Source organism: Rhodococcus sp. 3258 (genome assembly GCF_031456475.1).
Classification (GTDB): Bacteria; Actinomycetota; Actinomycetes; order Mycobacteriales; family Mycobacteriaceae; genus Rhodococcoides; species Rhodococcoides fascians.
Genome location: NZ_JAVDUT010000001.1, coordinates 971,679 through 1,086,029, shown reverse-complemented (window position 1 = coordinate 1,086,029; position 114,351 = coordinate 971,679). Strand labels below are relative to the sequence as shown.

Below are 114,351 nucleotides of genomic sequence, written 5' to 3'. Positions count from 1 at the left end.
GACTGCACGGTAGCGGCCGTCGTACGCACGTCCGTATAAGGAAGCGGCATTTGCACGAGCATTGCGGCTCGGGGAATCAAGCCAGCCGGATCGAGGACCGCTGACCAGTAACCCGAGTCGACGTTCAGGTGCAGAGTCAGTGCAGGGCCACCTTCTTCGGCAACTCGCACGAGCTCGTCGTGTCCGACGAGCTCGTGTACGGAGCTGTAGTCGTTCTCCGTTAAGTGTTCGAACAGTCGTCGGAGTTCGTCGATTTCAGTGACCTGGTGTTGGCGGATCGCACTGTATTTGATCAGGGTCCGATGAAACCGCGAAAGTGCCGGTGTCGATACGTTTCTCGCAGCAGCCTCGACCAGTTCGATGACTCCCACGAATCGTTGAGGCGGCGGGGCCGGAAATCCGCGGAAAATTCCGTCGTCGTCGGCGCTGTCCGCGAAGGACTCAAAGTCCATGTTCGCGATCGACAGGTTGTTCTCGACGCTGCACATCTCGGTCGGGATGACCCGAAAGGTTCTGCCACGCGGCCGTTCCGGATAGTCAGGTCCGGTGTAGACGGCGACGATGGGCATCTCCGGGTTGGTCACGGTCTCCACATCGACGAGAAAGGCGTAGTACGGCGGTGGGTCGCCGATCAGCCCGAGGAGCCCGTCGACCGTCAACCCGTCGTAGTCGCGGTTGTCTATGCAGGTGAGGTACGCGGCGAACTCCGTACCGTCACCTTGCGGAACGGGAGCCATTGCGGCGACGGCGATGTTGCGCTACGAGGCGTCGTCGGTGAAATCGATACGGATCAGCAGGGATTCACCGCCGAGGTGGTCTGTCAGTACTTCACCGGTTCCGAGGGTGGCGAGTACTTCCTTCTCTCGGCGGTCGGATTCTTCGGCGGCGAGTTCGGCGGTGATCTCAGCAGGGGCACGCTCGGGCGGTTCGACGGGGACGATCGATTCGACGATGCGTGCGCAGTCGCTGGGATCGATCTCCTGGTAACTACGGATCTCGTAGGTCCACTCTTCGAGTGCCTGTCGATATCGTTCCGGTGTAGCGTCGTTCGGCCATTCGAGGGTGGGCTCGCCGATCGCGGTCACCCAGCGGCGCAGTGTGAACTGGGGCGAGTGCCCACTGATCGACAGGCTCAGTTCCCCGGTACGGGGGTCACCGGACAGCAATTGCGTGTTCGTGGTGATCGGCAGCCATGTCGGCGGTGCCTGCGGGATTTCGGCGAGCGCACGTTGGCGTTCCTCATGCTCGCGATGATGCTGTGCGATCTCGTCCTCAGCGGGCCGTGACGGACCGGTCCAGGTGAACAGGACAGGGTCGAATTCGGCATCGAGAGTTGGGTTGTCGAGTTCCATCCACTCATCGCTACGTTGCCACCGGACTGCGACGCCGAGTCGGGCGTCGAACACGTAGGTGACCGGCTCGTTCGCGTGCTCATCCCGGGCAGTGACTTCCCAACCGGCGCGGCCGCGAACGGTGACAGCTCGGGGGACGCCGGGGTCGACGAATCGCTGATCGTCGAATCCACTCCGCGCGCGGGGCGGAAATGCGTCGTATGCCCGAAGCAGTACCGACGGTTGGCTGGCGCCCATCACCGCGTACATGGTGTTCGGTTATTTCACAGCGTGGACCATGATGTCGTCTGCACCGATTGACCAACGGCCTGTGGGGTTTTCGATGAAAGTCGGCTCGCCCGCTTCGTTCTCGTATCGCCACATCGAGTCGGGGGTGTGCAGTACTCGTCGTCGTGACCCGTCGGACCGGTGAACGATTGCCAGGACGTTCCGTCCGATCGAGCTGTAGTTCGACCCTCGGACCTGTTCCCACGTCGGACCCATGATCAGAACGTACCCGACGGTACGACCGTCGTGAAGGTGGTTGTCGCTTTGCCTTTCAATGCAATTGGTCGCAGGTCGTCCGGCCGGGCGGCTCGCAAACAATGGTCGCAACGAACTGCATCGAGGACGAAGTGCGAACGAAGTCCGCTCCGTTGCAGACCTTGTAGGCGAGCCTCAGTGACCAGCGTCGAACAGTGCGTGCGTGACCGGTACGCGTCAGTGACCGGTGTCTACCCTGCGGGCGCGGTGTGCGGTGTCCACGCGTTTCCGTCCCAGTAGCGGAGGATTCCGTTGCGATCAGGATCCGGGTACCAACCAGCGGATGCATGCGGGGGCGGCGGGACCGTTGAATGTGACGTTGCGGGCGGAGGCGGAGTGGGTGCTACCAGTGCGTCGTCTATCGCTTGACGTAATGCCAGCATGTCGCGGACATGCCTGCGCTCCAGGGTGACGGCGTTCTCGCTTTCACCCGTTCGTCGAGATGCCGATGTGAAGCGTGAATTCACCTCGATGCCACCTGGAATGGTGAATTCGATGTACCCGAGGACGAACGGTGTTGGCTTCTTGAATTGAATTGCTTGTATGGAAGACAGTGCGATTCGCTTCTCTCCGACACCGACCGACAGTCTGGCCATCAATCCGCTTCGCTCGATGGTGACGTATCGACCGTCGAAGCGGACGACGCCGTTGAAGCCAGCTGCAGCGATCATCGGAACGGGCTCCTCTTCATCCGCAGGCGACGGCTTCCAGCTTGTCGCCCTGTCCGTGGCTCAACAGACAATACCGACAGAGCCAGCTGCTCCGGTACGAACCGATGTTTTCGCGACGCGACCGTGCCCGTTCGATCGTAAGGCGGACGTGGGGGCTTGGTTCGCTGAAGAGTGTCGAAGCAGGGGATCGGTGGACTGAATGGTGGCCAGACCTCGTGACCGTGCTGACTTTGTCGGCGCGTTCTATCCGGCACGTCTCTGAGGTTCGGGTCTCGATGTCACATGGTGTCGCAAGTCGGTACCTCCAAGAGTGGATTCGGATGGTCCCGCTTGGACAGTCGGCACAGGTCAGAGCCTCTGTGGTGGTTACGTGCGGACGGATCTGGTGGTCTCGCAACATACTTGTCAGCGAGCGGTCAACGGTTCAATCCCGTTAGGAGGCTCCAAGAAAAAGGGCATCTACAATTTCGGTAAGCCGAGTAGGTGCCCTTCTCGCGTTGTCACTACCCGGCGTCAGTGTCACAAAAAGTCACAAGTGCTTGCAAACTCGCTGCAGCGACTTTCAGTGCATCGTCCTGCGAACGTGTGCACGTGCGCATGGTGAAGGATCTGTCACTGTGGCCGAGCCAGGCGGAGATGACGGCAATCGGGACACCTTGCAGATGCATCAGGGTGCCGCATGGCGCGCATCGTGCAGTCGGATAGGGAAGACCTACACCGTTGTTCAGATCGCTCGCCAGTAGTCCGAGATCGCGTCCGGGTGGTACGCCCGTTCAGCTTCGTCGCAGACGACGTGATCGCCGGGTCCGTATTCCTTTCGCCGAGTGCCAGACATTCCGCCTTTTGTCGCTTGCTCGCTGCCTTTAACGCCGCAGTGAGGTTCGGCGTCAACGGCAAGGTGCGGATCGAGTTCTCAGTCTTGGGCGCGCCGTCGACAGCCTTGCCGTTCGCTGACCCGATTGTGGCCGATGGTGACGGTGCCGCCTTCAAGTCGACGTCAGTCCAGCGGAGGTCGCAGATCTCGCCCACGACGTAGGCCGGACAGTGCCAGGTGCCACGCGTGCCCGTTGCGATCTTTGTCAGCAGAAGCCAGGAGCTTTCTGACCTCATACTCGGTAAAGGTCTGCATCTCCTTCTTCTGGTTCGGGACACGGACACCCAACGCCGCAAAGTCACGAATAAGATGGCCCTGCTTCATCAGGCCGGTGAGTGCGGCCGAGATAACGTTCAGCATCGGGTTGATCGACTGGGAGCTCCGCATCTTCCCCATCTCACCGTCGGCCATGTGAACCTTCCCTGCGATGAGGTCTAAGACCAGGTCGTCAAGGTGTCGCTTGGAGAGCTTCTGAATCGCCTAGGTGCCATGACGATTCCGAAGCGGCTGTAGCGCGTGCGTGTGCACCGAGAGCGTGGTCGGTCGGATTCTTCTGCCCGCCAACCAATCTGAACAAGCCTTCTCGACAGTGAGTGTAGACGCGGTAACGTACACGCCCCCCGTTACCTGATCGAGAATCTCGCCCAGAGCCATCCTGGCTTCCTTCTCTGTTCGGCAGCGCTTGCGGGTCTGAACGCGCTTGGTGATGGTGACGAGGTTGCCGTCGTCGTCCTCGGTGACTACATCGCGGGTGCCGGCGTCGACGGTGACCTGGTACCGCATGACGGGCTTCCCGGTCACGCGATCGGTAACGGTGATCTTGTTGGTTTAATGAGAGAGTTTTTGCCTAGCTATCGGATTCACCATCATCGATGCATCCGCCGAGTTCCTTGGTTCGCTTCTCTAGAGCAGCTACCACCCAGTCTGCTCCATCGAGTTTTTCGTCGGATCTCGGTGAGTTGAACAGCGGAAGCCTATACGGCGCGTAGCGCTACTGATACGAGATCACTGGCGTCGTCGCGTTCCCTCGAAAGCTTCATGAGTTCCATCTTTTCGGCTGGTGAAGAACGTGAGTCGCTTACTCTCGCCGATTCCGTCTAGCGACGTTCGCCACTGAACCAGCGTGCAGCCCCAATGCGGCTTGTCGTGAGGCCAGGTATGACATCAACCTGCACCGTCAGGCGTGTTGGGGTGCAGAGGCATGATCGGGGGGTTTGTATGGTAGGGCGAGTGGATCAGGATCGCCAACCGAGGTAGGTCGGAGAGTCTGGGCGTTCCGTCCCTGTTCATTCGTGGCTTCGCGGTGAAACCGCAGCGAAACCAGCCGCCGTAATCGCAAATGAACGGATGAAGGCCGCACCGCGAGGTGAGAGCGGGGCTGAGTCTCTAACCTTGGAAGTATCTAGATTGTCTTTGAGAGGGATGCAATGCCAGAGTTTGAGCGCCAGGGTTCACACGCAGCGTGGATCGAATCAGGTGTTGTCGATCTACGACCATGGCCACCATTGCGACGCCCGGCAGACCATGCAGCATCGCTCCTGCAGTGGCTTGAACACGCGGATCTGATGGGAAGGCAGCCGTTACCTGAATCGTTAAATAGTGCAGTCGATTGGCTTAGTCTTGCAGCGGGTCTTACGCAAATCGAGATCAACCTGTTGCGGCGCGACAGCTACCTATGCTCTCACGCCGCCGCCTACGGCGAAGCAGAAAGTGAATCAACATCTCAGCATTTGACCGAAGCGACCAGGCTACTCTACGTGTGCTGCGCCCTCGAAAATATCGTGAATCATTTGTATCCTGACCTCGATGAATCAGCAATGCTGCTCACGCGGAGGGCTGTGGAAAGACAATCAAGCACCCTGCCTTATTTGATGCAAGTTCTAAGCCACCTTGAGCTCCACGTTCTCCAAGACCCTGTGCTATCGAACAACGCGAAACTTAAGAGGGCATTCACTGGCGACCTCGACAAACATGTTCAGGCGTCCATAGTGACGCGTGTCGGATTTCAGATGCGGCACAGCTTCGCTCACGGCGTACGGCATCCCAAAGTGCAGCCAGAGGCAACAGTCGACTCCGGACAAGGGCGGTGGGGTCAAGGGGGGAAAGAGCAGGTGTGTCTATCCACTTTGGGGACCACCTGCCTTCTTTTCGCGATTCAATACATCCTTCGCAGTGTGATCCCGACGCTATCGATCAACCCCAGTTCTGCGGTGCAGCTCGCGGATGATTGGTGGGTTCCAAGCAAGAACGGAACGAGGCAGTATCTGGTTGAAGCTTCTCTGGATGACTGCCTTTCGTTACTTCACCTGGACTATGACTAGGTCACAGCTAGCGCGTCAGGGATCTTCCGTAGCTAGATAGTTTCTCAACCACCTGCCTGTGCCTCAATGAAAGTGGGCGGTAGGAGTTCAATTCCTAAGCCTCCGCCGAAGGGAACCCCTGCGAACTGCTGAGAAGCGGTACAGAGGGGTTCCGTTTTCCTCATGCAGCAAGAGAACAGTAAGACTCCGCCCCCGCCTCCGGAACGCCGCCAGTTCCGGTGCCGATGGTGGTGAGGCATCGCAAGAATCTTTCAGTGCGCCAGAAGGAGCGAGTTAACCGGTGATTTAGTTCGGTCCGTCGAGACGCCGAACTCGTAACCGATCCAATCGGAATCGATGATCGGTGGGGTGCCGCGAACGAGGCACCCCACCTGTCTGTCAGTCTTCCTTGATCGCTTCCGTCAGGTATGCCTTGGTGAACTTGCCCCAGTCGGAACGCAGTTCCTCGAAGATGCTCGGGTTGGGGTTGAGGTTCTCTGCTTTTGCGTAGGCGAGGACGAGCAGATCCATCGCTTTATCTGCCTTACGGATCAGAGCGATTAGTTCCTCTTCACTTGTTCCATTCGTCCCTTCCAACGCAACCCTTCTGATCGGGAGGAAGACATCGCGCCACAGAGGATGACGCTGGTTGATCTTCACGATCGCCTTGCCGTTGAGGTGCTCGATGTCGAACATTTCCGATCCCGGCCATGCCGCGTCGACCATGGTGATCGGCTTCGCCTTGACCTGCTCGCGAATCTTGTCGATGGCTTCGGTCTTCTCGTCCTGATTCAGCTGAAGATCCTCGACAAGATCCGTGAACATCTGCTCGGCCTGCTCTTCGGTGACATCGTGCCCCGCTTGCCCACGCGGACTGGTCTTGTCGACCGTGGCGACGGTGTCGGTGGCGGCATCGTGTGCGCCTGCCGCCGCGCGTTCCTGGGTTTCCACATCTCCCCAGTGTTCGCGAATCTTCTTACGCGCCTGGCGGACAGGACGGTCCAGCCATGCCCGGAGTTCACTGCGCAGCTTGTCCACCGGGACCGCGCCGTGCTTGACGTTGCGGACCTGGAAGAACTCGTCGAGTGCGGCGGGGAACCGGATTTCGATTCCGAAATACCGATCGACCTTCTCGATACCGGCCGGAAGAAGGCGCGGAACGATGCCGTAATTGATCTCACGGCCGTTGCGGACCATGCTGATCTTCCCGGCGCGGTCGGGGAGATCGAATTCCTTGATGTCCCGACCCAAATGATCGTTACGTCCACCGTCACCAGACTTGTGCCGGAATTCGGCGGGTGCCAGACTGACCGTGACGTGGATGCTGTGCCCGTCGACGATCTCAATGTCTCCTTCGTCAATCACTTCTCCGCGGACGGTAGCGGGTTTGTAGCGCTTGATGATCCGAGGGTTGTCCATCAGGAACAGCGGATCGAGGAGGGTGACAGGCTGGCCGTTAAGTTCGATAACCATCCCCTTGTCGAGGTAGGAGCGGTATGCCCGGGCGATGAACGTCCGCAGATCGGCGAGCTTCTGGTCCAGAGACGTTCCGAAGTTCCCGCCGCTGGTCAATCGGTCGATCTTGCCGAACACCACCAGCGTTCCCGAAGAGAAGGATTCGCCCACCGGGTCGTTCATCAATGCCGCGAAGTGCGGTGGCCAGGCGTCGACGGGCTGAGCCTCGATGGAGAACTGGGTTCCCCCTTTGACCTCGTCGAGGTCGAGGTAGCTGTGCCAGATCTGGTCATTGCTGCGGCGTTTGGTGTAGATGTCGATCCTTCTACCCAGACTCAAACCGGCCAACTTCATGCCGACTCCGAACCTTCCGAGTCCGCCACGCTGTCCGTAACGTGTGCTGAATCCCAATGACAATGCACGGGCCATGATCTCGGGCTTGATGCCGTCGCCGTCGTCGGCGAACGCGAGCTCCTCGATCGATTTCTTGCCCTCCCCGTAGCGGCTTTCAACCCGGATGAGGTTGGCTCCGGCTTCGATGGAATTGTCGACTGGTTCTCCGGATGCGGCAGTGAGATCGAATCCGGAGTCGCGCATGGATTCGAGAGCTGTGTCGATCTGGATGATGTCGGCGGGACCGCTCTCGCTTGCGGCGGTGTCCTTGGTGGGTGTTGTGGTCATGATGGTGTCCTCTCGTGTCTGGGGCGGGAAGGTCTCCGTCCCGGTGATCAGATGTGCGGCGTTGCCGTGAGGTGAATCCGATTCGCCAATACTGAGGCGATGGTGTGAGGGCAGAACGGGCAGGTGTGTTCGGTGTATCCGGGTGTGGCGGGATGGATCAGGTTCGTCAAGGTCCCTTTCCAGCCGTGGAACAGGCTGCACTCGCTTTCGAACGCATGCTGAACGGTCCGGTGGACGTCGTAGGTGAAATAGTCCGCCCTGTGTGTGAGTGCGTGCTCAACGAGCCGCCGGCGGAGGTCGGTGTCACTGCGGCCGACGTAGATGACGACACCGTTCTTGTAGAGCGAATAGGTGCCGATCTGCGCTTGCGGGATCACAGCCCGAATCAGCCAGGGTCGGAGCTGCCAGGGCCGCATTGTGGCCATCAGTAACGTCCTGCCGCTGCATATGCGAGACGGCCTGCTTTTCGTGCTCGGGAGATGTGCTCGCGCATCCGCACGATTGGGATTCCCCAAGACTCTGCGAGATCCGGTGCTTCGGCGCCTTCGAGCATGGCGCGCAGGATCTTTCGGTGCGGGGCCGAGACAGGTGCAGCTACCAGCCACGTCTCGAGCTCGACTCGGCCAAATCCACCGTCTGTGAAGTCGAGGTCACGAGCGGTTTCGTCGAGTGAGGAGGGGGGAGCGAGGATGCGGCGGCGAGCGATCACTTTGGCGGCGTTGGAGTGCGCGCTGCGGACCTGAAATGCCGCGGGGGTGGACTTGCCGGGATTGCGAACAAGTTCATCGAGAGCGTGATCGATGCGTTCGATCTCGTAGATATCGTGGGCCTTACCGGCCTGCTTCTGGAGTCCGAGGTACGCGGACTCCACCTGTGTGGTGAACATGGGATTCTCCTGGTCTGACTGCGGCCCCCGTTCGGTGGGACGCGGTCGAAAGTGGAAAAGCAATGTGAAGTTGTGTAGTTGAGGGTACAGCAGGTGACCGACTTTGGTTGACGAACTGAATTATTCGTACCTGTGGTGGTCGTGCTGCCCTTCATTGGAAGAGGGGGTGTGACCGGATTGATTGTTGCAGGCGGGTGCGAATATTTCTTCATCGATGTCGCAGGCACTGCCATGCGTGCGGGATTGGAGCCAAAGACGGCACCTCGGCGCTGATAGCTCACTCTGTGCTCGGCGGCCAGGCTTCGAACGGTCGCTAGCCGCCAACGAATCCGCAACAGCAGCCGAAGACGCCCACGTCATCGTTCATGAAGCACACGGTGCGATGGAAACCGCCGTACCCTGAAAGCCTCAACCTCCGCGCATGAAGGATGGCGATGCTGGGTGGGCTTCTCGACGTAACGGTTGAATGGTCCCAGAACGGCAAGGATCGCGACCCGTAGCGGGTGGCAGGCACGCAGACGCCACTAGACCTATACGCGATTCTGTCCTACGGGCCGAGCTGGATGAACAGCAGGACGGTCCTGGTCTGACATGCTGTTATGAGGGTGGTCGGTCGCGCGCGTAGCGGCTCGGTCTTCCCGTCGGCGGCTGTTTTCGGCAATGCACTCTTCGAGGGCCCCAATCCTCTCGATCTATCGCAACCCGTGTATTTGCCCGCGCTCGTCCTTCAGGGGTGATGTGAAGTACCGGCCCCGGGTGTTCCGTGGGCGCGGTGAGGGACGGACGGTTGACGACCAAGGCAGAACGAATCGGACGTCAGAATCGCGTGTCCGGTTCGTGGACCGACAGTGGGCGACAATGGTCAACCGAGAGCTCAGGTGTCGACTCACTTCATCCTTCCTTATAGGTGCGATCATCTGGTGGTGCACCTCGACGCGTCGACGCTTGGTCATCCGTTCGCGGTTTGGGATATCTCCGAGTGGGTGGTGGTCAGTCAGGAAGCGCGGGGTATCGACCCAAAGGACTGGGTGGCGCTGCAGGAGGACGCGCCAAAGGACGGCCAGTCCTCGTGGTGGTTGTTCAAACCGATCAAGGCGGCGAGCTATCGCCGGTGCGACGACTGGTCAGAAAAGATGGCGTCCGAGCTAGGACGACTGATCGGGATGCCCACCGCACGAATCGAGCTTGCAGCAAGGGGCGGAGAGGTCGGGATCATCTCGCGAAACGTCACGCCAGACGGCTGCTCACTCGAATCCGGAGATACTCTGCTCTCAGAGTTCGATGGCTACCTGTCCAGCGCCGGCGACGATCGTCCGAAGAACCGAGTTGGCCACAACCTCGACAACATTCAACGACTACTCGAGGATGTTCGGGCCCCCGGCGAATTGGCCTCCGAGACAAGTGGCTTCGACCTGTTCGCCGGCTACTTGGTGTTCGACGCTTGGATCGCCAACACCGATCGTCACTCGATCAACTGGGGTGTCCTCACACAGAATGTCGACGGCAGTCGATTCCTCGCGCCGTCGTTCGACCATGGCAGTGCGCTGGCTTCTGGGGTGCAGGAAAAATCCATGGCGACTGGGAATGCACCGGTGTATGCCGAACGAGGTATGGCGCATCGTTTCGAGAACGGCAGGCACCTCCCGTTGGTGGAGTTGGCGTTGCAAGCGGTCGCCCGCGCTGGCACGGATGCGCAACAGTGGATCGAGCGAATTGGGGATCTCGACGCTGAGGCTGTTGAGTCCGTGGTGCACGCTGTTCCCGGAATGTCAGAGCTCCGGCGTAGCTTTGTACGTACGCTGTTGGACACGAACCGGAGGAGGTTGACAGCATGACCACCACTGCGGTCGACCACGTTCCTGCGAGCGCTCCCGAGACATTGAGCCGGCTTCTCGTTACCGTCCGCGATCCTGACACGCGCCAGTACGTACCGATCGGGTTTCTGCACCGCACGCTCGATTGCTACGAATTTTCCTACTTGGAGTCGGCCCTCGCACGTGACGACTTCCGTCCATTGCCCGGGCTGACGCACGCCATCAAAGTTCCAATGCGTGCTGCGGACCTGTTTCCAGTGTTCGCCGAGCGGGTCGTGTCCTCGCGTCGGCCGGATCGGTACGCGTCCATGGATGCGCTCGGTCTGCCGATGTCGGCCGCGCCGTTCGAGGTGCTTGCTCGCTCGCATGGGCAGCGGGTCGGTGACACGATCGAGTTGCTTCCCGCCCCGATAGCTGGCCCCGGCGAGTTGGTGTCCTTTCCTTTCTTGACGCACGGGGTTCGCCACCTGGCGCCGGAGGAACAGGAGCGCATTGCGTCGTTGTCGCGCGGCGACGACCTCCGTCTGGTCCGAGACAGCGACAACCCTGTCAATCTGCACGCGTTCCTCGTCACCGACGACGGAGAAGTTCGTTTGGGATGGGTGCCCGATCCGTTGATCGCCGTCTTCGAGTCGTTGACCGATCGGCGTCTGACGGTGGAGCGTGCGAACGGTCCCGAGATCGGGTTTCACTTTCGGCTGCTGGTCAATATTTCTGGGCGCACACATGCTGATCGACGTCTCTTCGACGGTGCGGAATGGGACACCCGTCGGGGCTGAGTGCCGCCCATCGTGCCCGCTGTGGGAGTCGCGATTCGCACTTCCTTGACGACTTTTTTGCGCCGGACGCGAGTACGTTCACCTGAACGCGCGTGTAGATATGAAGCCACCGAACAGCTGAAATCGGGCCTTCGCTAAGGCCAAGACGGTGGATCTCGGTGTCACGAGCGTGTCACATGTCGGTACGAACGGACGTGGATTCGGTTGGTCCCGCTTGGACGATCGACACAGGTCAGAGCCTCTGTGGTGGTTCCATGCGGACGTATCTGGTTGTTTCGCAACATACTTGTAAGCGAGCGGTCAACGGTTCAATCCCGTTAGGAGGCTCTCTTGGCTCCGATCCCGTCCCTGGGATCGGAGTTTGTGCGTTTTCGTCTCGGATCGACTCCTCGGTTTCGGATACCCGACGGCGATCGGAGTCAGGTATCCGAATCGGGGGAGCTGATCGAGTCGACGGCCCGCATCTACGCCCTTCGTCGGGATTTACACCCTTCGTAGGAGGTGTCGATTCCGATTGGGGCGTGGATTCAGGTCATCGCTGCGCAACCGCGGGCCCACCACATCGCCACGGGTCGGAATACGAAGAGCCGAGTCGTCGTTGACTTCATCGACGGTGTTCGATCCCAATGCCCCGGGTACCAACCATCAGCCGCTACGAGCGGCCACCTGCCGAGAGGCGCACTGGCGAACACCGTCACCCAACATCGAAAGTCCTGCATCACCCGCCGATGCGCGTCAGTCGGTCTTGTCTGCCGAACCCATCGAGCCCATTTCGGCGGCGAATTCTGTCGCCATGGCTTTGGAGAGTGCCTGCGCAGCCGACAGCGGACGCACCATCACGGTGAAATTGTCGATCAGGCCGTCGGAGTTCAGGTGGAGGATGTCGCAGCCGTGGACGGTCACGTCGTCGATACGGGTCTCGAAGAACAGGACGTGATCACGGCCGCCGATGTCTTCGACGGTTTTCACGTAGCGAAGGTCCTCGAAGACGCGGGTGACGGCGCGCAGTATCGCCGCGGTCAGCTCCTTGCCGTGGTACGGCTTGAATGCGACGGGGGAGCTGAAGACGACGTCCTCGGCCAGGGTGGCGGCCATGGCATCGTGGTCGTTGGCCTCGACGGCCTGTCGGAACTGCTGCACGCGTCATCTCCTGGGTGGGGCCAGGGCCTGAGACACCCTCGGCTGGTGACCGAACACTACACAACTTTGCGACTATGAACGGGTGTTCGGCGGGATCATCCGCGTCCGGCGCGGGTGTCGAGTACTTCGAGGACGCGGGCACCCCAGCGAAGCGATTCCTCCTCGAACATCCGTCCGCGCATCAGGGTGAGATACGGGCCGATGCGATCGGCGGTGGCCAGGAACTCGGTCTCGGTACGTCCGTCGAGCAGGCGGTGCGCCATCCGGTCGTACCGAGCCAGCTTGTCTCGTGAGAGCTGCATTCGTTCTCGGATCGCATCGGTCATCGGCTCGAGGTCCCCGGCTTCGAGAGCATGGATCGCCACCAGGTGCTCGTCGCGAATCGCAGGAAGTTTCGGTTGCCGATGGCTGACCTGGCGCAGCGCTGCGCGTCCCTTGTCGGTGAGGCTGAACAGGCGTTTGTTGGGTCGACCATCCTGCTCGACCAGTCGCGCCGAGATCACCTCGTCTCGATCCATCCGATCGAGCTCACGGTAGAGCTGTTGGGGAGTGGCGGTCCAGAAGTTGGCGACGGTTGCGTCGAACGCCTTGGACAGGTCGTAACCCGACATCTCCCCGTCGACCAGTGCTGCGAGCACGGCATCACGTAGCGACATGATCCAGCACAGTACCCGTCGCGAGGCGGCGGGCGGGCCAGGTATTAGACAACTTATTGTATATTGACGTCGAGTGAAAGAACGGTGAACGTGGTGGATCAGTCGAACCAATTGCGATATGTAGCCCTGGGCGACAGCCAGACCGAAGGGCTGAACGACGGCAACGACGACACGGGATTTCGTGGTTGGGCCGACCGGCTCGCCCAGCACATGGCTGAGGGCGCAGACGACGTCGTCTATGCCAACCTCGCAGTGCGTGGTCGTAAAGCCGCGCAGGTCAAGGCCGAGCAGTTGCCGGCTGCGTTGGCGTTGAAGCCGACGATCGCGTCCGTTGCTGCGGGTGTCAACGACATTCTGCGACCGCAGTTCGATGCGCGGACCGTGGCAGGTGAAGTGGGCGCAATGTTCGCCGCGCTCCGAGCGGCCGACTGCACCGTGATCACCATGACGTTTCCCCGCCTCGCTCACCCGGTCCCCGGAAGGGCCGTCATCGCCAGGCGTATGATCGAGCTGAACGCCGAGATTCGCAGAGTCGCAGCCGAATCCGATGTCGTGGTGATCGACCTCGAGAAGCACGACGTGGCCTCCGATCCACGGCTGTGGAGCTGGGACCGCCTGCACCTGAACGAGACAGGGCACGCGCGGCTCGCTGCGGCCGCCGCCTACGCCCTCGGTCTACCGGGTGCCACCGACGCATGGAATCTTCCGTTGGCACCGCTTGCCAGACCGCGCCTGCACTCCAAAGTTCGCGCCGACCTCACCTGGGCCGGAATGTTCCTCGCGCCGTGGTTGACTCGTCGGATTCGTAAACGCTCCTCGGGGGACAGTCGTACGGCCAAGCGGCCGGAGCTGACCTCGGTACTCGGGTAGAGCCGGGCGAACCGAAGCGAGCAGACCTGGTGAATCAGAATCCCGGGCCGAGAACTGCAGTGTTATCGACCAGGCTGCGCCGCATCCAGCTGTACACCCTCTCGTCGTTGAGGAGGGTGAAATGGTGCGCACTGTAGATCGCCAGACCGTCGTCCGGTCGAAGTCCTATGTTGCGGACCTTGTTTCGACCTCCGGCACTGTCGGTACGGACCAGACCGTCGCCCACGAAGACTCCGACCGGGTTGCGCGGACTTCCGGTGACGACCGCGGACGCGTGATGATGACGCACCCGTTCCGGGACCGAGATGTCCATGGCTGCACCGACATCGAAGCTGTCGGTGTACCGAGCATGACCGTCCTCGTCGGTGATCGCTCCGTGGATCAGATCACGGATACCGGCACTTCGACGCGCCAGTAGGTTCGCGAACGGCCGGGTCTCGGGTACGAGTGCCATTGCGGCCGCGGCGACGTGGACGCCGTGAGCAAGTGGCGCGCCCAGATGTGGTGTCCCCAGAGTGAATACGTCCGTCAGCAGATCCACCCATCGTCGACCGCCTTCGGCAGCGTGGTGAGCAGCGCTGCGTGAGACCAGCCCGCCCATGGAATGTCCGACCAACGTGATCCGGTGTACCCGGACGGGCCACGCCGGTACGAGCTGCTCCAGCAAGTCCGACAGGTCGGCACCATTGGCTGCAATTCGGCGTCCGGTGTTGTAGCGCAGAAAGATCGAGGTCGTCCCGGCTTCGGCGTCCAGCCGCTCTCCGTATGTGGGCCGCCCACCGAGCCGCCATGCGTATTCCGTTTCGACCAGCCCATGGACGAACACCACGAGGTGCGCTCCCGCAGTAGGAAACCCCGCGGCCAACGCTCGGTACTCCGGCGGTACAGGGCGTCCGTCGACTCGAATCGACATCGGATGGGCCAGTACCCGGGCTGTTCTCTCCATGTCGTCGCCGATGAGACCGTTCAGAACGGCGATGGTTTGCGCGCCACGGCTGGTGTGCGACGGTGACGGCCGCGAGTCGTCCTCGGCCACGTCGTCGCCGTCGGTCAGGGAGCCGTCAGCCAGAGAGCCGTCGGTCAGGGAACCGACGATCTTGGCTGCGCCGGTGCAGGCGGCCGCGACGCTCGCGTACGTGCCGGCGGCGATCGCGTCGTGCATCAGTTGTGTCGGCAGGGCGGCGGGACCGATACCGAGCTTCACGGCAGCGAACGTGCGTCGTGCAATTGCCGAGTGGACCGCGCGAACGCCACCCGCAGCCGACGCCAACTCGCGAAGTGTGAGCTCGCCGAGCTCACCCCACTCCTGTGTGCGCCGAGATTTCTTCCCCGGTCCAGGTTTCGTCCCCACCGGATTCAGTGTACGCACGTCCACTGAAACTGCTGGCCCCGCAGAATCGGCGTCTCAGTCCCGGCGGCCGACCACCGGGTTGAGCTCGGAGTTCGCGAGGCCACCGGGCTCGATGCCGGGGAGGAATTCGCGCCAGGTGCCGCTGATCAGGGTCGGCGACTCGACGACGCGGGTGCCGTCGGCGAAGTAGGTGGTGGCCAGTGCGCGACGCGGCTGTGTCGTCCGGTTCGGGCCTGCGGTGTGGAAGCACAGCGCGGAGTGGAAAGATACGTCTCCCACGGCGAACGGCTCGGACTCCACCGCCACGTTGCGCGTGCGGAAGCTCTGGGTGACGGCCTCGTCGTAGGAGGTGCCGACCTTGTCGAATTTGAGGTCTGCGACTTCGCCGAGAACGTCCCGTCCGCGCGCGAACGACAGTGGACCCATCGGGCCCGGAATGGCCGACATCGGCATCCAGGCGGTGACGGCGTCGGTGGTCTGCAACGGGAAGTGCTCGGCGTCGTGGTGCCACGGTGTGCGTCCGCAGCCGGGCTCCTTGGACAGCGCATTGTCGTGGTACAGCCGAACGCCGGGCACGTCGAGCAGTGCCGCGGCGAGGCCGCCGATCCGCGGTGACAGCGCCACGGCACGCATCAGGTCGTCGTGGAGCCACATCTGCTCGAGCGCGGTGAACCGGCCCGCAACGTCGTCGCCGTGCTCGGCTCGCAGTAACTCCTCGAGGCGCTCGGCGAGTCGACGTACGACGGCAGGCGAGAACACCGCGGGCAGCCGCACGAAGGCGTGTCGCGCAAATGCGTCGACGGCCGCCGGGTCGAGATCGTAGGGCTCGGCGAGTTCGTGCTCGACTTGTTCGTCCGTGGCGGCCTCGACATCCGGCAGTCCAGGGCCGTCGACCAGTTCTGCGGGTGCGGCGTCGTTGGCGGCCAGCGTGACGTACCAGTCCCACCAGTCCTGATCGTTGCCCGCCCAGTCCTGGTCGATACCGCCCTCGCGATTGCGTTCGGGCAGAAGCTCGTTGGTGGCAGGGTTGTTCAGAGCCACAGCAGGGCCGCCTCGTGCGAGAAGGTGTAGGAACCGGACGCGTCGCGGCACGAAGCGAGGTAGTCGCCTAGCACGGGGGCCGCCTCCATCTCGTCGAGTGACACGGAGTCGTCGAAGGCGCACCGCTGCAGAAAGCCTTCGGCGACAGCGCGATCGGACGTTCCGGTGGTGTACGAGACGCGCTGATCGCGCACGTCCGCGCCCGCGCGGATCAGCGCGTCGCGCACCTGCTCGGCCGTCGTGTACGGCGTTGCTTCGCGTACGCCGGCGCGGAAGGCATCGTAGAACGCGATGTAGTGGGAGGCTTCCGTAGCCTGCGCGACCAGACCGAGACCACCGGGAGCCAGTGCGGCCACGAATCTTTCGGCTGCGGCATCCAACTCCGCGGGCGGAAGGGCGTAGAGCGCGTGGGTGGCCCACACGACGTCGTAGCCGGCGTGATCGGCGGGCAGATCCTGCAGTGTCATCACCAGATCGCGCCGGGCGACGAAAGGCGCGGCCAGAGCTCCGCGTGCCTCGGCCACCGAGAATTCGGATGGGTCGAGCAGGTCGTAGGCGACCTCGGGTACTGCGGACAGGTCGGTGTACCGGCGGAGCGCAGTGGGGAATTTACCGCTGCCGCAGGCCACGTCGAGTAGCGACCAGCCCTCGTGAGCCCGGCCGGCGAGCAGCGTCGGCCAATCGGCTGCCAACGCCAGCTGGTGATAGTCCTCGGTGGCCAGAGCGTAGAACGCCTCCATACCCGTGCGGCCCGCCTCGCTCCAGTGCTCGAGACTGCGTTCGGCTGTGTCTCCGCTGCTCACGAGATTCCTCCTAGGAAGCCAACTACGACGCACCGGACGGGGCGTCATGGTTGACTCGGTCCAATGTCCAACATAGCTCCGAATTCGCCGACCGACACTGCCGTCGTGCTCATCGACGGATTGCGGGCGATGCGGCGCGGGGCCGAGGCGCTGGCGGGCCTGCCGCCCGAGTCCTACGCCGAGCACCATGCCGCCTTCGAGATGCTCTCCGATCAGCGCGGTCTGATCGCCCGGCACTTCGCAGATCGGCTGGCCGGGATGGGGAGCGGACGGCTTTCGGTGCTGTCGGTGGGCTGCGGCGACGGCTCACTCGATGCCAGGCTCGCAGCAGGCCTGGTGCTGCGGGCACCCGGCCGTACGGTCCGGTACGTCGGCATCGACCCCTGGATCGGCAGTACCGAGCTCTTCGCCGCCACGATGGCGGCGCTCGAGGCCACCGAACTCGACGCCAGCGCGTACGTCGCATCGTTCGACGACGCACCCGTCGACGAGACTTTCGACGTCGTGATGTTCGTGCACTCGATGTACTACGTCGCAGACTTACGAGCAACGCTGCATGCCGCGCTCGCCCTGCTGCGACCCGGCGGCGAACTGTGGGTGGCGATTGCGCCGACGGCCGCGCTCAACGCACTCGTCGAAGTACTCGCCCCTCCGCTGGAGGGCCATCGGCAATGGTTCAGTGCAGATATCGAGAAAGCGTTCGTCGACGCCGCGATCGTCCTCGACGACACAGTGACTCTCGATGCGCTGGTCGATCTTTCCGCCGCGAGCGACGAGGTGCTGGACTTCGCGGTGCAAGCCCGGTTGACGCCCGAGCTGCACGAGCCGGTGCGGGCCTACCTCGCGGCGGTATCGGTGCGTGGTGCCGACGGCGTCCCTCGGGTGCCCCACCCGGTCGATGTATTCAGAGCGACCCGTCACTGAATGCCTCGACGCCACTGAACGCGCTGACGCCGCTGGATGCGTTGACGCCGTTGTGAATCAGCTCCCCGCTTTCGGATTTCCGACGCCAATCGGCGTCCGACACTCAGTTGCGAGGAGCCGATTCGCTTCCCGCCGGCTCACAGTCGGCAGGGATCACAACCGGCACAGTGTCTTTCCGCTCGTTCGTCCGTTGAGTAGGTCGACCAGTGCGGTGGATGACTGCTCGAGGCCGTCGTAGACGGATTCCTCGTAGATCATGGTTCCGTCGACCAGTCGGCTTCCGACGGTGGATCGCATCGTGTCGTAGAGATGGCCGAATGAGCCGGCTCGAAATCCTCGTACCGACAAGCTCTTGGCTGTGATCTGAAACAGGTTCGACGGCAACGTGTTCGATGTTTCGTAGGTGGAGATTGCCCCGCACATCGCGACGCGTCCCTCGGGTCGAAGTGCGTCGAGTGCAGCGGTGAAGTGAGAACCGCCGACGTTGTCGAAGTATGCGTCGATTCCGTCCGGGGCAGCGAGCGCGAGAAGGTTGTCCAGGTCGCCGTCGTGGTAGTCGAACGAGCGGGAGGCTCCGAGGGCATCGACGAGATGATCGGCCTTGCGCCGGCTGCCTGCGGACGCGATCACCGTGCAGCCGTGGTGGGCGGCGAGTTGGGTGGCGATACTGCCGACTGCTCCTGCCGCGGCCGAGATCCAGACGGTATCGGACGGTCGAATGTCCATCACCTCGAAGAGGCCGACATAGGCCGTGAGCCCGGAACTGCCCAGCGGACCCAGGAACCACTGTTGGGGCCAGTCCTGGGTATCGATTCTGGTGAGGGTGCCCGCGCCGCCCAATCCGCCGGCGGTGGCAGAGACGACTGCGAAGTCGCGATAGCCGTACATGTGCGTCACCAGATCTCCCGGCCGAAAGTTCTCGTGCCGTGACTCGACGACGACGCCGAGTGCCAACCCCACCAACGCATCTCCGATTCGGAGCGGTGGCAGATATCCCGACGGTGCCGAGTCGCCGAGGCGCAGTCGAATCGACGGATCGATCGACAGCCACGTATTTCGCACCAGCACTTCGCCATCGAGCAGTGGGGCGAGCGGGATGTCCGCCAGCTCCAGATGCTCGGTCGTGAGTTTTCCGCTGGGACGGGCGGCGAGGCAGAGTACTCGACTGATCATGGTCTTCGATGACGTTCCTTCGAATCGGGTGATGCGGAAAACGCAACAATCTTTCCACAACTGAATTAGGTTCAAGTATAGGCCGCGTCCGAAAGGTGACACAGGTGAAATCGTCGAATCACATCAGTTTCTTTGCGCCGATGCGTATTCCGAAGTTGCGCCGGATGTTGGGCTTCGAGCTGAGCGCCAGTGTGGGCGTGTGGATCCTGGTTCTCGCTGCCCAGTGGACGCTCACCGAGTCGGGGGAGTCTGCGCTGGTGGTCTCCTCGGTCCAGTTCGCCGCCAGTGTGCCGTTCTTTCTTCTTGCTCTACCGATCGGGGCCATCGCGGAGTTCGCCGGTCATCGGTTGTTGCTCGCGGGCACCGCTATCGTCCTGCTGGTGGCGTCGATCGTCATGACGGCGTTGCAACTCCTCGGCCTGTCCTCCACGCCGGCGTTGATGACAGCGGTGTTTCTCGCCGGGTGCGGGCTCGCGTCGGTGGCAATCGTGTGGCAGGCCCTGCTCCCTCATCTGGTCCCTGCCGACATGATGGCGGTCGTTCCTGCAATCGACGGTGCCATTTTCAACGGGGCGCGCGCAGTCGGACCGGTGATCGGGGGTGCGATACTCGCATGGTGGGGTTCGAGCGGTGCATTTGCGACCGTTGCCGCGCTGTTCGCAGTCTGTGTCGTCGTGGCGCTCACTCAGGTGCCGCCCGAGTCCGGTAAGAAGCCCAAGACCGAATCCGTGCACCGCGCTGTCGGGGTGAGTGTGCGGTTCATTCGCCACTCGCGGTGGACTCGGCGACTGTTGTTGCGCGTCATCACGTTCGGAATTCCGGCCAGTGCCCTGTGGGCGTTGCTGCCAGTGGTGGCATACGAACGGCTACATGCATCGTCGGTTCAGTTCGGTGTTCTCTCGGGTGCCATCGGGATCGGTGCGGTGGCCGGGACCGTCGCACTGATGCCTCTCCGTGCACGGTTGAGCTGGAACACATTCGTAGCGATCGGTTCGATTGCGTATGCGGCGGTCCTCGCGGGCATCGTGCTCGTGCCGTCGGTGAGTGTGGTCTTCGTGCTGCTGGTCATCGTGGGTGCGGCGTGGGTCGCGATCCAGAGCACCTGGATGATCGCCACCCACGCTGTGATGCCGAAGTGGATCAAGTCGCGTGTCATCGCATTCGTGATGCTGACCTTTCAGGGCAGTCAGGCAGTAGGTGCCCTCCTGTGGGGGGTTCTGGCCGACGCAGTCGGTCTCGTTGCCGCAGTCATCGTCTCGGCGGCGATCATGTCCGTCTCCGCAGTAGAGATTCTCCGACGGGGAATTCTGCCGAGCGAATCGATAGCACCGGATCTGTCAGGAGGGGCAGGTCCGCCGGTACTCTCGACCGAATTCGACGGCCGCCGGATAACCGTCGAAACGACGTATGTCGTCGATCCGGAAAAGCTTGCACAGTTCGTCGACGATGTCGGACGCCTGCGATCGTCCAGACTCCGACTCGGGGCCGTACGGTGGTCCTGTGCGCAAATGTCCAGCACCAGAGCGACATTCGTCGAGCTGTGCACCTTCGAGAACTGGTCGGAGTATGCCGCCCAGGAGACGGAGAGGCTGACGGTGCCCGAGCATCGCATCAGGACCGCGATCGCCTCCCATCTGACGGCCGAACCGCAGGTGCGAGTGCTGGTGGATGTGGCACCGCGATAGTGGCGAACCCGGCCACCACATCCACCGACGTTCAGTTGAACTTGCTTTCCCATTCCTGTTGGAACTGCGAGACCTTCTCGGGCGTCAGTGAATCCGAATCGGGCAGCGAAATGTCTTGTGCCGACCCGACCGAGTTCTCGACATCGGGCAGTGCGCTGCCGTACCCCTTCGACAGGGCGCGTTGCCCCTCGGCCGATACCATGAAGTCGGCCAGCACTTGCGCGGCGTTGGGATGCGGAGCCGACGACAGCACGTGGGAGTAGTACGGCGCACCCCACGCCGGATCGGGAAGTGTCCAGTCGACCGGTGCACCTGCGTCCTTCTCCCGCACCAGTGGGGGAACCATCGGCGACGCGGCGATCTCGCCGGAGCTCAATGCCTGCGCCACGGCCAACGTGCCCGGGTACACCCGCGGTTCCTGCGCGGCGAGCTTGTCCAGAAAGCCGCCACCGGTCCAGTTCTCGTCGAAGAAGCGATACTCGTCGACGACGGCGGCGAACCCCGCAGGATTCACGACGCCCAGTCGGCCTTTCAACTTCGGATCCAACAGATCCTGCGGGGACGACAGCCCGGCAGGAACGGCATCGGTGTTCCACCCGAGTGCGAATATCGCTGCGCTCGTGAGGAAGAACGTGTCGTTCAGCATGCTCGTCGACCGAGCGTACGCCGGGTCGTCGAAGGCCGGCCCGACCACCGGCGTCGAGTAGGTTCCCGATTCGGACGCATTCGTGATCCATGCGGCATCGGTCGACATGTGTACGTCGGCAGTTCCACGGCCGGTGCGGGCTTCGGTCTCCACGCGCGGGTTGAGCTCGACGTCACTGCCTCGCGTGAACTCGAGATCGATGTCGGGATACTTCGACTCGAAGGCGGTCTCGAGTAGCGCGAGGTTCTCGGGATGCTGACTGGAGTACAGGTACACGGTTCCTTCCTCGTCGGCCGCAGCCACGACGTCGTCCCATGTGCCCTGCACCGGTGCGGATCCGGCTTCCTGCGAGGATTGCCCGCACGCCGCAGCGACGACGGTCACCGCTGCGATCCCGACGGACATCACCGATCGACGTACTGCATTCACAGCATTCTCTTTTCGTTCAGGACACGAGTGTATGGACGCGTTCTCCGCGTAGTGCTTTGTTCACCAACGACTGCGGCGGCTCGAAGTGAGCCCCGTACTTCGATGCCAACTCGCGTGCTCGGTCGACGAAGCCGGACAGCCCGCCGTCGTACTGGTCGATGTACTGGATCACGCCCCCGGTCCACGGCGGGAAGCCGATGCCCAGCAAGGACCCGATGTTCGCGTCGGCCACGCTCGTCAACACACCTTCGTCGAGGCACTTGACCGCCTCGATCGCCTCGGCGAACAGCATCCGTTCCTGCATGTCCACGAAGGGAATTCGAGTCGAGCCCGAGTCGAACGACGTGCGCACGCCCGGCCAGATCCCGGTTCTCGCACCCGATTCGTCGTAGCTGTAGAAGCCGCCGCCGCCGGCACGCCCGGGGCGGTCGAGTTCATCGACCATCCTGTCCATCACCGCGTCGGAGCCGTGTCGGCGAGGCGGGCTGCCTTCGCTCACCAGCGCGCGTTCGTTCTCCTTGCGGATCTTCTGCGACAGGGACAAGGTCACCTGGTCCATCAATTGCAGCGGTGGGACGGGGTAGCCGGCCTGCGCGCCTGCCTGTTCGACGAAGACCGGGTTGACGCCCTCGCCGACCGCGGCCATCGCTTCGTCGAGGAACGCGCCGATCACTCTCGAGGTGAAGAAGCCCCGACTGTCGTTGACGACGATGGGCGTCTTACCGATCTGGAACACGAAGTCGACGACCTTCGCCACGGTCGCGTCGGAAGTCTGCCGGCCACGGACGATTTCGACGAGGGGCATCTTGTCGGCGGGGGAGAAGAAGTGGATTCCGATGAAATTCTCGGGTCGGCTCACGCCGTCGGCCAGGATAGAAATGGGAAGCTGAGAGGTGTTGGAGCCGAGGACAATATCGGCGGGAACGATCCCGTCGAGTTCCCCGAACACCGCAGTCTTGACCTCCACGGACTCGAATGCGGCTTCGATCACGAGATCGACTGCGGCGCACTCGGTCGCGTCCGCGGTCGGCCGGATCCGGTCGAGCAGTGCCGCCGACCTCTCGGCCGTCGTCGAGCCCCGCTCGAGAGCTTTCGCTTCGAGTTTTTCGGCGTAGAGTTTTCCGCGATCAGCAGCGTTCTGGTCGAGGTCTTTCAATACGACCTCGATACCGGCCTTGGCGCACACGTAGGCGATCGCGGCACCCATCATTCCGGCTCCGATGACTGCCACCGAACGGGCTGTGAACGTATCGTGGCCGGCCGGGCGGGACGTGCCGCGTCGGATGGTCTGCATGTCGAAGAAGAACGCACGAATCATGTTCTGCGCCACTCGATCGGTCATCAGAGAGACGAAGTAGCGGGTTTCGATGCGATCCGCAGTGTCGACGTCGACCGACGCGCACTCCGCCGCAGCGGCGAGGATCGCCCGCGGTGCCGGGGCGGGTGCGCCCTTGAGCTGCTTGCGTAGCAGCGCCGTTGCGGCCAGAAGATTCTGAGCGACGGCAGGATCGGTCGGTCCGCCACCGGGTATCTCGAAACCCTTGACGTCCCATGGCTGCACAGCCGACGGGTTCTCGGCGATCCACGCCTTCGCAGCCGGAATCAACTCGTCCACACCGGCAACGGTTGCGTCGATCAGCTTGAGCTTTTTCGCGTCGGCCACCGAGTGCTGCTGGCCTTTCGCCAACACCTTCGACAGGGCGGCATCGAGTCCCATCAGTCGGACCGTTCTGACGATCCCGCCGCCACCGGGCAACAGTCCGAGTGTGGCCTCGGGGAGGCCGATTCGGGTGCCGGGCACATCCGCTGCGATGCGGTGGTGGGTGTGCAACGCAATCTCGAAGCCGCCGCCGAGGGCCGCGCCGTTGATCGCGGCCACCACTGGGCGGCCGAGGGTTTCGAGCCGTCGGAGAACACTCTTGATGCCGTCGATCCGCTCGGTCAAGGCGCGCGCAACGTCCCGCTCGTCGACAGCGCCCGGGTCTTTCGTCATGTCGTCGAGGTCGCCGCCCGCGAAGAACGACTTCTTGGCCGAGGTGATCACGACACCGGTGATGTCGTCCTTCTCGGCTTCGAGCCGCTCGACCGTGGCGGCCATCGACGCGATGTACGTATCGTTCATCGTGTTCGCGCTCTTGCCTGCGTCGTCCATCGTGAGTACGACGACGCCGTCGGCACCGCGTTCCCATCCGATCATGTTCTCGCTCATGTTTTCTCGTATTTCTCTGTGTCGACGATGGGCGGTTCAGAGGCGTTCGATGACGGTGGCGACGCCCATTCCGCCGCCGATGCACAGGGTGATCAGGCCGTAGCGGCCACCGGTTCGTTCCAGTTCGTCCAGCACGGTGCCCACCAGAATCGCGCCGGTGGCCCCGAGCGGGTGGCCCATCGCGATTGCTCCGCCGTTGACGTTGGTCTTCTCGTGCGGGATGTCGAGGTCCTTCATCCACTTGAGCACGACGGAGGCGAAGGCCTCGTTCAGCTCGAACACGTCGATGTCGTCCACGGTCAGGCCCGCTCGCTTCAACACCGCGACGGTGGCCGGGGTCGGACCGGTGAGCATGATCGTCGGTTCGCTGCCGACCTGAGCCGTGGCCACGATGCGGCCACGGGGAACCAGGCCTGCGCGTGCTCCGGCCGCGGCGCTACCGATGAGAACCAGGGCGGCACCGTCGACGATCCCCGACGAATTACCGCCGGTGTGAACATGATCGATGCGTTCGACGTCGACGTACTTCTGCAGCGCTACGTCGTCGAAACCCGCGGCTTTGCCCAGCGCGGCGAAGGCCGGCTTCAATGTGCCCAGGCTGTCCGTGGTGGTTCCCGGGCGCCGGTGCTCGTCGTGGTCGAGCAGGGTGACGCCGTTGAAGTCCTCGACTGGAACGACGGATTTCTTGAAATAGCCTGCACTCCAGGCTGCCTCGGCGCGTCGTTGGGACTCCGCCGCGTAGGTGTCGACGTCGTGACGGGAGAAGCCCTCGACCGTCGCGATCAGGTCGGCACCGATTCCCTGCGGAACGATGTAGAGGTCGTATGCGGTGGCCGGGTCGGTGAACAAGGCACCGCCGTCGCTGCCCATCGGTACCCGAGACATCGACTCGACGCCGCCGGCGATCACCAGATCGTCCCAGCCGGACGCGATCTTCTGGGCGGCCAGGTTGGTCGCTTCGAGCCCGGACGCGCAGAAACGATTGATCTGGGTGCCGGGGACCGATTCCGGTAGGCCCGCCACCAATGCGGCTGCGCGCGAGATGACCGCGCCCTGTTCTCCGACCGGTGAGACGACGCCGAGGATGACGTCGTCGATGTCGGCCGGATCCATATCGGGGAATCGAGCCCGGAGTTCGGTGATCAACCCCGCGACGAGGTCCACCGGCTTGGTGCCGTGCAGCGATCCGTTGCGCCCCTTGCCTCTCGGGGTACGAATGGCCTCGAAAATCAGTGCTTGCTCAGGCATCTCGCTCTTTTCTTCTCTGTTTCGCGAGCCGATCGGCTCCTAGTCGAACGCCAATTCCGGCGTGCGGGCGATGAGCAACCGTCGGACGTGCCCGTTGGCGTCGAGTTGGGCCGAGGCGTTGAACGACGCCTCGAAGGCTCCGTCCCGGGTGGTCCGTCCCAGCACCATCTCGGTGCCGTCGACCGAGGCACCGCGATCGAGATGATGAATCAGGGTGCTCTTCTCGCGTTGCTGGAGGTAGGCGACGAGCCCGTCGCGGTCGCCCACGAACTCGGCTGCCTCGCCGTGTCCCTTGGAAAACTGCACGGACATACGGAAGTCCGCCGAGATCATGGTCAGGACCCGATCCGGGTCGTCGGAATCCATGTATTCGAACCAGCGGAGCAGAGTGGGGGTCGGGTGCGTGTCGGAGTTCATCGGCCTTCTCCTGCATCGGTGACCAGTAGGTTGAATTCGGTGTCGAACGAGACCTGGTAGCGGTCGATCAGGCCGTCCGAGCGCACGTGCATGGTTCCGACGAAGTAGCCCGTGGTCCGGTCGCCTTCGGTCACTGCACCGTGTGCGAACTGCAGGTCCTGGTCGACGGCGGATCGGAGAACTCGGTGCTTGCGGTCGACGGGGGGTCTGCCGGACAGGTATTCGAGCATCGCGGCTCGTCCGGTCTTTCGACTCGCCCCGCTCGGCAAGACCATCGAATATTCGACATCCTCGGACAGCATCGCCACCGCGTCGTCCAGGTGCCCGGCATCCAAGGTGGCGTAGTACTCCACAATCTTCAATGACATGAAGTGAACTTAGTTCAGGTAAACCCTGTTTGTCGAGGGTTCAAGCGGTTATGGTTCGAGAAAGAACTGAATTCAACTCGAGTGGAGCGACATGTCATCATCTCACCGCGACGCACAAGCCCCCTGGCCTCGTTCGGAGCCGTTGGCGCTGACGCCCGGCAGCGAACAAGCCGAGATACGCGAGGCCATCCGCGGAGTCCTCGCCAAGTACTCCACGATCGAGCAGGTGCGCGCGTCTGCGGACTCTGACCCTGGCTACTCGGTCGAACTGTGGAAACGCCTGGTCGACGACATGTCGGTGACCGCCATGGCTGTGCCGGAGGAGCTGGGTGGGCTCGGCTACGGCATGGTCGAGCTCGGCATCATCGTCGAAGAATGCGGTCGCGCTCTGGCGGTCGAACCCGTCTATCAGCATGCGGCCGTCGGCGTTCGCGCCATGATGGAGGCGGGCAACTCGGACCTGCTCGAGGAAATCCTCGGCGGTACCACGGTTGCGGCAGTGAGCGCATTGTCTGCCGAGTCCGACGACGTCGATGCCGACCGGACCGACGACGGGTGGGTTCTGAGCGGACAGGTGAGGTTCGTCGTCGGAGGTGGAGCAGCCGATCTTGTGGTCGTCAGTGCCCGCTGCCCGGACGGCATCGCACTATTCGGAGTGTCCGCGAACAATTTTTCCGCACTGCATGATCGACGCGTCGTCGACTCCACCAGGCGACAAGCGGACATCTCGTTCGATCGTGCCCCCGCGACGCTGTTGGTGTCGGTGGACGGAGCCGGCGACGCGATCGCGCGGATACAGGACGTGGCAACGCTGGCTCTCGCGTGCGAGAACACCGGTATCGCCGACGCCCTGCTGCAGATGACTCTCGAGCACGTCAAGACGCGTCATCAGTTCGGCCGTCCCATCGGTTCGTTCCAGGCGATCAAACACCGGTTGGCCGACATGCTGGTCGAACTCGAGCGGGCCAGATCGGCCGCCCGGTATGCCGCAGCGGTGCACGACGAGGATCCCGACGAGGCCCGGCTGGCGATTGCCGTCGCGGGTGCGGTGTGCAGCGATGCCGCGGTACACGCGGCCCACGAGGCCGTGCAGTTGCACGGTGGAGTGGGTTTCACGTGGGAGCACTCGGCGCACAGCTACTTCCGTCGAGTTCTCGGAAACGAAGCGCTGCAGGGTGATTCGCGGGCTCATCGGGCGCGGATCGCCGATTTGCTTGCCGTCTAGACCGATTGATGCGGTCGCCGGGGATCGGCTATTGACGCCATCGCCTCGATGATCAATACTGAAGTGAATCCAGTTCAACTTGCACTCTCGAAAGGCTGTCACATGATCGACACCGACCACATTCTGTTGGAGAAGGACGGCGACGTCGCTCGCGTCTGGCTCAACCGCCCGCACAAGAAGAACGCTGTCACGGTAGAGCTGCTGCATCGTCTGGACGAGATCATCGTCGAGGTGGACAACGATCCGAACCTCAAGGTTCTCGTGCTTCGCGGAGTCAACAACACCTTCTGCTCGGGCTTCGACCTCGACGAATTGCTGTCGGACTTCATCGGCACCACCACCGCCATGGACGTCGCCGTCCTGTCGGCGAAGGTGTGCGATCGTCTGTACTCCATGAACACTCCCTCCGTTGCGGTTCTCGAGGGTTACGTCACCGCCGGTGGCTTCGAACTGATGATCTCGTGCGACTTCGCTATCGCGGCCGACGACGCAAGAATTGGCGACTTCCACATCCGCCGTGCATTGTTCGGTGGTGCCGGCCCCATCTACCGCCTGCCCCGCATGATCGGCATCCGGAAGACCAAGGAACTCATGCTCACCGGCAAGCTGCTCTCGGGCACCGAGGCCGTCGACTTCGACCTGATCAATGCGTCCGCGCCGGCCGAGGACCTCGACAAGACCGTCGACGAGTTCATCGGGAACCTCACCGACAAGAGCCCGTTCATGATGAAGCTGACCAAGATGTGCATCGACCGCGGTCTGGATGCAGACATCCAGTCGCTCATGGTCATGGAGCATCTCGCAGTCGGCAATGCGCTCCAGTCCGAGGACGGCAAGGAGGGCGTCACCGCATTCCTCGAGAAGCGTGAGCCCAAGTGGGTCGGGCGCTGATCCGCACCACGTCCGCGTTCTGACCGAACAGCCCGAAAGGCAGCATCAATGGAGCAGGCAACGGCCGTCGCACTCGAGGGCAGCAGGTGCACAGTGTGCAGCACCGTGGCTTTCCCCGCGAGTGCGATGTGCAGCAGGTGCGCCACACCCACTGCGGAGAACATCACGTTGAGTACGCGAGGCACCCTGTGGGCCTATACGATTCAGCGTTTCTCGCCCAAGTCTCCTCCCTACGTGCCACCGGTCGGCGGGTTCGTTCCCTTCGCAGTCGGCTACGTGGAACTGCCCGAGGGCATCAAGATCGAAGCGATCATCGACTGTGAGAGCTTCGACGAACTGGATGGGGCACCGGTGCGTCTGACGTCCACCGCGCCGGTGCCCCGATTCGCTGTCGACGCGCTCGGCACGCAACCGGAATCGACAGGAATCACGCAGTGACACAGAATGTTTCGATCATCGGTGCCGGTCTCTCCAAGTTCGGTCGCCAGCCAGGAGTGTCCGGCCGCCAGATGGCCGTCACCGCGATCGGCAACGCGTTGCGCGATGCCGGTCTGGCCTGGCCGGACGTTCAGGTCGCGTTCGGTGGCAGTGACGGCTCGGGCCTGGCCGATACTCTCGTTGCCGAACTGGGTTTCACCGGAATTCCGTTCACCAACGTCAAGAACGGTTGCGCAACAGGCGGAAGCGCGTTGTTCTCGGCCGTCAACGCCGTGCGCTCGGGCTCCGCGGACGTCGCGCTCGCAGTTGGTTTCGACAAACACCCGCGTGGTGCGTTCGACCCACGACCGGCGGAGTGGGGACTACCCGACGGCTACGGCGAGGCCGGTCTGATGGTGACCACCCAGTTCTTCGGTGCCAAGATCTCTCGCTACATGCGTCAGCACGACATCTCGAGTCGGACGCTGGCCCTGGTCGCCGAAAAGGCCTACCGCAACGGAGTTCTCAACCCCAACGCCTGGCGTCGCGAGGCCATGGATGCCACGACGATCGCCGAAGCCGACATGGTCAACGATCCACTGACTCGATACATGTTCTGCTCACCCGGTGAGGGAGCGGCCGCAATCGTCGTCGCCGGCGAGGACTACGTCGCGCGAGCCACCGGTCGGCCGATCAAGATTGCCGCTATCACCCACCGGACCCGCCGATTCGGGTCCTTCGAGGTCTTCAGCCCCTCCGTTCAGGGCGACGGCGAACCCACCAGTGTCAGCGCCGACGCAGCACGTGCGGCCTTCGAGCAGGCCGGTATCGCTCCGGGTGACGTCGACGTCGCGCAGCTGCAGGACACCGAGAGCGGTGCCGAAATCATGCACATGGCCGAATGCGGCTTCTGTGAGCCCGGAGAGCAAGAAGCCATGATCGCGGCCGGAGAAACCGACATCGGCGGGCGCCTGCCGATCAACACCGACGGCGGTTGCATCGCGAACGGAGAACCCATCGGAGCCTCCGGTCTGCGCCAGGTGCACGAGATCGTGACCCAGCTACGTGGCGAAGCCGGCGAACGCCAAGTGCCGGGCGATCCGCGTGTCGGCTTCACCCACGTGTACGGCGCGCCGGGCATCAGTGCCTGCACCGTGCTGACGGTCTGACCCGAGACGAACCAGAGGTAATGCAGTGACACAACGAACGATTCCGGACATCGCCGAGTTCGGCGAGCAGGCGACGGCGTGGCTGACAACCGTGGCCGCGCCGCGCACCGACTCCGTGTGGGGCGACGGGCCGGATACGGTCGCTGTCTTCGAGAATTGGACCGCGGAGGAAGAGCAGGCGCACACCGACGAGATCGCGGCGTACGAGCAGGCGAAGTTCGATGCGGGGTGGGGCGCGTTGAATTCCCCGGTCGAGTACGGTGGCCGCGACCTACCGCTGTCGTACGTACTCGCCTTCCGGCGAGTCGAGGACACGTTCGACGTCCCCAAGAGGACCGAGATGTTCTCTGTCACTCAACAGTTGGTTGCGCCCACCATTGCGCAGTGGGGAACCGAGGAGCAGCGGACCAGGTTCGTTCGTGCCATGCTTCGGGCCGACGTCATCGCATGTCAGTTGTTCTCCGAGACCGAGGCGGGTTCCGACTTGGCCGCGGTCCGGACGCGCGCAACCCAGGCCGAGGACGGCTCGTGGACGATCGACGGGCACAAGGTGTGGACGTCGGGGGCGCGGGTCGCACACTACGGAGTCGCTTTGTGCCGCAACGACTCCACCGTCGCCAAGCACGCCGGACTGACCATGTTCCTGATCCCGATGGACGCGCCGGGGGTCGACGTACGTCCCATTCGCCAGATGACGGGGGGCAGCTCCTTCAACGAGGTGTACCTCGACGGGGTGCACCTGAGCGACGACCTTCGGCTGGGCCCGGTCGGGAGGGGTTGGCAGGTTGCCCTGACAGTGCTTGCGGCCGAACGCCTCGACGGCGGAAACCTCGGCCTGGCGAACGCGGATCGTGCTGTGGCCCTTGCCCAGAACCTCGGCCGCGAGCTGACCGAGATCGAGCGCGACGCCGTAGCCGATCTGGTGACGCGTAGTTTCGTGCAGCGAATCGGCAACATGAGAGTGGCCGGTGCCGTCATCGCGGGCAACGATCCAGGTCCGGAAGCGTCACTGGGAAAGCTGCTGGCCACCGACACGATGGCCAGGACCTCCGAAGTCGCGCGCTTGCTGCTCGGGCGTGAACTGACGTCCGACTCGGGAGGGTGGGGCACGTTCGCGTGGTCCGAGCATCTACTCGGAGCCCCGGGCTATCGAATTGCCGGTGGTACCGACGAGATTCAGCACAACATCATCGCCGAGCGCGTGCTCGGTCTGCCGAGAGAGCCACGACCATGACCGAATCCTCCCTGCGCACACGCGTGTCCGCCGCGCTGGACGCCGAGCTCAGCGTCACCGTGAGCACATTCGAACCGCTCCTCGGTGGCCATTCCGGATTGACCTATCGGGTGGGAACGTCCGGCGGCGACTTCGTCGTCAAGGCGGTCCCCGAAGGGCAGCGCTCGGTCGGGCGGCACGACATGCTCCGGCAGGCTTCGATTCTGCGCGCGTTGGCGGATACAGCGGTGCCGGTACCGGCAATCGTGGCGGTCGACGAGCAGGAACCGGCCTGGTTCGCCATGGAGCTCGTCGTCGGCGAGTCGCTCGAACCGGTGCTCGACGACCCCGAGGTGGAACCGAGTATCGCGGCCGCTCGGATGCGGCGCGCGGCGGAGGTATTGCCGTCGTTGCACGCAGTCCCGCTCGAGACCATCCCGAACGCAGGCAACATCCTCTCGCCGGCAGACGAATTGGACCGGTGGTCCAAGACGCTCGCAGCTGTTCCGGTGGAACTCGTGGAGGGTGCCGACGAGTTGGTTCGACTGCTTCGCAGGGACATTCCGGCGGCGATCACACCCACACTCGTCCACGGGGACTACCGGTTGGGAAACATCATTTCCGACGGTCTCGAGCCGGCGGCTCTGATCGACTGGGAGATCTGGAGCGCAGGTGATCCACGCGTCGAACTGGGGTGGTTCCTGGTATTCGCCGACGGCACCAACTTTCCCGGGGTGGGCCGCGACGTTCCCGGTCTGCCCAGTACCGACGAACTGATCTCCTGCTACACCGGGAGCGGTCCGGCGCTGCCGGACATGACATGGTTCGACGCCCTGGGACGGCTCAAGATGGCGGCGATCATGGGACACAACCTGCGTCGGCACCGCGAGGGGCGCCACATCGACCCGGATCAGGAAAAGCTGCCCGCGACCATCCGCAGGTTGATCGACACCGGCACCGCACTGCTCGCGCGCTGACGCACCATCACTCGACAGGAGCACACGGAAGTGGACTTTTCCTACTCACGGCGGACGGCCGAATTGTCGGCCACGCTCGAGACATTCATGAACGACCACGTCTACCCGGCCGAGAGTGTCTACGACGCTCAGATCGCCGCGAACGACAATCCGCACGAGCAACCGCAGATCATGCGGGATCTGCAGGCACGCGCTCGTGATCTGGGGCTGTGGAACCTGTTCATGACCCACGACGACCTCGGTGCGGGACTGACCAATCTCGAATATGCGCCGCTCGCCGAGATCGTCGGCCGTTCCATCATCGGGAACGAGGCGATCAACTGCTCGGCACCCGATACCGGCAACATGGAGATTCTGGCCATGTACGGCACGGAGGAGCAGAAGGAACAATGGCTGAAGCCGTTGTTGGACTGCACCATTCGCTCTGCGTTCGCCATGACCGAACCCGATGTCGCCAGCTCGGACGCCACCAACATCACCTCGACCATCACTCGTGACGGGGACGAGTACGTCGTCAACGGCCGAAAGTGGTACACCTCGGGCGTTCTCGATCCCGACTGCAAGCTCATGATCTTCATGGGGAAGTCGGATCCGGACAGTTCCACCTACCGCCGGCAGAGCATGATTCTGGTTCCGGCCGACGCCCCCGGCGTAGAGGTGGTGCGCGACCTGCCCATGTTCGGATTCCAGGATCGTCTGGGCCACGGCGAAGTTCAGTTCACCGACGTGCGCGTGCCCGCCGCCAACATGCTGGGAGAGGAGGGCGACGGATTCGCCATCGCCCAGGGGCGACTCGGCCCAGGCCGCATGCACTACGCCATGCGGGCGATCGGCATGGCCGAGCGTGCTCTGGAAATGATGTGTCGGCGCTCGCTCGTGCGGCAGGCATTCGGCGGACCGTTGTCCGATCAAGGTGTGGTGCGTGAGTGGATTGCCCGCAGCCGCCTGGAGATCGACCAGATCCGGTTGTTGGTGCTCAAGTCGGCCTGGTTGATGGATACCGCCGGAAATGCCTCGGCTCGTTCGGAAGTGGCGGCCATCAAGGTGGCTGCGATGGAGGTGGCCCACAAGGTCGTCGACCGAGCGGTGCAGACCTACGGCGCGGCCGGAGTCAGCAACGACACCATTCTCGCTCGGCTCTATGCCATCACCCGAGCTCTGCAGATTGCCGACGGCCCCAACGAGGTCCATCTGCGGACCATCGCCCGACTCGAGGTCAAGAGGTACGCATGAGTACACCGAAATTGGACGGCAAGGTCGCTCTGGTGACGGGAGCGAGCCGTGGGCTCGGTCTGGCGATCGCACGCGGACTGAAAGACGCGGGAGCGACGGTCATCGTGTCGAGCCGCAAGCTCGACGCCTGCGAGAGCGCGGTCTCGAGCCTGGGTGACGCGGGCCCGGGCAGCGCGCATCCGTACGCACTGCACGTCGGGCACTGGGACAGCATCGAACCGGCCGTCGACGACATCATTTCTCGTTTCGGGAGCCTCGACATCGTCGTCAACAACGCCGGGATCGCGCCGCTGGCGGAGAATCTCGTGTCGGTGACCGAGGGGCTGTGGGACAAAACGATCGAGGTCAATCTCAAGGGTCCGTTCCGGCTGATGGCTGTGGCCGGGAACCGGATGGCGGCCGCGGGAGGTGGGTCCATCATCAATATTTCGAGCATCGGTGCCGAGCGACCCAGCCCACCCGAGGCGATGTATGCAGCAGCCAAGAACGGGCTCAATGCGCTGACCCGCGCGTTCGCCCAGGAGTACGCGCCCACGGTGCGCGTCAACTGTGTGATGCCCGGCGGTTTCGCCACCGACATGTCGGAGAACTGGGACGAGGAGTTCATCGGCAAGATCGTCGACCGGCTCCCGGCCGGGCGGCTGGGGCGGCCCGACGAGCTCGCCGGCTTGATCACCCATCTTGCCTCGGACGACGCCGGGTACACGACGGGCGCGATCATCCCGGTCGACGGCGGCCGTACCGCCGTCTACTGACCTGATCACTCCTATTGTCCGACAATCAGTTTGGAAGTGGACACATGACCCAGGACATGTTCTCGCTGACCGGTCGCGTCGCTGTGGTCACCGGTGCCTCGTCGGGGCTCGGCCTCGGTTTCGCCCGGGCTCTCGCCGCGGCAGGTGCCACGGTGTACGCCGCCGCGCGACGGCTCGACCGGCTCGAAGCGTTGTCGGCCGAGATCCCGGCCATCGTGCCCGTGCGGTGCGACGTCACCGACGACAGCGACCGGCGAGCTCTCGTCGACCGATGCTTCGACGAACACGGTCGGCTCGACGTCGTGATCAACAACGCGGGCAAGCCCGGTCCGCCCAACGCCGAGGACGAGACACTGGACGGTTTCCAGTCCATCCTCGACGTCAACCTGATCGCCGGGTTCCATCTGGCCACCTATGCGGTCGGCAAGATGCCGATCGAGGCAACAGCGTCGATCATCAACATCTCCTCGGTGATCGGACTGGTGTCCACAGCACCGATCGGCGGTGCCAGTTACGCGGCGTCGAAGGCAGGCACGCTCGGCCTCACTCGTGAACTGGCCGGTCAGTGGGGTCGACGAGGCATTCGCGTCAACGCCGTGGTGCCGGGGTGGTTCGATACCGAGATGACCGATGGCCTGTTCACCAACGACAAGTCCGCAGGATGGGTGCGGCGGAACACCATGCTCGGACGCGGCGGCGTCGACGGCGAGATCGACGGTGCCGTGGTGTTTCTGGCCTCGGACGCCAGCTCCTACATGACCGGTCAGACCCTGGTGGTCGACGGTGGATGGACTGCTCGCTGATGTTGGCCGTGCAGGTCCTTCAGTGGGGGAGCGCACCGGAGTTCCAGGAGGTGCCGGACCCGGTGCCGACCGGGCACGAATTTCTGATCCAGGTGGACGCAGCCGGACTGTGCGGATCCGATCTGCACGTGATGAACTCGAGCGCAGAGACTTTCGACTACGACCTGCCGCTGACGCTGGGGCACGAAGTGGCCGGAACGGTCGTCTCGGCGGGACCGTCGGCAAACCCTTCCTGGATCGGTCGCGCCGTGGTCGTACACGGAATCTGGAGCTGCGGAACGTGCCCGAACTGTCTGCGGGGCCGAGAGAACTACTGTCGCAGCCTCGCTCGGCGTCCCGACGGCCGGCTGGCCCCCATCGGAAACGGTCTGGGGTACCCGGGCGGCATCGCAGAGCTGATGCTGGTGCCGTCCGAGCGCGTACTGGTCCCGATCGGTGATCTCGATCCTCTCGGAGCCGCGCCTCTGGCGGACGCGGCACTGACCGCGTATCACGCCATTCGCACCAACTCCGCCGTGATCGACGACCGAAGCAACGTGGTCGTGATCGGAGTCGGCGGTCTCGGCCACCTCGCCCTGCAGATCCTGCGCACCATGGGCGTGCCGCACATCATCGCAATCGACTCCAAGGCCGACGCCGCTGCCCTGGCCGAGTCCTCGGGAGCGCACGAATTCTACGAGTCCGTTTCCGCTGCGACGCAACGGCTCACGGCACTGGACGGGGCAGATCTCGTCCTCGACTTCGTCGGCGCGCCGACCACGACCGCTCCAGCGGCCGCCCTGCTGCGGTCCGGGGGTTCTGTCGTGGTGGTAGGCAGCGCCGGCGGCCGACTGACAGTCGGGAAGGATGTCGGTCTGGCCACAGGATGGACGGTGGATGCACCGTTCTGGGGTACGCATGCCGATCTCGAAGCCGTTGTCGCACTAGCGCAGGACGGCCTGCTGCGCGCCGAAATCACCACCTTCCCCTTCACCGAGGCTATCTCTGCATACGACCGGTTGCGAGACGGATCCGTCACCGGCCGTGCAGTTCTCGACATGAGCGCATCACGTACCAGGAAAGAGTCACACCAGTGAAACGGCTTGCCCGCGAGATGGTCATCCGCGCCGAACAGACCCCCGATGCCATCGCAGTCGTCGACGAGGACGGCAGCCACTCGATCCGGACCGTGGTCGAGGCGGCGACATCCCTCGCCGACGTGTTCGGCGGTATCGACCCCAGCCCGCCCACCGTGGTGATTCAGGCCGACAACACCTGGGGCACCGTGGCGGCTGCCCTCGGTGTCGGTCTCGCAGGCGGTGTGGTCGCGGTGGTCAGCCCGCACGCAACGGAGTCGGAGTTCGCGCTGGCCCTCGAGGACATCAGACCGGACGTCGTCGTGGGAACGCCCGAGGCCCTTCGTCATTGGGGTGTGCCCGACGAGCAATTTCCCGTGGACAAGCCCGCCTTCGGCTCGTACCGCGTACGAGCGACGAGTGGTGCGTTCGCCTCTGTCGCGCGATGGAACGGAGGCGATGCGATTGCGATGACCTCGGGTTCGACCGGCCGGCCCAAGTGCGTGGTGCAATCCGAGGACGCGATCAGATATGCGTCTCGATCCACCATCGATGCCGTCGGTCTCCGTCCGGGTGAGGCGATCGGTGCCTTCGTTCCGCTGTCGTCGGTTGCCGCATTCTGCTTCGGAATGTATCTGCCTGCGCTACTGGGAGGTCCGATGGTCGCCATCGGGAAGTGGTCCCCGGAGGTGGCTCTGCGGGCAGCGAAGGAACACCGGATTGCCTGGACGATGCTGGTACCGACCATGGCGCTGCAGCTCTCGGTCGCACCGAACTCCGAAGGCGCACTGGACACGATGCGCGCCATGACGGTCGGCGGCGGACCGATGAACGAGCGCGCGCTCGCCAAGGCCGAACAGTGGTTGCACACCACATTCCTCCGAGTGTTCGGAATGTCCGAGTGCTTGGGCCACACGACACCTGCTCTCGACGACCCGGTGTCGATCCGCCTCGGACGCGACGGTCGGCCGTTTCCCGGCACCACCGTGCGAGCCGTCGACTCGGACGGCCGTCCGCTCCCCGCGGACGATATCGGTGCCGCCCAGGTCAAGGGCCCGTCGCTGTTCGTCGGGTACGCCCGGGCCGGCACACCGGTCCCGCCCGAGCTGACGCCCGACGGTTTTCTTCCGACCGGTGATCTGGTGGAGGTCGCATCGGACGGCTCGATTCGCGTCATGGGTCGGCAGAAACAGATCATCATTCGCGGTGGACGCAACATCGACATCAACGAGGTCGAGTCGGCGATCGCTTCGCTGCAGTCCGTCGTGCAGGTCTGTGTCGTACCGGTACCGGACGACCTGCTGGGGGAGCGCGCAGCAGCGCTCGTGGTCACCGGTGGTGAGGAGCTCGAACTCGAGGACGTCACCGCGCAGTTGGCCAAGGACGACTTTCCCAAGTCGAAGTGGCCGGAATTCGTCTTCACCGTCGCCGACCTACCGCAGAATCGCGTCGGAAAACTGTCCCGTCCCGACGCGACGGCGCTGGCCAGGCAGCTCGCAGCCGCAACTGACTCGAATTCACATCGAAAAATGTAAACTCAGACCGAGGCTGCATACGTTCTATCAGTAGGGGCAATCATGACCGTAGGAACCGACGTTCGACGCGAGAGCCCGCGGTCCAAGCGAACGCGGATTCTGTCGGCGGCTATCGACCACTTCGGCAAAGTGGGTTACGAGCACACCAAGTGGGCGTCCATCGCCGACGAGGTCGGTATCGGTCAGACTGCGCTGTACCACTACTTCGAGTCCAAAGCGCATTGCCTGCTGACGATCATGCGTATCGAACTCGCGGACTCCGCCGCCCGGTTCGTCGCGGCCACCGAGGGGGTCACGCATGCCGAGGACGCACTGCGTGCGGCGATCGCCGCATCGTTGGCCGCATCGCCTCAGGACGCCTTGGCGCGTCGCATTCTGCACAACCACATGGACCTCCTGGCGACGGAACGTCAGTCCGCGAAGGAAGAGGCCGAACGAGTCGAGTGCCGTGCCCTGGTCCAACGTATCGAGCGGGATTGGACCGCCCTGGTCGGCCGGGGAATCGAGGCGGGGCAGTTCGCCGAGTCGAATCCGACGATGTCCGCGCGGCTGGTACTCGCCCTGGTGGTCAGCGTATGGCGGTGGTACCGCCCCGACGGTCGCCTGACGATCGACGAGATCACCGACGTGGTCACAGACGCGGCCATCCGCGTCGTACGCAAGTAGCGCCCGCGAGCGGGGTCTGCACCGGCTCTTCGTTGTCATTGAAACTGAACAGAATTCACTTAGGAGAAAATATGTACAACCTGGTACTCGTCGCCGCCCGTCCGGAAGAGTGGACCCACGAGCAGTTCATCACGTGGTGGCGCGGCGAGCACGCCGACGTCACGTATCCCCTGCCCGGCTTGCTCCGCTGGCAGCACACCGAATTACTCGAAGCATTCGGGAGCAAATCCCAAGGGTGGGACGGCTTGTCGGTGCTCAGCTTCGAGTCGCGCGACGCACTCGAAGCGGCCCTGGCCAGTGACGAGTGGAAGGCCGCCGTCGACCACGTCGGGACCATGGGTGGCCGACGGATGATGTGGTACGGCGACGAGAAGACGATGGTGCCCCTCGCGAGCGACGCCGGATGACGTCGTCGTGGGCCGACCCGGGCTGTTTCGCAGTGGCAGACGGCGTTCATCGCGTCCCTCTGCAGATGCCTCAGGACGGTCTGCGTGCGATCAATGTCTATGTGCTCGAGACCGATACGGGGCTGGTGTTGATCGACGGCGGTTGGCACCGGGCATCCACGCACGACGAGCTCGTCGACGCGTTGCGTCGCATCGGGCGTCGACCGTCGGAGATTCACGACGTGTACGTCACTCACGTCCATCGTGATCACTACACGTTCGCCGTCGAGCTGCGTCGTCGATACGGGACGCGGGTGCATCTCGGTGCCGCCGAGGCACCGGGCATCGAAGCGATCGGTCGATTGCGCAGCAACGTTCCGGTCAGCTCGATTCGTGAACTCGAACGCGCGGGCGCGTTCGAGATCGCTCGCATCGCAGCGGAGAGCGGGAAGGCCGAACCCTTCGACGCCGCGGACTGGGAGCTACCGGACGCGTGGTTGCAACCCGGTACCCTCGACGTTCCCGGCCATGCGGTAGTCGCTGCACACACTCCCGGACACACAAAGGGCCACATGGTGTTTCACGACACCGACCGGGATCTGTGCTACACCGGAGACCACGTTCTGCCCACGATCACGCCGTCGATCGGGTTCGAGCTCGGCGAGTGGGATCTCCCGCTGGCCAAGTATTTGACGTCTCTGTCGGTGATGCTCGACGAACCCGACCGGACGATGTTGCCGTCGCACGGCCATCCGGGTGCCGGTGTACACGAGCGCTGCCGGCAGCTGCTCGAACACCACGATCGCCGTCTCGCCGCTACCGAGAGCGTCGTCGAATCGGCTGCTCGCGCAACCGGGTTGGACGTGGCTGCCGGCCTGACGTGGACTCGGCACGATCGGTCGTTCGCCACTCTGGACAGCTTCAATCAGATGGTGGCGACCTGCGAGACGCTGGCGCACCTCGATGTTCTGGTCCAGCGCGGCAGACTGTCGGTGCGGACCTCCGAAGGGGTGGACTTCTTCACCACCTGCTGAAGCATCCGCCCCCGACAGCCCGCCGAGCGGTCAGTCGCAGGTCCAGCCGCCGTCGACGTACAGCTCGGTCCCGGTGACGAACGTGGAGTCGTCCCCGGCCAGAAAGGCAACGGCGGCAGCCACTTCGGCCCCGGTTCCCAGTCGACCCATCGGGGTGTGCGCGATCATGGCGCTGTGTCGTTCGGAGCCCTCGTAGCGTTCGAGCAGCTGCGTGGTGCCGATGAAACCCGGGTGGATGGAGTTGACGCGGACACCTTTGGTGGCCCAGTGCAGGGCTGCGTTCTTGGTCATGGTGCGCACAGCGCCTTTGGCTGCGGCGTAGGCGAAGCTGTTGCCGAGGCCGCCGACGCTGCCGAGGATGGAACAGATGTTGACGATGGATCCTCCGCCGGAGCGCTCGACATACGCGCCGGCATGCTTCATTCCGAGCCACGTCCCGGTCTGACTGACTTCGACAACTCGGTTGTAGCGGTCGAGATCCTCGTCGACGACGGTTCCGAGGCTGCCGATGGCACCGTTGTTCACCACGGCGTCGAGCCGGCCGTACTGCGCGGCCACGGCCTCGACAGCGCTGTGCCACTGATCTTCTCGGGTGATGTCCAGGGCGATCGGGAGATGGCGTTCGCTGTCGGCCCGGTCCGCCACGAGTGCGCCGCACGCGGCCTCGTCGACGTCGGTCACCACGAGCACCGCGCCTTCCGAGGCCAGCCGCTCGACGATCGCGGCACCGATCCCTCCGGTTGCTCCGGTGACGAGAACGACCTTGTCCCGGAGCCGGGACTGCACGCCCGTCACAGCTTGCTGAGCACGTTGCGGCCGCCGACGAGCATCGCCGCGGCGACACCGATCGTGGTGACGGCAGTCATGAGCAAGGCCATCGCGGCGACCAGCGGATAAGAGCCGTTCTGCCACATGTCGAACAGCAACGTGCCCATCACCTGGGTCGTCGACGCTCGCACGAGAAGCGATGCAGCGAATTCGTGGGTCAACAGAATGAACATGAGCGCGACGGCACTGAGGATCGTCGGACGCATCAGCGGCAACATGATTCGGAGATTCGTCACGAACGGTGACGCACCACTGGTGGCCGACGCCTCGGTGTACGTGTTGCCGAGCGACAGCATGGCCGTCATCTGCATCCTCGTCGAGAAGGGCAGCATCAGCACGATGTACACGAGGATGATCACCGTTCTGGTTCCGTAGAGGATCAGCGGCGGTTCGGTGTACGTGAGCAGGAACCCGACGCCGAAGATCACGGCCGGGATGCCCAGTGGCAGTGCGGTCATGAGGTCTGCGAGCAGTGCGAGAATTCTGAACCGACGACCGCGGACGAGAAGGTTTGCCATCAGGTAGCCGAGCGGAATGCAGATCGCGACCGCACCCAGTGCAGTCAGCACGCTGGTCAGAACCGACTCCACCACCGCCGTCGTATCCATCAGTGCCCGAAAGTTGTCCAACGTCAACAGACTCAGCGACAACGATCCCGACCAGTACGGCGTCAACGAGACGATGATCAGACCCACCAGCGGGATGACCAAGGCGAAGAGCGCGAACACGACGATGGTGACCGTGGCCCACGTCGCTTTACCGGTGGAGGGAGCGAATGCCTTGCCGCCGTGCGTGACGAAGCGAGTCTGGTTGCCCAGCAACGCCTTCTGCGCCAGCACCAGAACCAGTCCGAAGATCACCAGCGGAGAGCCCGCGGCCGCAGCCGCCGCGAAGTCCGACGGGGACTCCGACACCCGGCGGTACATCTCGGTGGTCAGCACCTTGACGCCGGTGTTCGCACCCAACAGTAGGGGGCCGGTGAACTGGCCGAGTCCGAGGAGCAGCGCGATGCCGCCGCCGTAGATGAGGGACGGTCGAAGCAGCGGGAGCACGATCTTGAAGAAGATTCCGACCGTGGACGATCCGCTGACCTGAGCGGCTTCGAGGTGCTCGGAGCTGATGTTCTGCATGCCGGAACTGACGAACAGGTAGACGAACGACGTCAGACCGAAGCCCGTGAGAACGATGATCCACGGGACGGTGTACACGTCGATCGGGCCACTGTCCGATCCGCTCCACCACGGCAACAGTCGAAGGAGCACATTGAGGTAACCGGGCCCGGGGGAGAGCAGGAATGCCCACCCCACCACGCTGGCCACCGCCGGCATCACGATCGGCAGGATGGGTATGACACGCAGCCAACCGAGCTTGGCGGGAAGCCTGCTCGCAGCGAAGGCGAGCAGCGTTCCCAGGACCATCGCGATGACCAACGAACCCAGCGCCAACGCCACCGTGGTCCGAAGGGTGACGCCGATGTCGAAGCGGCCGTACTGACTTCGGTATCCGGCAGCTCCGTCCTCGAACGCGAGCATCTGCAGACGCACCATCGGGAGCACGACCAGGTAGGCCAACACAGCGAGGACGGCGGCGTACCCGATTCGCGCCCGCCAATTCGGCGAGATCGTCAGTGAGCGCTTGGCGGGCGTCTCGGCGGTCTGGGGCCGTTCGACGTCGACTGCGGTGGCCATCACGAGGTCTTTCCAGCGGAGCCGACGAGCTCGGAGCTCGCGGCCGACGACGCGTCGGGCAGCGCGTACACCCGCAGACAGGACGGCGCGAAGCTGACGAGTACGGGTTGTCCGGGACTGCTACGCCGCAGCGCCGCACTGTGTTCGGTAGCCGAGGCTCGCAGCGTCAACTGCTCGTCGCCGGTCTTGACCGCCACGTCGAAGTACCGACCGCCGTACTCGTACGTGACGAGTTCGGCGTGCAGGGCGATGTTTCCGGGCGGCACCTGGTCGGCAGTGTCGTGCAACAGCACGTCGTCCGGTCGGAACCGCGCGACGGCACGAGTGCCCTCGTCGGCACGCTCACGCACCGTGGCCGTCTGTAGGTCGATGACGTCCGAGCCACTGGTGACCCAGCCGTCGTGGCCGCGTCGCAGTTCGAGCCGATTACCCATCCCGATGAACGCGGCGACGTACTCCGAAGCCGGATTCTCGAAGACGTGCTCGGGCTCGTCGTACTGCTCGATCTTTCCGGCCTTCATGATCGCGAGACGGTCACCGAGCGCGAACGCCTCGGACTGGTCGTGCGTGACGAACACCGCGGTGAAACCGAGCTGTTGGTGCAACTGGTGAATCTGCGATCGAACCTGATCTCGCAGGCGCGCATCGAGATTGCTCAGGGGCTCGTCGAACAACACCAGATCCGGTTGCGCCACGAGCCCGCGAGCGACCGCGACACGTTGCTGCTGGCCACCACTGAGCTGCGAGGGGTACCGGTCGAGCAACGCACCGCAGTCGACCATGTTCGCGGCCGTCTCGACCGCGCCGTCGGCGATTGCCTTCTTCAGTTTGCGCACCGTCAGCGGGTACCGAATGTTCTCGGCGACCGTCATGTGTGGCCACAGCGCATACGACTGGAACACCATGCCGATGTTTCGCTTGTGCGCCGGGACATGAACTTTCGACGCCGCATCGAACACGGTCCGACCCGCGAACGAGATCGAACCACCCTGCGGGGTCTCCAGCCCGGCGAGGCACCGCAGGGTCGTGGTCTTGCCGCAACCGCTCGGTCCGAGCAGGACCAGGAATTCGCCCTGCTCGATCTCGAGGTCGAGACTGTCGACGACGACGTTGGCACCATAGGTCTTCGTCAGTCCGGAGACCGCGAATCGAGAGGTCATTGCATACTCGCTTTCGGAGCATCGGTGTGCGTGCACCGACGGCCGCTGTACGTCGACCGTCGGTGTTCGTCTCTGTCACAAATCATTTCGCATTCCGCGCACAAGGCGACGGTCTGCGTTCTCGTGCTGTGTGCGGAGAGTCAGCCCTGGAACAGGGTCTGCCATTCCTGGGAGTACTGGTCGACCTTCTCGGGAGTCAGTTCGTCGATGTCGGGAGATGCGATGTCCTGAGCTCGCGCGACCGCTCCCTCGATGTCGGGAAGGACGGCTGCATATCCGCCGTTCAGCGCCTGCTGTCCCTCGGCCGTCACCATGAAGTTCGCGAGCACCTGTGCTGCGTTGGGGTGCTGCGAGGCGCTGAGAACCTCCGAGTACCAGGGTGTTCCCCATGGCTTGTCGGGCAGAGCCCAATCGACCGGTGCGCCTGCGGCAACCTCGGTGACGAGCGGCTGCACCATGGGACTGACCGTCACTTCACCGGAGGTGAGGGCTTGCGCCACAGCGAGTGCGCTGGGGTAGACCCGCGGCGAGAGTTCGGCCATCTGGTTCCAGTAGTCCTCACCGAAGTTCTTGGCGTAGAACTTGTACAGATCCACGTACGACGCGAATCCGGTGGGGTTCACGATGCCGATCTTGCCTTGGAACTTCGGATCGATCAGGTCTTCGGGCGCACTGACGCCGTCCGGAACGGCCGCAGTGTTCCAGCCCAGACCGAATACCGCAGCACTGGTCAGGAAGAATCGATCGTTCATCACGCTCTTCGCCGGATCGAACGCTGCCGCATCGAGATCGGGGCCGACGAGTTCGGTCGAGAACTTCCCGGACTCGGCGGCGTTCTGGATCCACGACGCGTCGGTCGTCATGTGGACGTCGGCGATGCCGGTTCCCGTCCGATTCTCGGTCTCGACGCGGGGGTTGATTTCGGAGTCGGTGCCGCGCACGTACTCCATCGAGATTTCCGGATACTTCGCCTCGAAGGCCGCCGTCAGGGCATCGAGGTTGGCCGGCTTCTGGCTCGAGTAGAGCATGACGCTGCCCTCCTCCTTCGCGGCCGCGACCACTGCGTCCCAATCGCCCTCGACCGGAGCGGACGCGGAGGAAGACGATCCCCCGCATGCGGTGAGGCCCACCAACGCAGCAGTCGCTGCCACGGCAACCATCGTCGTCCTGAACTTGTTCATGCCTGCGTTCCTTTCGGGCACGTCGATAACTTCCCGCGGACTCGGCGAGTCGTCGTAAGACGTGGAGTCGTGTCGACATCCGATCGCAGACTCGACCCACGTGCTCGAGGTGGCTGCAATGTTCCATCAAACTGAACTGATGTCAGTTTGAAAGATAGCCGCCGGTGCGTGTGATGTCAATCACCAGGTGGGGGCAGGGGTGACGGGCCGCTCTACCTCGACATGCTCGTATGCCGAGCCGGTTCGGCTCCTCGGTTTCGAATATGCGACACCGATCGGCGTCCGACATTCGGATGGGAGGAGCCGATTCGGGAAGGTGGACAGAGGTCAGGTCCAGCCCATGCGGGAGCGGTTGTCCCAGTAACTCCGCGGGGGCTCGGCGATGTCCAGGTCGGCAATGGTCAGGTCGCCGGGCGCGATCACGGCGCGGTCGATGGAGAGCGCAGCGATGTTCTGTTCGAGTTGCGCCACCGTGGCGGCACCGGAGAGCACCACATCGGCCCACGGTTGCGCGAGGGCGACGGCCAGTGCGAGCGCGTCGCGGCCGACTCCGGCCGAGTCGGCGCTCGCGGCGAGTTCGGAGTTCTCGGCGACGAGTCGACCGTTCGCCATCGCCTCTTTGACGACGACGAACCAGCCGGCCTCGTGTGCTTCCGCCAGGGCGGGGGCGACGGACGGTTCGAGGGGATTCCACGTCGACTGCACCGAGTCGAACACCCCGATCTCGAGCGCCGCACGCACGACATCGGCCTGGTGCGGCCCGCTGGTGCTGATGCCGATGCGGGTGCCACCGGCTGCCAGCGCGCGTAGATCGTCGAGCAGGGCTGCGTCGCGAAGGGCAGGGCTGTCCGGGGTGACGCTGTGAATCAGGTAGTGGTCGGGCTTTCCGCCGAGATCGCGCACGGTCTGCGGCCACTGTTCGGCCAGGCGTGCGACCGAGTGTTCCTTGACCTCGTGTACCTCCGCGCCCCGCTGGAAGTCGGCGACATAGGCGTAGCCCCACTTCGAGCCGATCACGAGTTCCTCGCGCCGGTTCGGTCGGGCAGACAACCAGCTGCCGAGGAACTGCTCGGCCAGACCGTAGGAGCGGGCGACGTCGAAGTGCCGAATGCCACTGTCCCAGGCGGCGTCCAGTACTGCGTGGCAATGTTGCTCGAGCGCAGCCGGGTCGAACCGCCCGTCCACCGCACACGAATGCCCGATGGTCAGATACTCCGGGCGTCCGAGTGCGGCAAGTCCGAGACCGAGTTGCGTCATACGCGAATTCTGTCATCACAGTCGAGTGCGCGTTGGAGACGTGACGGTGATGTTGCGACCGTCGGGCATCGCGCGTCACCGGTCGCAACGAGCAAGTCCGTCAGAGCGCCTCGATGACTCGATATCGATCTTCGGTGGACCGGCGACTAATTGCCGCCTCGGGTGCGATCCACTCGAAAGCGTGTGGGGCACCGGTCCGTACGTGCAGCTCGCACGGCACTCCGGCGCGAAGCAGGCGCAGCGCGTAGTCGATGCTTTCGTCTCGGAAGATGTCGAGGTCTCCGACGTCGATGAATGTCGGTGCAAGATCGGCGAAGTCGTCGAGGTGAGAGGGTGAGGACAGCGTCGAGACCGTCACTCCCTCGGGAAGCAGCGCGTTCCATCCGGTGAAGTTGTCGTCGTACGTCCACGTCGCAGTCGCTGTCAGATGGGGGTCGGGTACGAGAGTGCGGGAATCGAGCATGGGATAGATCAGGATCTGGTGTGCCAACGCCATGCCGTGGTCCCGTGCGAGGATTGCGGCACCCGCTGCCAGTCCACCTCCGGCGCTGTCTCCCATGATCGCAATGCGTTCGCGATCGACGCCCAGTGCATCCGCCTCGCGAACCAGCCAGGCGAGCGCGGCGTAGACATCTTTGACGGGGGCATCACCGGTCGCCTCCGGAGCGAGGCGGTAGTCGACCGAGAGAAATGCCACGCCGGTCAGCTCGGCATAGTGCGCGATGACTGGGTCGTACAGCTCGAGCGACCCGCTGATCATTCCACCTCCGTGCGCGTAGACGACGGCACTGGTGCTCACCCTGTTGTCCGGCAGGTACCAGCGCATCGCTACGGCACATCCGTCGTCGGCCTCGACAACATGATCCGACCTGCGTACAGCAGTGCTGCCCGGTAGCTTTCCGTGGTCGATGGCAAGAGTCGCATCGATGACAGCTCGCAGCGTCCAGACATCGCCTCGCTCGGTCGCGGTGGGAACGCCCGAGGTCGCTGCGGCCGCCTGCAGTGCCGCCGCAACCTCACTGTCGAGAGCAATAGCCATCGTGTGTACTCCTGTTGATTGTCGAGTCGGCCGGAGACCGGACTATTCGCCGCGCTGGGAATCCAGCGTCGCCGGTCGCTGGTAATCGGAGAGGTCGCCCTCGTTCCGTAGGGCCGTGGTGTTCCGATCGAGCGTTTTGCCTTGGAAGAACGCCGGACTGCGAAATCTCATGACGGTCATCAGCACAGCGCCGAAGAGCAGCACGCCGAATCCCAGGAAGAACACCAATCCGATTCCGCCGATGGACGCGCCACTGGCATTGTTCGGGTCCATGCTCTCGTCCAACGAGAAGACGAACACGGCAAGGAGTATGAGTCCGCCTACCAACGGGAACACGAAACGGAAAAATGCGTTGCGCACGCTGTCGAACAGTGCGCCGCGGAAATACCAGATGCAAGCGAACGCTGTGATGCCGTAGTACCAACAGATCATGATTCCCAGTGCCGCAATGGTATCGATCAGGATTCGCTCCGACAGGAATGTCACCACCGTGTAGAACACTGCGGTCACGACACCTGCAACCAGCGTGGCGTAGGACGGCACCAGGAAGCGGGGAGAGACTTCGGCGAATTTTTTCGGGAACGCGCCGTACACACCCATGGCAAGCATCGTGCGCGCCGCGGGAAGAAAGGTGGTTTGCAGGCTCGCCACCGAGGATACGAACACGGCCAGGAACAGCATCAGCCCGCCCCACTTGCCCAGGACCGGGTCGGCAAGTGCGCCGAACACGTTTTCCGAGTTGTCGGGGTTGCCGAGTCCGAGGCCGGTGTCGCCCACTCCCGCATACATCATCGCAGCGACCGATACCAGCAAGTATGTCAGCAGCACAGTCAACACACAGAGCAGTCCGGCGCGCCCGGGCGTTCGCTTCGGGTCCTTGGATTCCTCGCCCAGCGTCAGGCAGGTGTCCCAACCCCAGAACGCGAAAATCGACCCCGTCAGACCGATAACGAACGCCCCGGCGGCCACTCCGGTGAACGGATCGAACCAATCGAGATCGAAGCTCAGTCCAGCGGGGGAGTCACCCGAGCCGACGTGCACCAGAGCCATCACGGCGAAGATGGCAAGAAGAACCATCTGGAAACCTACGAGCGCAACCTGCAATTTCTCGCTTGTCGTGATACCTCGACTGGCCACCCACGTGGCAATCCCGAGGAACACCAAGGTGGTACCGACATTGACCAACTTGTTGCCAGGAAGATCTGCGACGGAGGGACTTTCGAACAAATTGGCAATGAACAAATAGAAGAATTGGACGCCGATCGCAGCAAGGTTCGACAGCACGATGATGGTGGCGATCACCATGCCCCAACCGCACATCCACCCGACGTACGGCCCGAACGCTTTGGTCGACCAGGTGAACGAAGCGCCGCAGTCCGGCGACGCCGAATTGAGTTCGCGGTAGGCATATGCGGTGAGGAACATCGGGATGAATCCGGCGATGAATATGGCGGGCATCTTCAGACCCACGGCCGCAACGATGAGGCCGATGCTTGCGGTCAGCGTACAACCCGGAGCGACCGACGAGATTCCCAGAATGGCACCGGAAATGGTGCCGACTGTCCCCGTGGCCAGACCCTTCGCGCTTACGGTACTCGTAGGCCCGGCCTGTTCGCCCGCATCGTTCGTCATATCGGAACCTTCGTTCGTTCGATTCATGATCCGAAGTCCTGCTTGGGTACGACCACCATGGGGACCGGTAGGACGCGAAGCATCTTGGTTGCAGTCGACCCCAGGAAGAGTCGATGGGGTTGGGCGAAGCGGCTCGAACCCACCATGACCAGGTCGCCGTCCTGCCAGTCCAACGTGCGTACGGCCGACTCGACCGTCGATCCGTCGGCGATCGACACCGTCACCGGAAATCCCTGCGGCAGAACAGCTGTCGCCTCGTCGAGTGTCGTCTTCGCGTGCGACACCGCAGCCTCGCGAACTGTGTCGAACGCGTCATGACCGTCGTGCAGGTCGTTCTGCGGATCCAACGCGACGAGCGAAACCAACCGCAGCGGTGTGCGGATCCTCTCCGCCGTCCGCACCGCTGTGCGAAGCAGCACATCGGCCCCGACTCGGGCTCCGAGCGCGCAGGTGACCTCTCTGATCTTCTGGACCGACGAGTGCCGCATACCCCGTGGTGCGAGGGCCAATGGGACGTGAGCCGAGTGCAACAGCTCGGTGGACACCGATCCAACGGAGTGTCGGCCGAGCAGGCCGTCTCCGGCGGCACCGACGACGATCGCCTGCGCGTTCAACCGAGTGACCTCATCGAGAAGTCCCTGAGCGAAGGATTCGTGGACGGACAGGTGCACCGCGACATCGATATCGGCGGGCACCGTCGCCCTCGCCTTACGCAACCACTCCATTCCCTGAGTCGTCAGGACGTCGTCGTAGCCGGAGATGGACGGAACTCGAGTTGGAACGGTGCGCTCGGGTGGTAGAACCATGCAGATATCAAGAGCAGCACCGAGGCTTCGGGCAAGTTGTACCCCGAGAACGAGGCCGTCCTCGCCGCTCGGGGTGGCGAGATAACCGACCATCAAACGCATCTGGCAGTTCCTCAAAGTAGTCGGAAGGTGATCGGTGCATCGAGCGCGCGGTCTGGTGACCTGAGGACTTCGGACTGGCACATCACCAGCCGGTGGTCAGGACTCTGTTCAACGAGTCGACGAAGTAGTCGACCGATTCCTTCGAGACACACAGGGGCGGTTTGATCTTGAGCACGTTCTGGTGGTCGCCGGTCGGTTGCATGACGACTCCCAGTTCGAGGAGTCGATTGCAGATGGCCTCGGTTTCCTCGGTGGCGGGCTCGAGGGTGGAGTGGTCGCGGATGAATTCGAGTCCCAGGTACAACCCCGAGCCGTGCACCGTGCCCACGATGGGGTGCTCGGTCGCGAGGGCCTGCAGTCGAGACTTCAGGTGGCCACCGACCACACGCGCGTTCTCCTGCAACCCCTCTTGTTGGATGACGTCGAGCACGGCGAGACCGATCACCGACGACACCGGGGATCCGCCCGTGGAGGAGAAGAAGTAGCCACCGGTGCGATAGCGGTCGGCGATCTTTCGGGTGGTGACAACGACGCCGACGGGTTGGCCGGTACCGATGGATTTCGCGACTGCGATGACGTCGGGAATCGCCTGCTGCTGCTCGAAGCCCCAGAACCATTCGCCGAGTCGGCCGTAACCGACCTGCACTTCGTCGGAGATCGCGACGCCACCGTGCTTGCGGACGGCGGCGTAGACCTGCTGGAGGTAGCCGTCGGGAAGTGCGACTCCTCCGGCGTTGCCGTAGTAGGACTCGCAGATGAACCCGGCGGGGAGAGTGCCTGCCGCAGCCAGGTCGTCGATGAACTGTACGGCCTCGGGTGCGTACCTCGAGGCGTCGTCACCGCGGTGCTTTCCTCGGTAGGAGTTCGCGGCATCGACGGTGTGTACCCAGTCCGGCCGGGTGGCAAGGGCATTGGGATTGTCGGCTATCGAGGTCGAGACGGCGTCGCTGGCGAAGGTCCACCCGTGGTAGGCCTCTTTCATGGCCACGATGTCGGTACGTCCGGTCGCGGCCATCGCGATGCGGATGGCGAGATCGGTGGCCTCGGAACCGGAGTTGACGAAGAACACGGTGTCGAGTTCGTCGGGGAGGGTCGCGGTGATCCGTTCTGCGAATTCCGTGATCGCACGATAGTTGAAGCGCGAGTTGGTGTTCAGCAGTTGCATCTGCCGATGGGCGGCCGCCACCACCTTCGGGTGGGCATGGCCGACGGAGGCGACGTTGTTGACCATGTCGAGATAGACCCGGCCGTCGACATCGGCCAGGTACTCACGCCACCCCCGCTCGATGCGGGGCGGCTCCGCGTAGTAGTGCTCCTGGACCTCGGCGAGCAGCCGTTCGCGGCGCTCGAGGGTGTCGTCCTCGGGGGCGACGACGGTAGGGGGCAGCCCGAGTGCCGGCGCTGGGTCACCGGCGAGTACCGACCAACCGTGGGAGTACGAGGGCTCGACGCGCAGTGGTATCGGCCCCGAGTTCGATCGGGCGAGCTGGACGTCGATCGGTGTACGCGCCGGCAGCACAAGGGTATTCGGTGAGTTCGGTACGCCCACGAAGTGGGCGGCGTCGTCACCGAACGTGACGGTGATGCCGTCGTCGGTGTGCGTGGTGTAGCAGTCTGCAGGCACGTCGAGCGTGGTGTCCTGGGCGAGCCAGATGGTCAGCGCAGTGGAGATCGTGGCCGGCTCTGTGGGAGTGCGGCTGGGTCCACCGGTGAGTCGAGCAGACCACGCAGGTACCACTGCGGCGGGAGCGCCTGCATCGAGTGCGGCAAGCGCGGCGGCCGTCAGGGTGTGTCGGTCGAGCCAGCGCCCTTCGTCGTTGACGGTCGACGTGGTGCCCGCGTCGATGGTCACGGCGTCGGACATACCGGCGACCAACGGTTCGCCCTGCCATGTCGGTCGCGGCCGGGCGTCCAAACCCAGTGCCCGACGGATGGTTTCGGTCATCACGGCGCAGGGCACCGATGCTGCTTGGGTGAGGATGCGGAATTCGCGATCCAGCGCGGAGTCGGCGTACGAGTTCCCGGCGTCGAGGCGTACCTGCTGACGGCCGCTGAGTACGAGGACCACTCCGCGCAGGGTGACCAATGGCCACAGTGCCTCGATCTCGTTCTCGCTCAGCGGACGTGCGGCATGGAAGGCGCGGATGGCGGGCAGTGCGTCGACCGGCGCGAAGCCGTCGTGGTGCAGCAGCGAGGACAAGGTCACCGCAATTTCGTTGACCGCCCACGATCGACTGACATCGCCGAAGTCGATGACGGCGTCGGGGAGCGACCCGGGTGCCGTCGGCGCGAGAACGTTGTCGTCGGTGATGTCGAAGTGACCGAGTTGAAGTGGCAGGTCGGCCGACACCGAATGCAACTGGCGCAAGGCCGAGGCGGTGACGTCGGTGATGAAATCGCTGACATCCTGGTCCGGCTCGTCGGGCAACAGCGTCGCGATGACGCGATCGGCATGGCGCAGATCCCATTGCAGCACCCGGCCCGACGCCGGGTGGTCGACATCGGAGAGTGCAACGCTCACCTTTCCTGCGAGTTCACCCATCCGCGCGGTCGTGGCGGGGGAGAGATAGTTCGAGCCCATCAGCGTTGTGCCCGAGATGAATTCGATGACCCGGCCGTGGATGCGCCCCTGCGACGAGTTCCACCATGCGGACATAGGTCCGCGCGGGCCGACGACCACCTTCGGGGTACGCAGCGTCGGCTCTCGCTCGGCAACGATGCTTGCGGCGAGGTCCTGCAACTCGATCTCGGACTCGCTGAACACCGGGTTGCTGAGCTTGAGGACGCCGACCGGGGTGCGGCTGTCGATGTCGCGAACCACGAAGTTCTGGTCCTGCTGGCTGCCGAGTTCGGTGAGGGTGCATGCCAATCCGAAGTTTTCGTCCATCAGCCTACGGACCTCGTCGGACTCGAGGGTCGGCGTCGGTAGCTCGGGCTGGGCGAAGAAGTCGAACACGGTGTCAGACATGGGTTTCCTCGGTCTCTTTCTCGAACACGGTCTTGCCGCCGACGATGGTGCGCACGACCGACACAGCCAACAGACTGCCTCCGTCGAGTACGTCACCGTCCAGTACGACGAGGTCGGCGTACATGCCGGGTTGCACTCGACCGACCCGCGAATCGGCATCGAAGGACGCGGCGGAGTCGAATGTCGCGTGGCGTAGGGCGGCGTCGAGCGGCACCGCGAACTGCGGCTCGTTCGGTGGTAGCGAGTGGTCGGTGGCCGAGCGTCTCGTCGTGGCGATGTACAAATTCGCCAGCGCCTCGTGGGGCGCGGTCGGGGCATCGGTGCCGAACGCCAGGCGGGCCCCCGCAGCGGTGAACGACGTCCACGGGTAGCCGCGTTCGACGCGGTCGTCGCCCAACTGGGCGCGCCAGTTCGGTTGGATCGCAGGGTCGGAGTGCACCGGCTGTACCGATGCCGTGATGCCAAGCCGAGCCATTCGGTCGGGTGTCCGATCGCTGACGATTTCGAGGTGCTCGAGCCGCGGTCGCCGATCCCACGGCGGATTGACGTCGATCATCTCCTCGAGAACATCGAGGGCCATGTCGCTGGCCAGATCGCCGATGGCATGGATGGCCAGACGCAGGTGTGCAGCATCCGCGGCGACGACGACGGGTAGAAGGGCCTCGGCGCTCCACAGCAGGTCTCCGTTGGTGCCGTTGGCGTACGGGTAGTTCAACGCTGCGGTACACGCGTCGATCACACCGTCGAGTACGAGCTTGATACCGACGAGCTCGAGCCACGGTGTCGGGTCGTTCCGCAACTCGAGAACACGGTTCACCTGGTCCAGATTGCGCTGCGCGTCACCGGTATCGACGACGAGCCAATGTGCCGAGACACGGACCGGTAGCCGGCCTCCCGAGCGCTGCGCGACACCGCACAGCGCGCGCCAGCCGTCTTCGTCCATCCCCATATCGACGACCGAGGTGACACCGGCGGCCGCGAACGCGTCGAGCGCAAGCCCTATGTGTCGCTCTCGATCCTGGTTCGAGGTGACCGAAGACAGGAAGGCCCAACCCAATTCGTGCGCGGCGCGCTCGTACAGCATTCCGGCGGGTGAGCCGTCGGGGAGACGCGAGATTCGACCACCGGCCGGATCCGTTGTCGTCGCGTCGATTCCCATCGCTTCGAGTGCGGCGGTGTTGACCCAGATCGAGTGCATGTCGTTGGAGTCGAGGAACACCGGAATGTCCGAGACGACCTCGTCGAGCATGGCTGCGGTGGGTTCACCGTCGATGGCATCGAAGAGCCAGCCGCGGCCGCGCAGCATGGTCGCCTCGGAGCCGAGGGATTCTCGTGCGTCGACCAGCCGGCGTCGAATCTCCGCGAGATCGCCTGCGTCGGTGAGGGCTACGCTGCTGAGCCCGGCGCCGAGCCACAACAGGTGTACGTGCGAGTCGACGAATCCGGGGAGGACGAAGCGGCCTTCGAGGTCCTCCGTGACGTCGGCTGACGCCGCGTGTGTGGTGCCGGGCAGGTGCACCTCGGCGATGTGGTCGCCGTCGATCACCACACGATCGGCCTCGGCCAAGGTACCGTCGGCGACGGCCTCCAGGGTGCCGGAGGAACTGAGGATCCTGCCGTTCACCAGTGCGGTCCGGGTGGTCGGGGTTGTCATCGAGATGTCTCCTGCGGTAGCGAATCCGATTGCCGTGCTTGTTTTTCTGCCTGTTCGACGCGGGTGGACAATCGTGCGACGAGAACGACCGGTACGACCAACAACCAACTGGCCACGCCTACGACCCAGCCGAATGTGCTGTAGCCGAACGACTCCACGAGCCAACCACCGAACGCTGGAGCGAAACTGGTACCCACGAGATACACGCCGAGCGAGGGACCCGAGAATCTGCCGTTGGCATCCAGTGCGGCCGCGGTGGCGATGAAGAACAGGAAGGCCGCCAGGTACACCGAGTTCCACGCGACGAGGAGCACGCCGTACACCGTGGGATCGGTGGCGAGGGACGTACCGAGTTTCAGGGCACCACCGACGATCAGTAGGACCGCCATCGGAAGTGCGCGGCCCACCCGGTCGCCGAGCAGGATGAGCACGAGGGCGGCGAAGAATCCCCCTGCGCTGGATGCGCTGAGAACCACACCGAGTGCTGCGTCGCTCAGCTGCGCATTGTCTGCGCCCATGGTGCCTGCGATCGCCCAGAGTGAATCCTCGCTGATCGCCCACACCGCGTACATCACCAGCAGGGACATTCCGGCAACTGTGATGCGCCGCGTGCCGACCGAGGCGGGCGGCTCCACAGCCCGTCGCACCGGGTCGGGTGAGTCGAGTACGGGTGCGGCGGGCAACCAACCCGACGTCACCAGGAGAACGATCGCCAGAGCCGCGACGAATCCGTAGACACTGCCCAGGCCGACCCCGACCAGCGGGATCACCGCGAGGACGAGGGTCACGACGGCTCGGTTGACGAGTCCGTTGGCCGCCGACATCCTGTTGGGATTGCGCAGTGCCGCCAGAGCTGCTCCGCTCGCGGCCAGTGCGCCGCCGGCTCCCGCACCTCCGACGATGACGCCGACGACGGTGACGGTGGCACCGAGCGGGAACGCAGCGACACCGAATCCGAGTGCGGTCACCACGAGACCGACTCGGGCTACCGCGATCCGCCGCGACCCCTCGGCCAGTCGGGTGACGGCGATACAGGCCAGCGCGGTGGCGAGCAGCGAGCCCGTCATGATGGTCCCCGCCTCGGCGACGCTGACGTCGAGGGAGTCCTGGAGTGCGATCACCATGAACGGCAACAAGTTTGCGGTCAGCAGGCCGAGTACGGACATACCGAATGTCGACGTCGCTCGTCGAGTGTTCAGTGGAAGCCGGGTGGCGTCGGGCGTCAGTGGAATGGTCATGATCAGAGAGGCGATCCGTCGGTGGTCGCCATGGCACCGGCGACACCACCATCTGCGCAGCGGGCGACGGCGACGACGAGGGGACCGTACGGTGCCCGCCACTCACTGTGCAGGGTGTCGTACGAACCCGGCGGAATCGACACTGTCCCGGTGACGGCGCTGCCCGTCGTGTGGAGCGGCACCCTCACTCCGTCGACGAAAGCCTGTACGTCGTCGATGGAACCGCCGTCGATCCGGACGGCGAAGGTGAGTTCGTCGCCCGCGGAGCCCGGCCGAATCTGCACGTCGGTCACTGCGATGGAGGCATCCGAGTCACCGGCACCGACGATGCCGTCGAACACGTGCTCGTCGGTCAGTGCCGGGGTGCGTGCGGGAGCCACTCGTCGTGCCCCGAGGGCGTCGACGGAACGGGCGAGACGCAGCAGGGTCGAATCGGAGTAGGCAGCACCGGCCAGGGTCAAGCCGACCGGCATCGATGTGTCGCTCATCGACCCCATGGGAACGGTGACGGTGGGTATGCCGAGGTGGCGGGGCACGAGATTGCCGTTGGCCACCCAGACTCCGTTGCGCCAGGCGATGTCGGCGGACGCGACGTCGACATCGGCGTCGGCGGGGCCGACATCGGCGACGGCCGGAAAGACGACTGCGTCGAAGCGGTTGTCCTGCAACCACTTCTCGAAGTCGACGCGGCGGACCTCTTCCAATCCGCGCATGCCGGCCTCCACGGACGGAATGCGATCGAACGGCGTCACCCCTGCTTTCGCCATGGGAACGTAGTCCGCCAGATCGTAGGCCGTGTCGAACGGCAGAATGCCGTAGCGATCGGGTAGCGCGCCCGTGGGATGCGGGAAGATGCGCGCCCCGTCGGTCTCGGCCAGGCCGCGCAGGCCCGGCTGACCGTTCGCGGCCAGGAAGCTGTCGAACGCCCACACCGAGAGTTCTTCCAGCTCGCGTTCGAGGAACTCGGCGGGAACGAGACCGCGGTCGACCATGGTCTGCGAGTTCGGGTGCAGGCCTTCGTAGTTCTCCACGACGGGGAAGTCGGTGTCGATCACTTCTGCTCCTGCAGCCACCAGATCGTCACGCATGGTCTGCCACAGGGTCATCACCGAATCGCGGGTGTGGATCGGATATGCGCTGTCGGGATCGCCGTTGACGTACAGGCGAGGTACGGCGAGCCGGAGCCCCTGCAACGGCAGTGGCGGCAGATCGGTGAAGGACGTGGGCCGAACATCCGAGGCCGGGGGGATCGACACCCACTCCTGCATGCGCCACAGGTCGCCCTCGGTGACCGCGTCGTCGGCCACGACCACGTCCAGTAGGTGCAGTAGGTCGTCGACCGTACGGGCGTGCGGCACAACGACATCCATCGTGGGCACCAACGGCCAGTTGCCCCGCACCGAGATCACCCCGCGAGAGGGCGTGTAGGCGACGAGCGCATTGTTCGACGCGGGTGCGCGGCCCGAGGACCAGGTTTCCTCGGCGAGCCCGAAGGCAGCGAAACTCGCAGCTGTCGCCGTACCCGAGCCGTTGGAGGATCCCGAGCCGAACGCCGAGGTGAGAAACTCTGCGGAGTAGGGACTTTCGGCGCGTCCGTAGAGTCCGCGCTGCATTCCACCCGCTGCCATCGGCGGCATGTTGGTCAGGCCCAGGCAGATCGCGCCTGCCGCTCGCAGCTGGGCCACGGCGAAGGCGTCGTCGGTCGCGACGAGGGTCTCGAATGCGGGCGAGCCGGCCGTCACCGGAAGACCGCGCACCTTGTAGCTGGACTTGGCGGTGTAGGGAATTCCGTCCATCGGGCCGAGGGTCTGCCCAGCGCTCCGGCGCCGGTCGGCTGCGCGGGCTTCCTCGAACGCGTCGGGGTTCAGTACCGGGACGGCGTTGAGACTGATGCCGGTGCGGTCGTAGTGCCCGATTCGATTGAGGTAACGCGCTACCAGTTCGACGCTCGTCACAGTGCCCTCGGCGAGCGCGGCGGAAACGCCGGCGACATCGGCCTCGACCACGGTGAAGGAAGAAGAAGTCATGACAGAACTAAAACACACACTGTCGGTTTTGGGAACGGGTGAATCGAAAAAAATCCCGACATGCAAGGCTGTCCGTACTCGACGACCGCCCGAGAGGAGGCGACCATGGCACGACCACCTCGCGCCATTCTCAGCCGTGACCTGATCGCCCGCACCGCATTGGCCCTGGTCGATCGGCACGGAGCCGACGGTGCGAGCATGCGGGGCGTGGCGCTGAAATTGGGCGTGAACCCCACTTCCCTCTACAACCACGTCGCCGACCGCGCGGCGATGATCGAAGACGTCCGAGCTCTGGTCTCGGCCCGAATCGACTCGGCACCGCTACGCGAATTGCCGTGGGAGGAGGGCCTCGTCGAATGGGCAAGGTCCTATCGATTGGCGTTCGCGGAGCATCACCGCGCCGTTCCCCTCCTCATGACCACACGCGCATCGACCCCGGTGCTGTTGGCGGAGTACGAGGATTTCTCTGTTGCCGCAGAGGCGGTGGGCTGGGAGAGCAGGGACGTGTTGCCTCTGCTGACCGCGTTCGAATCGTTCATCCTCGGCAGTGTCCTCGACATGTCCGGCCCGAGTGTCGTATTCGATCCTGCCGGCCAGGAGGAGGCTTTCCCGCGGTTGGCCGCGGCCTACGAGACCGTCCAGCACGAGGATGCCGACGATCCCATTGCCACCCGCGCCTTCGAGATGGGTCTGGCGATGCTCGTCGCATCGGCGCGCCCACGGCGGTGAGATCGAGACCCGTGTTCGACGCGCTCAGCGTTGTCGCGCTGCGCTGTGACGGGACAGCAGTAGTGCCGTGTGCTCGGCGTCGACGGGCCGACCCAGAAGGAATCCTTGCACCAGATGGCATCCGGCTGCGGTGAGGGCGTCGAGTTGCGCCTGCGTCTCGACGCCTTCGCCCACGACGGTCACGCCGTAGGCTTTCGCCAGTGACACGATGGCGGTCAACACTTCTCGTCCTCGCTCGGTGTCGAGAGCGTCGATGTACGTTCGGTCGATCTTGAAGCTGCCGATCACCGGGAATCGTTCGAGGTAGGCCAGGCTGCTGTAGCCCTTCCCGACATCGTCGAGTGACAACGCAACTCCCATCTCGTGGAGTCTCGCCAAATTGGACGCAACCGTGCCGGTGTCGGCGAGCCATTCCGTCTCGGTGAGTTCGAGAACGACGCCGTCAGCGTGCGCACCTGTGGTGAGCAGGGCGGCAGCCACTCGATCGGGAAAGGCCGGGTCGCGCAGTTGCAGCGCGCTGATGTTGACGCGCATGCCGACGCAGCCCAGCCCGCGCCAGTCGACGAGTTGTCGACAGGCGGTGGTGAGGGCCCAATCGTCGAGAAGCGTTGCCACACCCGTGCGTTCGGCCACGGCAACGAATTCGGACGGTTCGATGGGACCGAGATTCGGGTGCTGCCAACGCGCCAGAGCTTCGACGGAAACGATGTGTCCGGTCTCGACGTCGATCACGGGTTGGTAGTCCAGTGTGAGGTCGCCGGAGTCCACGGCGCGGCGCAGGTCCACCGACATGGAGCGCACCCGGTCGGCGTCGTAGAGGTCGCTGGAGTCGAAGACGGCGTGCCCGGCCCTGGTGTCCTTGGCGCGGTACATCGCCAGGTCGGCCGATCGAAGGAGCTCGCGTCGGGTCGAGCCCGCAGTGGACACCGCAACTCCGATGCTGGCGCTCACCGGAATCGGGTCGTCGCCCTCGTCTTCCGCGGTAGGGGCCGCGAGAGCGGAACGGATGCACTCGGCGACGCGTTCGGCATGTGCGACGTCGTCGATGTGATTGCAGATCATCAGGAATTCGTCGCCGCCGAGCCTGGCCACGGTATCGCCAGGTCTCGCGGTCGCGGCCAGGCGGCGTGAGAAGTGCACGAGTGCGCGGTCTCCGACGTCGTGGCCGAGGCTGTCGTTGATGATCTTGAAATCGTCGACGTCGAGCAACAGCAGGGCCACTCGGCCGCCGGTGTCCGCGACCTGTGCGAGCGCAGTGTCGATCGCGTCGTACGCCACCGCCCGATTCGGCAGTTCGGTCAAGGGATCGTGCGCGCTGCGCCAGCGCAGCTCGCGGTCGAGTTCCACTCGTTCGAGTGCAGCGGAGAGCACTCCGGCGACTGCGGAGACGAATGCGATGTCTCCGTCGCCGAAAACGTGTGGTTCTCGGCCGAACAGGATCAGTACGCCCCACAGCCCGGCACCGATGGTGATCGGAACGGCGGCACCGCTGCGAAAGCCCAGGGCAGCCATGGCCGAGGTGTCGAATCGTGTTTCGGATTCGACGTCGGAACACACGGTGATCGCCCTTCGCGCCAAGGCATAACCGGTCAACGACCCGTCGCCGGTGGCAAGCACGAAATCGTGTGGGAGCGTGCGGGTGATCGCGTCGACGGACAGAAGCGGGTCGGTCGAGTCCTCCGAACGTCGGGCCAGGGCCGCAGACTCGACGCCCACCAACTTGGCCGCCGTGCTCGTGGCCGCGGTCAGCACAGTATCGAAGTCCGCCGTGACGGCAAGTGCGCTCAATTCGGCCAGTGCCCGTTGCTCGACTGCGATTCTCTCCGCCGATACAGCCGCGGCCAGCAGGTCCAGATCACGCTGGTGGCCACGGGTGCGGTCGCGGACGATGGTGGCGATCAGGTCGGGTTCTCGCCCGGAACGTCGAACGACGAACGTGGACAGGGCAACGGGAATGCCCGCGCCGGAGACGAAGTGGCGTAATTCGGTACGGCCCTGCCAGTGACCGGTCGTCTGCAATGCATGTTCGACGTCACCGGAGACTTCGAGCCCGCGGGCGGTGAAGAAATCTGCTGTGGACAGGCCTGACGACGGTAGTTCTTCCAGGCCGACCAGGCGGAGGCCGACCGGATTGACGTCGATCACGCTGCCGGAGAACGCGGACAGGGCCACCATGTCGGGGGATTCGTCGAACAGGGCGCGGAGAACGAGCGGATCGAAGCCGGGATCGTTCATCGATGTCCGTTTCGCACTCGTCGCAGCGACGAGTCGGTGGGCGACGCCACCGACCGATCGCAGAAGTCAGCGGAGTTGCTGTTCCCTGCACACAGCATGGCGGTGCACGCCCGAGATGACAAACACGCCGTTTGTCATCACGCATGTACTACGTCCGGGTCCGCACTGGCGATGTGCGGACCCGGACGCGAACGCGAATCGGGCGGTCTTCTCGAGGTGAGGAGAGCCGGCCTCTATTTCGCCAGAGCCTCGGCGATGGTGACGACGCGCGTGGCCATGTGGGTCAGCGCTGCGGTGGTCGCGTCGTCCAGTTCGTTCTTGTTCTCGGGTCCGGTGACGTGGCTGACGCCGTAGGGGTTGCCGTCGGCGAACTTCAGTCCGTCGGTGTATCCGGGCGGAACCAGGACGCCGCCGAAGTGCATCAGTGAGGTGTAGAGACCGATGAGCGTGGTCTCCTGGCCGCCGTGCGCGGTCTGGCTCGAGGTGAAGGCGGCGTATGCCTTGTTCGCAAGTTCACCCTTGGCCCAGTAGCCGCCGAGCGAGTCCATGAAGTTCTGGAACGGTGCTGCAGTGCTACCGAAACGCGTCGGAGATCCGAGGATGACGCCATCGGCCCAGACGATGTCGTCGCCGCTGGCAGCGGGAAGATCCTTGGTTGCCTCGTAGTTGGCGGACCAGGCGGGGTTCTCGGCGAAGGTGCTGGGGTCGCGCGTCTCCGCGATGTGCCGCACGCGTACTTCGGCTCCAGCCGCCGTCGCTGCGTCGGCGAGCTTGTTCGCCATCGTGGATCCGTGGCCGGTTGCGGAGTAGTAGATGATTGCGATCTTCGTCATCGATGAGACCTTTCGTCGGGTGGACATCCGAAGTAGTTGCGATGTCAACTGTATTCGATGGTACCCACTATGATTGTTGTGTCAACTACTCGCGGTTGTTGGTTGTCCGATCCGTGGGCAGCGTCGATAGTGGTGCCATGACCGTGCGCAATGCCGAGGTACCCGACGACGTCTTCGCGGACGTGAAGAAGCAGGTCTCCCAGTTCGTCCGATCGCGGGTGGTTCCGCGTGAACTCGAGATCATGAACGCCGATTCGATTCCCGACGATCTCCGGAGACAGTCCGCCGAGATGGGGTTGTTCGGATACGCGATTCCGCAAGAGTTCGGTGGTCTCGGCCTGAACTTGATTCAGGATGTCGAGATTGCCATGGAGCTCGGCTACACCACACTGTCGTTGCGGTCGATGTTCGGCACCAACAACGGAATCGCGGGCCAGGTGCTCGTCGGGTTCGGCACCGACGAGCAGAAGGCAACGTGGTTGCCCGGCATGGCGGCCGGCGACGTCGTCGCGTCGTTCGCGTTGACCGAGGACGGTGCCGGCTCGAACCCGGCAGGGCTGAGAACGACGGCAGTAGTGGACGGTACTGGCTGGATCATCAGCGGAAGCAAGCGCTACATCACCAATGCGCCCATCGCGGACCTGTTCGTCGTGTTCGCGCGAGTGGACCCGAAGCCGAACAGCGGCAACGGGATCGCGGTGTTTCTGGTCCCCGCCGACGCTGCGGGTGTCGAGGTCGGTGACAAGGACGCGAAGATGGGTCAGCAGGGAGCAGGAACCGCGGATGTGACGTTCACCGACGTCGAGGTCGACGCCGACGCTCTGGTGGGCGGCAACGGTGACATCGGATACCGGGCGGCGATGACGTCGTTGGCGCGTGGCCGCGTCCACATCGCAGCGCTCGCCGTCGGTCAAGCGCAGCGTGCCCTGGACGAATCCGTCTCCTACGCTGCGTCTTCCACGCAGGGTGGCGAGCCCATCGGCAATCATCAACTCGTCCAGGCGATGATCGCCGACCAGCAGACGGGAGTCATGGCAGGCCGGGCCATGGTGCGTGAGGCTGCCCGAGCCTGGGTGGAAAACACCGATCGACGGATCGCGCCGTCGGCGGTGAAGCTGTTCTGCACCGAGATGGTCGGCACAGTTGCCGACCTCGCGGTCCAGATCCACGGCGGCGCAGGATATATGCGCGGCGTTCCCGTCGAGCGAATCTATCGAGATGTCCGTCTTCTCCGCCTGTACGAGGGCACGAGCGAAATTCAGCGGCTGATCGTCGGCGGCGGTTTGATCCGTGCCGAGCAGAAGCGGAATCGCTGACCACCCTCGTCCCGCGTGGCGGTGGCAGGTCAGGTGAGCGCGCGCTGCGCGGCGACCCGGTCTGCGACCGTGCTGCCGATAGCGGAGATCTCGGTAGCGAGTTCCGCGCGACTCCTGGTGTCCGACCCGTATACGAAGTTCGTGGATCCCACTGTGGCACCGCAGTATTCGATGATGCCGCGCTCGATCTGCGTTCGAATGGCCTGATGGACGCCATGGCGCTCGAAGCTGTCTGCATCGTCTCCCGCGACGACGACCAGATGGATTGTGAGTCGGTCCAGCTTCTTCACGAATACTCTGTCCCCGTATTCATAGGCCCAGCCCTCGACGAACACGCGGTCGATCCAGCCTTTCAATAGTGCGGGCATCGACCACCAGTACATCGGGAAGACGAGAATCAGGTGTTCGGCGCGGTCGATCCGTGTCTGCTCCTCGGCTACATCGGACGGTGTGCTTCCGTTTCCGCGAAACAGGCTCAGATCTGCAGCCGAAAATCGTGGATCGAAGCTCTCTGCGGCGAGATCTGCGGTCTCCACGGTGGTGCCGGTGGATCGGATGGCCTCGACTACGGAGTGAGCGACCTGATGGGTCAGAGAGTGCGGGTCGGGATGGGAGACTACGACGAGCGTGTTCATGGCTGTTCCTTCGGCTGGGGAAGATCGGCTATGTACCAACAGTAGGTTACTATTAGTACATAAGCAAGGAGGTGGCGGAATGGCACGGACGAGGCTGTCGCGCTCCGATCGAAACGCCCAGTTGATCGAGGTGTCCTGGGCTCTCGTACGCGCCGAGGGGGCCGACGCGTTGACTCTCGGACGGCTCGCAGAGCATGCCGGTGTCGCGAAACCGGTGGTGTACAGCCACTTTGCCTCCCGCGCCGAACTTCTTGCCGCTCTGTTCACCGAATTCGATGCCAGGCAGGCGGCGATGCTCGAGGAATCTCTCGACTCGGCACCCATGACGGTCCGCGGTCGGGCGAAGGCCATTGCCGACTCCTACGTGGGGTGCACATTGGCCCAGGGGAGGGAATTGACGGGTGTGCTTGCGGCACTCGAAGGTTCGCCCGAACTCGAACAGGTCAAGCGCACCGCCGAGCGCGCCTACTTCGAGCGGTGTCGGGAGATTCTGCGTCCGTTCACCGATGCCGACGGCATGTCCACGCCATCTCTGACCGCCGTCTTCGGTGCCGCAGACGCGTTGTCCCACGGTGCCGTATCCGGGTCACTCACACCGGCCGAAGCGATCGGGGAGTTGACCGATCTGATCGTCGCCGCGGTCGCCAGGTCCTGAACTCGGCCCGCCGGATCTGTCAGACGGTGGCGGCCGCCGATTCGGGCGCACGACGGTGGAATGCCGTCTCGGCTTCGAATGCATGCGCTACCCGGAGCAGCAGGTGATCGGCGCGGTCGGCGGTGACGATCTGCAATCCAACCGGAAGACCGGAGGAGCTGAAGCCGCCGGGCATCGACAGTGACGGTAGGCCTGTCGCCGAGATCAGCGAAGCGGCCCGCATCCAATCGAGGTAGTTGTTCATCGGGGTGCCGTCGACGACGGCGGGGTACTCCTCGTCCGCGGGGAACGGAAGTACCTGAACGGCAGGCGCGATCAATACGTCGTATCGCGAGAAGAACTGCCGCACTGCAGTATCAAGATTCTTGCGAGCGGTGTTGGCGGAGATCATGTCTCGTGTCGTGAGCGCCATTCCCTTGTCGACGTTCCACTGCACGGCGCTCTTCATGCGGTGCCGGTGTTCGTCCAACAGGTGCCCGTAGGCGGTGGCGAAGTCGAAGGCACGCGTCGTCTGGAACACCTCGTCCGCGTCGGACAGGTCCGGGCAATCGACGTCCACACTGGCACCGAGTTGCTCGAACACGTGCAGTCGGCGGCTCAGGACGTCGATCACCTCACGGTCGACGGGTACGCCGAGACCGAAATCCGTTGTCCACGCTACTTTCAGCCCACGCAGCGAGCCGGCCTCCTCCGAGCGGTACGAGTCGTCGAGCGGGAGACCACGAGGGCTGGACGAATCCGGACCGGCGAGTGCGCGCATCAGAAAGCGCACGTCCTCGATGTCGTGCGCGAGCACGCCCTGCCGAGCGATCCAGGCCCACGGGTTCTTGGCGGGCAGCATCGGAATTCGGCCCAACGACGGCCGGTATCCGACGAGGTTGCAGAACGATCCCGGAGTGCGCAGCGACCCGCCCATGTCCGACCCGTCGCCCGCCGGTTGTATCCCGGCGGCGATGGCGGCGGCGGCACCGCCACTGCTGCCGCCGGCACTGCGAGTCGGATCGTACGGATTGGTGGTGGTACCGAACAGCGGATTGAAAGTGTGTGAGCCTGCAGCGAATTCGGGAACGTTGGATTTGCCGGTGGTGTTGACACCTGCGCGCTTGAGGCGGGCGATGATGCCCGAGTCCTCGGTGGGGATGTTGTCGGCCAGAATGGGCGAGCCGAAAGTCGTGCGCAGACCGGCGGTCAGGTGATTGTCCTTGTGCGTCATCGGGACGCCGTGCAGAACGGGCAGTGCCTCGCCGGACACCGTTGCGCGGTCTGCTGCACTCGCACGTTCGGTCGCCCCATCGATGTCGAAGGTCACGATCGCGTTGACGACAGGGTTGAAGTCGTCGATGCGAGCCAGATGCGACTCGAGCGCCTCGCGGGCCGAGATCTCGCGATCGCGGATGTGTGCCGCGAGCGCGCGCAGGGACAGTGACTGAATGTCGCCGGTCATGAAACTCCTCGCTTCGATCCGGATCGGCCGGAGTTGTTGTCGGAAGCCTGTTTCAAGACTGCACCACCGCGCTGAGCCCACCGGGCTATCGTCGTCCATTGAGCGTTTTCGCCGTTGGATTGGCGGTTTCGCTCAGACGGCCGAAAATTTCACACATGCAACATATCGGCAACGTGAACCGACTTGAGTGAGCAGGACATCCGAGCCCGGGGCTCGGTCGCAATCCGACGGTATGCGAAAGAGAGTCAATCATGTCCAGTCAGATCGACGGTCCACCGGCAACTGCGGATGCGCCCGAAGCACGAATGCCCTGGGGACTGAAGACACTGTTCCGTCTTGTGTCCAGCATCGAACGCGTCGGCAACAAACTGCCGCACCCCTTCCTGTTGTTCTGGCTTCTGGCCGCAGTGCTGGCAGTGGTCAGCGCGATCCTCGCCGCACTGGGCACCGGGGTGGTGCTACCCAGCACCGGTGAGGTGTCGATGGTTCGCAGCCTGCTCAGCAGTGACGGCGTAGCCATGATCTTCGGAACGGCACTGGACAACTTCGCGGGGTTCGCGCCGCTCCCCATCATCGTGACCGTCATCCTCGGTGTGTCCGTCGCCGAGCATTCCGGTGTGCTCACCACGCTGCTGCGCGCCACCATCGTGAAGCTGCCCGCCAAGTGGGTGACGTTCTCGGTTGCCTTCGCCGGGACCATGTCTCACGTCATGTTCGACGCGGCATTCATCGTCGTCCTTCCGCTGGCGGCAATGGCGTTCAAGGCAGCGGGCCGAAGTCCTGTACTGGGCATGATGGTGGCGTTCGTCGCCATCGCCGGTGGCTACAACGCGTCACCGTTGATCACACCCAGCGATGCCATCATGTCGTCGTTGACGACCTCCGCCGCTCAGATCGTCGATGCCGATTACAGCGTGACCCCGGTGGACAACTACTTCTTCAGTCTCGCGTCGTCACTGGTGATTTCGATCTTCATCACCCTGGTGGTGGAGTTGGTGATGGCCAAGCACATGAATCTCGATGCCGACGAGGGCGTCGAGGACGGCGCAGAAAAGCTGGCACTCGATCTCGAGCCGATCGAGAAGAAGGGAATGCGCCGCGCCGGAGCAGCTTTGGCGGTGTACGTGGCCGTCGTCGTCGCCGCCCTGCTTCCTCCCTCGTCGCCGCTGCGTGGTGAGGACGGCGGGTTCGTGCAGTCGATCGTGCTGCAGAACATCGCGTTCTTCATCGCGATCGCCTTCGTCCTGGTCGGATGGGTGTACGGACGCACCACCGGCAGTCTTCGGCAGCTCCGTGAGATTCCGGAATCGATGGCCGTCGGCATCAAGACCCTTGCTCCGATCCTGGTGCTGTTCTTCGCGATTTCGCAGTTCCTCGCCTACTTCAAGTGGACCGGCATCGGCAACGTCGTTGCGGTCGAGGGCGCGGAACTGCTGAAAGCCGGGGGATTACACCCCCTCGTGGTGTTCGCCATGATGCTGGTGCTGATCTCGGTGATGAACCTGCTCGTCACCAGTGGTTCGGCCATGTGGTCGATGCTGGCCCCGGTTCTCGTGCCGATGCTCATGTACATCGACGTCAACCCCGAAACCACCCAGGCCGTCTACCGAATCGCCGATTCCTGCACCAACGCGATGACCCCGATGTCGGCCTACTTCGTGCTCACCCTCGGACTCATCCAGCGCTACAAGAAGAATGCAGGCATCGGTACCCTCGCCTCGTTCACCATCCCTGTCGCGCTGGGCATGCTGATCGTGTGGGCGGCGTTGTTCGCAGTCTGGTACATGCTCGGCATCCCGCTCGGCCCCGGCGCACCGATCCGTTGACCGCAGTGACTGCCGCGTCGTACCGGATCAATACAGGTACGACGCGGAGTCCGCGGCCAGCAGACGGTTGCCGCTGCGTTTGGTGGCCCGCAGAATCGACACGACCGAGATCGCGTCGGCCAGGGCGGCCCAGTCCGAGGCAGTTGTCATGCGATGCAACGCCATTCGGTCCGGGCACGCGAGGTTGACGAGCAGACTGTCCGAGCCCGCGAGGGCCACCGCGTATCGAACCTCCGAATGTGCGAGCAAGAGCTCGACCAGTGCTTCGTGGTGTCGAGGCGGAACCTTGACCCAGGCAAGGGCTTCCGCCGAATACCCCAGCAGCGCCGGCTCGACGACCACCCGCAGTCGGGATTTGTTGGTCTGTTCCAGAGTGTCCATGTGGCGTCGGACAGTGTTCTCGGTAGCGCCGACGACGCGCGCGATGTCCGAGGTGGGCGTCCGGGCATCCTCGGCCAGGACGCGCAGAATGCTGCGGTGCAGGGTCGAGATCTCCGGTCCCACACGGCCGTCCGGTTGGTAGCCCTCGTGTACGGGAGGCGTCAGAGCCGCGATCTGGTGCGAATTGAGAATCGCCGGCCGCCACTCGCGGACCGAGCGATAGACCCGCGTGATGGGATCTACCCGAATGCGTCTGATCCCGGTGATGCCGGGTAAGTCGTCGAGCATCAGATCCGCCAGATGGGCATCGTCGACCAGGACTTCGGCGACGCATTCCTCGTGCCCCGACGTGGCGTACACGAACATCGTGTCGTCGCGGCGCGCCAACCCGACTGCAACGGCACGTGCCATACCGACGTGACATCGAGCTCGCAGAACGACCGCGCCTGTCGCGCCGATGACGCCGACCACGCGCACGTCTCCGGAATCGAGTAGTTCCTTGCCGCGTCGGGTGACGGTGCGTTCGGGTTCACCGAGCGCCTCGGCGATGCTGACCCAGGACGCCCGGGGATTGACCTGCAGCGCCGCCGTGATTCGGCAACTCAGCGAGTCCAACTCGTCGGAGCGCTGCCTCATGCGTACACCTTCGCTCGTCGTGCCGACTCGGGTCGGCCGGTGCAGAAACAGGTTCGGTGCCCGAGGATCACCTGTCGATCCTCGGGCACCGGTACCGCGAAGTCCAGCTCAGAAGATTCCGCTGTAGGCGTTGAGGGCGGGCTGGCCACCCAGGTGTGCGTAGAGAACGGTGGAGTCCTTGCCGATATCGCCCTTCTGAACCAGATCGATCAGTCCGGCCATGGACTTGCCCTCGTACACCGGGTCGATGATCACGCCTTCGAGACGGCCGGTGAGCTTGATCGCCTCGATCGTGGAGTCGACGGGTATTCCGTAGTAGTCGCCGGCCCAGCCTTCGAGGACGGTGATCTCGTCGTCGCGAAGATCGCGACCCAGTTCGATGAGTTGTGCTGTGTTACGGGCGATTCGGGCCACCTGGTCGCGGGTCTGAGCGATCTTGGCGGACGCATCGATGCCGATCACTCGACGCGGCCGTTCCTGCCCGGCGAACCCGGCGATCATGCCGGCATGCGTCGACCCGGTCACGCTGCACACGACGATCGTGTCGAAGAAGACGCCGAGCTCCTCTTCCTGCTTCTGTACTTCGTACGCCCAGTTGGCGAAGCCGAGTCCGCCGAGCTTGTGGTCGGAGCCGCCTGCGGGAATGGCGTAGGGCTTGCCGCCCGCTCGCTCGACGTCCTCGATGGCCTTCTGCCAGCTGTCCTTGAATTCGATTCCGAAGCCCGACGGATCGAGGCGGACATCTGCACCCATGATGCGGGAGAGCAGGATATTGCCCACCTTGTCGTTGACCGAATCCGGCCAATCGACCCACTTCTCCTGCACTAGAACTGCTTTGAGTCCGAGCTTTGCCGCGACCGCAGCCACCTGCCGCGTGTGGTTGGACTGCACGCCACCGATCGAGACCAATGTGTCGGCACCCTGCGCGAGAGCGTCCGGGACGATGTACTCGAGCTTGCGAGTCTTGTTGCCGCCGTAGGCCAATCCTGCGTTGACGTCTTCTCGCTTGGCCCAGATCTTGGCCCCGCCGAGGTGCGCGCTCAGTCGTTCCATCGGGTGAATCGGGCTCGGGCCGAAGGTGAGGGGATAACGCTCGAAGTCCGCGATCGCCACGTGGTTCTCCTTTGATCGGTGTGTCATGCAGGATGCAATATATCGCATACTGTACGTGGGACACCTCGCCAGCGAAAGCGGTGGGCTACGATATTTTGCATGCCGGTCCCCGTCGAGCTCGGAAAACACAAGCGATCCCTGCTGCGCGACAACGCCTACGTCTCGATTCGCGACGCAATAGTCGACGGCACCTTCGCGCCCGGCGAGCGGCTGCGGGATGCCGAACTCGAGCAGTGGCTCGGGGTATCGCGTACACCTATTCGCGACGCCATGGCCAGGCTGGAACTGGCGGGCCTCGTACACACCCAGCCCGGGCGTTCGACCATCGTGTCGACCATCGAACGCAAGGCGGTGCTGGACGCGCAGGCGGTCGCGGCGTCGATGCATGCCCTCGCGGTCCGGACGGCGGTACCGCTGATGAACAAGCGCGACATCGCCGCGATGCGTCGCGCCAACAAGGATTTCGCCGCCGCATTCACCCGAGGCGATGTGGACCTCGCGCTGGCCGGCGACGACGCATTCCACGCAGTCGCCGTCGAAGCGAGTCAGAATCAGGTCGTCGTCACGGTTCTCGAGCAGGTGACGCCGACCCTGCGCCGACTCGAACGGCTACGATTCGCCTCGCTGGTGGGCCGCGATTCGATAGCCCAACACGAACGAATCATCACGCTGTGCAGTGAGGGTGACGCGGACGGCGCGGCCGCTGCCGTGCAGGAGAATTGGGAGTCGTTGTCTTTGCTCGTCGATCACGAGGACGGGATACCGGGAAACTGACACCGTCGAACGCCGGCGAAAAGCGGAGTGGCCGCGCCGCATCGGCGGCATAATGGGCCCATGGCCGACTTCAACGAGATCATCATCGACGAGTTCCGAAGCAACAATGGCCACGTGTCCACGGCCGGCTTCGGTGATTCGCTCGTCGTTCTGCACACGATCGGGGCCAAGAGCGGCGCGGTGCGGCTCAATCCGCTCATGGCGATTCCGGAGGGAGAGAGCTGGTTGGTGGTCGGCTCGGCTGCCGGGTCACCGAAAGATCCAGCGTGGGTGCACAATCTGCGCGCACATCCGGCAATCGACATCGAGGCACCAGGGGACGAAGGAATTCGAACCGTTGCCGTGAACGCCTACGAGATTTCGGAATCCGAGTGGGACCGGCAATGGCAGAAGTTCCTCGATGCCTCGGACGGATTCGCGAAATACACGGAAACGGCCGAGGGCAGGCGGTTTCCGATCTTCCGCCTGACCCCGACCGCCCAGTGAATCAGTTCTGCGTGTCGTCCTCGGGCGGGTGTGGGACGTTCTCTTCGTCGACGTGAGCACCGACTGCAGCCTCGTCGGGAGACTCTTCGCGCGGACCGTCGTTGCTGCCTTCGGATGGGATCTCTGCACCTGCATCGGTCGGCATGGTCATGAGCACTCCTGATCGTCGGTCGGTTGGTTGCTGCGCTCTGCATGCCCCGCTTCCGGTGGACTCAACCGTCGAGCGGTCGATTCCTGTTGACTAGCATCGTCAGGTATGGGACCCGATCGATCGATGACAGCTCGCGACCTCACACAGGCGATTGCCGAAGCGACGAGGTCATTTTTCGCACCGTCCAGTCTCGACGAGACTCTGCGCGGCGTGACGGAGAGCGCCCGATCTCTGATACCCGCGGTCGATTGCGCCGACATTCTCGTGGTGGCGGGGCCGAAGAAGTACCAGTCGCACGCCGCGACCAGTGAGCTGCCGGTGCGCCTGGACGCAATGCAGGAACGCCTCGACGAGGGGCCGTGCATCGATGCCGCACGAAGCGAGCTGTTCGTGCGGTGCAACGACTTCCGCTCCGATTCCCGCTGGCCACGTTTCGGTCCGGAGGCGGTGGGAGCAGGGGTTCTCAGCAGCCTGTCCTTCCGCCTTTACACCAACGAGGACACCATCGGGGCGCTCAATCTGTTCGCACTGACCAGTGATGCGTTCAGCGACGAGGACGAGGAACTCGGTCGCGTGCTCGCAACCCACGCTGCGGTGGCGTTGTATGCAGCGAACAAGACCGAGCAATTCAAGTCCGGCTTGGCTTCACGGGACATCATCGGCCAAGCCAAGGGCATGTTGATGGAGCGGTACGGAATCGATGCGGTACAGGCGTTCGACTTGATTTCACGGCTGTCGCAAACCCAGAACGTCCCGGTGGCCACCTTGGCCGCAGAACTCGTCGACCTCGGTTCCGAATCGAACAAGGAACGCTCGTCCAGATAGGCTCGCCGGCTGTTCACACCGTGTGCCGACGAGAGGGTGCAGTCGGCGGCACCGGATGGTCGTGAGTCGAGCCGGCTTGCTGGGTCGACCCGGCGTTCACTGTCGACCCGGTCTGTGCGGTTGCCTCGTAGACGCGTGAAGTGTCCTCGGCGATGCGGTCCCACGAGAAGCGAGATTGCGCACGGTCGGAGCCGGACACTCCCAGCTCGAAACGCCTGGACTCGTTGCGTAGCAGCAGGGCCAGCTCTCGTGCCAAGCGACGACGGTCGCCCGGCCTGATCGAGCGGCCGGTGACCCCGTCGATCACCAACTCTCCGGCGTAGCCCACTCCGTATGCGACGACGGGAAGTCCGCACGCCATGGCTTCGAGGGTGGCGATCCCTGCCGATTCGGTCGGGGACAGGCAGACGAACACGTCTGCCGACCTCAACAGCGACGACATGTGGCGATGGCGGACCGGGCCGGTGAACACCGTGCGCCCGGCCATGCCGTGTGCTGCGGCGACCGTGCGTAGCTGCGCCACGCCGTTGGATTCGCGCGGCTCGCCGCCGACGACGACCAATTCGGTGTCGTCGAGTTTTCCGAGCAGTTCGATGATCGTCGATACCTCGGCGTCCGACCCGACGGTCGCCACCCGACACGCAGCACCGCTGCGTGGTGCAGTCGGTCCGGATGGATCGAAGTCACTCAGATCCACCCCGGTCGGGACGATGGACACCTTGGCTCTGGCGACGCCCATCCGCGTCAACATGTCGGCCTCGTCGGGACATGACGCGATGATGCGGCTCGTCGATCGAGCGATCTTCTTCTCCATAGCCGCCCGGGGAACCACCGAATCGGTGCCGGCCGTCGGGGGCCCGGATCGGTCGGTCGCGGCGAGACCGTGGAACGACATCACCGTGGGGACGCCCGTCGCGCCGGCGGCCAGTATGGTTGCCAGCCCCGACACCCATGAATGTGCATGTGCTACATCGGGTTTCGTTCGGAGCAAGTGATCGCGGAGCGCGGAGGCGAACGCGCTCGTGTGAGGAATCGATTCCTCTTCGGTCATCGGGACAGCAGGCCCCGCAGACAGGTTGACCACCCGGTAACCGTCGGGGGTGAGCAGCTCGTCCTCGTGATCCGGGTTCTGCTTCCTGGTGTATACGTCGACTCGGGTGCCGGCGCGGGCCAGCGACGAGGCCAGCCGATCGAGCTGGGCAGCCGATTGTTCTGCCTCGATGCCGGCCGCATCAATTATCGGACTCACGTGTTCGGAGACAAGCGCAACGTGCATATCGATTCGATCCCTGATGGGTTCGCACGGCCCCTTTCGGGCGCATAGCCCGGCACCGGTGAAGGGTGTGGGATATGCCGACCCGATTTTGGAGTCAGCGTACTCGAGACGCGGCCAGAGCGGTCATCGCAACTGGGCGTCGAACAACACCCTATTACGTAAAGCCGCAATGCGAAACCTCACACGAGGGCGTCGCCCTTGCTGGAGCGTTCACAACGGGCCGAACCGACGTCCCTTGCGGCCGAAGCGGGGAGCGTGTTCGCTACGGCTACCGTGCACTGGATTGCGGTCGGTTCAACCGTCGACTGCCGACAATCGAAGCAGCGTAGCGGGTTTCGCCGGACGCAATTGTGTATACACTGTCTGCACGCGGTTGAGGAGAAGCCCCGTAGTCAGGAAGTAGCGACTGCGAGATGTGCCCGACCGCGCTCTTCGACACCCGATAGTCCGAGACTCGTTTTCTCGAGAACTGGTGTCAGAGGCAGCCGACAGTCTCCGGTCGCGAGCCGGTGGAGGTGGGCAATGGTGTTTCTACGGTCGGTGCACAGTGATCCGGAATCGATTCGATTGTCGTTCTGCGGGCCGGACAATCCCGAGGACGGCGCATTCGCGCTGTCCGTGGACGAACTCGTCGGCGGACCGGTCGTCATCCGCATCGTCGGGTCGATCGACAGATCGGCAATTCCGGTCATAGGCGAATGCGTGTCGGAGGCCATCGTGTGCGGGCGGTCGCTGGTCGTGGATCTGCTCGATGTCGAATTCGTCGACCCCGCAGTGGTTCCCGTCCTCTCGGCAGCCGCCTTGCGGCTCGCTGCGCACCGGTGTCGCGCGATCGTCGCCTGTACACCCGAGCTGCAGCGACAACTCGATCCGAGTGGTGTCCACCTCGGTACGGAGTGCGTCCGCAGCGTCGCGGACGCCGTTCGAAGTGCGGTGAAACCGGCGAGATCCGAAGAGGTTCCGAATTCCTGCACAGGCGAGACGCCTGCGCGGTCGGCGTGACCGGCAGTTCCGCACCGCGCACGATCGTCGCCGCGGTGTATCTCGCGGTGGTCGTCGGCGATCACCCGGGCGACAGCGCCCGATGAGTGCAGGGGCAGTTCCCACGGTCGGAGTGGAGGAGGAGTTCTTTCTCGCCGACATCGACATGCTGCGTCCGGTGGCGGTCGGCCCCGGTGTCGTCGCGCATGCCCGAGCTGCGGGAATCGATGCCGTCTCGGAGCTGACCGAGGTGCAGGTGGAGGCCAATTCGCCTCCGCTGCAGTGTCTTCGCGAGTTGCGGGAGAACGTGATCTCCACCCGCGCCACGCTGTCGGCGGTGGCCTTGGCGCAGGGTGCCCACTTACTGGCGGCAGGTGTCTCGCCGGTTGCGCCTGCTGATCGTGGCCGCCTGCCCATCTCGGACGGCTCCCGCTATCGGCGTCTTGCCGAGACCTACGGGGCACTGGCAGAGAGCGTTGCCACGTGTGGGGGTCACATTCACGTCGAGGTGCCGGACAAGGAGACGGCGATCGGGGTATGCAATGTCGTGCGGCCCTGGCTCCCCACGCTTCTGGCGTTGACGTCCAACAGCGCGATACACGACGGCGTCGACACTCGGCACTCGAGTTGGCGTTCGACGGTGTGGGGCAGGTGGCCGACGGCTGGTCCGCCCCCTCACCTGAGTTCGACGGCGGAGTACGACGACCTGGTCGGCTCGATGATCGAGACCGGGATGATTCTCGACGAAGCATCGCTCTACTGGGATGTACGGCCCAGCTCCCACCAGCCGACGGTCGAGGTGCGGGTCGGCGACGTACCTGCCGTCGCCGAGGAGGTGGTGTTGTCCGCTGCACTGGTCCGCGGTCTCGTCGTCACGGCCCTTCGGTCCATCGACCGCGGCGAGCCGGCACTCGTCGTGGCCGGCAATCACCTCGCAGCGGCATACCACCGTGCCCGCATGGATGGATTGACCGGCGTCGGAGTGGATCCGAGCACCGGGAAACCGGTGTCGGCATCGAGTCTGCTCCGATCGCTCGTCCGCTACGTGGAACCGGCGCTGACCAGCACAGGCGACCTCCGCTGCGTGCAGACTTCTCTCGAACGGTTGACGCACCTCGGGAACGGCGCGCAACGCCAACGCCGGATCTTCTCGCGCAATGCAGACGCAGCCGCCGTCGCTGCTCACGCAGCCCGTTTCACTACTGCCGAGTGGAACTCGCCGGTGGCACAGGACGCAGGTTGATCGCGGTGGTCGGCCTCGTCTGCAGGCGGCCGTGCCCGCGCCGCGACAATCGACCGATTCCAGGAAACGATCGACGATGCGACCGAAGGTGGTTATCGTGAAAGCCATGGCAAGTACTTCCGCCAGCATGCTTCGTGACGCCGGACTGAGGGTGACGCGTCCCCGAGAGTTGGTTCTCGATATCGTTGATGCACAACCGCATTCCGATACCGACACCATCTTGCGACTGGCGCGCGCCACCCTGCCCACGGTGTCGAAGCAGGCCGTGTACGACGTGCTCGATGCGTTGACTGCATCGGGTTTGGTTCGTCGTATCCGTCTCGCGGGTCACTCGGCACGTTACGAAACCAGAGTGGCAGACAATCATCACCACATCGTCTGCCGTTCCTGTGGTTTCATCGTCGACGCCGACTGCGCCACCGGTGAGCCACCGTGTGCACGACCCGCCCGAGATCACGGTTTCGTCCTCGACGAGGCCGAGGTGACCTACTGGGGAACGTGCCCCAGTTGTGCATCCGACCGATCGATCGCAGCCCGCGATCGTCCATCCACAATGCCCATCGGAAAGGACAATTCGTGACCTCCGACGCACGCCCACCCCACTCCGCCACCGAGACCGCCAGCACCAGCGAGAGCGAGAATCCGGTCATCGAGTCGCCGAAGCCCAAGGCGCACGCACCGCTGACGAACAAGGACTGGTGGCCGGAGCAGATGGACCTGTCCATCCTGCATGCGCATACCTCCAAATCGAACCCGTTCGGCGAAAAGCTGGACTACAAAGCGGAATTCGAGAAGCTCGACGTGGACGAGCTCAAAGCCGACGTCATCTCGGTGATGACCACTTCGAAAGATTGGTGGCCGGCCGACTACGGCCACTACGGCGGGCTCTTCATTCGTATGAGCTGGCACGCCGCCGGCACCTACCGCACGTTCGACGGACGAGGCGGTGGGGGTCAGGGCGCGCAACGCTTTGCGCCACTGAACAGTTGGCCGGACAACGCCAACCTGGACAAGGCGCGTCGGTTGCTGTGGCCGGTCAAGCAGAAGTACGGCAACAAGATTTCGTGGGCCGATCTGCTGGTGTTCGCCGGTAACGCGGCGCTCGAGTCCATGGGGTTCGAGACGTTCGGATTCGGCTTCGGTCGGGAGGACATCTGGGAACCGGAAGAGGTCTTCTGGGGTCCCGAGGATCAGTGGCTGGGCACCGATAAGCGATACTCCGGCGAACGGGAGCTCTCCAAGCCCCTCGGTGCCACCACCATGGGCTTGATCTACGTCAATCCCGAAGGCCCCGAGGGAGAGCCGGATCCGGTGGCCGCGGCCCACGACATCCGGGAAACCTTCGCGCGGATGGCGATGAACGACGAGGAGACGGCGGCACTCATCGTCGGTGGACACAGCTTCGGTAAGACACACGGAGCCGGACCGGCCGACAAGATCGGGCCGGAACCCGAGGGTGCCCCCATCGAACAGCAGGGCCTCGGCTGGAAGAACGGTTACGGCAAGGGCAAGGCCGAGGACCAGATCACCAGCGGGCTCGAGGTGGTCTGGACGGAGACTCCGACGCAGTGGGGTAACGGCTACCTGAAGAATCTCTACGGATACGAGTGGGAGCTCACGAAGAGCCCCGCCGGCGCGTGGCAGTTCACTGCCAAGGACGGTGCCGGTGCGGGCACGATTCCCGATCCGTTCGGCGGTCCGGGCCGTGCCCCCACGATGCTCGTCACCGACATCTCCATGCGGGCAGATCCGGCGTACGAGAAGATCACTCGGAGGTGGTTGGATCACCCCGAGGAGCTCTCGCTCGCGTTCGCCAAGGCGTGGTACAAGTTGCTGCACCGCGATATGGGACCGGTGTCCCGGTACCTCGGGCCGTGGGTTCCCGAACCTCAGCTGTGGCAGGACCCGGTTCCATCGCCGCACGGTGACCTGATCGACGAGGCGGACGCATCTGCGTTGAAGTCGGCGATCCTCGACTCGGGCTTGACGATCGCTCAGCTCATCGGTGTCGCGTGGTCGTCGGTCAGCAGCTTCCGAGTCACCGATTACCGCGGCGGTGCCAACGGCGCTCGGGTTCGGCTCGAGCCACAGAAGAGTTGGGAGGCAAACGAACCCGAGGTCCTCCGCGAGGTGCTCGCAATCTTGGACGGTATACGCGAAAAGTTCGAGGGCTCAGCGGCCGGTGACAAGAAGGTCTCGCTCGCCGACGTCATCGTGCTGGCCGGCAATGCGGCCGTCGAGAAGGCCGCACGCGACGCCGGTTACGAGGTGACCGTCCCGTTCCGGCCGGGTCGCACCGACGCGACGCAGGAGCAGACCGACGTCGAATCGTTCTCGGTACTCGAGCCACGAGCCGACGGGTTCCGCAACTACGTGGCTGCAGGGGAGAGCACTCCCGAGCAGGTGTTGTTCCTCGATCGCGCCTACATGCTGAATCTGACTGCGCCCGAGATGACGGTTCTTCTCGGCGGTCTTCGAGCCTTGGGGGCCAACCACGGTGGTTCGAGCCATGGAGTGTTCACCGATCGCCCCGGAGTTCTGAGCAACGATTTCTTCGTCAATCTGCTCGACTCCGACACCGAATGGGCGACGAGTGAGGACGGCACCTACGTCGGCACGGATCGTGGCTCCGGCAGCCAGAAGTGGACAGCGACATCGATCGACCTGGTGTTCGGGTCCCATTCACAACTGCGAGCGCTGTCGGAGGTGTACGCCCAGGCCGACAACGGTGGCAAGTTCGTCGACGACTTCGTGGCCGCGTGGGCGAAGCTGGCAGACAACGATCGATTCGACGTCCGGTAGCGCGGAGCCGATCACCGGGTGAGCCAGATGCGCCTTCTGGCAATGGCTTTGATTCGCGTCACCATGACAGGGCTGAGGCCGAACTCGCCGAACACGCTGCCGGGGTCGCGGTCGAGGATCTCCAACACGGTGCGGTAGTAGTCCTGAGTCGACATCGCGAAGGCGGACCGGATTTCGTCGTCCGGTCCGCCTCCGTGGTTGACCCATCTCAGGGCGAAGTCGATCATGGCGCGGTCTGTGTCGGAGTAGAACGCTACCGGTCGCTCTGCCCCCGCAGAAGTACGTCGATTCGGCATAACACACCTCCTTGGAACTGACTGTCGATCCGAAATTAGCACTGCTCGCGAACACGTGCCAAGGGTCCGGTATCTGCGATAAGGACCCGAATATCGGTCGTAAGCCCCGTGTTTGGACTGCCGTCGTGCGTGGAAGTCGATACACAGCTCGGCGTACGCGCCCGGGCCGTGCGGTCGAGCCAGGGGCCGGAGGTTCAACCCCTGCAGCCTCCGGCCCCGCGCCCACAGAACCAGTCGCTGAAACAATCCGGCGAACACCTTCGACGAATCAGGTACGGAGAGTGTGTGATGGACACCGATGCAGAACAGCGTCTACCGACCGAGGCCGACGCCTCCTCGGTATGTAGGAAGATTGCCGACCTGGCGCAGACGTACGACATCGCGATCGGCACCGCCGAATCGCTGACCGCCGGAAATCTCGCGGCCATGCTCGGCAAGGCACCGTCCTCGGGGCAGTGGTATCGCGGCGGAATCGTCGCGTACCACGAGAGCGTGAAGCACACGCTGCTCGAGGTCCCCGACGGCCCGGTCGTCAGCGAACAGGCCGCGACGGCGATGGCTCGATCGACGGCGTCGCTGGTCGGCGCACATCTGACGATCGCCGTCACCGGCGAAGCCGGGCCGCAGAGCCAGGAAGACCAACCACCGGGGACGGTGTGGGCAGCGGTGTACGACCGCGGCGACGTGAGCACCGAATGCAAGCACTTCGAGGGTGAACCGGAAGAAGTTCTGGCCCGGACCATGGCGTTTTCTCTCGATACCCTGCTGCGCCACGCGCGGAAACGGGCCCACGGGTAACTGACGCCGGGCGGGTGCAGACAACTGTTCGTCAACGAGATCGGAGCGCAGTATGAGTACCGATTCCAGTGTCCGAAGCCGTATTCAGCACGAGCTGGGTGTTCGGCCGTCGATCGACCCCGACGCGGAAATCCGCCGCCGGGTCGGTTTCCTCGCCGATTATCTGAGAGTCATTGGCACAGCGGGTTTCGTGCTCGGCATCAGCGGGGGGCAGGACAGCACCCTGGCCGGAAAGCTCGCTCGGCTGGCCGTTCGCGAGGCTGCGGAACTCGGTAACCAGGCCACATTCGTCGCGGTGCGTCTGCCGTACGGCACTCAGGCGGACGAAGCCGACGCCGTCGTCGCACTCGACTTCATCGAGCCGGACCGGACGGTCACTGTCGATATCCGCGACGCCGTCGACGCCTCGGCGCGCTCGGCCGCCTCGGCGCTGGATACTCCGCGTATCGCCGACTTCGTACGGGGCAACATCAAGGCGCGCGAACGCATGATCGCGCAGTACACGATCGCCGGCCAGGAGAATCTTCTGGTGGTGGGTACCGATCACGCGGCCGAGGCGGTGACGGGCTTCTTCACCAAATACGGTGACGGAGGCGCGGACGTCACTCCGCTGAGCGGTCTCACCAAAAGCCAAGGTGCGCAGCTCTTGCGGCACCTGAACGCACCGGAATCGACGTGGCGCAAAGTGCCGACAGCAGACCTGGAGGACGACCGTCCCGCGCTCCCGGACGAACAAGCACTCGGCGTCACCTACGCACAGATCGACGCATACCTGCAGGGCGGACCCGTCGACGACGATGCGGTGGACACCATCGAGCGCTGGTTCGACAAGACCCGGCACAAGCGCGCCATGCCGGTGGGGCCGGACGATCGGTGGTGGCGCACGGCCGTCGACTGCCGGCCCTGAGGCACCGTCGACGAGACGTTATCGACGGCGGTGGATCCGGGGCAGTAGGAACCAGAACGCGACGGCCGTCGACGCCACGACAGCGGCCGCGGGGGCTGCGGCGCGCACACCGAGCACTATCTCGAACGTCAGGGCGGCAGCACCCACCAGTGTCACTCCCAACATGGCGAGACCGCTGATGGCGAGTATGTTGCCGACGCGCACTATGACCCCTATTGCACGCTGCCGGAACAGGAGTCGGTGCATGCTGACGGGAGCCACCAACAGGATCGTCGCAAGCATCGACGCCGACACCGTCATCAGATAGACCACGTGGCCGGCCGTGGACAGCCCGTCGAAGCGGGCCTGGAACGGCAGGGTCAACAAGAACCCGGTCAGAAGTTGTACACCGGTCTGTACGACACGGAGTTCCTGTAGCAACGACGACCAATTGCGATCCAACTGCTGGGTGGGAGTTTCGTTGCGCGCTTTGTCGTTCCACGCACGGTGGTCCTCGTCCTCGTCCTCGTCCTCGTCACCCGTCGTCATCGACCAAGACTAGTGCGATCTCGACGGGTAGGCGGTGGAAATCGGACCGGTTCACGCAGTGTGTACATCCGCGGTCGACGTGCCGGTCGCACACTCTGGACACCCGGCACCGGACTCGGACGAGCCCGATGCCCCGGTTACGGACTTCCTCAGCGACGAACCGACGGACTCGAGGGCCGAATCGATATCGGTGAAAATCGGAATCGCAGCATCGAGTCCGACCAGATGCATCGGCCGCCCCGTGGTCGGCCCGGATGCAACCACCACCAACGAGGTTGAGCAGCATGCCTTTCGGCGAGCTGCGATGAGCACGCTCATGCCGACGGAGGCCAGGAAGGACACCCCCGACAGATCGACGATCACGGCTGCCGGCGCTGCCGTGACCGCTTGTTCGATGTGGTGGGCGAGATCGGAGGCGGTCGCGAGATCCACTTCTCCGTTGACCCGCAGAACAATTGCGTTGTCATGGTGTTCGCTGGCGATGCCAAGCCCGAGCAACTCGTTGTGTTTCATAGGGGGTCACCGTCCTTACCCTGTGCAGTGGCATGTTCGTCGAACAGCGCACTGCGGCGTAACCGAGACCGGCAAGGATTGCAGAACCGAGGCGAACCCGGTGCGAGCCGCGCTGTCGACTGCGGGCAGGGGCTACACCACGCTGTCCGAATCATACCCAGTGTTCGTTTCTTCGTGCAGGCCGGTTCGAGAGTTCGAATGTTCGGCAACCGACTCGATCATCGCCGACGCAATCTCGCTGACCTTGATGTTTCTGTTCTGCGACTGCTCGGACAGCAGGGCGAACGCGTCGTCGGCGGAGATTCCGCGCATCGCCATGATGATTCCTTTCGCCTGGTCGATGTCAGCTCTCGTTTTCATCGCTGTCCGCAGGCCGGTGATTTCTCGTTCGGCCGACCGGGCGCGCTCGGTGATCGCGATGACGGTCTCGATCGAGGTGGCGAGCAGGGCCACCGAGACCTCGTCGAGTGGGTCGAAGCCGTCGGCACTCGTCCCGTAGATGTTCAGCGACCCGTGGCGGTGCTCGTCGGGCGTCAGCGGGGCCGACAAATAGCTGTGGACGCCCAGATCGGCCACTGCGGCAGCGAAGCGAGGCCAGCGAGCTACTGCCTCGTGCGCCTGTGCGCGAACCATACGTCCGCTGCGGATTGCGTGCAGGCAGGGGCCTTGACCAGCGCGATACTGGTCGGAATCGATGTCGTGCACAGCGGGGTCGGTGGACGCCACGGTTCGCGGTCGGCCGGTGTCGTCGAGCATGGTGATGCCGACGAGACCCGCGTCGGGAACCACGGCTGCGACCTCGGAGCACACGGCTTGAAGAACGGCATCGACGTCGGCACCGGTCAGTATCTTCCCCTTGATTCGGCGCAACGCTTGGATGTATTGCCCGATCCGGGCGAACGCCGAACCCGAGGCGTCCGGTGCGTCGTGAAGACGGTCGTCTTCGATGGAAAAGTCACTCATCTGGTGGGCTCGTTTCGGTCGGGCCCCCGCATGGACAGCAGGCAGCCACTCGTCAACTCCCGGCCCCGACTCGACCGAACGGGGTCATAATATACAGAGCCTCGCGGGTGCATTCGCACCTGTCCCGAGCGCACGCCAACGGCCCCGCCGAACGCAGGGGTGGTCGCGTCCAGGCCCGAGTCGAGGTATCCTGCACAGTGATTGGGTGGAGACCACGCCCGCAGAATCGACTGCGGTACGAACCACGATCTTCCCCTGCCACAGTCTTCGATCTGTGGAGGTCAATGCCCATGATTCCCGAATCCTCGTCGTTTTCGATGTCCGTCGACCGCGGAGACGACGGCCCCATCGTCGTCTCGGTGCAGGGCGCACTCGAGATCCCCGGCAATACCCGCCTGTTGGCAGACTGCCTGGCGGGGTCCGTGCTCGCCGACCGACCGGTGGTGGTCGACCTGGTCGGTGTCACCGAGATCGGTGATGCCGCAACCAAGTACATCGTCGACGCAGCCCATCGGCTGTTGTGCCGTGGGTATCGCCTCACCGTCGTCCTGGCCACCTCCGCTGCCGACCGTAATGTGCGACGGCTCAGCGAACGTGTGCACGTCGAGCGTGCCGGCTCGCTCGGTCGGGTCGTCGGCGCGGCGACGACGCCTTCGCGACCTCGAGTCGCTGCAGTGGACGCACTGCAGGGGACTTACCTGTAGGTCGATAGCGCAGCGGCCCTCGTGCGGACGGTGCTGCGTAAAGCCTTGTGTGCTCCGATGTTCCGCCGGTGTCCGTCGTCGAGGCGTGGAGAAGTCGCGGTCCAGACCTGTGTATCGAGTTCTAAACCCTTGCAGTGCAAAGTGTTTGCTGGGAATTTCGGCGGGTAGCCGGATCGAGTCACCTGCTCGAACTTCGACCCGAACTGGAGTCCCTATGTTCCGACACACCGACTACCTACAATTCGATGCCAAGCCCGAGAAGCCGGATCCTGTGTACGCACACAAGCTTCAGGAGCTCATCGGTGGTGCATTCGGCGAGATGACCGTGACCATGCAGTATCTGTTCCAAGGCTGGAACTGTCGCATGGAGGGCAAGTACAAGGACCTGATCATGGACATCGCGACCGAAGAAATGGGTCACGTGGAGATGCTGGCCACCATGGTCGCTCGTCTGCTCGAGGGTGCACCGGCCACCGAGTCGACCAAAGCCGCTGCTACCGATCCCGTGGTAGCGGCAGTGATGGGCGGCATGGACCCGCAGCAGGCGATCGTGTCCGGCGGCGGTGCCCTTCCGGCGGATTCCAACGGCTACCCGTGGAACGGTCGGTACATCATCGCCAGCGGCAACCTGCTCGCAGATTTTCGTGCGAACGTTGCGGCCGAGGCGCAAGGGCGGCTGCAGACCGCGCGTCTGTACAACATGACCGACGACCCGGGCGTCAAGGCCATGCTGCAGTTCAATCTTGCTCGCGATACTCACCATCAGAATCTGTGGCTCGCTGCCATCGAAGAGCTGCAAGCCGACGGACTCGAGGACGTCGTAGCACCGAGTGCACTTCTCGACGAGGAGGCATCCGAGCACGCAACCGATCTGTGGCACCTCTCGGACGGTGAGTTCTCCTCGACCGGTGGCTGGGCGAATCGGCTTGCGCCCGACGGCAAACGGCAGATGGGGTTCCTCGCCGATCCGCAGCCTCTGGGCGGGAAGGCATCCGCGCCTGCACCCGATCCGAAGCTGTACGCGACGTACGACGGGGCCAAGGGAGATCCCGCGTCGGCCGCACTGGGTACCGAGAAGGGCGTCATGGGGAAGATCAAGGACGCCCTGGATCCCGACGAGAAGTAGGCCCGAACTCCCTGTGCCCCACAGCAGTTGCGACGCGAATATCGCGTCGCAACTGCTGCGGTCAGCTGACTACGTCCCGCAGAACGTTCGGAACCCCGCGCTGAAGTCGACGGGCGCGGGTCCGGCGTACTGCGACAGCTCGTCCCGACCGTCGAACGGATTCGTCACGACCGACAACAAGCGGTCGAAGGGCGCGAGGTCACCCTCGGTCGCTGCTGCCAGCGCCGCGTCGACCATATGGTTGCGAGGAATGTACGCGGGGTTCACTCGGTCCATGGCGTCCGCGACGGACCGGAGGTCGTGGCCCCGCTCGAGCACCGCTGCGCGCCATTGTTCGAGCCACGGTGCAGCTGCCTCGTGCGGTACGAGTGACGCAAAATCTGCGTCGTTGCCCCGCAGATTCTCCGCCAACGCGCGGAAGGTCAGGGTCCAGTCGGCACGATGATCCCGCAGAAGCACGTGCAGTTCGTCGAGGAGACTGCCGTCCGGTTCGATCCCATCGAGGCCGAGCTTGGCGAGCATCAGGTTCTCGTAGTGCTGTCGGTAGCGATCACCGTAGGAGTCCAACACCGCCGTCAGCGCGCTGATGGCGCGGTCCGGAACCGAATCGACCAGCGGCAGTAGTGTTTCGCCGAATCGTGCCAGGTTCCAACCCAGGACGGCGGGTTGGTTGCCGTACGCGTAGCGGCCGCCGTGATCGATCGAGCTGAAGACCGTTGCAGGATCGTAGGCGTCGATGAACGCGCACGGCCCGTAGTCGATCGTCTCACCGGAAATCGTCGTGTTGTCGGTGTTCATGACGCCGTGCACGAAGCCGACGGACATCCACTGCGCCACCAACTGTGCTTGCCTGTCGACGACGGCCTCGAAGAATGCGAGGTATCGACTCTCCGCGCCCTCTGCAGGGGGGTCGGCGAGCTCGGGATAATGACGTGCGATGGCGTAGTCGGCGAGGTTCTGCGCGAGACCCTCGCGGCGGGCCGCGAACTCGAAGGTCCCTACCCGCAGGTGGCTCGAGGCAACCCGAGCCAGCACTGCGCCGGGCTGCGGACCTGCCTCTCGAACCACCTGCTCACCCGTCGTGACGACGGCCAACGAGCGGGTGGTCGGGATGTGCAGAGCGTGCATGGCCTCACTGATCAGGTGCTCGCGCAGCATCGCACTCACCACCGCGCGCCCGTCTCCGCCGCGGGAGAACGGCGTGGCACCGGAGCCCTTGAGATGCAGATCGACTCGTCGGCCGTGTTCGTCGTGCAGCTCGCCCAGCAGTAGTGCTCGACCGTCGCCCAGCAACGGCACGAATCCGCCGAACTGATGACCGGCGTACGCCATCGCCGAGGGGGTCGAATCGGCCGGTGAGACAGCCCCGGACAACACGCCTGCGCCCTGCTCGGAGCGCAGCATCGACGGGTCGAGTCCCAGTGACCTGGCGAGGTCCTCGTTGAGGATCAGCACCCGCGGATTCGGTGCAGGTGCGCCCTGCCACGGCACCGTGAAGCCGGGAACGTCGTCCACCAACGTCGACTCCAGTCCCCATGACGGCGGGACCGATGAAGGCGGATTGTCGGACGCAGCTACCGGTCCCGTCGCGAATTCACTCATACTCCAGGGGTACCACGAGATCGGGTAATCACACCGACCGTGCTCCGCGCATTACGAGCGCGCCGATATGTCGGGCGGGGACAGTGCGCGTTCGATACTCAGGGCGGCGGCCCGCAGCAACGGGGCGAGCATGTGCGGGGCTGCGGTATCGGCATCGACGACGACCGAGACGGCCGCGCGGATCGTACGACTGCGGTCGAAGATCGGTGCGGCAACCGATACGGCGTCCGAGGTGATCTGTCTGTCGCTGACGGCGACACCGGTTCTCCGAATATCGGCCAGCGTGCGCCGCAGGATGTCCGGATCGCAGATGGTGTGCTCGGTGAATCTGGTCAACGGTGCCGAGCACACCTCCTCCTGAACGTGGGCGGGCGCGTGGGCCAGCAGCGCCAGACCGACTCCGGTGGGCGGCAATGCGAAACGGCCGCCGACGCGCGTGCGCAGGGCCACCGAGTCACGGCTGCGAATTCTCTCGACGAACACGACCTCGTGACCGTCGCGTACTCCCAGCTGCACGTTCTCCTGGGTGACGTGGGCGAGATCTTCCATGACCGGTAACGCGCTTTCCCTGAGGACCAGGCCCCGCGGTGCGAGTGACGCGATCTCCCACAGTCGCAGACCGATGTGGAATCTGCCCGTCCGGTCATCGCGCTCGATCGCTCCCCACCCGACGAGATCGAGCGCGAGCCGGTGCGTGGTGGAGAGCGGGAACCCCGATCGTCGAGCGAGCTCGCTCAACGTCAAGGTCGGATGCTCTGGCGTGAACGCCTCCAGCAGTGTCAGCGCGCGTACGGCCACCGGACCGGTGCGAGCGGGGCCCTCGGCCGTCATGGAGTGCTTTCTTCGATTCGTAGGGCTTCGATTCGTAAGGAATGTCGTACAACGAGCTCTACAGTTCGAGAACGAGCCGGGGGCCCGTCGACCGGGACACACAGATCATCATGGTGTCGTTGGCACCGCGTTCCTCCTCGGTCAACAGTGTGTCGCGATGGTCGACGGTGCCGGCGAGAACGGCTGTTTCGCAGGTTCCGCACGTTCCCTCTCTACACGACGAGAGCACCTGCACTCCCGAGTTCGTCACGGCGTCGAGCACCGAATCGTCCGGATGCACGGTGACGGTTCGTCGGCTCAGAGAAAGTTCGACTTCGAATGACGCACCCGATGTCGGCCGATCGAGTGTGTCGGCACGGAACCGTTCGAGGTGCACGCTTCCTTCGGGCCAGTGCCCCGCGCGTTCGGTCACGGCGTCCAGCAGGGGCCCCGGTCCGCAGCAGTAGACGGCCGTGCCGACGCGCGCAGTCCCGAGCAGATCGTCGAGATCGAGCAGTCCCTTTTCGTCCTGCGGGACCACGGTCGTGTTGCCGGGGTAGCGGGAAACGAGCTCGTCGACGAACGCCATACTGTCGCGGGACCGGCCGCCGTACGCCAGCGACCACCCGGCCCCACGCCGCTCGGCCTCGGCCACCATCGTGATGATGGGTGTGATTCCGATACCGCCGGCGATGAACAGATAGTTCTCGGATTCGGTCAACTCGAAGTGATTGCGCGGTCCACGGACACGGACGGTGTCGCCGACGGCAAGGGTGTCGTGGACATGGAGCGAACCACCGCGGGATGCCGGTTCTCGTAGGACTCCGATGCGCCAGGTGTCGCGGTCGGCCGGGCTTCCGCACAGCGAGTACTGGCGGGTGATGTCGGAAGTCAACTCCAGATCGATATGAGCTCCCGGCGTCCAGCTCGGCAGGTCTGTGCCGTCCGGCTTGCGCAACTGCAGCAGGGCAACGCCATCCGCGCCGCTGCACTTGTCCGAGACGATCAGATCCAGGTCGCACTCGGGGAGGTTTCGCGTCACTCGGCTCTCCCCACGTGACTCACGAGTTCGCCTCGCACCGAGGGCAACTCGGGATGGCCGGGGTCGACGGTCGAGAAGTGCCCGATGGGGTGCGCGAGCAACCACTCCCACAGCAGTGCCGGATCCTCCTCGAGCCGGGACGAGCCACAATGGCAGACGCCGCGCAGCCGGTCGGTACCCGGAACCCACACCACACGCAGCACGTTGGGGCCCTGCAGCATTCGATTCGGTTCCGGTGTCACGACACCACCTCGGCACCTGCTCGCGAGCCCTCGAGGAGTTTGCTCAGAAGCCGACGCGCACCGAGGCCGCCCGCATCGATGTTGATCGACAGTTCCTGGTAGCCGGCCTTTTCGGTGTCCAGTGCTTGCTGAAGAATGTTCAGCGCCACCACGTCCTGCATGACCACTGTGCGATTGTTCTCGGCCAGAAACTGGGACACTTCGTTGTCGTCGATTGCGAAATCGCGCGCAACAGCCCAGAAGTCGTGTGTCGAGGTCTCGGTTTCCGGAGTGATCGCGTACACGATCTCGCTGTGGAACGCGTGGGCGTCGGAGCCGTCGTCCGCGGGTAGCGGTGATCCGAGCGGAGCGATGCGGCTGTGCAGTAGATACAGGCACGGGGGCATGTATTCGATGTCCTGCCAACGCGAGATGCGCGTGTCGATGCCGGTGGACTTCGAGTAGAACGGTGGGCATTCGGCGTCGTCCATGTGCCGCGAAACGTAGATGACGTTGCGATCGTCGTCGATCTCGGTGGTGATCGGTGTGTCGGCGACTTCGGGAGTGCCGATGTAACCGCCGTGCAGGTAGGTCTCGTGCGAAAGGTCCATGAGGTTGTCGACGAGCAACTGATAGTTGCACGAGATCGGCTCCATTCCGCTCACCACGGTGTAGTCCGGGGAGTCCATCCACGGGGCCCGGGGAATACGAGTGATGTCGCCGTCGATCGGATCGTCCGGGTCGGCAATCCACATCCAGACGAACGAATCCTGCTCGTGCACCTGATAGGTGGTGAGCCTGGCCGTCCTCGGCACCCGCTTCTGTCCGGGAACAGAGACGCAGCCGCCGTCACTGCCGTACGTGAATCCGTGGTACCCGCAGACCACGGTGTCGCCATCGAGGTGGCTGGGGGCCGCGGAGAGTGGGTACCGCCGGTGCACACAACGATCGCTCATTGCGGTCACAGCCCCGGACTCGGTGCGCCACAACAGAATGGGCTCGCTGCAAATGGTGCGCGAGAACAGCTCTCGGCCCACTTCTCTGCTGTACGCAGCGACATACCACTGGTTACGGACGATTGTCGTCATCGATTCTCCTGAACACGTAGAAGTCGTTCGGTCGCTTGACGTCTCGTCAGCGATCGTGACATCGAGTGTGTGGCACGCCACCCCGCCGGTGCGAGCGGACTTCCGGATGCCGGAAGCCCGGTCGGAATCCCGGTCAGAAGAGGAGGACCGGTTTGATCGACGCACCGCTGATCATGTCCGCCACCGCGGAGTTGATGTCGTCGAATCGGTAGTGAGTGATCAAGCGCTGCAGGGGCAATCGACCCGACACGACAAGATCCACCAGCACCGGAATCAGGGTCTGCGTTTCGCTGTCGCCGAGGGTCAGTCCCACGATGCGTCGGCCCGGCAGCATGGCGTTGACGTCGACCGGGACCTCGGTGCCGAAGGGCGGAGCGCCGACGACGACGGCGGTTCCACGAGGGGCCAGGGCATCGATCGCGGTGCGCAGCACCCCTACGTTCCCGGTGGTTTCGATGGCTCCGTCGACGCCGGAGCCCTCGGTCAGTTCTGCCAACGCAGCCGCGGTGTCCTCGCGAGTGGCGTCGACGACGTGGGTCGCTCCCAACTCGGTGGCCAGTTCCAGGCGTTCGGCAACCCGATCGACCGCGATGATCTTGGCCGCGGGAGTGAGAGCGGCAGCCATGATGGCCGAAAGACCCACTGCGCCTGCGCCGGTCACCACGACGGTATCTCCCGGGCGTGGTCGCAGCACATTCCACACGGCACCGACTCCGGTCTGCACCCCGCAGCCCAGCGGTGCCAGGATCTCCAGCGGTGCGGAGGAATCGACCCGAACCAGGCTCCGCTCGTCCACGATCGCGTGATTCGCGAACGACGACTGGCCGAAGAAATGGCCTCCGAGCGCAGTGCCGTTGCGCGTGATCGGGCTGGAGCCGTCGGCGCGAGCCCCGCCGATGAGGTTGAGCGGCAACCACGTTGCGCAATAGGCGGGATGACCGGCTCGGCAGTTTCCGCAGGTACCGCACGAGGTGAACGACAGCAGAACGTGGTCACCTTCCTGCACGCCGGTGACTCCGGGACCGATGGCTTCGACGACCCCCGCACCCTCGTGGCCGAGGACGCCGGGAAGCGGAAACGGCAGCCCGCCCGCGGCGACGCCCAGATCGGTGTGGCACAAGCCGGCTGCGACGATGCGCACGCGCACTTCTCCGCTGCGGGGTTCGCCCAGTTGGACCGGGGACAATGTGAACGCGGCTCCGCCCGATTCGACTACTGCCGCTGTGGTTGTGGTCATGGCACTGCCCTTTCGATTTGGTCGAGGCCTTCGATTCGGTCGAGCCTTCGATTCAGTCGAGCGAGATGACGACGGATTTGACCTTGGTGTACGAGTCGAGGCCCTCGGGGCCGTACTCACGGCCGAAGCCGGAGTTCTTGACTCCGCCGAAGGGAACGGCCGGATCGAGCATCGCCCAGTCGTTGACCCACACGATGCCGGCGTGCAGTCGTGCTGCAACACGATGTGCGCGAGCCACATTCGTCGTCTGCAGACCGGCAGCGAGGCCGTATTCGGTGCCGTTGGCCAGGCGGACCGCGTCGTCTTCGGTGTCGAACGGTTGTACCGTCAGAACGGGTCCGAAGATCTCTTCTCGAACGACCCGCGACGTGGCGGGCAAGTCTGCGATAACGGTGGGGGAGTAGAACGAGCCACCGGCGAGGGGCGTACCGGACAGGTCTGGACGGTGCCCGCCGACGACGATACGGCCGCCGTCGCGGCGGGCGATGTCCACGTACTCCTCGACCTTGTGCACGTGCCGCTCTCCGGCCATGGGTCCGACCACCGTGGCCGGATCGAACGGGTCGCCGACGGGAACACCGGGAACCGCCTGGGCCAGAATGTCCAACACCGTTTCGTATCGAGAGCGCTGGACGAGCAGGCGCGGGCCGCCCATGCAGAACTGCCCGGAGTTGAAGACGAACCCTTTGATGATCGCTCCGATCGCCTTGTCGATGTCGGCGTCCTCGAACACGATGTGTGCGGCGTTGCCACCCAGTTCCATCGTCACCGGTACCAGATTGCGGCCTGCGACCCCGGCAGCGTGCCTGCCCACAGCCGTTGACCCGGTGAATGCGATCTTGTCGACTCCCGGATGCTGCAGAAGTGCCTCTCCCGCAACGGAACCTGTTCCGGTGACGACGTTGATCACGCCTGGCGGTACGCCCGCCTCGGTCAATATTTCAGCCATCAGCAATGCGCTGAGCGGGGTGTCCTCACTGGGTTTGTGGACCACGGTGTTACCCGCGGCGAGTGCAGGCGCGATCTTCGAACTCGACAAAATCAGCGGAAAGTTGAAGGGGGTGATCGCGGCGACCACACCGAGCGGTTCTCTGCGCGTGTACGCGTGCGCAGACAGCGGAGTGTCGCGATGCGATCCACCGAGCGTCTGAGCCAGTGCGGAGCAGTACTCGTACTGCTCCGCGGAGGTCAGTACGTCCACCGGGCGGCACAACGACATCGGCTTACCCACATCGGCGCTTTCGACGGCAACGATCTCGTCGGCGCGTTCGCGGATGAGCTGACCGGCTCGGTGCAGAATGCGTGCCCGTTCGCGTCCGGGCAGCGACGACCAGCGGCCGTCGTCGAAGGCGGTGCGAGCTGCGGCCACTGCTGCGTCGACGTCTACAGCGGACGCCTCGGACACGGAGGTGAGCACCGCTCCCGTCGACGGATCGAGTACGTCGGATCGGCCACCTGCGGCAGCGTCACGCCAGTGACCGTCGACGAAGAGCCGTCCGGGAGTGACGTCGGGTCGGGTGGGAGTGACGCTGTCGTCGGTGATCGTCATGAACGCCTCGCTTCGATGGCCGGCTGTGACCTGATTAACAGGGTTCCTTATATACAACCTCGCGCATGCGCGGAAAGCAATAGGCGATCCAGGTGCCGGTCGGCGGCATTCGGTAATTAGGCTGCAGCCACACGCGAGTTCGGAAAGCGAGGTGGTGAACGTGCCATCGAGGCCGTCGTCGGCAGGCGAGCAGCCGACGCTGCTCTACGCCATCAAGCAGGTCGAGCTGGCGGTGCGGGCCCAGATGGATGCGCTGTTGCGGCCGAAGAACATCACTGCCGTGCAGTACACCGCGCTGACGGTGCTACGTCGACGCGACGGGCTGTCGTCCGCGGAGTTGGCACGCAATTCCTTCGTGACGGCTCAGACGATGGGCGAGATGATCGCCGCACTCGAGAAGCGTGGATTGGTCACTCGCCGAACGGATCCGGCCAACAAACGGCGGATGCTCACGAGCTTGACCGAGGAAGCACGACGCTTGCTCGCAGAGTACGACGCGCAGATCGGTGACCTGGAGGACCGCATGGTCGCCGATCTGTCGCCGCGTCAACGAGACGAATTCCGCGGCTTCCTCCGTAGTTGTCGCCTGGCTCTCGGACACACCGGGGCGCACTGAGCCCCGAGGAGCGGAGGGTGCGTCAGCGATTGCCCAGGCGGTGTTGCAGGCCCGTCAGCAGTGCCGACAGTCCCAGCTCGAAGGCGACGTCGGTGGGGTTCGGCTGTTCCTCGGGATCGCCCACCGCAGCAGTGAGGGCCGGGTGCATCTGCGGGTCGGGTGTGTAGAGGTTACCGCCGCTGCCCATGTCGAGGGCCGAGCCGAGAATGAAGTTGTCGAACGCGATGATGATCGGAAGTACCTCGGGCCAAGCGAAGCCCGCATCGTGCAGACCGTCGGCGATTCGCTCGTACTCGGACAGCGATTCGCGGTCGCGGATGCGTGAGGTCGCGAACAAGCGAATGGACCCGGGGTGACGGGCGAACGCCGCTCGATACGACCACGCCAACCTCTTCAATGCCTCGTCCCACGGGCCCGTTCCGAAGCCCGTGTTGTCGATCTTGCGACCGATTCGAGCCCGCATTCGATCGATCACTTCGTCTTTTCCGGACACGTGGTGGTACAGCGAGGATGGATGCACGGCGAGTTTGGAGGCGAGCTGTGCAACTGTGAAATCGCCTGTGGCGTCGGTGATCTGAAGTGCGGCATCGACGATGCGATCGACATCGAGTAGTGCTGTCTTCGGCCTTGCCACGTGTACTCCATTTCGCCGGGGTCTTTCCAAACTGTCTTCTGTGGTCTACGTTACGTCAAAACCAAACATCGTTGGATTAATCACACGGAGCCGGCCATGACCATCCCCCAACATTCCGGGCAGCCGAATGCCCTCGATAGTTCCAGCCTCAACTCACGCGACATCGTCTTCTTCGTCGTCGCGGCAGCGGCACCGCTCACCGTCATGGTGGCCGTTGCTCCGATCGCGTTGCTGATCGGTGGGATCGGCGCTCCCGCCGGATACCTGTGCGCCGGTCTGATCAGCACGGTGTTCGCCATCGGCTTCACCAAGATGGCGCGGCACGTGCACAACAACGGCGCGTTCTACTCCTACATCCGGATGGGTCTGGGCAAAGTTGCCGGTCTCGGTAGCGCTCTGGTGGCCGTGGCGGGGTACACCCTCCTGCAGATCAGCACCTACGGGTTGTTCGGAGCGGTCACCAAGGCGACGATGAACGACTTCGTCGGAGTCGACCTACCCTGGTGGCTGTGGGCGTTGGTCGCTGCGGCGATCGTGTCCGTGCTGGGATATCGATCGATTCGGGTGGGGGCCAAGGTCCTCGGCGTGCTGCTCGTTCTCGAAGTGCTGGTGCTGCTCGTATTGGCGATCGCAGTGATCGCCAAGGGCGGTGCGAGTGGTCTGAACCTGCAGCCGTTCTATCCCGAGAACGTCTTCACCGGATCGATGGGGGCGGTACTGGCCGTGTCGTTCGCCGCGTTCGTGGGCTTCGAGGCAACCGCCCTGTTCCGCAACGAGGCGGTACGACCGGACCGGACGGTCCCCCGCGCAACCTATGCCGCGGTCATTTTCCTCGCGGTCTTCTACTGCTTCATCGTCTGGGTTGCGGTCATGGCGTTCGGCGCCGAGAACGCGGTCGCCGCGGCTGCATCGGATCCTGCCGGTTTCTTCTTCACCGCTATGCAGACCTACGTCGGTAGTGCGGCAACGGATGTGATGCGCGTGCTGATCGTCTCGAGTGGACTCGCGGCTCTGCTGGCCTTCCACAACGCGATCACCCGGTACGGCTATGCGCTCGGTCGTGAAGGAATCTTCCCGGTGCGGCTCAGCCACGTGCACAGCAAGCACTTGTCTCCGCACATCGCCAGCATCGCGCAGACGGCGACGGCCGTAGTGGCCATCGCGTGTTTCGCCGCGGCCGACGTCGATCCGGTCCTGCAGTTGGCTGCGTGGACGGCGAGTACGGGGACCGTGGGAATCCTTGCGCTGCAATGGCTCACCTCTCTCTCGGTTGCCGTGTTCTTCCTGCGCGGTAGAGAAGTGGCACGGGATCGGGGCGCGGCACTCGCTGGAATCGCCGCGTTCGTCCTGATCGGAATCGCTCTGTACCTCGTCGTCGACAAGATCGAAATCGCCACCCTGACGACCGACCCGGTGGTGAACACCGTCGCCTCCATCGGATCCGTCGTGGTGTTCGCGTTGGGTTCGGCAGTGGCCCTGTGGATCCGGGCACGCCGCCCCCAGGTGTACGCACGGCTGGGGACGACCGACATCGATTCCGAGATACTGCCCGATACCCAGGCCGGACCGTCGACCGCACTACCTACCGATGATGCACGAGGAGTGCGACATGACTGATGCGACACTGATTCTGATGAACGCCACGGTGCTCACCCAGGTCGATGGTGCCGAGCCGCAGCAGGCCGTCGCCGTTCGAGACGACCGAGTGATCGCACTCGGGAGTACCGACAACGTCCTGGGGTGCAGTGGTCCCGGAACGAAGATCATCGACCTGGCCGGGAGCACTCTGACACCCGGATGGGTCGACGCCCACACGCACGTGGTGCAAGGCGCGTTGATGTCACTCGGCGTGGATTTCAGTCGGTGCGAGAATCTGGACGACGTGCGTCGGGTACTGCACGATGCGCACCCGACGGACGGTTGGATTCGCGGCTGGGGCCTGAACCACAACGTATTCGGCGGCCGAGCTCCGAGCTTCGAAGCCATCTCCGACTCGGTCACGACCCCTGTTCTCATTCGGTTCTACGACGCGCATTCGTCGCTGGCCAATCGGGCTGCACTCGATATTGCCGGCGTGACCGGCCAAGAGACCTTCGACCACGGCGGTGCCCGAGTGGCGGTGGACAGTGGCGGGAAGACCACCGGTCACCTGATCGAGGAGCCGGCCATCCATCTGGTGGAGGCGGTCATGCCTGCCCAGAACGTCGTCGCGGCGAAGTCTTTGTTACGCACCGTGACCGAGGAGATGGCGTCGGTCGGGCTGACCGGGGTGCACGTCATGGACGACCTCCCCGGGACCGTCGAGATGATCCGGGCGCTCGACGAGGACGACGCCGGACTGCGGTTCTGGGTGTACGGCTGGGTCCAGCCGGATCATCCTGCCGATCGGGTCGCAGAACTGGCTGCGCTGGTGCACGGTACCGCCGGGGCGCGGTGGCGATACGCGGGCGCAAAACTGTTCATGGACGGAACCGTCGAAGGTGGGACGGCGTGGTTGTGTCACCCGGACCTGTACGGCGACGGTACCCGGCCGTCGTGGACCGACCCGGAACGGTATGCGGCCGTGGTGCGCGAGCTCGACCGCCGTGCAGTGTCGACCACTACTCATGCGATCGGTGATGCCGCTGTGCACCACTGCGTACGGACGCTGGCAGCCCTCGGGAAGGGGGTTCGGCATCGCCTCGAACACCTCGAGACCGTCTGTCCCGAGGATCTGACAACGATCGCGGACGCCGGTATTGCCGCATCGATGCAGCCGACCCATTGCACCAGGTACACCCGAGCGGACGAGGCCGACGACTGGTCTCGGCGCATGGGCCGCGATCGTATCGACCGTGGTTGGCCGGTGGCCGAGCTTCTCGATCTCGGTGTGACCGTTGCGCTCGGATCCGATTGGCCGGTAGCACATTTCGATCCCCGAGTCGTGATGGCCGATGCCCGGCTACGCCGCCCCGCAGGCCTGCCGGCCGACCCTCCTCGTCAACCCCGGCAGGCGATTTCGGCTCGACAAGCCCTCGACGGGTACACCACCCACGCCGCGGCGGCGGCCGGTCTGACCGACGGAACCGGAACCATCGTCGTCGGTGGTCCCGCAGATTTCACCGCAGTCGGCGGCGACCTGATGGGCCCGGCGGATCGAATTCCCGAACTACCGATCATCGCGACGGTCGTCGGCGGCAGGGTTGTCTACGAACGGTGATCGGCCTACGTGTGCACGATCTACTGTGCGCGGACGATGGACTGCAGTGACTGCCGCAGCTCTCGGACACCGCGGTCGCCGAGGGCTGAGAGCGTGGCGGATTGGGTCGCCGCGAGCGCGCGCTGCGCGTCCACGCACAGCGCGCGGCCGGCGTCGGTCGCGTGGATGCGCTTGTTTCGTCGATCGCCGGGGTCGACCCGTCGGGTGATCAGCTCGCGGACCTCCAGATCGTCCACCAACGCCACGATCTGACTGGGGTCCAAGCCCAGTTCCTCCGCGAGCTGCCGCTGGCCGAGTCCGTCCGAATGCTCGCAGGCCAGGGCCAGCACGGAGTACGAACGTACGCGCAGCTCGAAGGGTGCCAGTGCCGTTTTGGCGGCGGCCGTCAGCGACGTTCCCGCGCGCGTCAGCAGGAATCCGATGTCGTCGGACAGGGGTGCGATGTCGGTCATGAGGCTCCTCGTATCGGCGGTAATTCTAGCAAACGTAAATCATTGACTTTCTCAATTATTGATGGTTTTGTCAGTCTGGTAACCACGAAGAGGAGAGAGCTATGAATCTCGACAACAAGGTCGCTGTCGTCACCGGAAGCGGCCAGGGGCTCGGACTTGCGTATGCCCAGGACCTCGCGCGCCACGGTGCAGCAGTCGTGATCAACGACGTGAACCAGGCGACAGCCGACGCGGCTGTCTCCTCGATCGTCGACGCGGGTGGACGGGCAGTGGCCGTCGTGGCTCCGGTGGGCAGCACCGAGACCGCACAGAAGTTGGTGGCAGGCGCGGTCGAGGCGTTCGGTCGCCTCGACGTCATGGTCACCAACGCGGGGATCCTGCGCGACAAGGTGTTGTGGAAGATGACCGACGACGACTTCGATGCCGTCGTGAACGTTCATCTCCGCGGCACGTTCACCTGCGCACGCGAAGCAGCCGTTCACTTCCGCGCTCAGGGTGAGGGCGGCCGGATCGTGTGCATCGGCTCTCCTGCCGGTCAGCGCGGAAATTTCGGACAGACCAACTACTCCGGTTCCAAGGCCGGGATCGTCGGGATGGTGCGGACCTGGGCGATGGAACTCCAGCGTGCAGGTGTCACCGTGAACGCGGTGTGCCCGGTGGCGGCCACGGCGATGACCGAGACCATCCCGTTCCTGCAGCCGTACATCGAGGCCATGCACAACGGGGATCCGTTGCCGCCGTTTGCCCGTCGTGAACTCGGGTTCGGGACCCCAGCGGACGCCGCAGGAATCGTCTCTTTCCTGGCAAGCGACGCGAGTGCAGACGTGACCGGTCAGGCATTCGCCGTCGGCGGTGACCGCCTGGCACTGTGGACGCACCCGGACATGATCGCCACGAGTTATCACGACGGTGGCTGGTCGGCCGAGGACATCGCCGCTGTCTGGCCGTCGACGTTCGCGGACAGCCTCGAATCGGTCGGAGAGAACCTCTCCGTAGAGCCGGCGCGATGAGCTCGAAATACCAGTGCGCCATCGACTTCGACTCGATACTGGCACTCGATGTGCACACTCATGTGGAGATCGACGGGTGCGGACACCGCGCACTGGACGACGAATTGATGACCGCGTCGGAGAAGTACTTCAAGTCGGGCGAGGACCGTACTCCAGGGATCGACACCATCGCCGAGTACTACCGGGCCCGCAACATGGCCGCAGTGGTGTTCACCGTCGATGCCGGTGCAGCGTCGGGACATTCACCGAACTCGGTGGAGGAGATCGCCGAGGGGGCGGCACGCCACAACGACGTGTTGATCCCTTTCGGCTCGGTCGACCCGTGGCAGGGTAAGGCCGCCGTGCGGCGGGTGCACCGGCTCGTCGAGGAGTTCGGGGTGCGCGGCTTCAAGTTCCATCCGAGCATGCAGGGCTTCGAGCCGAACGATCGCCGCTTCTATCCGATCTACGAGGCCATCACCGAAGCCGGAGTACCCGCGCTCTTCCACACCGGCCAAACCGGTATCGGTGCCGGACTTCCCGGCGGGCACGGCATCAAGTTACGCTATTCCGATCCGATGCTGCTCGACGACGTCGCCGCGGACTTCCCGCAACTGACGATGATCATGGCGCACCCCGCGGTGCCGTGGGCGGACGCGCAGATCTCGATCGCCACGCACAAATCGAACGTGTACATCGACCTGTCGGGTTGGGCACCGAAATACTTTCCGCCCCAACTGGTGCGGGCGGCGAATTCCATGCTGAAGCGAAAGGTGTTGTTCGGCTCGGACTTTCCGGTTCTGACGCCGGATCGTTGGATGAAGGACTTCGCCGAGCTCGACATCAAGGACGAGATTCGTCCACTCGTGTTCAAGACCAATGCACTGGCCGCACTCGGCCTGTCCGCCAAGGAGACATCATGACCACCCGCGTCGCCACTCTCGCCGAGTTGAAGAACCTCGAAGGCACCGAACTGGGCACCAGCTCGTGGATCGAGGTGCCGCAACAGCGCATCGACACCTTCGCCGACGCCACCGACGACCATCAGTGGATTCACGTCGATCCCGAACGGGCGAAGGCCGAAAGCCCCTTCGGCGGTCCGATCGCGCACGGCTATCTGACTCTGTCGCTGATCATTCCGATGTGGGACGAGCTACTGGTCGTCGACAGCGTCACCACGAAGATCAACTACGGATTGAACAAGGTTCGCTTCACCAACCCGGTCCCCGCCGGCGGCCGAGTGCGCCTGGCCGCCACGCTGAAGGGGTACGAGGAGCTGCCCAAGGGCGGAGCTCAGCTGACCGTCGCCGCGACGATCGAACTCGAAGGCAGCGAGCGCCCCGCGGTCGTCGTCGAGGCCGTCTACCGCATGTTCGACTGAGATCACGGACCCGAGAGGAACAGATTTCAGATGCGTAATCAAGGCGTCGGTTCGTGGATCCGTCGACGTACCAGGCAGTGCCCGCGAGCAACGGCACTCGAGTTCCGCGGCCAGGTCTCGACCTACGAGCAATTGGACGAGCGCACCACCCGGCTCGCGCACGGTCTACGTGAGCTGGGGGTGTGCCCCGGGGACCGGGTCGGGCTGTTGTCCACCAATCATCCCGCCTACCTCGAAGTACTGTTCGCCTGTGGCGTGCTCGGAGCGATCTTCGTGCCACTCAACGCACGGTTGACCGCACCGGAAGTTGCTTTCGCAGTGCAGGACTCGGGGCTGTCGTTGTTGGTGCATTCCGAGGCCTTGCACGACGTCGCGACCTCGGCGGTCGGTGACGGCCCCACGCGTCGCCTCACGCTCGGCGAGGAGTACGAATCGCTGATCGCGGCGGCCCCCTCGACGCGCATCGACGAATCGGTGGAGGGTGCGGATCTATGCTTCGTCATGTACACCTCCGGTACGACCGGTAAACCCAAAGGCGTTGTGATGACTCACGACAACGTGCTGTTCGCCGTTCTCAACGCAGTCCTCGATCTGGACCTGTGCAGCGACGAGGTAGCCCTGGTCTGCGCTCCGCTGTTTCACACCGCCGCGCTCGACATGGTTGCGTTACCCATCCTGTTCAAGGGCGGCTCGGTCGTCATCGAGGAAGGGTTCGATGCCGGACGCGTGCTCCATCTCGTCGAATCACGCTCGGTCACGTATACATTCGGAGTGCCGACGATCCTGGACTCGCTCGTGTCGCATCCCGCGTGGGACGACACGGATCTGACGTCGCTACGCCGGGTGGTGGTGGCCGCGGCGCCGGTGCCGCCGCGCACGCTCCGTACGTATTCCGAACGCGGGATCAAGATGTGTCAGGGCTACGGGCTCACCGAAAGTGGTCCTGGCGCAACGATGCTGGCTGCCGTTGATGCCGAACGAAAAATGGGTACCGCGGGGGTTCCCCATACCTTCTCCGACGTCAGGATCGTCAACGCGATGTCACAGCCGGTGAAACCGGGGGAGCGCGGTGAAATTCAAATCCAGGGCCCCAACGTGATGAAGGAATACTGGGGTCGTCCCGACGCGACCGCCGACGTGTTCGACGACGGCTGGCTCCGTACCGGCGACATCGGAATTGCCGACGCGGAGGGATTCGTCACGATCGTCGATCGGCTCAAGGACATGATCATCTCGGGCGGAGAGAACATCTATCCGGCCGAGGTCGAAGCGGCACTTCTCGAACTGCCCGGCATCGACAGTTGCGCAGTGTTCGGTGTACCGGACGAAAAATGGGGCGAATCTGCCGTTGCCGCAATCACTGTCGTCGAGGGAGCAGACGTCGACCTCGATGCCATCGCGGACGCGCTCGGCGGTCGGCTCGCGCGGTACAAGATCCCCAAGCGTTACATCCTCGTCGACGAGATCCCGCGCAATCCGACGGGCAAGATCCGCAAGAACGAGTTGCGGGAGCAGTATTCGATACCTGCTCCCGCGTCCACTCAGTCCGTCTGAGCCTGTGGCTGGTTCTGTGTGATGCAGTGAATTCCGCCCCCGCGGGCGAAGAGTGGCCGAGCGTCGACGGTGACGACGGTGCGGCCCGGGTATGCCGCCGACAGAATGGCAGCAGCCTCTTCGTCCGCGGGATCGCCGTAGCTGCAGGCGATCACACCGTCGTTGACGACGTAGTGGTTGATGTAGCTGTAATCGACGAAGCCCTCCTCGTCGCGGAGAATCTCCGGTGCCGGAACTTTCACGATGGTCCACTTCTCACCGCGTGCGTCTGTGCTGTTCTCGAAGATCTCGAACACGGCCTTGCTGATGTCGTGATCGGGGTGTTCGGGATTGCGTTGGTCGTGCACCAGAACGACGCCGGGCGAGGGGATGGCAGCGACGATGTCGACGTGGCCTCGGGTTCCGAACTCGTCCGCGTCACGGGTGAGTCCACGAGGAAGCCAGATCACCGTGGTGGCGCCGATCGTGCGGGCGAGTTCGGCCTCGACATCGGCCTTCGACAGCGTGGGATTGCGACCGGGATCGAGTTGTACCGTCTCGGTGACGAGAACCGTTCCCAGCCCGTCCACCTGAATACCGCCGCCCTCGTTGACGATCGGTGAATCGATCATCTCGGCACCGGACTTCTCGACGACGAGCGCGCCGATCTTCGAGTCCTTGTCCCAGCGCGCCCAATCCTGCGCGCCCCAGCCGTTGAACACCCAGTCGACGCCGCCGACACGGCCGTCCTCGGACAGCACGAACGTGGGCCCGATGTCGCGCATCCAGGCGTCGTTCAACGGTGCCTCGAGGATGTCGATGGGGAAAGCGCTCTCGGAGGTCAGATACGTGCGTGCGACGGCGCTTTCGGCGGGATCGACGACGACGGTGACCGGCTCGAATCGAGCGACCGCCTGCGCGACCTCGGCCCACGTGGTGCGAGCCTCGTGGTGCTCCTCGGGCGTGTCACCGAGCGAATACCCCTCGCACGGGTAGGCCATCCAGGTCCGTTCGTGCCGAACACCTTCGGCCGGCATCGTCCACGTCATCACTGCCTCCCGAGGTTCGAGGCCGCAGCAGCGGGCGAGTTATGTTTTGTGACAGTGCGCATGTGTGTCCTCGGTGCTAGGTGTGGGTCTGCGGTGTGCGATCGAAGATCGGGTGTCAGGAAACGATTCTCGAGACGATGTCCGCGGCGGTGCGGTGACCCATGCGGATTGCGCCGTCGACGTGTTGGTAGCCCTCCGCGGCGATGTCGGAGCAGGAGAAGTGAATCGGGCCGACGGGAGTGCGGCTGTCCTTGCCGTAGCGGTGCAGACCCCCCAGATCGAAGCTGGCCGCGTACGCACCACGGGTCCATTCTTCCGAACCCCAGTCCGACTCGTAGTAGACGACCGGCTCGGTTGCCTTGGGCCCCAGGTAATGTGCGATCGATTCGAGGATCTTCGCGCGGCGCTCCTGCTCGTCGAGCTCGAACATCGCGTCTGCCTTGGCGTCGGACACGAAGCCGACCAGTGTTCCGCGGCTGTCCTGATGGTTGGTGTTGTCGTACACCTCCTGCACGATCTCTGAGGCACCGAAGCCGGTTCCCGACAGCCCGTCCTCGCGCCAGAACGGGGTGTCGTAGACGGCATGGACCTTGATCACCAGTCCGAGGGACTGATGCTGGTGCATCTGGTGCTGGCGACGCGGGAGCGGCGGGTCGTAGGAGATGCGCGAATACAGGTTCGGTGGAACGGCGAGAACGACCCGCTTGGCGTGTACCTCGATGTCACCGTCGGCGAATACTGTTGCGCCGTCGGAGTTCCACCGCACCGTTCGCACCGGCGCGTCGAGGATGACGTCGTCGCCGAGGGCGGCCGCCATACGGATCGACACCTGCTGCATGCCACCGACGACGCGCTTGTCGAGGATGAAGTTCTCGTCCACCAAGTGCGAGAACGATCCCGCCGATGCGGCCATCAAGACTGCTTGCAGTGCCGAGAACGCGTGCGCAGGTTTGGTGAGCATGCCACCGGCGATGAACATGCCGATGTTTCCTCGTGCCTCGGCATCGTCGGACTCACGAATCAGCCACTGCTCGAACGAGATCGTGTCCAGTTCACGCGCCAGCGGGTGCGCCCACGGTTCCTCGGGGCCGACCTGGGCGGCCAAGTCGTCGAGCAGTGTTACGAGTCGGTCCATCTCTTTCTCGGTGGTCTCGTCGACGGGGAACGAGTCACCCGAGTAACGGGTCCGCTCGCCCGCGGCGGAGATGTAGACGGACTCGCCCTCGCGGTATCGGTCGAACGTCCCGAGGCCGAGCTCACCGATCAGCGCGATGAGAGATTCCTGATCGGGTGAGACCCACTGACCGCCGATTTCGAGGCTTGCACCGTCGATGGTGTTCGTCCAGGTACGTCCTCCGACGCGGTCGCGCGCTTCCAGCACGGCGACGGACAATCCTGCTTTGCGGAGCTCGGTTGCTGCGGCCAGGCCGGAAGGGCCGGCCCCGACGATAGCGACGTCACGGTCGAGGGTGGGCACTGTCGAGCTCCTTTGTTCGCGGTCGATCGGCCCAGGGCCGATAGCACCTCGATTCTGTCCGGAATCCACCCGATCCGCACACGACGAAGTGGCCAATCGAGCGCATTCACGCGCACCGTTTCGGACAACAGGCTGGTGCGCACGGCGCTGGAAGTCAGTGCGCGAGCGGTGTGATCGCCTCGAGCACGTCGGCGAGGTGATCGTGCATCGCCTTCCGGGCGCGAACCGGATCACGTTCTGCAATAGCGTGATAGATGCTGCGGTGGGCATCGACGGAGCGTTGCATCCGCTGCTCGGTCTGAAAACTTGCCTGCCTCGACGGTGCCATCCACTCGTTGGTCTCGGTCACGAGCCTGGTGAGCATGGAGTTGTGGGCAAGGCCGGCGATCGCGAGATGGAACTGCACGTCGCAGAGTTGCATCACTTGCAGAGACGGCGGCCGATTCACGAGCTCTCGCTCGGACGTTTCGAGTGGAGTGCGTAAGGCATGTAACTCGGACGTGCGGTGGCGGACGGCGGCACGCTCGGCAATGGGTGGTTCGACGACCGTGCGTAGATCCATCACCTCGCGAACGGTGCGTTGGTCGCTGCTCATGCTTCCGAAGATGCTGCCTTCGGCCAGAGCGCGCATCTCCAGTGGTGCGACGATGCGGCCGGCGCGGGGCCTGCGCGTCAGATAACCCCGCAATTCGAGATCCTGAAGTGCATGGCGGATCGAGATTCGCGACGCTCCGAGCATCGTCACCAGGGCGCGTTCGCTGGGCAGCTTCGATCCCGCTTCGACGCGACCGCTGTCGATCAGCTGCGCGATCCTGGCGCTGAGCAGCTCGGGGACCGACGCCGCTTCGACGTCTATCTCGGACCACGCTGTCATGGAAAGCCCCGTCCCCGCAGGTTACGATCTGGTCCTACCAAAATACCAGATTCACTCTGTTTCCCCAGTAAAGATCCGTTGACGTGTAAATATCCCACTCATCACCTTGACGGTCTGGTCCTACCAGTTTTAGATCAAGACATCGTGACAACGGTCACTCATTCTCCTGAACCACTGATTCCCATGGACCCCAGAGGTGGACCAGCATGACAACGGACGGAACACTCCACAAGCCGAACGCGAGCGGAGATCACGGCTCGATCGGCTCGACGTTCCGTGATCAGCCGCGTGGGCTCGTGACGCTGGCCGGCACGGAGTTGTGGGAGCGATTCAGCTTCTACGGCCTACAGGTGATCCTCGCGTATTACCTGTACTACTCGCTCGTCGACGGCGGGCTCGGACTCGACGTCGGAGTGGCAGTCGGTATCGCCGGATCCTACGGCGGCGCAGTCTATATCGCGCAGATGGTCGGAGCGTGGGTCGCGGACCGGCTCGTCGCGCCGCGAACAGTTGTTCTCTACTCCGCCATCTCCATCATCCTCGGCCACGTGGTGCTCGCTCTGGTCACGACGACTGTGGGTATGGGCGCAGGACTGTTGTTGATCGTCATCGGCACCGGCGGACTCAAGGTCAACGTCACCGCGATGGTCGGGATGCTCTATGCGAACGATGATCCCAAACGCGACTCGGGATACTCGCTGTACTACATGGGTATATCGCTCGGTGCATTCCTCGGCCCGCTGCTCACCGGTGCCCTGCAGAGCTCGGCCGGTTTTCACATCGCCTTCGGCGCGGCGGCAGTGGGCATGCTGATCGGCCTGGCCCAGTACGTGGTCGGGTACAAGCATCTGCCCGAGGCCACCCGAACGGTACCCAATCCGCTGCCACGCTCGCGTCGGGCCGCGGCCGCAGCTCTCGCCGGATCGGTCACCCTGGTCATCGTTGCCGCGGCCGTCAGCGGCCTCCTGAATCTCGACAATCTGGGAACCGTGCTGACCGCGATCATCGTGATCGCCAGCATCGCCTACTTCGCAATGCTGTTGTCCTCGAGGAAAGTCGACGCCACCGAGCATCGACGAGTGCTCGCCTACATTCCGGTGTTCCTCAGTAGCTTGCTGTTCTGGACGTTGCTGTTCCAGTTGTTCACCACCCTGGCGGTGTACATGGACACCCGCGTCGATCTGACGGTCGGCTCGTTGACGATCCCTGCGGCAACCGTGATCACGTTGGAAGGTCTCTTCGCCACTGTCATCGCTCCGATCTATGCCGTCGTCTGGACGCGGATGGGCAGCCGGCAGCCCAATCCCGGAACGAAAATCGTCGTGGGAATCGGCCTGCTGGCGGTGGCGATGGCCATGTTCGCGGCAATGGCGGGCACATCAGGGGCGACGAATTCGGTTGTCCTGGTTCTCGTTGCGATGTTGCTGTTCGGTGCCGGAGAGATAGCCGTCGTGCCGTCCGTCCTGTCGGCCACTGCACAGCTGGCACCCGCATCGCACAAAGCCGGGATGACGTCGCTGTACTTCCTCACGATGGCAGGAGGCTCGACACTGGCCGGCTTGCTCGCTCAGAAGTACTCTGCAACAACCGAACTGACCTTCTTCGGTGCGACGGCCGCGGCGTCGATCGTCGCCGCGGCGGTGCTGTACGGTGCCTATCGCACGCTCATCGTACGAGCGCTCTGACGTGACACTTCCATGACGTGACACTGCTCCAACGCAACACTTTCGGACGAACCCAGAACATGCCCCGACCGATCCTGCTTTCGGATCGGCCGCACTCGAGGAGATATTCATGCCCGAACAGTCGCAACCGGCACCCGGCGTGGCAATCGCCGCGCCGCACACCGCGGCCGTCGACGCTGCCCGCACGATCGTCGAAGCCGGTGGTAACGCCGTCGATGCAGCGGTCGCTGCAGCTGCGGCCCTCACCGTGGTCTACCCGCACATGTGCAGTGTGGGCGGTGACGTCATCGCGTTGCTGCGCAGGAGCGACGGCAGCACCGCCTGTATCAACGCATCGGGAGCATACGGTTCGGCCGCATCCGTGGATCAGCTGTTCGAGACGATCGAGACGATGCCGATCAACGGTCCGCTGACGGTGTCCGTTCCGGGTGCAGTGTCCGGGTGGGCGGCTCTGCTCGACGCCGGTGGCTCGCTGCCGTTACGCAACGTACTGGCACCAGCAATTTCGCTTGCCACAGAGGGGTTTCCGGCCAGCCCCGGACTCGTCGAGATGATCGAGCTCGACCGTGACGCACTGATCACCGATCCAGGCTTGCGCGCGAAGTTCTTCGTCGATGGTCAGCCGATCCCCGTCGGGCACCTCGTCGTGCAGCCCGAGTTGGCCCGAACCCTGACGGACCTGGCGACCGATGGCCTCGATTCGTTCTATCGCGGGCACACCGCCGACCGATTCGCCGCCGGACTGAAGAAACTCGACGTGCCGGTATCGAGAGAGGATCTCGAACGTCATCGTCCGATCGTCGAAGAACCTCTGGTGCGCGAATTCGACGGATTCTCGGTGGCCACGGCACCACCGAATTCGCAGGGCTACACACTGATTCGATCTCTCGGTGCCGCCTTGTCCGGGAGCGCGTCTGCGGGCGATGTCGACGCCGGGGTATTGGCCGAGATCTTCTACGACTCCGACGAGCATCGTGATACCTACCTCGCCGACCCACGCTGTGCCATTGTGGATATCCACGATCAGCTGACCCCGGCCGGCTTCGCGGCAATTCACGAGGCGGCGGCAGCCCGGGTGGCAGGAGACGAACGCCAGACCTCGACGGCGTCTCCGCGTCCGGGCGGTGACACCGTCGGAATCGCCGTCGTAGCGAAGGACGGCACCGCAGTGTCGTTGATACAGTCCGTCTTTCATTCCTTCGGAGCGCAGATCCTCGAGCCCGACACCGGGCTCGTGCTGCACAACCGTGCTGCGTTCTTCACGCTCGATGCCGCGTCGCCCAATCGCGTCGAGTCCGGAAAGCGGCCCGCGCACACACTTGTTCCGGTGATCGTGGACTGGGCGGACGGTGCGGTGTCCGCGCACTCGACCATGGGAGGCAAAGCGCAGTCGCAGATTCACACCCAATTGATTCTGCGGGCGCTGCGTGGATTCGACCCACAGCAGACCGTCTCCGCGCCTCGATTCATCGTCGGCGGATTGGAAGCCGGAACACCCAACGGTTCGGTACTGGTCGAGCCGACATTGGAGGACTCCGCCGTCGAACAGATCTCGCAGACGGTGTTCACCGTCAAGCATGGCACCGAATTGGACAGTGACGCAGGTCATTCCATGGTGGCCAGGGTTTCAGCCGACGGAACGCTCGGCGCGGGCGCGGACCCACGTAGTGACGGCGGCGTGTGGGTGACCGCATGAGTGTCGACGAGTCGGTATCGGCCGAAGAACATTCCGAAAGCCCCAGCGTGGGGCAACGCATCGACAAGGCCGTGAACGGTCACCTCCGATTGTGGTCGATGATGGCGCTGACGATGGTGACCGGCATGCTCGATGCCGTCGGCTACCTCGGACTGGACCGCATCTTCACCGGAAACATGACCGGCAACATCGTCATCCTCGGTATGGGGGTGGCAGGTGAGGACGGACTGCCGATCGTCGGCCCGTTGGTAGCGCTGTTCGCCTTCGTGCTCGGTGCCGCGCTGGCCGGGGTGACGCTTCGCTCGGCTGCGCCGGGATGGAACATTCGGGTCACCGCGATCTTCGCAGTGGGAACGCTGGCACTTCTCGCAGCAGGCGTCACGCTGCTGGTGGTCGACGTGCAAGGCAACTCGCCGCTCGGTATCGCGATCGCCAGTGTCATCGCAGTCGACATGGGCGCTCAGGCGCTCGCTGCGCGCTTCCTCGCGGTCAAGGACATGACGACCGTCGTCGTCACGTCGACCATCACCTCGCTCGCCGGCGAGTCGTTCGTCGGCCAAGGCCCCGGTCGGCTGTTCAACCGGAGGCTCTGGGCGATCCTCGTGCTGTTCGTCGGTGCCGTCATCGGTGCGCTGCTACTTCGGGTGGATATCGCGATACCCGTGTTGCTCGGTGCCGCGCTGACCGCCGCCGTCGCGGCCCTGGGTCATTGGGCCTGGGACCGAGCTTCGGGCTGAGCCGAACCGGCGTCGTCGGTGCGGGACCGTTCTGCACTGTGCTGGCGCCGGAGCATCTCTCGGTGGCCGTACGTAGCGTTGAGGATGTCGCTGCGATCGGACACCGACGAGCCCACTGCTCCGGCGACCGTGCCCAACGACGCCGCCAACCAGGCCAGTGACAGGTAGTCCGCCGTGTTTGCTTCTCGCCCGATCTGAGCGGTGAGAAACTCGGGCGAGATCACCACGGCAGCAGAGAGCAACACGACCGCGAACAGAACGGCATACATACACAGCACGCCGGCCACGACGGTGCCGAGAGTGGCAGAGTTGTATATCCAGCGATCGGTGGTCGAGGAGCGGAACCGTCGGTGCTCCCAGAGGCCGTGCGGAAAGATCAGCCACACCGTGATGGCCACGATGGCGGCGACGCCGATCAGTGTGAGCCGGGCAGGTGTCATCGAGGCCGCCATCTGCCAGATGCTCGCGTAGAACACACCGAACGCCGATGCGGCGCTCGCGGCCGCGAGCACGCTCGACAGTGCGGGGACGAGACGCCACGGCCGATTGCAGCGAATCATGCCCATGATCATGCGTGTTCGGCCGAACATGCCTGGAGTGAGCAGGATTCGCTCGCCGCCACCGTCGGGGTCGGGGCCCGGAGCCCACTTGGACATCGACCGTCGCAGGTGTGGCCGCGAGGCAGTATCGCTGCGGAGGAGATCGTGCACGATGGCGATCGCGACCGCCACGGCGCGACGCCGAACACCGATGGTGCCGAACGACGGTACGTACAACGCACCGGTCGAACCGTCACGCAATTCGGCGACGACCGGGCTGGCTCCGACGCGTCGCGGAACCTCGGAGATGCAGAGCACCAAGTCGAATGTGTTGGTGGACTGAATGGCCTCCAGCCACTGACCCAACGGCGCAGAACCTGCCTCGGTGGGAGGCAATGTGACTGCGGGCCGGGCCGTGTCCAGTCGGGCATCGGTTCCGTCGATCGTGATGGTGGGCGGAAGTTCCTGTTCGATGGCGGCCGCTATCGTCGACGCGAATCCCTCGTCGGCCACCAACCCGATCGTGATCGTTCGTTGTCCTTCGCTTTCGGCCCCCGAGCCGTTGTCTGTCTTGTCGAAAACCATCTTGTCGCGGTACCCCGGACCAGGCGCCCTCACACACGGAGCCGGACGTCAGCACACGGGTTCGGGTTCACCCTTCGAGATCTGGAAGCGGCTGTGCAGTGCGTCCAGTTGGCGGTGCAATTCGTACAGCGCCTGCTTCTGAGCGCGGGCCTCGTCGGTGTGCCACTTCGCGCTGCGGGGGTCGCCCACCCGGAAGGCCTTGTGGGCGTAGTTCTCGGAGACTTCGATTCGGCTCGAAGTCGACGCAATTTCGGCCGCGAGCATGAGAGCGAACACACGGGCCTGAGCCACATCCGAACTGTCCGGCACGGCAATCCTCTCTGAACGTGGCGTGATACCCGCGACCACCATAACGGACCTGAAAAAGACCGCTGGATCGGTTTTCGCGTACAAACCATGCGACAGAAGCAAGACGTCACTGTGTCTACCGAAACGGGTAGTAGTCTGCTGTTCGTGCCCGCGACCCCGGACGGATCCGCAGCCCTGCGCGGGTCTGCCGTCGGCGCTCTGACGGCAACGATCACCGCCACCGCGCACGCGGTCGGCGGCGGTATGTTCCCCTCCGACGCCGCGTTCGTCCTGTTGGCTCTGGTGTGCGCGGGACTCGGTTACGCTGCCGCCGCCGTGCCGATCGTCATCGCGCCTCGCCTGCAGCTGATGGCGACGCTGGCCGCTGCGCAGTCGATCGGACACGTGCTGCTGACGATCGTCGACGGCGATCACCACGGTTCGGTGCTGACACAGCAGATGCTTGCGGCCCACGCGATCGCGATCGTCGTCGGCGCGGTGATCGTGCACGGGGCCGAGCGTGGGATCTCGCACGCAGCCACCGTTGTTCGTCGAATACTCCCGATACTGGCAATTCTCGTCGTCGACGACTCGCAGAGTGCCGCCCCGCTTCCGCTGTATCGCACACCCGGCGTCCACCGGCTCCTCGATCTCTCGGGCTCCGGGAACCGCGGACCGCCTGCCGCGTCGTACTGACCGCAGCCTCCCACCAAAACCGCTCCTGCACCGCGGGGGCGAGCAGAGCTGCGGCAATTTCTTCACGCGCACAGCACGATTCGCTCGACATCGAGTCGACCCGTGCCCACGGCGCGCGCCCACCCCTGCCTTCACGAAACGAGCTCTCATGTCCACACCGGAAAAGGAACGCGTCGCCGATCCTTCCCCGCCCACCCGTCCGGCCGGCCCGCGCAGCTGGCGTCCGCTGATTCTTCGTCTGCACTTCTACGCGGGCATACTCATCGCACCGTTCATCCTGATCGCCACTGTGAGCGGCGGCCTCTACGCCGTCGCCCCGACCATCGAACAGCTCGTCTACCGCGACTATCTGCATGTCGACTCCACCGGACCGGCTGTCCCGGTCTCCCAACAGATCCGAGCCGCTCAGGCCGAGAGGCCGGATCTGACCGTGTCGGCCGTGCGACCCGCTGCCGACATCGGCGACACCACCCGAGTGCTGTTCACCGACCCGACCCTCGGCGAATCGCGACGACTGGCCGTCTTCGTCGATCCAGCCACGGCGTCACCGGTGGGTGAACTTGCCGTCTACGGCTCCTCGAGCGCCTTGCCGGTCAGAACGTGGATCTCGGAATTGCACCGACACCTGCACCTCGGTGAACCGGGCCGGATCTACAGCGAACTGGCCGCATCCTGGTTGTGGGTGATCGCGCTCGGCGGCCTGTACCTGTGGATCGATCGCTACCGACGCAACCGAGGCCGGGCGACACTGCTCACCTTCGATCGTGAATCGAAGGGCCGCAACCGGTCCTTGAACTGGCATGGCGTAGCCGGTATCTGGATCGCCGTAGGTCTGATCTTCCTCTCCGCAACCGGACTCACGTGGTCCACCTACGCGGGTGCGAACGTCACCGACCTCCGCGCGGCGCTGAGCTGGACGACCCCCGCCGTCGCCACGACCATCGGTTCTTCCGACGCGTCGACCATGGGGGATCGCTCGGGGGATCACTCCGGACACGGCGACAGTTCCATGGACATGTCGGCCGGTGCGTCGGCGACAGACAACAACGTCGGCCGCATCGATTCGGTGCTCGATACTGCCGCAGCGAACGGCATCGACGGTGCGGTGGAGGCATCGATCCCGACGTCGGACGACGTGGCGTTCGTCGTCGCCGAAACCCGTCAGCCCTGGGTGATGTCGAACAACTCGATCTCGATCGACGGCAGCACCGGCGCGGTGATCGACACCCAATACTTCGCCGATTGGCCGGTGGCAGCCAAGCTGGCGGCCTGGGGAGTTCAGTTGCACATGGGGACCCTGTTCGGCGTGGCCAATCAGATTGCCCTGGTTGGGCTTTCGCTCGCCTTGGCGTCGGTCATCGTGCGCGGCTACATGATGTGGTGGAAGCGTCGCCCCACGAAGAGCGCTGGACTCACCGCAGGCCGGCCGCCTCTGCGTGGGGGACTGCGCCGCATCTCGCCGATCTCTGCGGTGCTCCTCGCCACGGCTGCCGTGGCCGTCGGCTGGTTCCTGCCCTTGTTGGGGCTCAGCCTGGTCGCCTTCCTGGCGGTCGACTTCATGGTCGGATACGTCAGGCGGCCCGCGCACTGACGCGAGGAGGACGACGCGCTCTCGCCGGTCGGTCCGATTGTTTCTGCCGCCCTCGGGATACTCGGAGACCATGCCCGAAGGTGACACCGTCCACGCGCTCGCCGCACGATTGCGGCGAGCCTTGGACGGCGTCACCCTACGGGCAGGGCGACTGAACGTGCCCGCACACGCCGTCGAGAATCTCGCCGGGCGAACCGTCGTCGCGCACCGGACGCACGGCAAGCATCTGTTCACCGATTTCGACGACGACACCACGCTGCACACCCACCTCCGCATGACGGGATCGTGGACGGTGGTGCGAGCCGGCCGCTCGATACCGCGGCGGGTGCAGCCCGACGTCCGCGTGCGGCTGGCCGCGGTGGACGGGCCGACCGCGTACGGAATCCTGTTGCCGGTCGTCGACTACGGGTACACGGCCTCGATGAATGCGCTGGTCGCGCATCTGGGACCGGACCCATTACACGCCGAGTTCGACACCGATCGTGCGGCAACGAACATCCTCGCGCAGGGGTCTCGGCCGATCGTCTCTACCCTCCTGGACCAGCGGGTCATCGCGGGACCCGGGAATCTATGGGCGAACGAGCTGTGTTTTCTGCGTGGACTGTGGCCCTGGGCTCCGTCGGCAGGCGTCGACGCGGAGAAATTGGTGACTCTGCTCGAGCGGGCGATGCGGCATTCGGCGAGCACCCCCGGGTCCATGCAGGTCACCACCGGCGACACTCGTCGCGGCCGGACCCACTGGGTTGCCGGTCGGGCCGGTAAACCGTGTCTGCGGTGCGCGACCGTCATTCGTGTCGAGGCCGACGTGCCGAACGACCCCGATCGACGTCGAACATGGTGGTGTCCGCACTGCCAGCCGGAGCCAGGGCTGTGACCGCGGAAGGGTCAGAACGTCGAGTTCGTGGGGTGGTCGGCGTCGACCAGGTTGCGGGCAACGGTGTGCAAGGGAAGGTTCTGTTGCTGCGACAGTTTCGCCAGTAGGTCGAACGCCTGTACCGCGTCGAGGTCGTAGCGTTCCATGATCATGCCTTTTGCCTGGCCGATGATGTCCCGGCTGGCCAAGCCGGTCCGGAATTGCTCGGTGTCGCGGGCACTGAGCATTGCGATGGCAGCATGCGCAGACAAGGCCTCCCCGATCGCTACCGCATCGGCGTCGAACGCTCCGGTGACGTCGCTGTACAACACCAGGGCCCCGAGGTCATCGGCGTTGCTGTAGAGCTGAAAGGCCGAGAGCGACTTGAAACCGGCCTCGATGGCCATCGCAGCGAACTGCGGCCATCGCGGTTCGGTTGCCAGATCGTAGGACACGACCACGTCGAGGTGTCGGACCTCGGTGGGAATCGGACCTTCGTCGAGTTCGTACTGCAACCGACACAGCTTCTCGGCGATCGGGTCCGTCGATGCGACGACTGTGCGCTCACCCTTGTTCACCGTGGTGATGCATCCGGTGGTTGCGCCCGGAATGAGCCGAATCGCCATTCGGAGAATCTCACTCAACGTCTGCGGCATCGACCGATGAGTGTCGCGCAGCGATCGAGCGAACTGCGCAAGCGACAGTGCTTCGGACGTTCGAGACGTGTCTTGCTCGGCCGGTGAATCAGTCATTCACACGATCCTCTCGCGCGGTGGACCGTCGACGTCGTCGCGTCGGCGAGATCCTCGATCGTGCGCCTGCTTCTGGACGCCCTGTCCCGACCTCGAGGCCGGATCAATGGATTTTATACGGTTCGCGATGCGGTGGTCCGGTGAGTATCGCGGCGCATCATCGCGGGATGCACGAAGGGCCGCCGATCATTCGATCGACGACCCTTCCGGGGCTGCTGGTTACTTGAAGGTGTCCTTGATGTTCTCGCCGACCTTCTTGACGCCGGCCGAACCCTGATCCTTCTTGCCCTCGGCCTCGAGGTCCTTGTTGTCGGTTGCGTCGCCGACAACTTCCTTCGCCTTGCCGATGGCGTCCTCTGCTGCGTTCTTGGCCTTGTCGATAAAGCTCATGGCGAGTTCCTTTCTCGGTTCGGGTTGTTCTCGAAGGGTTGGTCGGAGCTCGACCGACGAAGCGCACGTCCAGATCGTGAGAGCTGGGTCACACCGAAAGCCGGAGCGTCGACGTTTCCGCAGGCTCGTCGCTGGCTACATTCGACCGATGATGGTCGCGAAGGTGGACAACTTCCAGCGCAGGCACCCCTCGGCAGGTTTCCCGCTGGCGGTGCTCTACAAATTCATGGACGACCGGGGCGGCTACCTCGCGGCATTGATTGCCTACTACTCGTTCCTATCGCTGTTTCCCCTTCTGCTGCTGTTCACCACGCTGCTGGGAATCGTGCTGGCCGGAGACCCGGAGCTGCAGACCCGCATCATCGACTCGGCGATGAGTCAGATCCCGGTCATCGGTGACCAGCTCGGTCAACCGGATCGCCTCAGTGGTGGCACGACAGCCATCGTCATCGGCGTCGTCGGGTCGCTGTACGGCGGACTCGGAGTGTCGCTGGCCGTGCAGTACGCGATGAACACCGCGTGGTCGGTGCCGCGCAACGAGCAACCGGACCCCATCAAGGGTCGGCTGCGCGGATTGTTGCTGCTCAGCACTGTCGGCACCGCGATCATCGGACTGACGGTGCTGAACGGCGTCGCGTCCTCGGGCGTGTTCGGGTTCGCCGGTGGTGCGCTCGCACTCGTCGGAGCGGTGGTGGTCAACGCCGCCGTCTTCACCGCGGCCTTCCGAATCGGCACCGCGCGCGATTTGAGCGTGCGCGACGTACTCCCCGGCGCGGCGATCGCGGCGGTCGTCTGGCAGGCGCTGCAGTCGTTCGGCGGCATCTACATCCGCTACGTCGTGGGCAACGCGAGTGCAAGCAACGGCATCTTCGCCATCGTCCTCGGTCTGCTCGGTTTCCTGTACGTCGCGTCGGTGCTGATCGTGCTGTGCATCGAAATCAACGCCGTGCGCGTAGACCACCTGCATCCCCGGGCTCTGCTGACGCCGTTCACCGACAACGTCGAACTCACCGAGGGGGACAAGAACTCCTACACCGGCCAGGCAGAAGCGCAGCGTAACAAAGGATTCCAAGACATCACCGTCACGTACGACGAGCCGAATTCGGTGGTGGACGAGGACTCGTCGAGCACGCGAGGCGACTGATTCGGCACCGCAAACGCGCGCGCGTTTGCGAGGACCGGGGCGGCGGGAACTGGGGCGGGGACTGATCGGCTCCGCAAACGCGCGCGCATTCGCTGGATGCGCGCGGAATAGCGGGGCGATCGGGCACTATTTCGCGCGCGGATGGCAAACGCGCGCGCGTTTGCGAGGACCGGGGCCGCGCAGGACCGGGGCGGCGGAGACCGGGGCGGAGACCGATCGGCGTGGGCAAACGC

108 protein-coding genes (1 of these 108 cut by a window edge) are annotated in these 114,351 nt (G+C 64.2%); 49 read left to right on the top strand and 59 right to left on the bottom strand.

Annotation, left to right across the window (positions count from 1 at the left end; translation table 11 throughout):
* The 5 genes from J2X62_RS05010 to J2X62_RS04990 all read right to left on the bottom strand — a co-directional run.
* A protein-coding gene (locus J2X62_RS05010; protein ID WP_310178128.1) for a DUF6924 domain-containing protein crosses the window boundary here: on the bottom strand, positions 1 to 737 show its 5' portion. It extends 91 nt beyond the left edge of the window; the window shows 737 of its 828 coding nt (coding positions 1-737); the start codon lies at positions 735 to 737; its stop codon lies off the left edge, out of view.
* A 21-nt stretch (positions 738 to 758) separates the two neighbouring features.
* A complete protein-coding gene (locus J2X62_RS05005; RefSeq protein WP_310178125.1) occupies positions 759 to 1,592 on the bottom strand; it encodes a hypothetical protein in 834 nt (277 codons plus the stop codon).
* Between the two features lie 473 nt (positions 1,593 to 2,065).
* Entirely contained in the window at positions 2,066 to 2,545 is a 480-nt protein-coding gene (locus J2X62_RS05000) for a DUF2510 domain-containing protein (protein WP_310178122.1), read from the bottom strand.
* 997 nt (positions 2,546 to 3,542) lie between these two features.
* A complete protein-coding gene (locus J2X62_RS04995; RefSeq protein WP_310178119.1) occupies positions 3,543 to 3,830 on the bottom strand; it encodes a hypothetical protein in 288 nt (95 codons plus the stop codon).
* Between the two features lie 69 nt (positions 3,831 to 3,899).
* Entirely contained in the window at positions 3,900 to 4,202 is a 303-nt protein-coding gene (locus J2X62_RS04990; RefSeq protein WP_310178117.1) for a hypothetical protein, read from the bottom strand.
* Positions 4,203 to 4,846: 644 nt separating this feature from the next.
* Here J2X62_RS04990 and J2X62_RS04985 point away from each other — a divergent pair.
* Positions 4,847 to 5,740, top strand: a complete 894-nt coding sequence (locus tag J2X62_RS04985; protein WP_310178115.1) for a hypothetical protein — start codon at positions 4,847 to 4,849, stop codon at positions 5,738 to 5,740.
* A gap of 378 nt (positions 5,741 to 6,118) precedes the next feature.
* Here the strand turns inward: J2X62_RS04985 and J2X62_RS04980 are convergent, their stop codons facing one another.
* The 3 genes from J2X62_RS04980 to J2X62_RS04970 are packed head-to-tail and all read right to left on the bottom strand — an operon-like array spanning position 6,119 to position 8,741.
* The gene (locus J2X62_RS04980) at positions 6,119 to 7,855 is read right to left on the bottom strand and encodes an ATP-binding protein (RefSeq protein ID WP_310178113.1); all 1,737 of its coding nucleotides are present in this window, start codon (positions 7,853 to 7,855) and stop codon (positions 6,119 to 6,121) included.
* Positions 7,856 to 7,902: 47 nt separating this feature from the next.
* Positions 7,903 to 8,280, bottom strand: a complete 378-nt coding sequence (locus J2X62_RS04975) for a hypothetical protein (RefSeq protein ID WP_310178110.1) — start codon at positions 8,278 to 8,280, stop codon at positions 7,903 to 7,905.
* Complete coding sequence (locus tag J2X62_RS04970) at positions 8,280 to 8,741, bottom strand: hypothetical protein (RefSeq protein WP_310178106.1); 462 nt, start codon at positions 8,739 to 8,741, stop codon at positions 8,280 to 8,282. The genes J2X62_RS04975 and J2X62_RS04970 overlap by 1 nt, the downstream gene beginning before the upstream one ends.
* 920 nt (positions 8,742 to 9,661) lie before the next feature.
* On the opposite strand from J2X62_RS04970, the gene J2X62_RS04965 reads away from it, so the two are divergent.
* Together J2X62_RS04965 and J2X62_RS04960 are read left to right on the top strand one after the other, a co-directional pair.
* A complete protein-coding gene (locus J2X62_RS04965) occupies positions 9,662 to 10,576 on the top strand; it encodes a HipA domain-containing protein (protein WP_310178104.1) in 915 nt (304 codons plus the stop codon).
* Entirely contained in the window at positions 10,573 to 11,334 is a 762-nt protein-coding gene (locus J2X62_RS04960) for a hypothetical protein (RefSeq protein ID WP_310178101.1), read from the top strand. Before J2X62_RS04965 ends, J2X62_RS04960 begins: the two co-directional genes overlap by 4 nt.
* Before the next feature lie 735 nt (positions 11,335 to 12,069).
* On the opposite strand, the gene J2X62_RS04955 is transcribed toward J2X62_RS04960, so the two are convergent.
* Positions 12,070 to 12,474 (bottom strand): nuclear transport factor 2 family protein, encoded by a 405-nt coding sequence (locus J2X62_RS04955; RefSeq protein WP_310178098.1) that lies wholly within the window; start codon positions 12,472 to 12,474, stop codon positions 12,070 to 12,072.
* A gap of 95 nt (positions 12,475 to 12,569) precedes the next feature.
* Positions 12,570 to 13,130, bottom strand: a complete 561-nt coding sequence (locus tag J2X62_RS04950; protein WP_032389115.1) for a PadR family transcriptional regulator — start codon at positions 13,128 to 13,130, stop codon at positions 12,570 to 12,572.
* 93 nt (positions 13,131 to 13,223) lie between these two features.
* Here J2X62_RS04950 and J2X62_RS04945 point away from each other — a divergent pair, with 93 nt between their 5' ends.
* Entirely contained in the window at positions 13,224 to 14,000 is a 777-nt protein-coding gene (locus J2X62_RS04945) for an SGNH/GDSL hydrolase family protein (RefSeq protein ID WP_310178091.1), read from the top strand.
* Between the two features lie 34 nt (positions 14,001 to 14,034).
* On the opposite strand, the gene J2X62_RS04940 is transcribed toward J2X62_RS04945, so the two are convergent.
* The 3 genes from J2X62_RS04940 to J2X62_RS04930 are packed head-to-tail and all read right to left on the bottom strand — an operon-like array spanning position 14,035 to position 17,195.
* Positions 14,035 to 15,351 carry a triacylglycerol lipase gene (locus J2X62_RS04940; RefSeq protein WP_222062781.1) on the bottom strand — a complete coding sequence of 439 codons (1,317 nt, stop codon included), beginning with the start codon at positions 15,349 to 15,351 and terminating at the stop codon, positions 14,035 to 14,037.
* A gap of 54 nt (positions 15,352 to 15,405) precedes the next feature.
* Positions 15,406 to 16,392: a phytanoyl-CoA dioxygenase family protein gene (locus tag J2X62_RS04935; RefSeq protein WP_310178086.1), complete on the bottom strand. Its 987-nt coding sequence runs from the start codon at positions 16,390 to 16,392 to the stop codon at positions 15,406 to 15,408.
* Entirely contained in the window at positions 16,383 to 17,195 is an 813-nt protein-coding gene (locus tag J2X62_RS04930; protein WP_032366869.1) for a class I SAM-dependent methyltransferase, read from the bottom strand. Before J2X62_RS04930 ends, J2X62_RS04935 begins: the two co-directional genes overlap by 10 nt.
* A 63-nt stretch (positions 17,196 to 17,258) precedes the next feature.
* Here J2X62_RS04930 and J2X62_RS04925 point away from each other — a divergent pair, with 63 nt between their 5' ends.
* Positions 17,259 to 18,119: a class I SAM-dependent methyltransferase gene (locus J2X62_RS04925; RefSeq protein ID WP_310178083.1), complete on the top strand. Its 861-nt coding sequence runs from the start codon at positions 17,259 to 17,261 to the stop codon at positions 18,117 to 18,119.
* A gap of 153 nt (positions 18,120 to 18,272) precedes the next feature.
* Here J2X62_RS04925 and J2X62_RS04920 read toward each other — a convergent pair whose 3' ends face one another.
* A complete protein-coding gene (locus J2X62_RS04920; protein WP_310178080.1) occupies positions 18,273 to 19,292 on the bottom strand; it encodes an NADP-dependent oxidoreductase in 1,020 nt (339 codons plus the stop codon).
* Positions 19,293 to 19,396: 104 nt separating this feature from the next.
* Here J2X62_RS04920 and J2X62_RS04915 point away from each other — a divergent pair, with 104 nt between their 5' ends.
* Positions 19,397 to 20,977, top strand: coding sequence for an MFS transporter (locus tag J2X62_RS04915; protein WP_310178078.1), 1,581 nt, complete (start codon positions 19,397 to 19,399; stop codon positions 20,975 to 20,977).
* 31 nt (positions 20,978 to 21,008) lie between these two features.
* On the opposite strand, the gene J2X62_RS04910 is transcribed toward J2X62_RS04915, so the two are convergent.
* Genes J2X62_RS04910 through J2X62_RS04890 form a run of 5 tightly spaced genes read right to left on the bottom strand, consistent with a single transcriptional unit; the run spans position 21,009 to position 26,294 of the window.
* Complete coding sequence (locus J2X62_RS04910) at positions 21,009 to 22,028, bottom strand: ABC transporter substrate-binding protein (RefSeq protein ID WP_032386767.1); 1,020 nt, start codon at positions 22,026 to 22,028, stop codon at positions 21,009 to 21,011.
* 40 nt (positions 22,029 to 22,068) lie between these two features.
* Positions 22,069 to 24,261: a 3-hydroxyacyl-CoA dehydrogenase NAD-binding domain-containing protein gene (locus J2X62_RS04905; protein WP_310178075.1), complete on the bottom strand. Its 2,193-nt coding sequence runs from the start codon at positions 24,259 to 24,261 to the stop codon at positions 22,069 to 22,071.
* A gap of 36 nt (positions 24,262 to 24,297) precedes the next feature.
* Positions 24,298 to 25,509, bottom strand: coding sequence for an acetyl-CoA C-acetyltransferase (locus tag J2X62_RS04900; protein ID WP_032366863.1), 1,212 nt, complete (start codon positions 25,507 to 25,509; stop codon positions 24,298 to 24,300).
* Between the two features lie 39 nt (positions 25,510 to 25,548).
* Positions 25,549 to 25,926 (bottom strand): hypothetical protein, encoded by a 378-nt coding sequence (locus J2X62_RS04895; protein ID WP_094650815.1) that lies wholly within the window; start codon positions 25,924 to 25,926, stop codon positions 25,549 to 25,551.
* Entirely contained in the window at positions 25,923 to 26,294 is a 372-nt protein-coding gene (locus J2X62_RS04890; RefSeq protein ID WP_201009897.1) for a nuclear transport factor 2 family protein, read from the bottom strand. The genes J2X62_RS04895 and J2X62_RS04890 overlap by 4 nt, the downstream gene beginning before the upstream one ends.
* Positions 26,295 to 26,385: 91 nt before the next feature.
* Between J2X62_RS04890 and J2X62_RS04885 the strand changes: the two genes are divergently transcribed.
* From J2X62_RS04885 to J2X62_RS04820, 14 genes are all read left to right on the top strand, one after another.
* Positions 26,386 to 27,519 (top strand): acyl-CoA dehydrogenase family protein, encoded by a 1,134-nt coding sequence (locus J2X62_RS04885; RefSeq protein WP_310178067.1) that lies wholly within the window; start codon positions 26,386 to 26,388, stop codon positions 27,517 to 27,519.
* 102 nt (positions 27,520 to 27,621) lie between these two features.
* The gene (locus J2X62_RS04880; RefSeq protein ID WP_032366859.1) at positions 27,622 to 28,410 is read left to right on the top strand and encodes an enoyl-CoA hydratase/isomerase family protein; all 789 of its coding nucleotides are present in this window, start codon (positions 27,622 to 27,624) and stop codon (positions 28,408 to 28,410) included.
* Positions 28,411 to 28,458: 48 nt separating this feature from the next.
* Positions 28,459 to 28,848, top strand: a complete 390-nt coding sequence (locus J2X62_RS04875) for a Zn-ribbon domain-containing OB-fold protein (RefSeq protein WP_032386462.1) — start codon at positions 28,459 to 28,461, stop codon at positions 28,846 to 28,848.
* Positions 28,845 to 29,996, top strand: a complete 1,152-nt coding sequence (locus J2X62_RS04870) for a thiolase family protein (protein WP_094621524.1) — start codon at positions 28,845 to 28,847, stop codon at positions 29,994 to 29,996. Before J2X62_RS04875 ends, J2X62_RS04870 begins: the two co-directional genes overlap by 4 nt.
* 25 nt (positions 29,997 to 30,021) lie before the next feature.
* Positions 30,022 to 31,230 carry an acyl-CoA dehydrogenase family protein gene (locus J2X62_RS04865; RefSeq protein WP_310178052.1) on the top strand — a complete coding sequence of 403 codons (1,209 nt, stop codon included), beginning with the start codon at positions 30,022 to 30,024 and terminating at the stop codon, positions 31,228 to 31,230.
* Positions 31,227 to 32,186: a phosphotransferase family protein gene (locus J2X62_RS04860; RefSeq protein ID WP_310178049.1), complete on the top strand. Its 960-nt coding sequence runs from the start codon at positions 31,227 to 31,229 to the stop codon at positions 32,184 to 32,186. Before J2X62_RS04865 ends, J2X62_RS04860 begins: the two co-directional genes overlap by 4 nt.
* A gap of 30 nt (positions 32,187 to 32,216) precedes the next feature.
* Complete coding sequence (locus J2X62_RS04855; protein ID WP_032366855.1) at positions 32,217 to 33,419, top strand: acyl-CoA dehydrogenase family protein; 1,203 nt, start codon at positions 32,217 to 32,219, stop codon at positions 33,417 to 33,419.
* Positions 33,416 to 34,174: an SDR family NAD(P)-dependent oxidoreductase gene (locus tag J2X62_RS04850; protein WP_094621526.1), complete on the top strand. Its 759-nt coding sequence runs from the start codon at positions 33,416 to 33,418 to the stop codon at positions 34,172 to 34,174. Before J2X62_RS04855 ends, J2X62_RS04850 begins: the two co-directional genes overlap by 4 nt.
* Before the next feature lie 44 nt (positions 34,175 to 34,218).
* Positions 34,219 to 34,977, top strand: a complete 759-nt coding sequence (locus tag J2X62_RS04845; protein ID WP_032386457.1) for an SDR family NAD(P)-dependent oxidoreductase — start codon at positions 34,219 to 34,221, stop codon at positions 34,975 to 34,977.
* On the top strand, positions 34,977 to 36,053 hold the full coding sequence (locus J2X62_RS04840; RefSeq protein WP_032386766.1) for an alcohol dehydrogenase catalytic domain-containing protein: 1,077 nt from the start codon (positions 34,977 to 34,979) through the stop codon (positions 36,051 to 36,053). Before J2X62_RS04845 ends, J2X62_RS04840 begins: the two co-directional genes overlap by 1 nt.
* Positions 36,050 to 37,567: a class I adenylate-forming enzyme family protein gene (locus J2X62_RS04835; protein WP_094718393.1), complete on the top strand. Its 1,518-nt coding sequence runs from the start codon at positions 36,050 to 36,052 to the stop codon at positions 37,565 to 37,567. The genes J2X62_RS04840 and J2X62_RS04835 overlap by 4 nt, the downstream gene beginning before the upstream one ends.
* Positions 37,568 to 37,609: 42 nt before the next feature.
* Positions 37,610 to 38,233, top strand: a complete 624-nt coding sequence (locus tag J2X62_RS04830; RefSeq protein ID WP_032366851.1) for a TetR/AcrR family transcriptional regulator — start codon at positions 37,610 to 37,612, stop codon at positions 38,231 to 38,233.
* Between the two features lie 71 nt (positions 38,234 to 38,304).
* Positions 38,305 to 38,640, top strand: a complete 336-nt coding sequence (locus J2X62_RS04825) for an EthD family reductase (RefSeq protein WP_032386456.1) — start codon at positions 38,305 to 38,307, stop codon at positions 38,638 to 38,640.
* On the top strand, positions 38,637 to 39,653 hold the full coding sequence (locus J2X62_RS04820) for an MBL fold metallo-hydrolase (protein WP_310178031.1): 1,017 nt from the start codon (positions 38,637 to 38,639) through the stop codon (positions 39,651 to 39,653). Before J2X62_RS04825 ends, J2X62_RS04820 begins: the two co-directional genes overlap by 4 nt.
* A 30-nt stretch (positions 39,654 to 39,683) precedes the next feature.
* On the opposite strand, the gene J2X62_RS04815 is transcribed toward J2X62_RS04820, so the two are convergent.
* The 12 genes from J2X62_RS04815 to J2X62_RS04760 all read right to left on the bottom strand — a co-directional run bounded on the left by J2X62_RS04815 (position 39,684) and on the right by J2X62_RS04760 (position 57,233).
* Positions 39,684 to 40,448 (bottom strand): SDR family oxidoreductase, encoded by a 765-nt coding sequence (locus J2X62_RS04815; protein WP_310178029.1) that lies wholly within the window; start codon positions 40,446 to 40,448, stop codon positions 39,684 to 39,686.
* Complete coding sequence (locus J2X62_RS04810) at positions 40,445 to 42,169, bottom strand: iron ABC transporter permease (RefSeq protein ID WP_094621530.1); 1,725 nt, start codon at positions 42,167 to 42,169, stop codon at positions 40,445 to 40,447. Before J2X62_RS04810 ends, J2X62_RS04815 begins: the two co-directional genes overlap by 4 nt.
* Positions 42,169 to 43,329 (bottom strand): ABC transporter ATP-binding protein, encoded by a 1,161-nt coding sequence (locus tag J2X62_RS04805; RefSeq protein WP_032366847.1) that lies wholly within the window; start codon positions 43,327 to 43,329, stop codon positions 42,169 to 42,171. The genes J2X62_RS04810 and J2X62_RS04805 overlap by 1 nt, the downstream gene beginning before the upstream one ends.
* Positions 43,330 to 43,469: 140 nt before the next feature.
* The gene (locus J2X62_RS04800) at positions 43,470 to 44,510 is read right to left on the bottom strand and encodes an ABC transporter substrate-binding protein (protein WP_032386453.1); all 1,041 of its coding nucleotides are present in this window, start codon (positions 44,508 to 44,510) and stop codon (positions 43,470 to 43,472) included.
* A 327-nt stretch (positions 44,511 to 44,837) separates the two neighbouring features.
* The gene (locus tag J2X62_RS04795) at positions 44,838 to 45,767 is read right to left on the bottom strand and encodes an aldo/keto reductase (RefSeq protein WP_057473612.1); all 930 of its coding nucleotides are present in this window, start codon (positions 45,765 to 45,767) and stop codon (positions 44,838 to 44,840) included.
* A gap of 100 nt (positions 45,768 to 45,867) precedes the next feature.
* Positions 45,868 to 46,806: an alpha/beta hydrolase gene (locus J2X62_RS04790; RefSeq protein WP_057473613.1), complete on the bottom strand. Its 939-nt coding sequence runs from the start codon at positions 46,804 to 46,806 to the stop codon at positions 45,868 to 45,870.
* A 42-nt stretch (positions 46,807 to 46,848) separates the two neighbouring features.
* Entirely contained in the window at positions 46,849 to 48,438 is a 1,590-nt protein-coding gene (locus J2X62_RS04785) for an APC family permease (protein WP_032367320.1), read from the bottom strand.
* A gap of 23 nt (positions 48,439 to 48,461) precedes the next feature.
* A complete protein-coding gene (locus J2X62_RS04780; RefSeq protein ID WP_310178013.1) occupies positions 48,462 to 49,346 on the bottom strand; it encodes a universal stress protein in 885 nt (294 codons plus the stop codon).
* An 82-nt stretch (positions 49,347 to 49,428) separates the two neighbouring features.
* Positions 49,429 to 52,314: an aminotransferase gene (locus J2X62_RS04775; RefSeq protein WP_310178011.1), complete on the bottom strand. Its 2,886-nt coding sequence runs from the start codon at positions 52,312 to 52,314 to the stop codon at positions 49,429 to 49,431.
* Entirely contained in the window at positions 52,307 to 53,968 is a 1,662-nt protein-coding gene (locus J2X62_RS04770; RefSeq protein WP_310178008.1) for an amidohydrolase, read from the bottom strand. The genes J2X62_RS04775 and J2X62_RS04770 overlap by 8 nt, the downstream gene beginning before the upstream one ends.
* The gene (locus J2X62_RS04765; RefSeq protein ID WP_310178005.1) at positions 53,965 to 55,206 is read right to left on the bottom strand and encodes an MFS transporter; all 1,242 of its coding nucleotides are present in this window, start codon (positions 55,204 to 55,206) and stop codon (positions 53,965 to 53,967) included. Before J2X62_RS04765 ends, J2X62_RS04770 begins: the two co-directional genes overlap by 4 nt.
* 2 nt (positions 55,207 to 55,208) lie before the next feature.
* Complete coding sequence (locus J2X62_RS04760; RefSeq protein WP_310178002.1) at positions 55,209 to 57,233, bottom strand: amidase; 2,025 nt, start codon at positions 57,231 to 57,233, stop codon at positions 55,209 to 55,211.
* Between the two features lie 105 nt (positions 57,234 to 57,338).
* On the opposite strand from J2X62_RS04760, the gene J2X62_RS04755 reads away from it, so the two are divergent.
* Positions 57,339 to 57,962 carry a TetR/AcrR family transcriptional regulator gene (locus J2X62_RS04755; protein ID WP_027495692.1) on the top strand — a complete coding sequence of 208 codons (624 nt, stop codon included), beginning with the start codon at positions 57,339 to 57,341 and terminating at the stop codon, positions 57,960 to 57,962.
* Positions 57,963 to 57,986: 24 nt separating this feature from the next.
* Here the strand turns inward: J2X62_RS04755 and J2X62_RS04750 are convergent, their stop codons facing one another.
* Together J2X62_RS04750 and wrbA are read right to left on the bottom strand one after the other, a co-directional pair.
* Complete coding sequence (locus J2X62_RS04750) at positions 57,987 to 60,197, bottom strand: EAL domain-containing protein (RefSeq protein WP_310178000.1); 2,211 nt, start codon at positions 60,195 to 60,197, stop codon at positions 57,987 to 57,989.
* Positions 60,198 to 60,430: 233 nt separating this feature from the next.
* Positions 60,431 to 61,030, bottom strand: coding sequence for an NAD(P)H:quinone oxidoreductase (wrbA, locus tag J2X62_RS04745; RefSeq protein WP_027495694.1), 600 nt, complete (start codon positions 61,028 to 61,030; stop codon positions 60,431 to 60,433).
* Positions 61,031 to 61,167: 137 nt separating this feature from the next.
* On the opposite strand from wrbA, the gene J2X62_RS04740 reads away from it, so the two are divergent.
* Positions 61,168 to 62,346 (top strand): acyl-CoA dehydrogenase family protein, encoded by a 1,179-nt coding sequence (locus J2X62_RS04740; protein ID WP_027495695.1) that lies wholly within the window; start codon positions 61,168 to 61,170, stop codon positions 62,344 to 62,346.
* Between the two features lie 29 nt (positions 62,347 to 62,375).
* Here J2X62_RS04740 and J2X62_RS04735 read toward each other — a convergent pair whose 3' ends face one another.
* A complete protein-coding gene (locus J2X62_RS04735; protein ID WP_027495696.1) occupies positions 62,376 to 62,981 on the bottom strand; it encodes an NAD(P)H-dependent oxidoreductase in 606 nt (201 codons plus the stop codon).
* 79 nt (positions 62,982 to 63,060) lie between these two features.
* Between J2X62_RS04735 and J2X62_RS04730 the strand changes: the two genes are divergently transcribed.
* Positions 63,061 to 63,636, top strand: coding sequence for a TetR/AcrR family transcriptional regulator (locus J2X62_RS04730; RefSeq protein WP_032381506.1), 576 nt, complete (start codon positions 63,061 to 63,063; stop codon positions 63,634 to 63,636).
* Positions 63,637 to 63,655: 19 nt separating this feature from the next.
* Here J2X62_RS04730 and J2X62_RS04725 read toward each other — a convergent pair whose 3' ends face one another.
* The gene (locus J2X62_RS04725) at positions 63,656 to 65,080 is read right to left on the bottom strand and encodes an amidase family protein (protein ID WP_310177987.1); all 1,425 of its coding nucleotides are present in this window, start codon (positions 65,078 to 65,080) and stop codon (positions 63,656 to 63,658) included.
* Positions 65,081 to 65,331: 251 nt separating this feature from the next.
* Between J2X62_RS04725 and J2X62_RS04720 the strand changes: the two genes are divergently transcribed.
* Positions 65,332 to 66,906 (top strand): AbgT family transporter, encoded by a 1,575-nt coding sequence (locus J2X62_RS04720; RefSeq protein ID WP_027495699.1) that lies wholly within the window; start codon positions 65,332 to 65,334, stop codon positions 66,904 to 66,906.
* 27 nt (positions 66,907 to 66,933) lie between these two features.
* Here J2X62_RS04720 and J2X62_RS04715 read toward each other — a convergent pair whose 3' ends face one another.
* Both J2X62_RS04715 and J2X62_RS04710 read right to left on the bottom strand, forming a co-directional pair.
* Positions 66,934 to 67,923, bottom strand: a complete 990-nt coding sequence (locus J2X62_RS04715) for an Lrp/AsnC family transcriptional regulator (protein ID WP_037219067.1) — start codon at positions 67,921 to 67,923, stop codon at positions 66,934 to 66,936.
* Between the two features lie 108 nt (positions 67,924 to 68,031).
* The gene (locus tag J2X62_RS04710; RefSeq protein ID WP_310177982.1) at positions 68,032 to 69,036 is read right to left on the bottom strand and encodes a 1-aminocyclopropane-1-carboxylate deaminase; all 1,005 of its coding nucleotides are present in this window, start codon (positions 69,034 to 69,036) and stop codon (positions 68,032 to 68,034) included.
* Positions 69,037 to 69,135: 99 nt separating this feature from the next.
* Here J2X62_RS04710 and J2X62_RS04705 point away from each other — a divergent pair, with 99 nt between their 5' ends.
* Both J2X62_RS04705 and J2X62_RS04700 read left to right on the top strand, forming a co-directional pair.
* Positions 69,136 to 69,810, top strand: coding sequence for a GntR family transcriptional regulator (locus J2X62_RS04705; protein WP_032369161.1), 675 nt, complete (start codon positions 69,136 to 69,138; stop codon positions 69,808 to 69,810).
* Positions 69,811 to 69,870: 60 nt separating this feature from the next.
* On the top strand, positions 69,871 to 70,296 hold the full coding sequence (locus J2X62_RS04700) for a nitroreductase/quinone reductase family protein (RefSeq protein WP_222081554.1): 426 nt from the start codon (positions 69,871 to 69,873) through the stop codon (positions 70,294 to 70,296).
* 1 nt (position 70,297) lies between these two features.
* Here J2X62_RS04700 and J2X62_RS04695 read toward each other — a convergent pair whose 3' ends face one another.
* The gene (locus tag J2X62_RS04695; RefSeq protein WP_167328339.1) at positions 70,298 to 70,447 is read right to left on the bottom strand and encodes a hypothetical protein; all 150 of its coding nucleotides are present in this window, start codon (positions 70,445 to 70,447) and stop codon (positions 70,298 to 70,300) included.
* Positions 70,448 to 70,552: 105 nt separating this feature from the next.
* Between J2X62_RS04695 and J2X62_RS04690 the strand changes: the two genes are divergently transcribed.
* Positions 70,553 to 71,272, top strand: a complete 720-nt coding sequence (locus J2X62_RS04690) for a GAF and ANTAR domain-containing protein (protein ID WP_032366830.1) — start codon at positions 70,553 to 70,555, stop codon at positions 71,270 to 71,272.
* Between the two features lie 13 nt (positions 71,273 to 71,285).
* Here J2X62_RS04690 and J2X62_RS04685 read toward each other — a convergent pair whose 3' ends face one another.
* On the bottom strand, positions 71,286 to 72,521 hold the full coding sequence (locus J2X62_RS04685; protein WP_310177973.1) for a glycosyltransferase: 1,236 nt from the start codon (positions 72,519 to 72,521) through the stop codon (positions 71,286 to 71,288).
* 549 nt (positions 72,522 to 73,070) lie between these two features.
* Here J2X62_RS04685 and J2X62_RS04680 point away from each other — a divergent pair.
* The 4 genes from J2X62_RS04680 (at position 73,071) to katG (ending at position 77,574) form a co-directional block, all read left to right on the top strand.
* A complete protein-coding gene (locus tag J2X62_RS04680; protein ID WP_052057049.1) occupies positions 73,071 to 73,550 on the top strand; it encodes an STAS domain-containing protein in 480 nt (159 codons plus the stop codon).
* Between the two features lie 82 nt (positions 73,551 to 73,632).
* Entirely contained in the window at positions 73,633 to 74,772 is a 1,140-nt protein-coding gene (locus tag J2X62_RS04675; protein WP_310177967.1) for a glutamate--cysteine ligase, read from the top strand.
* A gap of 106 nt (positions 74,773 to 74,878) precedes the next feature.
* Positions 74,879 to 75,352 carry a Fur family transcriptional regulator gene (locus J2X62_RS04670; RefSeq protein ID WP_045842162.1) on the top strand — a complete coding sequence of 158 codons (474 nt, stop codon included), beginning with the start codon at positions 74,879 to 74,881 and terminating at the stop codon, positions 75,350 to 75,352.
* Positions 75,349 to 77,574 (top strand): catalase/peroxidase HPI, encoded by a 2,226-nt coding sequence (gene katG, locus J2X62_RS04665; RefSeq protein ID WP_310177960.1) that lies wholly within the window; start codon positions 75,349 to 75,351, stop codon positions 77,572 to 77,574. Before J2X62_RS04670 ends, katG begins: the two co-directional genes overlap by 4 nt.
* A gap of 11 nt (positions 77,575 to 77,585) precedes the next feature.
* On the opposite strand, the gene J2X62_RS04660 is transcribed toward katG, so the two are convergent.
* Entirely contained in the window at positions 77,586 to 77,870 is a 285-nt protein-coding gene (locus J2X62_RS04660) for a DUF3263 domain-containing protein (protein WP_048317425.1), read from the bottom strand.
* 288 nt (positions 77,871 to 78,158) lie between these two features.
* Between J2X62_RS04660 and J2X62_RS04655 the strand changes: the two genes are divergently transcribed.
* Together J2X62_RS04655 and nadE are read left to right on the top strand one after the other, a co-directional pair.
* Complete coding sequence (locus J2X62_RS04655) at positions 78,159 to 78,668, top strand: CinA family protein (protein ID WP_027495707.1); 510 nt, start codon at positions 78,159 to 78,161, stop codon at positions 78,666 to 78,668.
* 52 nt (positions 78,669 to 78,720) lie between these two features.
* On the top strand, positions 78,721 to 79,575 hold the full coding sequence (nadE, locus tag J2X62_RS04650; protein ID WP_310177955.1) for an ammonia-dependent NAD(+) synthetase: 855 nt from the start codon (positions 78,721 to 78,723) through the stop codon (positions 79,573 to 79,575).
* Positions 79,576 to 79,593: 18 nt separating this feature from the next.
* On the opposite strand, the gene J2X62_RS04645 is transcribed toward nadE, so the two are convergent.
* The 3 genes from J2X62_RS04645 to J2X62_RS04635 form a co-directional block, all read right to left on the bottom strand.
* Positions 79,594 to 80,103: a DUF6328 family protein gene (locus J2X62_RS04645; protein WP_032391873.1), complete on the bottom strand. Its 510-nt coding sequence runs from the start codon at positions 80,101 to 80,103 to the stop codon at positions 79,594 to 79,596.
* A gap of 51 nt (positions 80,104 to 80,154) precedes the next feature.
* Positions 80,155 to 80,616, bottom strand: coding sequence for an STAS domain-containing protein (locus tag J2X62_RS04640; RefSeq protein WP_052053449.1), 462 nt, complete (start codon positions 80,614 to 80,616; stop codon positions 80,155 to 80,157).
* Between the two features lie 132 nt (positions 80,617 to 80,748).
* Positions 80,749 to 81,579: a GAF and ANTAR domain-containing protein gene (locus J2X62_RS04635; RefSeq protein ID WP_052057046.1), complete on the bottom strand. Its 831-nt coding sequence runs from the start codon at positions 81,577 to 81,579 to the stop codon at positions 80,749 to 80,751.
* Between the two features lie 290 nt (positions 81,580 to 81,869).
* Here J2X62_RS04635 and J2X62_RS04630 point away from each other — a divergent pair, with 290 nt between their 5' ends.
* Together J2X62_RS04630 and J2X62_RS04625 are read left to right on the top strand one after the other, a co-directional pair.
* Positions 81,870 to 82,283: a hypothetical protein gene (locus tag J2X62_RS04630; protein ID WP_072692057.1), complete on the top strand. Its 414-nt coding sequence runs from the start codon at positions 81,870 to 81,872 to the stop codon at positions 82,281 to 82,283.
* A 214-nt stretch (positions 82,284 to 82,497) separates the two neighbouring features.
* A complete protein-coding gene (locus tag J2X62_RS04625; protein WP_032369153.1) occupies positions 82,498 to 83,409 on the top strand; it encodes a manganese catalase family protein in 912 nt (303 codons plus the stop codon).
* Between the two features lie 69 nt (positions 83,410 to 83,478).
* Here the strand turns inward: J2X62_RS04625 and J2X62_RS04620 are convergent, their stop codons facing one another.
* The 7 genes from J2X62_RS04620 to J2X62_RS04590 all read right to left on the bottom strand — a co-directional run bounded on the left by J2X62_RS04620 (position 83,479) and on the right by J2X62_RS04590 (position 90,958).
* Positions 83,479 to 85,011 carry a protein adenylyltransferase SelO family protein gene (locus tag J2X62_RS04620; RefSeq protein WP_310177946.1) on the bottom strand — a complete coding sequence of 511 codons (1,533 nt, stop codon included), beginning with the start codon at positions 85,009 to 85,011 and terminating at the stop codon, positions 83,479 to 83,481.
* A gap of 51 nt (positions 85,012 to 85,062) precedes the next feature.
* Positions 85,063 to 85,842 carry an IclR family transcriptional regulator gene (locus J2X62_RS04615; protein WP_052054635.1) on the bottom strand — a complete coding sequence of 260 codons (780 nt, stop codon included), beginning with the start codon at positions 85,840 to 85,842 and terminating at the stop codon, positions 85,063 to 85,065.
* 58 nt (positions 85,843 to 85,900) lie between these two features.
* Positions 85,901 to 86,863, bottom strand: coding sequence for a PDR/VanB family oxidoreductase (locus J2X62_RS04610; RefSeq protein WP_032381514.1), 963 nt, complete (start codon positions 86,861 to 86,863; stop codon positions 85,901 to 85,903).
* Complete coding sequence (locus J2X62_RS04605) at positions 86,860 to 87,105, bottom strand: hypothetical protein (RefSeq protein ID WP_201245408.1); 246 nt, start codon at positions 87,103 to 87,105, stop codon at positions 86,860 to 86,862. Before J2X62_RS04605 ends, J2X62_RS04610 begins: the two co-directional genes overlap by 4 nt.
* The gene (locus tag J2X62_RS04600; RefSeq protein ID WP_310177935.1) at positions 87,102 to 88,172 is read right to left on the bottom strand and encodes an aromatic ring-hydroxylating dioxygenase subunit alpha; all 1,071 of its coding nucleotides are present in this window, start codon (positions 88,170 to 88,172) and stop codon (positions 87,102 to 87,104) included. Before J2X62_RS04600 ends, J2X62_RS04605 begins: the two co-directional genes overlap by 4 nt.
* 133 nt (positions 88,173 to 88,305) lie before the next feature.
* Positions 88,306 to 89,409: an NAD(P)-dependent alcohol dehydrogenase gene (locus tag J2X62_RS04595; protein WP_032381516.1), complete on the bottom strand. Its 1,104-nt coding sequence runs from the start codon at positions 89,407 to 89,409 to the stop codon at positions 88,306 to 88,308.
* 52 nt (positions 89,410 to 89,461) lie between these two features.
* Positions 89,462 to 90,958: an aldehyde dehydrogenase family protein gene (locus J2X62_RS04590; protein WP_310177929.1), complete on the bottom strand. Its 1,497-nt coding sequence runs from the start codon at positions 90,956 to 90,958 to the stop codon at positions 89,462 to 89,464.
* Positions 90,959 to 91,118: 160 nt separating this feature from the next.
* Between J2X62_RS04590 and J2X62_RS04585 the strand changes: the two genes are divergently transcribed.
* Positions 91,119 to 91,574, top strand: a complete 456-nt coding sequence (locus J2X62_RS04585; RefSeq protein WP_310177926.1) for a MarR family transcriptional regulator — start codon at positions 91,119 to 91,121, stop codon at positions 91,572 to 91,574.
* A gap of 22 nt (positions 91,575 to 91,596) precedes the next feature.
* On the opposite strand, the gene J2X62_RS04580 is transcribed toward J2X62_RS04585, so the two are convergent.
* Positions 91,597 to 92,208, bottom strand: coding sequence for a TetR/AcrR family transcriptional regulator (locus tag J2X62_RS04580; protein WP_032366821.1), 612 nt, complete (start codon positions 92,206 to 92,208; stop codon positions 91,597 to 91,599).
* A gap of 96 nt (positions 92,209 to 92,304) precedes the next feature.
* Between J2X62_RS04580 and J2X62_RS04575 the strand changes: the two genes are divergently transcribed.
* Together J2X62_RS04575 and J2X62_RS04570 are read left to right on the top strand one after the other, a co-directional pair.
* The gene (locus tag J2X62_RS04575) at positions 92,305 to 93,825 is read left to right on the top strand and encodes an APC family permease (RefSeq protein ID WP_052053451.1); all 1,521 of its coding nucleotides are present in this window, start codon (positions 92,305 to 92,307) and stop codon (positions 93,823 to 93,825) included.
* On the top strand, positions 93,818 to 95,407 hold the full coding sequence (locus tag J2X62_RS04570) for an amidohydrolase (protein WP_032369237.1): 1,590 nt from the start codon (positions 93,818 to 93,820) through the stop codon (positions 95,405 to 95,407). The genes J2X62_RS04575 and J2X62_RS04570 overlap by 8 nt, the downstream gene beginning before the upstream one ends.
* Before the next feature lie 20 nt (positions 95,408 to 95,427).
* Here the strand turns inward: J2X62_RS04570 and J2X62_RS04565 are convergent, their stop codons facing one another.
* Positions 95,428 to 95,859, bottom strand: a complete 432-nt coding sequence (locus tag J2X62_RS04565; protein ID WP_222072779.1) for a MarR family winged helix-turn-helix transcriptional regulator — start codon at positions 95,857 to 95,859, stop codon at positions 95,428 to 95,430.
* Positions 95,860 to 95,960: 101 nt separating this feature from the next.
* Between J2X62_RS04565 and couN the strand changes: the two genes are divergently transcribed.
* From couN to J2X62_RS04545, 4 genes are read left to right on the top strand one after another with little or no spacing between them, the layout of a single operon-like run.
* Positions 95,961 to 96,869, top strand: a complete 909-nt coding sequence (couN, locus tag J2X62_RS04560; RefSeq protein ID WP_310177906.1) for a 4-hydroxyphenyl-beta-hydroxyacyl-CoA dehydrogenase — start codon at positions 95,961 to 95,963, stop codon at positions 96,867 to 96,869.
* Positions 96,866 to 97,771: a 4-hydroxyphenyl-beta-ketoacyl-CoA hydrolase gene (gene couO, locus J2X62_RS04555; RefSeq protein ID WP_032369144.1), complete on the top strand. Its 906-nt coding sequence runs from the start codon at positions 96,866 to 96,868 to the stop codon at positions 97,769 to 97,771. The genes couN and couO overlap by 4 nt, the downstream gene beginning before the upstream one ends.
* A complete protein-coding gene (gene couM / locus J2X62_RS04550; protein ID WP_032366817.1) occupies positions 97,768 to 98,229 on the top strand; it encodes a p-hydroxycinnamoyl-CoA hydratase in 462 nt (153 codons plus the stop codon). The genes couO and couM overlap by 4 nt, the downstream gene beginning before the upstream one ends.
* Before the next feature lie 30 nt (positions 98,230 to 98,259).
* Complete coding sequence (locus tag J2X62_RS04545) at positions 98,260 to 99,783, top strand: long-chain fatty acid--CoA ligase (RefSeq protein WP_310177900.1); 1,524 nt, start codon at positions 98,260 to 98,262, stop codon at positions 99,781 to 99,783.
* On the opposite strand, the gene J2X62_RS04540 is transcribed toward J2X62_RS04545, so the two are convergent.
* From J2X62_RS04540 to J2X62_RS04530, 3 genes are all read right to left on the bottom strand, one after another.
* Positions 99,771 to 100,811: an agmatine/peptidylarginine deiminase gene (locus J2X62_RS04540; protein WP_027495713.1), complete on the bottom strand. Its 1,041-nt coding sequence runs from the start codon at positions 100,809 to 100,811 to the stop codon at positions 99,771 to 99,773. The two genes, J2X62_RS04545 and J2X62_RS04540, sit on opposite strands and share 13 nt — an antisense overlap.
* Positions 100,812 to 100,926: 115 nt before the next feature.
* Positions 100,927 to 102,288, bottom strand: a complete 1,362-nt coding sequence (locus tag J2X62_RS04535; RefSeq protein WP_310177894.1) for an NAD(P)/FAD-dependent oxidoreductase — start codon at positions 102,286 to 102,288, stop codon at positions 100,927 to 100,929.
* A gap of 154 nt (positions 102,289 to 102,442) precedes the next feature.
* A complete protein-coding gene (locus J2X62_RS04530) occupies positions 102,443 to 103,162 on the bottom strand; it encodes a FadR/GntR family transcriptional regulator (protein ID WP_032369142.1) in 720 nt (239 codons plus the stop codon).
* Between the two features lie 206 nt (positions 103,163 to 103,368).
* On the opposite strand from J2X62_RS04530, the gene J2X62_RS04525 reads away from it, so the two are divergent.
* The 3 genes from J2X62_RS04525 to J2X62_RS04515 all read left to right on the top strand — a co-directional run bounded on the left by J2X62_RS04525 (position 103,369) and on the right by J2X62_RS04515 (position 107,280).
* Positions 103,369 to 104,847, top strand: a complete 1,479-nt coding sequence (locus J2X62_RS04525; RefSeq protein ID WP_222099791.1) for a peptide MFS transporter — start codon at positions 103,369 to 103,371, stop codon at positions 104,845 to 104,847.
* A 109-nt stretch (positions 104,848 to 104,956) separates the two neighbouring features.
* Complete coding sequence (locus tag J2X62_RS04520) at positions 104,957 to 106,543, top strand: gamma-glutamyltransferase (RefSeq protein ID WP_310177889.1); 1,587 nt, start codon at positions 104,957 to 104,959, stop codon at positions 106,541 to 106,543.
* The gene (locus tag J2X62_RS04515; protein WP_310177888.1) at positions 106,540 to 107,280 is read left to right on the top strand and encodes a YoaK family protein; all 741 of its coding nucleotides are present in this window, start codon (positions 106,540 to 106,542) and stop codon (positions 107,278 to 107,280) included. The genes J2X62_RS04520 and J2X62_RS04515 overlap by 4 nt, the downstream gene beginning before the upstream one ends.
* On the opposite strand, the gene J2X62_RS04510 is transcribed toward J2X62_RS04515, so the two are convergent.
* Positions 107,250 to 108,404: a hypothetical protein gene (locus J2X62_RS04510; RefSeq protein WP_310177885.1), complete on the bottom strand. Its 1,155-nt coding sequence runs from the start codon at positions 108,402 to 108,404 to the stop codon at positions 107,250 to 107,252. The two genes, J2X62_RS04515 and J2X62_RS04510, sit on opposite strands and share 31 nt — an antisense overlap.
* Before the next feature lie 48 nt (positions 108,405 to 108,452).
* Positions 108,453 to 108,695 carry a hypothetical protein gene (locus J2X62_RS04505; RefSeq protein ID WP_032386421.1) on the bottom strand — a complete coding sequence of 81 codons (243 nt, stop codon included), beginning with the start codon at positions 108,693 to 108,695 and terminating at the stop codon, positions 108,453 to 108,455.
* A 162-nt stretch (positions 108,696 to 108,857) separates the two neighbouring features.
* Between J2X62_RS04505 and J2X62_RS04500 the strand changes: the two genes are divergently transcribed.
* The 3 genes from J2X62_RS04500 (at position 108,858) to J2X62_RS04490 (ending at position 111,853) form a co-directional block, all read left to right on the top strand.
* Entirely contained in the window at positions 108,858 to 109,388 is a 531-nt protein-coding gene (locus J2X62_RS04500; RefSeq protein ID WP_310177882.1) for a hypothetical protein, read from the top strand.
* Between the two features lie 148 nt (positions 109,389 to 109,536).
* Positions 109,537 to 110,979 carry a PepSY domain-containing protein gene (locus tag J2X62_RS04495; RefSeq protein WP_310177879.1) on the top strand — a complete coding sequence of 481 codons (1,443 nt, stop codon included), beginning with the start codon at positions 109,537 to 109,539 and terminating at the stop codon, positions 110,977 to 110,979.
* 70 nt (positions 110,980 to 111,049) lie between these two features.
* On the top strand, positions 111,050 to 111,853 hold the full coding sequence (locus J2X62_RS04490; protein WP_310177876.1) for a DNA-formamidopyrimidine glycosylase family protein: 804 nt from the start codon (positions 111,050 to 111,052) through the stop codon (positions 111,851 to 111,853).
* An 11-nt stretch (positions 111,854 to 111,864) separates the two neighbouring features.
* On the opposite strand, the gene J2X62_RS04485 is transcribed toward J2X62_RS04490, so the two are convergent.
* On the bottom strand, positions 111,865 to 112,584 hold the full coding sequence (locus J2X62_RS04485) for a GAF and ANTAR domain-containing protein (RefSeq protein WP_032366809.1): 720 nt from the start codon (positions 112,582 to 112,584) through the stop codon (positions 111,865 to 111,867).
* A gap of 219 nt (positions 112,585 to 112,803) precedes the next feature.
* Positions 112,804 to 112,974, bottom strand: a complete 171-nt coding sequence (locus tag J2X62_RS04480) for a CsbD family protein (RefSeq protein WP_008718579.1) — start codon at positions 112,972 to 112,974, stop codon at positions 112,804 to 112,806.
* Positions 112,975 to 113,125: 151 nt separating this feature from the next.
* Between J2X62_RS04480 and J2X62_RS04475 the strand changes: the two genes are divergently transcribed.
* Positions 113,126 to 114,118, top strand: coding sequence for a YihY/virulence factor BrkB family protein (locus tag J2X62_RS04475; protein ID WP_027495725.1), 993 nt, complete (start codon positions 113,126 to 113,128; stop codon positions 114,116 to 114,118).
* The last annotated feature ends 233 nt before the right edge of the window (positions 114,119 to 114,351 follow it).

Coding starts and splice junctions, on each gene's coding strand:
- J2X62_RS05000 (WP_310178122.1), bottom strand. CDS start 2,545: ATGATCGCTGCAGCTGGCTTCAACGGCGTCGTCCGCTTCGACGGTCGA.
- J2X62_RS04995 (WP_310178119.1), bottom strand. CDS start 3,830: ATGGCCGACGGTGAGATGGGGAAGATGCGGAGCTCCCAGTCGATCAAC.
- J2X62_RS04990 (WP_310178117.1), bottom strand. CDS start 4,202: ATGCGGTACCAGGTCACCGTCGACGCCGGCACCCGCGATGTAGTCACC.
- J2X62_RS04985 (WP_310178115.1), top strand. CDS start 4,847: ATGCCAGAGTTTGAGCGCCAGGGTTCACACGCAGCGTGGATCGAATCA.
- J2X62_RS04980 (WP_310178113.1), bottom strand. CDS start 7,855: ATGACCACAACACCCACCAAGGACACCGCCGCAAGCGAGAGCGGTCCC.
- J2X62_RS04975 (WP_310178110.1), bottom strand. CDS start 8,280: ATGGCCACAATGCGGCCCTGGCAGCTCCGACCCTGGCTGATTCGGGCT.
- J2X62_RS04970 (WP_310178106.1), bottom strand. CDS start 8,741: ATGTTCACCACACAGGTGGAGTCCGCGTACCTCGGACTCCAGAAGCAG.
- J2X62_RS04960 (WP_310178101.1), top strand. CDS start 10,573: ATGACCACCACTGCGGTCGACCACGTTCCTGCGAGCGCTCCCGAGACA.
- J2X62_RS04950 (WP_032389115.1), bottom strand. CDS start 13,130: ATGTCGCTACGTGATGCCGTGCTCGCAGCACTGGTCGACGGGGAGATG.
- J2X62_RS04925 (WP_310178083.1), top strand. CDS start 17,259: ATGTCCAACATAGCTCCGAATTCGCCGACCGACACTGCCGTCGTGCTC.
- J2X62_RS04920 (WP_310178080.1), bottom strand. CDS start 19,292: ATGATCAGTCGAGTACTCTGCCTCGCCGCCCGTCCCAGCGGAAAACTC.
- J2X62_RS04910 (WP_032386767.1), bottom strand. CDS start 22,028: ATGTCCGTCGGGATCGCAGCGGTGACCGTCGTCGCTGCGGCGTGCGGG.
- J2X62_RS04905 (WP_310178075.1), bottom strand. CDS start 24,261: ATGAGCGAGAACATGATCGGATGGGAACGCGGTGCCGACGGCGTCGTC.
- J2X62_RS04900 (WP_032366863.1), bottom strand. CDS start 25,509: ATGCCTGAGCAAGCACTGATTTTCGAGGCCATTCGTACCCCGAGAGGC.
- J2X62_RS04895 (WP_094650815.1), bottom strand. CDS start 25,926: ATGAACTCCGACACGCACCCGACCCCCACTCTGCTCCGCTGGTTCGAA.
- J2X62_RS04890 (WP_201009897.1), bottom strand. CDS start 26,294: ATGTCATTGAAGATTGTGGAGTACTACGCCACCTTGGATGCCGGGCAC.
- J2X62_RS04885 (WP_310178067.1), top strand. CDS start 26,386: ATGTCATCATCTCACCGCGACGCACAAGCCCCCTGGCCTCGTTCGGAG.
- J2X62_RS04880 (WP_032366859.1), top strand. CDS start 27,622: ATGATCGACACCGACCACATTCTGTTGGAGAAGGACGGCGACGTCGCT.
- J2X62_RS04875 (WP_032386462.1), top strand. CDS start 28,459: ATGGAGCAGGCAACGGCCGTCGCACTCGAGGGCAGCAGGTGCACAGTG.
- J2X62_RS04860 (WP_310178049.1), top strand. CDS start 31,227: ATGACCGAATCCTCCCTGCGCACACGCGTGTCCGCCGCGCTGGACGCC.
- J2X62_RS04850 (WP_094621526.1), top strand. CDS start 33,416: ATGAGTACACCGAAATTGGACGGCAAGGTCGCTCTGGTGACGGGAGCG.
- J2X62_RS04845 (WP_032386457.1), top strand. CDS start 34,219: ATGACCCAGGACATGTTCTCGCTGACCGGTCGCGTCGCTGTGGTCACC.
- J2X62_RS04840 (WP_032386766.1), top strand. CDS start 34,977: ATGTTGGCCGTGCAGGTCCTTCAGTGGGGGAGCGCACCGGAGTTCCAG.
- J2X62_RS04830 (WP_032366851.1), top strand. CDS start 37,610: ATGACCGTAGGAACCGACGTTCGACGCGAGAGCCCGCGGTCCAAGCGA.
- J2X62_RS04825 (WP_032386456.1), top strand. CDS start 38,305: ATGTACAACCTGGTACTCGTCGCCGCCCGTCCGGAAGAGTGGACCCAC.
- J2X62_RS04820 (WP_310178031.1), top strand. CDS start 38,637: ATGACGTCGTCGTGGGCCGACCCGGGCTGTTTCGCAGTGGCAGACGGC.
- J2X62_RS04810 (WP_094621530.1), bottom strand. CDS start 42,169: ATGGCCACCGCAGTCGACGTCGAACGGCCCCAGACCGCCGAGACGCCC.
- J2X62_RS04805 (WP_032366847.1), bottom strand. CDS start 43,329: ATGACCTCTCGATTCGCGGTCTCCGGACTGACGAAGACCTATGGTGCC.
- J2X62_RS04800 (WP_032386453.1), bottom strand. CDS start 44,510: ATGAACAAGTTCAGGACGACGATGGTTGCCGTGGCAGCGACTGCTGCG.
- J2X62_RS04795 (WP_057473612.1), bottom strand. CDS start 45,767: ATGACGCAACTCGGTCTCGGACTTGCCGCACTCGGACGCCCGGAGTAT.
- J2X62_RS04790 (WP_057473613.1), bottom strand. CDS start 46,806: ATGGCTATTGCTCTCGACAGTGAGGTTGCGGCGGCACTGCAGGCGGCC.
- J2X62_RS04785 (WP_032367320.1), bottom strand. CDS start 48,438: ATGACGAACGATGCGGGCGAACAGGCCGGGCCTACGAGTACCGTAAGC.
- J2X62_RS04780 (WP_310178013.1), bottom strand. CDS start 49,346: ATGCGTTTGATGGTCGGTTATCTCGCCACCCCGAGCGGCGAGGACGGC.
- J2X62_RS04775 (WP_310178011.1), bottom strand. CDS start 52,314: ATGTCTGACACCGTGTTCGACTTCTTCGCCCAGCCCGAGCTACCGACG.
- J2X62_RS04770 (WP_310178008.1), bottom strand. CDS start 53,968: ATGACAACCCCGACCACCCGGACCGCACTGGTGAACGGCAGGATCCTC.
- J2X62_RS04765 (WP_310178005.1), bottom strand. CDS start 55,206: ATGACCATTCCACTGACGCCCGACGCCACCCGGCTTCCACTGAACACT.
- J2X62_RS04760 (WP_310178002.1), bottom strand. CDS start 57,233: ATGACTTCTTCTTCCTTCACCGTGGTCGAGGCCGATGTCGCCGGCGTT.
- J2X62_RS04755 (WP_027495692.1), top strand. CDS start 57,339: ATGGCACGACCACCTCGCGCCATTCTCAGCCGTGACCTGATCGCCCGC.
- J2X62_RS04750 (WP_310178000.1), bottom strand. CDS start 60,197: ATGAACGATCCCGGCTTCGATCCGCTCGTTCTCCGCGCCCTGTTCGAC.
- wrbA (WP_027495694.1), bottom strand. CDS start 61,030: ATGACGAAGATCGCAATCATCTACTACTCCGCAACCGGCCACGGATCC.
- J2X62_RS04740 (WP_027495695.1), top strand. CDS start 61,168: ATGACCGTGCGCAATGCCGAGGTACCCGACGACGTCTTCGCGGACGTG.
- J2X62_RS04735 (WP_027495696.1), bottom strand. CDS start 62,981: ATGAACACGCTCGTCGTAGTCTCCCATCCCGACCCGCACTCTCTGACC.
- J2X62_RS04730 (WP_032381506.1), top strand. CDS start 63,061: ATGGCACGGACGAGGCTGTCGCGCTCCGATCGAAACGCCCAGTTGATC.
- J2X62_RS04725 (WP_310177987.1), bottom strand. CDS start 65,080: ATGACCGGCGACATTCAGTCACTGTCCCTGCGCGCGCTCGCGGCACAC.
- J2X62_RS04720 (WP_027495699.1), top strand. CDS start 65,332: ATGTCCAGTCAGATCGACGGTCCACCGGCAACTGCGGATGCGCCCGAA.
- J2X62_RS04715 (WP_037219067.1), bottom strand. CDS start 67,923: ATGAGGCAGCGCTCCGACGAGTTGGACTCGCTGAGTTGCCGAATCACG.
- J2X62_RS04705 (WP_032369161.1), top strand. CDS start 69,136: ATGCCGGTCCCCGTCGAGCTCGGAAAACACAAGCGATCCCTGCTGCGC.
- J2X62_RS04700 (WP_222081554.1), top strand. CDS start 69,871: ATGGCCGACTTCAACGAGATCATCATCGACGAGTTCCGAAGCAACAAT.
- J2X62_RS04695 (WP_167328339.1), bottom strand. CDS start 70,447: ATGACCATGCCGACCGATGCAGGTGCAGAGATCCCATCCGAAGGCAGC.
- J2X62_RS04690 (WP_032366830.1), top strand. CDS start 70,553: ATGGGACCCGATCGATCGATGACAGCTCGCGACCTCACACAGGCGATT.
- J2X62_RS04680 (WP_052057049.1), top strand. CDS start 73,071: ATGGTGTTTCTACGGTCGGTGCACAGTGATCCGGAATCGATTCGATTG.
- J2X62_RS04675 (WP_310177967.1), top strand. CDS start 73,633: ATGAGTGCAGGGGCAGTTCCCACGGTCGGAGTGGAGGAGGAGTTCTTT.
- J2X62_RS04670 (WP_045842162.1), top strand. CDS start 74,879: ATGGCAAGTACTTCCGCCAGCATGCTTCGTGACGCCGGACTGAGGGTG.
- J2X62_RS04660 (WP_048317425.1), bottom strand. CDS start 77,870: ATGCCGAATCGACGTACTTCTGCGGGGGCAGAGCGACCGGTAGCGTTC.
- J2X62_RS04655 (WP_027495707.1), top strand. CDS start 78,159: ATGGACACCGATGCAGAACAGCGTCTACCGACCGAGGCCGACGCCTCC.
- nadE (WP_310177955.1), top strand. CDS start 78,721: ATGAGTACCGATTCCAGTGTCCGAAGCCGTATTCAGCACGAGCTGGGT.
- J2X62_RS04645 (WP_032391873.1), bottom strand. CDS start 80,103: ATGACGACGGGTGACGAGGACGAGGACGAGGACGAGGACCACCGTGCG.
- J2X62_RS04640 (WP_052053449.1), bottom strand. CDS start 80,616: ATGAAACACAACGAGTTGCTCGGGCTTGGCATCGCCAGCGAACACCAT.
- J2X62_RS04635 (WP_052057046.1), bottom strand. CDS start 81,579: ATGAGTGACTTTTCCATCGAAGACGACCGTCTTCACGACGCACCGGAC.
- J2X62_RS04630 (WP_072692057.1), top strand. CDS start 81,870: ATGATTCCCGAATCCTCGTCGTTTTCGATGTCCGTCGACCGCGGAGAC.
- J2X62_RS04625 (WP_032369153.1), top strand. CDS start 82,498: ATGTTCCGACACACCGACTACCTACAATTCGATGCCAAGCCCGAGAAG.
- J2X62_RS04620 (WP_310177946.1), bottom strand. CDS start 85,011: ATGAGTGAATTCGCGACGGGACCGGTAGCTGCGTCCGACAATCCGCCT.
- J2X62_RS04615 (WP_052054635.1), bottom strand. CDS start 85,842: ATGACGGCCGAGGGCCCCGCTCGCACCGGTCCGGTGGCCGTACGCGCG.
- J2X62_RS04600 (WP_310177935.1), bottom strand. CDS start 88,172: ATGACGACAATCGTCCGTAACCAGTGGTATGTCGCTGCGTACAGCAGA.
- J2X62_RS04595 (WP_032381516.1), bottom strand. CDS start 89,409: ATGACCACAACCACAGCGGCAGTAGTCGAATCGGGCGGAGCCGCGTTC.
- J2X62_RS04590 (WP_310177929.1), bottom strand. CDS start 90,958: ATGACGATCACCGACGACAGCGTCACTCCCACCCGACCCGACGTCACT.
- J2X62_RS04575 (WP_052053451.1), top strand. CDS start 92,305: ATGACCATCCCCCAACATTCCGGGCAGCCGAATGCCCTCGATAGTTCC.
- J2X62_RS04570 (WP_032369237.1), top strand. CDS start 93,818: ATGACTGATGCGACACTGATTCTGATGAACGCCACGGTGCTCACCCAG.
- J2X62_RS04565 (WP_222072779.1), bottom strand. CDS start 95,859: ATGACCGACATCGCACCCCTGTCCGACGACATCGGATTCCTGCTGACG.
- couN (WP_310177906.1), top strand. CDS start 95,961: ATGAATCTCGACAACAAGGTCGCTGTCGTCACCGGAAGCGGCCAGGGG.
- couO (WP_032369144.1), top strand. CDS start 96,866: ATGAGCTCGAAATACCAGTGCGCCATCGACTTCGACTCGATACTGGCA.
- couM (WP_032366817.1), top strand. CDS start 97,768: ATGACCACCCGCGTCGCCACTCTCGCCGAGTTGAAGAACCTCGAAGGC.
- J2X62_RS04545 (WP_310177900.1), top strand. CDS start 98,260: ATGCGTAATCAAGGCGTCGGTTCGTGGATCCGTCGACGTACCAGGCAG.
- J2X62_RS04540 (WP_027495713.1), bottom strand. CDS start 100,811: ATGACGTGGACGATGCCGGCCGAAGGTGTTCGGCACGAACGGACCTGG.
- J2X62_RS04530 (WP_032369142.1), bottom strand. CDS start 103,162: ATGACAGCGTGGTCCGAGATAGACGTCGAAGCGGCGTCGGTCCCCGAG.
- J2X62_RS04525 (WP_222099791.1), top strand. CDS start 103,369: ATGACAACGGACGGAACACTCCACAAGCCGAACGCGAGCGGAGATCAC.
- J2X62_RS04520 (WP_310177889.1), top strand. CDS start 104,957: ATGCCCGAACAGTCGCAACCGGCACCCGGCGTGGCAATCGCCGCGCCG.
- J2X62_RS04515 (WP_310177888.1), top strand. CDS start 106,540: ATGAGTGTCGACGAGTCGGTATCGGCCGAAGAACATTCCGAAAGCCCC.
- J2X62_RS04510 (WP_310177885.1), bottom strand. CDS start 108,404: ATGGTTTTCGACAAGACAGACAACGGCTCGGGGGCCGAAAGCGAAGGA.
- J2X62_RS04495 (WP_310177879.1), top strand. CDS start 109,537: ATGTCCACACCGGAAAAGGAACGCGTCGCCGATCCTTCCCCGCCCACC.
- J2X62_RS04490 (WP_310177876.1), top strand. CDS start 111,050: ATGCCCGAAGGTGACACCGTCCACGCGCTCGCCGCACGATTGCGGCGA.
- J2X62_RS04485 (WP_032366809.1), bottom strand. CDS start 112,584: ATGACTGATTCACCGGCCGAGCAAGACACGTCTCGAACGTCCGAAGCA.
- J2X62_RS04480 (WP_008718579.1), bottom strand. CDS start 112,974: ATGAGCTTTATCGACAAGGCCAAGAACGCAGCAGAGGACGCCATCGGC.
- J2X62_RS04475 (WP_027495725.1), top strand. CDS start 113,126: ATGGTCGCGAAGGTGGACAACTTCCAGCGCAGGCACCCCTCGGCAGGT.